Annotated in this window: 76 protein-coding genes, 6 tRNA genes and 2 pseudogenes (1 of these 84 cut by a window edge); 40 read left to right on the plus strand and 44 right to left on the minus strand. The window is 39.3% G+C overall.

Annotated features, from left to right (window positions below):
- Nucleotides 1-494: the 5' end (the start) of a bifunctional transcriptional activator/DNA repair enzyme AdaA gene (locus H3T84_RS01820; RefSeq protein ID WP_198217470.1), read on the minus strand. 565 nt of this gene lie to the left of the window's left edge; the window shows 494 of its 1,059 coding nt (coding positions 1-494); the start codon lies at nucleotides 492-494; the stop codon falls past the left edge of the window.
- Between the two features lie 350 nt (nucleotides 495-844).
- On the opposite strand from H3T84_RS01820, the gene H3T84_RS01825 reads away from it, so the two are divergent.
- Complete coding sequence (locus H3T84_RS01825) at nucleotides 845-1,963, plus strand: tetratricopeptide repeat protein (protein ID WP_198217471.1); 1,119 nt, start codon at nucleotides 845-847, stop codon at nucleotides 1,961-1,963.
- A gap of 83 nt (nucleotides 1,964-2,046) precedes the next feature.
- On the opposite strand, the gene H3T84_RS01830 is transcribed toward H3T84_RS01825, so the two are convergent.
- Nucleotides 2,047-2,889: a restriction endonuclease gene (locus H3T84_RS01830; RefSeq protein WP_198217473.1), complete on the minus strand. Its 843-nt coding sequence runs from the start codon at nucleotides 2,887-2,889 to the stop codon at nucleotides 2,047-2,049.
- Between the two features lie 386 nt (nucleotides 2,890-3,275).
- On the opposite strand from H3T84_RS01830, the pseudogene H3T84_RS12390 reads away from it, so the two are divergent.
- The 9 genes and pseudogenes from H3T84_RS12390 to H3T84_RS01880 all read left to right on the plus strand — a co-directional run.
- Nucleotides 3,276-5,372, plus strand: a pseudogene (locus tag H3T84_RS12390) (tetratricopeptide repeat protein); the annotation flags it as partial.
- Between the two features lie 39 nt (nucleotides 5,373-5,411).
- Complete coding sequence (locus H3T84_RS12395) at nucleotides 5,412-5,531, plus strand: SEL1-like repeat protein (RefSeq protein WP_370523984.1); 120 nt, start codon at nucleotides 5,412-5,414, stop codon at nucleotides 5,529-5,531.
- A 166-nt stretch (nucleotides 5,532-5,697) separates the two neighbouring features.
- Entirely contained in the window at nucleotides 5,698-6,459 is a 762-nt protein-coding gene (locus H3T84_RS01845; protein ID WP_174833750.1) for a tetratricopeptide repeat protein, read from the plus strand.
- 353 nt (nucleotides 6,460-6,812) lie between these two features.
- Nucleotides 6,813-7,046: pseudogene (locus H3T84_RS12400) on the plus strand (tetratricopeptide repeat protein); the annotation flags it as partial.
- 172 nt (nucleotides 7,047-7,218) lie between these two features.
- Nucleotides 7,219-8,409: an SEL1-like repeat protein gene (locus H3T84_RS01860; protein WP_198217480.1), complete on the plus strand. Its 1,191-nt coding sequence runs from the start codon at nucleotides 7,219-7,221 to the stop codon at nucleotides 8,407-8,409.
- A gap of 176 nt (nucleotides 8,410-8,585) precedes the next feature.
- On the plus strand, nucleotides 8,586-10,190 hold the full coding sequence (locus H3T84_RS01865; protein WP_198217482.1) for a tetratricopeptide repeat protein: 1,605 nt from the start codon (nucleotides 8,586-8,588) through the stop codon (nucleotides 10,188-10,190).
- Nucleotides 10,191-10,459: 269 nt separating this feature from the next.
- Nucleotides 10,460-11,533 (plus strand): A/G-specific adenine glycosylase, encoded by a 1,074-nt coding sequence (gene mutY / locus H3T84_RS01870; protein ID WP_198217484.1) that lies wholly within the window; start codon nucleotides 10,460-10,462, stop codon nucleotides 11,531-11,533.
- 441 nt (nucleotides 11,534-11,974) lie between these two features.
- Entirely contained in the window at nucleotides 11,975-14,665 is a 2,691-nt protein-coding gene (mgtA, locus tag H3T84_RS01875) for a magnesium-translocating P-type ATPase (protein ID WP_232346076.1), read from the plus strand.
- Nucleotides 14,666-14,886: 221 nt separating this feature from the next.
- The gene (locus H3T84_RS01880; protein ID WP_037475272.1) at nucleotides 14,887-15,138 is read left to right on the plus strand and encodes a helix-hairpin-helix domain-containing protein; all 252 of its coding nucleotides are present in this window, start codon (nucleotides 14,887-14,889) and stop codon (nucleotides 15,136-15,138) included.
- 92 nt (nucleotides 15,139-15,230) lie between these two features.
- On the opposite strand, the gene H3T84_RS01885 is transcribed toward H3T84_RS01880, so the two are convergent.
- The 5 genes from H3T84_RS01885 to H3T84_RS01905 form a co-directional block, all read right to left on the minus strand.
- Nucleotides 15,231-15,686, minus strand: coding sequence for a DUF3592 domain-containing protein (locus H3T84_RS01885; RefSeq protein ID WP_198217488.1), 456 nt, complete (start codon nucleotides 15,684-15,686; stop codon nucleotides 15,231-15,233).
- A gap of 175 nt (nucleotides 15,687-15,861) precedes the next feature.
- Nucleotides 15,862-16,071: a hypothetical protein gene (locus tag H3T84_RS01890; RefSeq protein ID WP_198217490.1), complete on the minus strand. Its 210-nt coding sequence runs from the start codon at nucleotides 16,069-16,071 to the stop codon at nucleotides 15,862-15,864.
- Between the two features lie 626 nt (nucleotides 16,072-16,697).
- Nucleotides 16,698-17,147, minus strand: a complete 450-nt coding sequence (locus H3T84_RS01895; RefSeq protein ID WP_037475275.1) for a DUF3592 domain-containing protein — start codon at nucleotides 17,145-17,147, stop codon at nucleotides 16,698-16,700.
- Between the two features lie 148 nt (nucleotides 17,148-17,295).
- Nucleotides 17,296-21,186, minus strand: coding sequence for a translocation/assembly module TamB domain-containing protein (locus H3T84_RS01900; RefSeq protein WP_198217498.1), 3,891 nt, complete (start codon nucleotides 21,184-21,186; stop codon nucleotides 17,296-17,298).
- On the minus strand, nucleotides 21,186-23,072 hold the full coding sequence (locus tag H3T84_RS01905; RefSeq protein ID WP_232346077.1) for an autotransporter assembly complex family protein: 1,887 nt from the start codon (nucleotides 23,070-23,072) through the stop codon (nucleotides 21,186-21,188). Before H3T84_RS01905 ends, H3T84_RS01900 begins: the two co-directional genes overlap by 1 nt.
- A gap of 293 nt (nucleotides 23,073-23,365) precedes the next feature.
- On the opposite strand from H3T84_RS01905, the gene kdsA reads away from it, so the two are divergent.
- A complete protein-coding gene (kdsA, locus tag H3T84_RS01910) occupies nucleotides 23,366-24,205 on the plus strand; it encodes a 3-deoxy-8-phosphooctulonate synthase (RefSeq protein ID WP_037475311.1) in 840 nt (279 codons plus the stop codon).
- A gap of 81 nt (nucleotides 24,206-24,286) precedes the next feature.
- On the opposite strand, the gene H3T84_RS01915 is transcribed toward kdsA, so the two are convergent.
- Nucleotides 24,287-24,853, minus strand: coding sequence for an adenine phosphoribosyltransferase (locus H3T84_RS01915; protein WP_025331077.1), 567 nt, complete (start codon nucleotides 24,851-24,853; stop codon nucleotides 24,287-24,289).
- 195 nt (nucleotides 24,854-25,048) lie between these two features.
- On the opposite strand from H3T84_RS01915, the gene H3T84_RS01920 reads away from it, so the two are divergent.
- Nucleotides 25,049-27,259: a bifunctional (p)ppGpp synthetase/guanosine-3',5'-bis(diphosphate) 3'-pyrophosphohydrolase gene (locus H3T84_RS01920; RefSeq protein WP_198217500.1), complete on the plus strand. Its 2,211-nt coding sequence runs from the start codon at nucleotides 25,049-25,051 to the stop codon at nucleotides 27,257-27,259.
- A 129-nt stretch (nucleotides 27,260-27,388) separates the two neighbouring features.
- Here the strand turns inward: H3T84_RS01920 and H3T84_RS01925 are convergent, their stop codons facing one another.
- The 3 genes from H3T84_RS01925 to H3T84_RS01935 form a co-directional block, all read right to left on the minus strand.
- Entirely contained in the window at nucleotides 27,389-28,165 is a 777-nt protein-coding gene (locus H3T84_RS01925) for an N-acetylmuramoyl-L-alanine amidase (RefSeq protein WP_037475280.1), read from the minus strand.
- A gap of 2,057 nt (nucleotides 28,166-30,222) precedes the next feature.
- Complete coding sequence (gene uvrC, locus H3T84_RS01930) at nucleotides 30,223-32,085, minus strand: excinuclease ABC subunit UvrC (protein WP_198217502.1); 1,863 nt, start codon at nucleotides 32,083-32,085, stop codon at nucleotides 30,223-30,225.
- A gap of 104 nt (nucleotides 32,086-32,189) precedes the next feature.
- A complete protein-coding gene (locus tag H3T84_RS01935; RefSeq protein WP_037475284.1) occupies nucleotides 32,190-32,636 on the minus strand; it encodes a DUF4124 domain-containing protein in 447 nt (148 codons plus the stop codon).
- Between the two features lie 182 nt (nucleotides 32,637-32,818).
- On the opposite strand from H3T84_RS01935, the gene guaB reads away from it, so the two are divergent.
- The 4 genes from guaB to carB all read left to right on the plus strand — a co-directional run bounded on the left by guaB (nucleotide 32,819) and on the right by carB (nucleotide 39,753).
- Nucleotides 32,819-34,279, plus strand: a complete 1,461-nt coding sequence (gene guaB, locus H3T84_RS01940; protein WP_174833739.1) for an IMP dehydrogenase — start codon at nucleotides 32,819-32,821, stop codon at nucleotides 34,277-34,279.
- Nucleotides 34,280-34,587: 308 nt separating this feature from the next.
- Nucleotides 34,588-35,721 carry a glutamine-hydrolyzing carbamoyl-phosphate synthase small subunit gene (carA, locus tag H3T84_RS01945; protein WP_198217510.1) on the plus strand — a complete coding sequence of 378 codons (1,134 nt, stop codon included), beginning with the start codon at nucleotides 34,588-34,590 and terminating at the stop codon, nucleotides 35,719-35,721.
- A 57-nt stretch (nucleotides 35,722-35,778) separates the two neighbouring features.
- Nucleotides 35,779-36,459: a leucine efflux protein LeuE gene (gene leuE / locus H3T84_RS01950; protein ID WP_198217512.1), complete on the plus strand. Its 681-nt coding sequence runs from the start codon at nucleotides 35,779-35,781 to the stop codon at nucleotides 36,457-36,459.
- Between the two features lie 72 nt (nucleotides 36,460-36,531).
- Nucleotides 36,532-39,753 carry a carbamoyl-phosphate synthase large subunit gene (gene carB, locus H3T84_RS01955; RefSeq protein WP_198217520.1) on the plus strand — a complete coding sequence of 1,074 codons (3,222 nt, stop codon included), beginning with the start codon at nucleotides 36,532-36,534 and terminating at the stop codon, nucleotides 39,751-39,753.
- Between the two features lie 153 nt (nucleotides 39,754-39,906).
- On the opposite strand, the gene H3T84_RS01960 is transcribed toward carB, so the two are convergent.
- Nucleotides 39,907-40,638 carry a hypothetical protein gene (locus tag H3T84_RS01960; RefSeq protein WP_198217521.1) on the minus strand — a complete coding sequence of 244 codons (732 nt, stop codon included), beginning with the start codon at nucleotides 40,636-40,638 and terminating at the stop codon, nucleotides 39,907-39,909.
- A 197-nt stretch (nucleotides 40,639-40,835) separates the two neighbouring features.
- Nucleotides 40,836-41,660 carry a hypothetical protein gene (locus H3T84_RS01965; protein WP_025331064.1) on the minus strand — a complete coding sequence of 275 codons (825 nt, stop codon included), beginning with the start codon at nucleotides 41,658-41,660 and terminating at the stop codon, nucleotides 40,836-40,838.
- A 274-nt stretch (nucleotides 41,661-41,934) separates the two neighbouring features.
- Between H3T84_RS01965 and H3T84_RS01970 the strand changes: the two genes are divergently transcribed.
- The 4 genes from H3T84_RS01970 (at nucleotide 41,935) to H3T84_RS01985 (ending at nucleotide 44,725) form a co-directional block, all read left to right on the plus strand.
- A complete protein-coding gene (locus H3T84_RS01970; RefSeq protein ID WP_025331063.1) occupies nucleotides 41,935-42,687 on the plus strand; it encodes a Nif3-like dinuclear metal center hexameric protein in 753 nt (250 codons plus the stop codon).
- A gap of 158 nt (nucleotides 42,688-42,845) precedes the next feature.
- Nucleotides 42,846-43,451: a glutathione S-transferase N-terminal domain-containing protein gene (locus tag H3T84_RS01975; protein ID WP_025331062.1), complete on the plus strand. Its 606-nt coding sequence runs from the start codon at nucleotides 42,846-42,848 to the stop codon at nucleotides 43,449-43,451.
- A gap of 24 nt (nucleotides 43,452-43,475) precedes the next feature.
- Nucleotides 43,476-43,925 carry a ClpXP protease specificity-enhancing factor gene (locus H3T84_RS01980; RefSeq protein WP_198217523.1) on the plus strand — a complete coding sequence of 150 codons (450 nt, stop codon included), beginning with the start codon at nucleotides 43,476-43,478 and terminating at the stop codon, nucleotides 43,923-43,925.
- Between the two features lie 512 nt (nucleotides 43,926-44,437).
- Nucleotides 44,438-44,725 carry a hypothetical protein gene (locus H3T84_RS01985; RefSeq protein ID WP_037475305.1) on the plus strand — a complete coding sequence of 96 codons (288 nt, stop codon included), beginning with the start codon at nucleotides 44,438-44,440 and terminating at the stop codon, nucleotides 44,723-44,725.
- 122 nt (nucleotides 44,726-44,847) lie between these two features.
- Here the strand turns inward: H3T84_RS01985 and H3T84_RS01990 are convergent, their stop codons facing one another.
- Complete coding sequence (locus H3T84_RS01990) at nucleotides 44,848-45,447, minus strand: DUF2238 domain-containing protein (RefSeq protein ID WP_174833734.1); 600 nt, start codon at nucleotides 45,445-45,447, stop codon at nucleotides 44,848-44,850.
- A 436-nt stretch (nucleotides 45,448-45,883) separates the two neighbouring features.
- On the opposite strand from H3T84_RS01990, the gene ahpC reads away from it, so the two are divergent.
- Nucleotides 45,884-46,450, plus strand: coding sequence for an alkyl hydroperoxide reductase subunit C (ahpC, locus tag H3T84_RS01995; RefSeq protein ID WP_084562448.1), 567 nt, complete (start codon nucleotides 45,884-45,886; stop codon nucleotides 46,448-46,450).
- A 158-nt stretch (nucleotides 46,451-46,608) separates the two neighbouring features.
- Nucleotides 46,609-48,177, plus strand: coding sequence for an alkyl hydroperoxide reductase subunit F (ahpF, locus tag H3T84_RS02000; RefSeq protein ID WP_198217525.1), 1,569 nt, complete (start codon nucleotides 46,609-46,611; stop codon nucleotides 48,175-48,177).
- A gap of 266 nt (nucleotides 48,178-48,443) precedes the next feature.
- Here ahpF and cueO read toward each other — a convergent pair whose 3' ends face one another.
- The 9 genes from cueO to gmk form a co-directional block, all read right to left on the minus strand.
- Nucleotides 48,444-49,994 carry a multicopper oxidase CueO gene (gene cueO / locus H3T84_RS02005; protein ID WP_198217527.1) on the minus strand — a complete coding sequence of 517 codons (1,551 nt, stop codon included), beginning with the start codon at nucleotides 49,992-49,994 and terminating at the stop codon, nucleotides 48,444-48,446.
- A 696-nt stretch (nucleotides 49,995-50,690) separates the two neighbouring features.
- Nucleotides 50,691-50,766: transfer RNA gene (locus H3T84_RS02010), tRNA-Ile, on the minus strand.
- Nucleotides 50,767-50,867: 101 nt separating this feature from the next.
- On the minus strand, nucleotides 50,868-52,823 hold the full coding sequence (rpoD, locus tag H3T84_RS02015; RefSeq protein WP_084547389.1) for an RNA polymerase sigma factor RpoD: 1,956 nt from the start codon (nucleotides 52,821-52,823) through the stop codon (nucleotides 50,868-50,870).
- Nucleotides 52,824-52,883: 60 nt separating this feature from the next.
- Nucleotides 52,884-54,668 carry a DNA primase gene (gene dnaG, locus H3T84_RS02020; RefSeq protein ID WP_198217529.1) on the minus strand — a complete coding sequence of 595 codons (1,785 nt, stop codon included), beginning with the start codon at nucleotides 54,666-54,668 and terminating at the stop codon, nucleotides 52,884-52,886.
- A gap of 82 nt (nucleotides 54,669-54,750) precedes the next feature.
- Nucleotides 54,751-55,194, minus strand: a complete 444-nt coding sequence (locus tag H3T84_RS02025) for a GatB/YqeY domain-containing protein (RefSeq protein WP_025331052.1) — start codon at nucleotides 55,192-55,194, stop codon at nucleotides 54,751-54,753.
- 173 nt (nucleotides 55,195-55,367) lie between these two features.
- Nucleotides 55,368-55,580 (minus strand): 30S ribosomal protein S21, encoded by a 213-nt coding sequence (gene rpsU, locus H3T84_RS02030; protein ID WP_025331051.1) that lies wholly within the window; start codon nucleotides 55,578-55,580, stop codon nucleotides 55,368-55,370.
- 274 nt (nucleotides 55,581-55,854) lie between these two features.
- Complete coding sequence (locus tag H3T84_RS02035) at nucleotides 55,855-58,383, minus strand: bifunctional (p)ppGpp synthetase/guanosine-3',5'-bis(diphosphate) 3'-pyrophosphohydrolase (RefSeq protein ID WP_198217531.1); 2,529 nt, start codon at nucleotides 58,381-58,383, stop codon at nucleotides 55,855-55,857.
- 15 nt (nucleotides 58,384-58,398) lie between these two features.
- Nucleotides 58,399-58,602: a DNA-directed RNA polymerase subunit omega gene (gene rpoZ / locus H3T84_RS02040; protein ID WP_025331049.1), complete on the minus strand. Its 204-nt coding sequence runs from the start codon at nucleotides 58,600-58,602 to the stop codon at nucleotides 58,399-58,401.
- Between the two features lie 50 nt (nucleotides 58,603-58,652).
- Nucleotides 58,653-59,264 carry a guanylate kinase gene (gene gmk, locus H3T84_RS02045; RefSeq protein WP_025331048.1) on the minus strand — a complete coding sequence of 204 codons (612 nt, stop codon included), beginning with the start codon at nucleotides 59,262-59,264 and terminating at the stop codon, nucleotides 58,653-58,655.
- A gap of 157 nt (nucleotides 59,265-59,421) precedes the next feature.
- On the opposite strand from gmk, the gene H3T84_RS02050 reads away from it, so the two are divergent.
- The 3 genes from H3T84_RS02050 (at nucleotide 59,422) to H3T84_RS02060 (ending at nucleotide 62,339) form a co-directional block, all read left to right on the plus strand.
- On the plus strand, nucleotides 59,422-61,047 hold the full coding sequence (locus H3T84_RS02050) for a CTP synthase (protein ID WP_198217533.1): 1,626 nt from the start codon (nucleotides 59,422-59,424) through the stop codon (nucleotides 61,045-61,047).
- Between the two features lie 146 nt (nucleotides 61,048-61,193).
- A complete protein-coding gene (locus tag H3T84_RS02055) occupies nucleotides 61,194-61,691 on the plus strand; it encodes a DUF3465 domain-containing protein (protein WP_232346078.1) in 498 nt (165 codons plus the stop codon).
- A gap of 72 nt (nucleotides 61,692-61,763) precedes the next feature.
- A complete protein-coding gene (locus H3T84_RS02060; RefSeq protein WP_174833728.1) occupies nucleotides 61,764-62,339 on the plus strand; it encodes an HdeD family acid-resistance protein in 576 nt (191 codons plus the stop codon).
- A gap of 98 nt (nucleotides 62,340-62,437) precedes the next feature.
- Here H3T84_RS02060 and H3T84_RS02065 read toward each other — a convergent pair whose 3' ends face one another.
- From H3T84_RS02065 to pilM, 9 genes are all read right to left on the minus strand, one after another.
- Nucleotides 62,438-63,631: an amino acid aminotransferase gene (locus H3T84_RS02065; protein ID WP_198217536.1), complete on the minus strand. Its 1,194-nt coding sequence runs from the start codon at nucleotides 63,629-63,631 to the stop codon at nucleotides 62,438-62,440.
- A 108-nt stretch (nucleotides 63,632-63,739) separates the two neighbouring features.
- Complete coding sequence (gene trmB / locus H3T84_RS02070; RefSeq protein ID WP_084550893.1) at nucleotides 63,740-64,447, minus strand: tRNA (guanosine(46)-N7)-methyltransferase TrmB; 708 nt, start codon at nucleotides 64,445-64,447, stop codon at nucleotides 63,740-63,742.
- Nucleotides 64,448-64,508: 61 nt separating this feature from the next.
- Nucleotides 64,509-65,591 carry a 3-dehydroquinate synthase gene (aroB, locus tag H3T84_RS02075; protein WP_084550895.1) on the minus strand — a complete coding sequence of 361 codons (1,083 nt, stop codon included), beginning with the start codon at nucleotides 65,589-65,591 and terminating at the stop codon, nucleotides 64,509-64,511.
- 6 nt (nucleotides 65,592-65,597) lie between these two features.
- Nucleotides 65,598-66,176, minus strand: coding sequence for a shikimate kinase (locus H3T84_RS02080; protein WP_232346079.1), 579 nt, complete (start codon nucleotides 66,174-66,176; stop codon nucleotides 65,598-65,600).
- A 251-nt stretch (nucleotides 66,177-66,427) separates the two neighbouring features.
- Nucleotides 66,428-68,620, minus strand: coding sequence for a type IV pilus secretin family protein (gene pilQ, locus H3T84_RS02085; RefSeq protein ID WP_198217538.1), 2,193 nt, complete (start codon nucleotides 68,618-68,620; stop codon nucleotides 66,428-66,430).
- A gap of 36 nt (nucleotides 68,621-68,656) precedes the next feature.
- Entirely contained in the window at nucleotides 68,657-69,196 is a 540-nt protein-coding gene (locus H3T84_RS02090; protein WP_198217539.1) for a pilus assembly protein PilP, read from the minus strand.
- 53 nt (nucleotides 69,197-69,249) lie between these two features.
- Entirely contained in the window at nucleotides 69,250-69,909 is a 660-nt protein-coding gene (locus H3T84_RS02095; protein WP_198217547.1) for a type 4a pilus biogenesis protein PilO, read from the minus strand.
- Nucleotides 69,910-69,923: 14 nt separating this feature from the next.
- Complete coding sequence (locus H3T84_RS02100) at nucleotides 69,924-70,589, minus strand: PilN domain-containing protein (protein ID WP_198217549.1); 666 nt, start codon at nucleotides 70,587-70,589, stop codon at nucleotides 69,924-69,926.
- A 1-nt stretch (nucleotide 70,590) separates the two neighbouring features.
- Nucleotides 70,591-71,637: a type IV pilus biogenesis protein PilM gene (pilM, locus tag H3T84_RS02105; RefSeq protein WP_198217551.1), complete on the minus strand. Its 1,047-nt coding sequence runs from the start codon at nucleotides 71,635-71,637 to the stop codon at nucleotides 70,591-70,593.
- 181 nt (nucleotides 71,638-71,818) lie between these two features.
- Here pilM and H3T84_RS02110 point away from each other — a divergent pair, with 181 nt between their 5' ends.
- From H3T84_RS02110 to cls, 12 genes are all read left to right on the plus strand, one after another.
- Entirely contained in the window at nucleotides 71,819-74,173 is a 2,355-nt protein-coding gene (locus H3T84_RS02110) for a penicillin-binding protein 1A (RefSeq protein ID WP_198217553.1), read from the plus strand.
- A gap of 335 nt (nucleotides 74,174-74,508) precedes the next feature.
- Nucleotides 74,509-75,444 carry a polyphosphate kinase 2 gene (gene ppk2, locus H3T84_RS02115; protein ID WP_174833718.1) on the plus strand — a complete coding sequence of 312 codons (936 nt, stop codon included), beginning with the start codon at nucleotides 74,509-74,511 and terminating at the stop codon, nucleotides 75,442-75,444.
- Between the two features lie 160 nt (nucleotides 75,445-75,604).
- Entirely contained in the window at nucleotides 75,605-76,864 is a 1,260-nt protein-coding gene (locus H3T84_RS02120; protein WP_303831601.1) for a glutamate-5-semialdehyde dehydrogenase, read from the plus strand.
- A gap of 222 nt (nucleotides 76,865-77,086) precedes the next feature.
- A complete protein-coding gene (gene htpX, locus H3T84_RS02125) occupies nucleotides 77,087-77,941 on the plus strand; it encodes a protease HtpX (protein WP_198217555.1) in 855 nt (284 codons plus the stop codon).
- 347 nt (nucleotides 77,942-78,288) lie between these two features.
- Nucleotides 78,289-79,476: an acetylornithine/succinyldiaminopimelate transaminase gene (locus H3T84_RS02130; protein ID WP_198217558.1), complete on the plus strand. Its 1,188-nt coding sequence runs from the start codon at nucleotides 78,289-78,291 to the stop codon at nucleotides 79,474-79,476.
- An 11-nt stretch (nucleotides 79,477-79,487) separates the two neighbouring features.
- Complete coding sequence (locus H3T84_RS02135; protein WP_198217560.1) at nucleotides 79,488-80,204, plus strand: NAD-dependent deacylase; 717 nt, start codon at nucleotides 79,488-79,490, stop codon at nucleotides 80,202-80,204.
- 78 nt (nucleotides 80,205-80,282) lie between these two features.
- On the plus strand, nucleotides 80,283-81,215 hold the full coding sequence (gene hemC / locus H3T84_RS02140) for a hydroxymethylbilane synthase (RefSeq protein ID WP_100126389.1): 933 nt from the start codon (nucleotides 80,283-80,285) through the stop codon (nucleotides 81,213-81,215).
- The gene (locus H3T84_RS02145) at nucleotides 81,212-81,946 is read left to right on the plus strand and encodes a uroporphyrinogen-III synthase (protein WP_198217562.1); all 735 of its coding nucleotides are present in this window, start codon (nucleotides 81,212-81,214) and stop codon (nucleotides 81,944-81,946) included. The genes hemC and H3T84_RS02145 overlap by 4 nt, the downstream gene beginning before the upstream one ends.
- Nucleotides 81,947-82,002: 56 nt before the next feature.
- Nucleotides 82,003-83,382 (plus strand): uroporphyrinogen-III C-methyltransferase, encoded by a 1,380-nt coding sequence (locus tag H3T84_RS02150; protein ID WP_232346080.1) that lies wholly within the window; start codon nucleotides 82,003-82,005, stop codon nucleotides 83,380-83,382.
- Nucleotides 83,379-84,581, plus strand: a complete 1,203-nt coding sequence (locus tag H3T84_RS02155) for a heme biosynthesis HemY N-terminal domain-containing protein (protein WP_198186214.1) — start codon at nucleotides 83,379-83,381, stop codon at nucleotides 84,579-84,581. The genes H3T84_RS02150 and H3T84_RS02155 overlap by 4 nt, the downstream gene beginning before the upstream one ends.
- 60 nt (nucleotides 84,582-84,641) lie before the next feature.
- Nucleotides 84,642-85,706 carry a uroporphyrinogen decarboxylase gene (gene hemE / locus H3T84_RS02160; RefSeq protein ID WP_198217564.1) on the plus strand — a complete coding sequence of 355 codons (1,065 nt, stop codon included), beginning with the start codon at nucleotides 84,642-84,644 and terminating at the stop codon, nucleotides 85,704-85,706.
- 202 nt (nucleotides 85,707-85,908) lie between these two features.
- Nucleotides 85,909-87,402: a cardiolipin synthase gene (cls, locus tag H3T84_RS02165; RefSeq protein WP_198217565.1), complete on the plus strand. Its 1,494-nt coding sequence runs from the start codon at nucleotides 85,909-85,911 to the stop codon at nucleotides 87,400-87,402.
- 457 nt (nucleotides 87,403-87,859) lie between these two features.
- On the opposite strand, the gene H3T84_RS02170 is transcribed toward cls, so the two are convergent.
- The 7 genes from H3T84_RS02170 to H3T84_RS02200 form a co-directional block, all read right to left on the minus strand.
- Entirely contained in the window at nucleotides 87,860-88,870 is a 1,011-nt protein-coding gene (locus tag H3T84_RS02170) for a Tim44 domain-containing protein (protein ID WP_198217567.1), read from the minus strand.
- 491 nt (nucleotides 88,871-89,361) lie between these two features.
- Complete coding sequence (locus H3T84_RS02175; RefSeq protein ID WP_100116654.1) at nucleotides 89,362-90,003, minus strand: trimeric intracellular cation channel family protein; 642 nt, start codon at nucleotides 90,001-90,003, stop codon at nucleotides 89,362-89,364.
- Between the two features lies 1 nt (nucleotide 90,004).
- Nucleotides 90,005-90,703 carry a pseudouridine synthase gene (locus H3T84_RS02180; protein WP_198217569.1) on the minus strand — a complete coding sequence of 233 codons (699 nt, stop codon included), beginning with the start codon at nucleotides 90,701-90,703 and terminating at the stop codon, nucleotides 90,005-90,007.
- Between the two features lie 36 nt (nucleotides 90,704-90,739).
- Nucleotides 90,740-92,203, minus strand: coding sequence for a sodium:proton antiporter (locus H3T84_RS02185; protein WP_198217571.1), 1,464 nt, complete (start codon nucleotides 92,201-92,203; stop codon nucleotides 90,740-90,742).
- A gap of 215 nt (nucleotides 92,204-92,418) precedes the next feature.
- Nucleotides 92,419-92,988: a DUF1415 domain-containing protein gene (locus H3T84_RS02190; RefSeq protein WP_198217573.1), complete on the minus strand. Its 570-nt coding sequence runs from the start codon at nucleotides 92,986-92,988 to the stop codon at nucleotides 92,419-92,421.
- A 109-nt stretch (nucleotides 92,989-93,097) separates the two neighbouring features.
- Entirely contained in the window at nucleotides 93,098-93,580 is a 483-nt protein-coding gene (locus tag H3T84_RS02195; RefSeq protein ID WP_174833706.1) for an Lrp/AsnC family transcriptional regulator, read from the minus strand.
- 783 nt (nucleotides 93,581-94,363) lie between these two features.
- Nucleotides 94,364-95,176, minus strand: a complete 813-nt coding sequence (locus H3T84_RS02200; RefSeq protein WP_198217574.1) for a hypothetical protein — start codon at nucleotides 95,174-95,176, stop codon at nucleotides 94,364-94,366.
- 580 nt (nucleotides 95,177-95,756) lie between these two features.
- Between H3T84_RS02200 and H3T84_RS02205 the strand changes: the two genes are divergently transcribed.
- From H3T84_RS02205 to H3T84_RS02215, 3 genes are all read left to right on the plus strand, one after another.
- Nucleotides 95,757-96,950, plus strand: a complete 1,194-nt coding sequence (locus H3T84_RS02205) for an MFS transporter (protein ID WP_198217576.1) — start codon at nucleotides 95,757-95,759, stop codon at nucleotides 96,948-96,950.
- Nucleotides 96,951-97,251: 301 nt separating this feature from the next.
- Nucleotides 97,252-98,433 carry an FAD-dependent monooxygenase gene (locus H3T84_RS02210; RefSeq protein WP_198217578.1) on the plus strand — a complete coding sequence of 394 codons (1,182 nt, stop codon included), beginning with the start codon at nucleotides 97,252-97,254 and terminating at the stop codon, nucleotides 98,431-98,433.
- Nucleotides 98,434-98,475: 42 nt separating this feature from the next.
- Nucleotides 98,476-99,633 (plus strand): FAD-dependent monooxygenase, encoded by a 1,158-nt coding sequence (locus tag H3T84_RS02215; RefSeq protein ID WP_198217580.1) that lies wholly within the window; start codon nucleotides 98,476-98,478, stop codon nucleotides 99,631-99,633.
- A 615-nt stretch (nucleotides 99,634-100,248) separates the two neighbouring features.
- Here the strand turns inward: H3T84_RS02215 and H3T84_RS02220 are convergent.
- The 5 genes from H3T84_RS02220 to H3T84_RS02240 all read right to left on the minus strand — a co-directional run bounded on the left by H3T84_RS02220 (nucleotide 100,249) and on the right by H3T84_RS02240 (nucleotide 100,771).
- Nucleotides 100,249-100,339 (minus strand) — tRNA-Leu (locus H3T84_RS02220).
- Between the two features lie 42 nt (nucleotides 100,340-100,381).
- A tRNA-Cys gene (locus H3T84_RS02225) sits at nucleotides 100,382-100,456 on the minus strand.
- Nucleotides 100,457-100,475: 19 nt separating this feature from the next.
- Nucleotides 100,476-100,549 (minus strand) — tRNA-Cys (locus H3T84_RS02230).
- Nucleotides 100,550-100,589: 40 nt separating this feature from the next.
- Nucleotides 100,590-100,665 (minus strand) — tRNA-Gly (locus tag H3T84_RS02235).
- A gap of 30 nt (nucleotides 100,666-100,695) precedes the next feature.
- A tRNA-Gly gene (locus tag H3T84_RS02240) sits at nucleotides 100,696-100,771 on the minus strand.
- Nucleotides 100,772-100,781: the final 10 nt, after the last annotated feature.

Here is a 100,781-nt window from a genome sequence, read left to right on the forward strand (position 1 = left end):
CCAAAGCCGCTTAATGATCCATAACCATTATCGAAAGCGACATCTATTATTTTTTTACCGGTTTTCAATTCCTGATATGCCTGATTAATCCGGTACATTCTCTGATATGCCTGAAAAGTAATTCCATAATTTTTTTTAAACCAGCGGCGAACAATTTCCGGACTGATTTCATGTGCTCTTAATACGGAATCAGAAATTTTTATCTTCGGATTCTGAGTAATCATTTTTATGGCATTAATAATCTGTTCGGGTGCCTCATTGGCATTTTCAGTCGGTCGGCAAATTTTACATGGGCGGTAACCTGCATTCAGAGCTTCTTTGACTGTATAAAAAAATTCTGTGTTTTCTAATTTAGGCTTTTTTGCTCTGCATGTTGCGATACAAAATATTGAGGTGGTTTTCACACCTGCATAAAAAATACCAACATAACTTTGATCTTTGGTAAGTAAGGCCTGATAGTATTTTTTGATTTCATTTGTTTCTGTAACTGGCATTTAAAATATACTTTCCTGTATTTTGTGAACACTGTAAACCAATTCATCTGCCTGCAATGGTGTAGTTAAATTACTTTTTATGCATAATTTCATTAGGCTTATTTAAAGTTAAAAGATTATGTAATTAGGTTCTGGAATGAGCATAGCTAAATTTGCTCCAATGTAGTTTCTGTTGATGTAGCAGTAAATAAAAAGATATTAAAAATTAATGCTGACAATAACAACCGAAAAATGGATAACTATTTTTATAATTTGAATTATTAGATTGTATGATTTAATCTCTTTGTAATTTAAAATAAAAATATTGTGAAAATAATATAAATCAGTTTTGCAAAATGAGTAATGAAAAGATGGAAACAAAAAAATCAGATAAGTTTTTAAGTACTCTGGAAGCGGCTCAAAAAGGAGATGCGGATGCACAATTTGCTCTGGGTGGTATGTATAAACATGGTATAGGAGTCGCACAAGATTATCCAGAAGCATTCAAATACTATAAGCAGGCTGCCGATCAGGGAAATATTGATGCGCAATTTGCTCTGGGTGATATGTATAAGCATAGTATAGGAATCGCACAAGATTATGAACAAGCATTCAAATATTATCAGCTGGCTGCTGAGCAGGGAAATATTGATGCACAAGTCGAATTAAGTGTTATGTATTATGATGGTCAGGGTGTAGAACCGGATCGTGAAAAATCATATGAACTTCATGCTGTCGCTTTAAAAAATCTTCAAGAGGGATATAAAGAATATCTGTTGGGTGCTGAACAGGGAGAGGCTAAAGCACAAGTCAGATTGGGTTATCTGTATAAATACGGCTTAGGTGTAGAACAGGATTATGAAAAGGCATTTGAATATTATTCAGCGGCAGCAGCTCAACGAGATGCTACCGCACAGTATTATTTAGGTTGTTTATATTATTGCGGTGAAGGTACAGAGCTGAATTACGCTAAAAGTTTTGAATATTTACAGTTAGCTGCGCAACAAGGCAATAGAGATGCCCAATATGATCTGGCTATTATGTATGAGAATGGTGAGGGAGTAGAGCAAAATTATTCTGAAAGCTGTAAATATTATCAGCTGGCTGCCGAGCAGGGGAATGAGTCAGCACAATTTAATTTAGGTAATTTTTATTACTACGGTGTGGGAGGAGAAAAAGATTACATTAAAGCAATTAAATATTATCAGTTAGCCGCTGATCAGGGTGATAGTTCTGCCTTATATATTTTAGGACGTATTTATAAAACAGGTGAGGGTGTTGCTCAGGATTTTGTTAAAGCGGCGAATTATTTCCAGCGGGCAGTAGAATCGGGCGATATTTCTGCACAAAACGAATTAGATTTTATGTATAAAAACGACAATAGCGTAAACCAAGATTACAAAAAAATCTTTGAATCTTATTCAGTCGGTGTTGAACAAAGAGATATTTTTTCCCTATCTAACAAGACAACAACTAGCTCAAAATTTTAATCCTGATAATCATACAGCTAAAATTAGCTAGCAAGTTTTACAAGCTGCTATTGAAAATTTGAGTGGTGAACGCTAACAAAAATTTATTTCTTTTTTATATGCGGCATTACCATGGGTTCTTTAGGTATGGATAAACCTTCACAAAAATTAGAAATTAGGCAATCCCTACTAATTTCATCAAAAATAAAATCTCCACTCATTATTTCATTTGCATAATTTGGTCTTGCAATCAAATATTTTCCTGCAAAGGAATCGATCATAAACATATAGCCTCTTAGTTGTTCTCTTCCTAATCCCCTTGTTTTCCATTTTGATTCTAGATTGTTATTCAACAAAAATTGCTCTGCATGAATCTTTGTATAAAATAAAAAAGCATAGGCTTGTTCATCGTGATACTGACCAAACGGAGCAGCTGTTTCAATATCATAAATAGTCCAAAATGGTTGTCCAATAGTATCTTTAGTAGGTATCACTATATTCTCAAGTCTTGAACCTAATAAAAAACCAATTGACGGTAGCTCTTCATAAGAAAGTGCCATAATATTATTATCATTTGCATACTTCATTGCTCCGCTTTGAAAACCATTCGATGCAACAATAACACCCGTAATACCGAAACAATCATCAAGTTTAGCTTTAAATGACATCACATCATTTCTTTCAAGGGGGCGACTAGAATTTTTACATTCAATTGCTACTCTGTGTTTAATATTTGCTACTTCAAATTCATAGTAAACATCAATTTGATAAGAACTACCATCCCTACCTCGAATTTGTACATCACGCGCAACGATGGTGTTATTATGTTCCCTCTTCAGTAGCTCTTGATATACATATTGAACGTGCTCTTCCAATCCTTTCCATTCTTTAGGTTTATCCGCTTTTGATTGTGAGTTTGACTTTAGTAATTCAACTAATGTTTTCATTGATCTATTCGTCATTACTAATCCTTGTATTTATTTATCAAATAATAAACCATTATAGGTAAAGTGTACTGTTATTGTAAGATTATAAAATAGGATTATTTTAAAGTATTAATAATTATTTTTAAAATCACAATTTGTTTTAGGTTGTGTTTAGTCGTGTATATTTTATTAGTAAAAGTGTCGTTCAGGATATGGTTAAAACTGAGAATTATTTTCAGCAGGCAGCCATGCAAGAACCTCCTGAAACTCAGCATTTTCTGGAGCTAATTCATAAAAATAATTCTGGAGTAAAAAATAGATGAATTTTTAAAGATTTTATAAAAACTTAGTATAGAAAATAAAATATTTATAGTTAAAAGCGATATTGCAAAATGAGTAATGAGAAGATGGACACAAAAAAATCAGATAAGTTTTTAAGTACTCTGGAAGCGGCTCAAAAAGGAGATGCGGATGCCCAATTTGCTCTGGGTCTTATGTATGAGGATGGAAAAGGAACAGAGCAAAATTATGTAGCTGCCTATAAATACTATAAACTCGCTGCAGACCAGGGAAATTTTAATGCACAGTATAAATTAGGCATTATGTATTACGACGGCAAGGGTATTGAACAGAATTACATTAAAAGTATCGAATATTTTCAATTAGCTGCAAATCAAAATGATAGTGATGCTCAATTTAATCTGGGTGTTATGTATGGGAATGGAAAAGGAACAGAGCAAAATTATGTAGCTGCCTATAAATACTATAAACTTGCTGCAGACCAGGGAAATATTGATGCACAAGTCAATTTAGGTCTTTTATATGCGTATGGTAATGGCGTAGAGCAGAATTATGAAAAGGCAGCTGAATATTATGCAGCTGCAGCTGCGAAGGGAGATGCTATTGCCCAGTATAATTTAGGTCTATTGTATGAAAATGGTGATGGTGTAGAAAAGAATTATGCAAAAGCATTTGAATGTTATGCAGCTGCGGCTAAGCAGGGAGATGCTATTGCTCAGTATAACTTAGGTGATTTATATTATTTCGGTTAAGGTACAGAACAGAATTACACTAAAAGCTTTGAATATTTTCAGTTAGCTGCGCAACAAGGTAATAGCGATGCACAATTTTCTCTTGGTCTTATGTATGAGGATGGAGAAGGAACGGAGCAAAATTATACAGAGGCATATAAATATTATAAGCTGGCTGCTGAACAGGGAAATATCTATGCACAAGTCAATTTAGGTAATTTGTATTGCTTTGGAAAAGGAGTAGAACAAAATTACACTAAAAGCATTGAATACTATCAGTTAGCCGCGCAACAGGAAGATGCTACTGCTCAGCGTTATTTAGGTAATTTATATTACTTTGGAAAAGGAGTAGAACAAAATTACACTAAAAGCTTTGAATATTATAAATTAGCCGCGCAACAAGGTATTAGTGAAGCACTATACACTTTAGGATATATTTATGATGTTGGAAAGGTGGTTGCTCAGGATTATGCAGAGGCATATAAATACTATAAATTGGCTGCTGAACAGGGAAATATCGATGCACAAGTCAATTTAGGCACTATGTATTATGAGGGTAAAGGTGTAGAACAGGATTATGAAAAAGCGGCTGAGTATTATTCAGTTGCAGCTGAGCAAGGAGATGCTACATCTCAGTATTATCTGGGTAATATGTATTGTTACGGAAAAGGTATAAAGCGGAATTATATTAAAAGTATTGAATATTATCGCTTAGCTGCACAACAGGGTAATAGTTATGCTCAATTTGCTCTGGGTGTTATGTATGCTGAAAGTTATGGTGTAGAGCAGGATTTTGAAAAAGCGGCTGAGTATTATTTAGCTGCGGCAGAACAGGGAAATGCAAATGCCCAGTGTAATTTAGGTAATTTATATTACTTTGGAAAAGGTGTAGAACAAAATTACACTAAAAGTTTTGAATACTATAAATTAGCTGCGCAACAGGGGGATAGTAGGGCCCAATTTAATTTGGGTTTATGCTATGAAACGGGCGATGGTGTAGAGCAGAATTATGAAAAGGCAGCTGAATATTATTTAGCAGCAGCTACACAGGGACATGCTGTTGCCCAGAGTAATTTAGGTAATTTATATTGCTATGGTAGAGGTGTAGAAAAAAATTACAACAAAAGTTTTAAATATCATCAGTTAGCTGCGCAACAAAACTATGGTGAATCACAATATCAACTAGGTTTGATGTATTGTAAAGGTCTTGGAGTAAAACTGAGTAAGATTAATACTTATAAATATTATTTACAAGCATCTACGCAAAAGCATGTTAATGCCGAGAATGAACTGGGATGCATGTATGCTGAAGGTAAGGGAATAAAACACAATTTTAAAATAGCAAGGGATTATTTTTATTCAGCTGCCAGAAAAGGACATAGTGGAGCACTAAATAAGTTAGGACTTATGTTTCTCTCAGGAAATGGTGTACGGCAGAATGATATGAAAGCAGTATATTACTTTTGTTTAGCAGCGAAACGAGGTGAAACAGAGGCATGGCACAATTTAGGAATAATGTATGCCGATGGTCAGGGTGTGAAAAAAAATAAACGCATTGCCCGGCAACTGATCAAAAGAAGCGCGGTATACAAAAAACCGGTGACACGTAGCGTAGATTTTATCAGCGATTAATCTAAAACTGATGGAAGAAATAAATGTAGTATTCAGACTGAATAAATATTACTGTATTAAAGTATGATTGAAAAATTAAATAGAATTAATTCGATGATTAATGATATTTAAAAAAGTCAGAAATCCGATATTTTAACAGCAACCCTGTAAAAGGAATAATGAGAATATGGAAACGAAAAAATCAGATAAATTTTTAAGTACTCTGAATGCGGCAAGAAAAGGAGATGCAGATGCCCAGTTTATATTGGGTGTCATGTATGAGAACGGAGAAGAAACAGAGCAAAATTATGCAGAGGCATATAAATACTATAAATTAGCTGCTGAACAGGGAAATACTCAAGCACAAGTCAATTTAGGTTGTATGTATTATGATGGTAAAGGTGTAGATCAGAACTATGTTAAAAGCCTTAAGTATTATCTGTTGGCTGTGCAACAAGGTGAAGATAATCATAATGTGCAATATCTTCTGGGTAATATGTATGAGCAGGGAATCGGAACAGAGCAAAATTATGCCGAAGCACGTAAGTACTATAAGCTGGCTGCTGAGCAAGGAAATATTAATGCTCAATTCATTTTAGGTAAATTTTATTACTACGGGGTGGACGGAAGAAAAGATTACATTAAAAGTATTGAATATTTTCAGTTAGCAGCTCTGCAGGGTGATAGTGAAGCGCAATATTTATTAGGATGTATTTATAATGCTGGTGAAGTTGTTGCTCAGGATTATGTTAAAGCCGCGAATTATTTTCAGCAGGCAGCAGAGCAGGGAAATACTGAAGCGCAAGTCCAGCTGGGCTTAATGTATTATTATGGTCGCGGTGTAGAACAGGATTGTGCTAAAGGTCTTGAGTATTGTCAGTTAGCTATACAACAGGGTAATGGTGATCTGCAATTTGATTTGAGTAATATGGATAAAAATGAAGAATGAACAGCATAAAATTATACTATTTGAGTATATTAATACTGTAGTTTGTAGCAGGTAGCGGGTCAATATGCACAATACAATTTTAGCTAATATATATTGAGCTATACCAGAATATATGTAAGCTTGGCAGGACATAGATATCATCCTTGCTTACATATTTATATTTGTGGATCTGATCATAACTACATAGTAAATATAAACGATTGAATATAAATTTTTATCAAATTATCTTGATGATATGGATATATACTGACTCTTCAATGAGTTGGAAATGTAAATAAAATTTAATCATTTGTAATAAAATGGGTTGTAGGAATTTATAGTGAAAATACCTTAAAAAATAATTATATTATTTCGGTAAAGGTACAGAACAGAATTACACTAAAAGCTTTGAATATTTTCAGTTAGCTACGCAACAAGGTAATAACGATGCACAATTTTCTCTTGGTTTTATGTATAAGAATGGAGAAGGAACAGAGCAAAATTATGCAGAGGCATATGAATACTTTATTCTGGCGGCAGAACAAGGACACTCTGGAGCTCAGCATAATCTGGAGCTTATGCAAGAAAATGGTTTTGGAATGAAGTAATAAGAAGTATTTTCAGAAAATTTATAAAAGAAGTAGTACAAAAATCTTTTATGATTTCTGAATGCTACATAACTTTTTTATTATTGATCCCTGTGATTGAGGTTATTTATATTTGCAGATAAAAATATTCTGAAAAAATTTAAAGGCTTACTGTAAAAGGAATAATAAGAAAATGGAAACTAAAAAATCAGATAAATTTTTAAGTACTCTGGAAGCGGCTCGAAAGGGGAATGCGGATGCACAATTTGCTTTGGGTGTTATGTATGAGGATGGAGAAGGAACAGAGCAAAATTATGCAGAGGCATATAAATATTATGAACTGGCCGCAAAACAAGGAAATATCGATGCACAATTCAATTTAGGTTTATTGTATAGCGAGGGCTATGGCGTAGAGCAGAATTATGAAAAGGCAGCTGAATATTATGCGGCTGCAGCTGCACAGGGAGATGCTTCGGCTCAATGTAATCTGGGTATATTGTATAGTGATGGTTATGGTGTAGAGCAGAATTATGAAAAGGCAGCTAAGTATTATTCAGCTGCAGCTGCACAGGGAAATGCAAATGCTCAGAGTAATTTAGGTATATTGTATGAAGATGGTTATGGTGTAGAGCAGAATTATGAAAAGGCAGCTGAGTATTATTTGGCTGCAGCTGCACAGGGAGTTGATATTGCCCAAAGTAAATTAGGATTTTTATATTACAACGGCTATGGTGTAGAGCAAAATTATGAAAAAGCGGTTGAGTATTATTCAGCTGCAGCTGCGCAAGGAGATGTTACTGCCCAGTATAACGTAGCTAATTTATATTACTATGGAAAAGGCGTAGAACAAAATTATACTAAAAGTATTGAATACTATCAGTTAGCAGCGCAACAGGGTAATAGTAAGGCACAATTTACTTTAGGATATATTTATAAAACTGGTGAAGGTGTTGCTCAGGATTATGCGGAGGCATATAAATATTATAAGCTGGCTGCAGAACAGGGAAATAGTGATGCACAAATTAATTTAGGTATTTTATATGAAAACGGTGATGGTGTAGAACAGAATTATGCAAAAGCATTTGAGTATTATCTGGCTGCTGCTGAGCAAGGAAATCCTATTGCTCAATATTATGCAGGTAGTATGTATTATTATGGTAAAGGTGTAGAACAAAGCTTCATTAAAAGCCTTGAATATTATAAGCCAGCTGCGGAACAGGGAAATAGTGATGCACAATTTGCTCTGGGTTTTATGTATATAAATGGTGAAGGAGCAGAGCAAAATTATGCAGAGGCATATGAGTACTTTAATCTGGCGGCAGAACAAGGACACTCTGGAGCTCAGCATAATCTGGAGCTTATGAAGAAAATGGTTTTGGAATAAAGAAATAAAAGTATTTTCAGAAAATTTATAAAAAAAGTAGTACAAAAATCTTTGATGATGTCTGAATGCTATATAACTTTTTTAATATTGATCTCTATGATTGAGGTTATTTATATTTGCAGATAAAAATATTCTGAAAAAGTTTAAAAGCTTACTGTAAAAGGAATAATAAGAAGATGGAAACTAAAAATTCAGATAAATTTATAAGTACTCTGGAAGCGGCAAAAAAAGGAGATGCAGATGCACAATTTTCTCTGGGTGTTATGTATGCGGATGGAGAAGAAACAGAGCAAAATTATGCAGAAGCATATAAATACTATAAGTTGGCCGCAAAACAGGGAAATGTTAATGCATTAATTAATTTAGGTAATATGTACTACTACGGGGCAGGTGTAGAACAGAATTATTTAAAAGCGATTAAGTGTTATACAGTTGCTGCTGCACAGGGAGATGCTGCTGCCCAATGGAGTTTAGGTAGTATGTATTATTATGGAACAGGCGTAGAACAGGATTTCAATAAGAGTCTTGAATATTATCAGTTAGCTGCGCAACAGGATAATAGTGATGCACAATTTAATATAGGGTGTATGTATCGCGATGGACATGGTGTGGCTCAGGATTATGCTAAAGCTGCTGAATATTTTCAGCAGGCGTCATTCAAAGGTCATTCTGATGCGCAATATAATCTGGGCGTGTTATATGAAAATGGATTAGGTGTAAAAAAAGATTATACACAAGCATATAAATACTATGATTTGGCTGCAAAGCAGGGAAATAGTGATGCGCAAATCAATTTAGGTCTTTTATATGAAGATGGTATTGGTGTGAAACAGAATTATAAGAAAGCGATTGAGTTTTATTCAGCTGCTGCAGAACAGGGAAATGCTATTGGGCAATATCATTTAGCCGGAATGTATTTCGCTGGTAAAGGTGTAGAACAGAATTACAATAAATGTATTGAATATTATCAGTTGGCAGCTGAACAAAATTTAGTTGATGCTCAATTTAATTTGGGTGCTATTTATGATAAAGGTAAAATTACTCATCCAAATTATACTGAAGCAATGAAATATTATCTGTTAGCAACTAAAGGAGGAAGCTATGAAGCTTCATATAACTTAGGGTTAATGCTTTATGAAGGTAAAGGAGTTGAACAGGACTATATAAATGCAGCTAAATACTTTCATTTTGCTGCTAAAGGAAGGCTGGCTCCGGCAGAATACATTCTCGGATTAATGTATTACCAAGGTATGGGAATAGGTAAAAATTATGAAAAGGCTGCCGAGTATTTTCAATTGGCTGCTGATCAGGGAGAGGCAGTTGCTCAAACACAATTAGGTGGTTTTTATGAGAATGGTATTTATTTTAAACAAGATGATATGAAAGCATTTGAATATTATCAGCTTGCTGCAGATCAAGGAGAAGTAATTGCTCAATATCAATTAGCTTATTTTTATCAGATTGGTAAAGGTGTAAAACAGAATGATGCAAAAGCATTAGAATACTATCAACTCGCAGCTGCTCAGGGTAATGTAGATGCACTACTTGATTTAGGCAAAAAATATTTTTCTGGTAACGGAGTAAAACAAAATTATTTAAAAGCAGTTGAGTATTTTCAGCAGGCTGCTAATCAAGATAATGCAGAAAGTCAGTATATTTTAGGACTTATGTACTTAAATGGTTACGGTGTTAAGGAAAATAACCGTATGGCTAAGGATTTTTTTGGTAAAAGCTGTAAAAATGGAAATCAGAAAGCATGCGAAATATATAATCAAATATAATAAAAATTATTTATCACGGATATTTTTTATTTCACCTTAAAACAGTTAATTCTGAAATTCTTCTGAAACAGAATTACATAAGTAATCACTGTTATATAAATTTTATATCATGAAATTTAACACTATTGATAATATTTCTCTGTTTATGATTATGAAATAATTTTGCTTTTCTAAAGCAGATTCTTGTTTTATGTTTATAATCACCTATATTAGTTTATTACCTGAATTATTCAGGCTGATCATGGTTTTTTATGTTAAATTAGGGTGTTATGAATAAACAAGCAGTGCAGGAAGCGGAGTTTGCTCCTCGTCTGGTAAGCTGGCAGCGTCAGCATGGCCGGCATGGTCTGCCATGGCAGTGTCGTGAACCATATAAGGTATGGTTTTCGGAAATTATGTTGCAGCAAACGCAGGTGTCCACGGTACTTGATTATTATCCGCGATTTCTGGCTGCATTTCCTGATGTCCAGGCACTGGCGGCGGCTGATGAAGATGAAGTGCTGGGTCTGTGGCAAGGGCTGGGCTACTACAGTCGTGCACGCAATTTACATAAGGCTGCCAGGCAAGTTATATCTGAATTTTCGGGAAATTTTCCACACAGTCGTGTGGAATTACAATCTTTATGTGGTGTAGGTCGTAGTACTGCAGCAGCGATTGCTGCATTTTGCTTTGATGCACGCGAAACCATTCTGGATGGTAATGTAAAGCGGGTATTGTGCCGGGTTTTTGCTCTGGACGGTGATATTGCGAATAAAACTTTTGAAGATCAGCTCTGGCGCAAAGCAGAAGCCTTGCTGCCACTTAATGCAGCAGATATGCCGGCTTATATTCAGGGGCTGATGGATTTGGGAGCAACGGTATGTAAGCGCAGTAAGCCAATATGCTGTTCATGTCCTATGAACGATCTGTGTCAGGCATATGCCCAGAACCGTATTGCTGAATTACCGCGTAAGAAAAAAGCTGTAAGTGTAAAAAATTTATCGCTATATTGGCTGGTTTTACGTAACTGTGATGGCGCGATATTTTTACATAAACGTCCTGCAAAAGGAATATGGGGTGGTTTATGGTGTGTACCATGTGCAGACAGTCTGGATGATTTGTATCAACTTGCTGCAAAGTTTGGTTGTACTGCTGAAGATTTAACTGAAGGTATTGAATTCAGTCATCGTTTAACTCATCGTCAATTGTATATTCTGCCTTTTGCTGCTCAGATAAATACCGGGCAGGATGCTGCATCTTGTGCAATAACTGGTGAATGGGTATCAGCCAATAATCTGAATGCATATGGTATCCCTAAACCGTTATATGATTATCTGAACGTAAAACAGAGCAGTCTTTTTTAATTTGATTATTATGTTAATAGCATAATTTTTAACCGCTATTTTGCTGCGTATATTTATTTTTAAATTTGTCTGTTTTATGTGCATATTATCGTTATTAATATTATATATTGTGAATAATATTGTTTTTTTAATTTGTATAGCGTAAATATAATTGACACTGACATCACAAATATGTATAAACGCTATCTTGCTGAAATATTGCTGTCTTTCAGATGTTTTAGTTATTCAGACAGAATAAAGAAGGGAAGGCTGTTATTTCAGTAAGGTGTGCTTAATTCTATGTATTAAGTATCTGATTATTTAACCGGGAATAAAACAATGGAAGAAGATTCGAGTCGACCGTTTATTTTATTAAAACAACAACTGCAACAAGGCCGTTGATGTTTCCGGGTTAACAGTATCTGCCGACTGGGAAACATCATGGTCGGTGAGGTACTGTTTATGAAAAAATTCAAAAAAATCATTTCCCAACCAGTGGTAATCAAGGCTGTGCTGGAGTCCCGCAATAGTCTTGACCATACGCTGTCTAATTTACAGACCAGTTTAAATGGTCTGACTGAGCAGGATGTTAAAGAAAGACTGATCAGTTTTGGCAATAATGATGTAGTGCACGATAAAGCACCATCAGTCTGGCTGCAATTATTACTAGCCTTTAAAAATCCGTTTATTTTTGTTTTACTGGCACTGGCTTTGGTAAGCTTTTTCACTGATTATCTGATTCCTTTGCATAATGGTGAAGAAACCAGTGTGAGCGGTATTACAATAATTCTGGTAATGGTTTTGCTCAGTGGTGTACTCAGTTTCTGGCAGGAATATCGTTCCAATAAGGCTGCACAGGCGCTGAAATCTATGATCAGCACCACTGCTACAGTAGTGCGCCGCAGCCATAGAGATATCAATGCAGAACAGCTTGAAGTACCGATTAAAGAAGTGGTACCGGGAGATATTATTTTGTTATCTGCCGGCGATATGGTACCGGCTGATGTGCGTCTGATTGAATCACGTGACTTGTTTATCAGTCAGGCCGTACTGACCGGTGAGTCTATTCCGGTAGAGAAATCTGATACTCTTGGTATGAATAGCACGCTTGCTATTGAAGAGCAGCCATTATCAGCTGATCCGCTGGATGCAGAAAATATCTGCTTCATGGGTACTAATATTGTCAGTGGTACGGCTAAAGCCGTGGTTGTGGCAACAGGAAATGATACCTATTTTGGCTCTCTGGCCAAATCAATTGTCGGTACACGCAGCCAGACAGCGTTTGATCGCGGTGTAAACAGTGTTAGTCATTTGCTGATTCGTTTTATGCTGGTTCTGGTGCCGGTGGTGTTGCTGATTAATGGCTTCACTAAGGGAGACTGGGGTGATGCTGCTCTGTTTGCACTTGCTGTTGCTGTCGGGCTGACTCCTGAGATGCTGCCAATGATTGTCAGTGCCAATCTGGCTAAAGGTGCTATGGCCATGGCACGGCGTAAGGTAGTGGTAAAACGCCTGAGTGCTATTCAGAATTTCGGTTCAATGGATATTTTATGTACAGACAAAACCGGTACATTAACTCAGGATAAAATTATTCTTGAGCATTACACGAATATTCATGGCAATAATGATAGTGAAGTTTTGCAACTGGCCTGGTTAAACAGTTCCTATCAGAGCGGTATGAAAAATCTGATGGATAAAGCCATTGTGCGTTTTGCGCAGGAACCTGAAAACAGGGCGGGTATCAGCGATGGCGGCTATCATAAAATTGATGAATTACCGTTTGATTTTATTCGCCGGCGCTTATCTGTGGTTTTACAGGATGAAGAACAGCGCCATGTGCTGATTTGTAAGGGCGCAGTGGAAGAAATGCTGTCTATTTCCAGCTGTGTTTATGAGCACGGAGAATATTTGCCATTAGATGCAGCGCGGCGGGAACAATTGCTGGCTTTAGCTGAAAGCTATAATAAGGAAGGCTTCCGGGTGCTGGCAATTGGTAAAAAATACATTACTGCTGAAGCCCAGAAAGCACAATATGCAGTTGCTGATGAAACTGAGCTTACTCTGTTCGGCTTTCTGACTTTTCTTGATCCGCCGAAAGACAGTGCTGCACAGGCTATTGCTGCTCTGAGTGAAAATGGTGTGGCTGTTAAGGTTTTAACTGGTGATAATGCGATTGTTACCCGTAAGATTTGTTATGAAGTAGGAATTGAAGCCGGACACCCTTTACTAGGTAGTGAAATTGAGGCACTAAGTGATGAGGTACTGAAACCTCTGCTGGAAAAACACACTGTATTTGCCAAACTTACACCATTACAGAAATCACGGATTATTCGTCTGCTTCAGGAAAACGGACATACAGTCGGTTTTCTTGGTGACGGTATCAATGATGCTCCGGCTCTGCGCGATGCCGATGTCGGTATTTCTGTGGATACGGCTACTGATATTGCCAAGGAATCGGCTGATATTATTCTGCTGGAAAAAAGTCTGATGGTATTGGAAGAGGGGGTAATCAAAGGACGTGAAACTTTTGGCAATATTATTAAATATCTGAATATGACTGCCAGCTCTAATTTTGGCAATGTGTTTTCAGTATTGTTTGCCAGTGCGTTCCTGCCATTTCTGCCTATGCTGGCTATTCAGTTACTGATTCAGAATCTTCTGTATGATTTTTCTCAGCTATCATTGCCATGGGATAAAATGGATGAGGAATTTTTGCGTAAACCGCGTAAATGGGATGTATCCAATATCAGCCGTTTTATGCTGTTTATCGGTCCTATTTCCTCTATATTTGATATCAGTACTTTTGCGCTGATGTGGTTTGTGTTCCATGCTAATGCGCCGGAAGTGCAGAATTTGTTTCATTCCGGCTGGTTTGTAGAAGGTTTATTGTCACAGACTCTGGTAGTACATATGCTGCGTACCCGCAGAATACCGTTTGTACAAAGTACCGCTGCTTTACCGGTATTGCTGATGACAGGGTTAATTATGGCTATTGGTATTTATATTCCGTTTTCGCCGATTAGCAGCTGGATCGGGTTGGTACCGCTGCCATGGCAATATTTCCCCTGGCTGGTACTGACACTGGGTTGTTACTGTGTTGTGACTCAGATAGTGAAACGCTGGTATATTCGCCGTTTCGGACAATGGTTCTGAATGTTATGTAAAAAAAGCGAGTTGAGTACTCGCTTTTTTCAGGTCTGAATCAGATAGGAATAAACTAAATACTGATTTTATTGCCTGAATACTTTTATCAGGATGAGTATAAGAACTGGCAATTTTAAGATTGAATCTGATTATTTTCAGTTTGCTGTATAACTGATATTTATAGTATTTTAAATCATATTGAAATTATTATATTCAGAAAAGGGAAATAAATGGCATTTACTGAAACTGAAAAAGCGGCTTTGCTTACTGTAAAAGGGGTAGGAGAAAAGGTAATTATGCGTCTGGAGCAGATGGGTATTGACTCATTGGATAAGCTTGCTCTTGCAAACCCACAGGATATCACTGAGCAGGCAGCCAGTCTGGTTGGCAGCAGCTGCTGGAAAAACAGTCCGCAAGCCAAAGCAGCTATCACTATGGCAGTAGATTTTGCGAGCGCGAAAACTCAGAAAAAAGCGATTTAAATATTTTAAATTAATATAATGAAAATATATAACAGAATAATCGTAAAAACAATTATTTATTTTTTACTGAATTTTTTTATTTAAAACTGATGCTAATATCTTTTTTTAGATTTCCAATAATCCGGAGTTGATTTAAATTCCTGATAATAATAAATTGCAACAATTATAATCATAAAGGAATAATATAATTCCAACCAAAAATTTTTTCTACGTATGTAGTTGCCTTTGATATCTGCTACTTTAGGAGAAAGTTTACTATAGATAATTGTAATTTTATCGCCAGAATTGAAGTAACGAACGGTTCTGATATTATTTATAATATAAGTTTTATTGTATCTGTCGGTATATTTAACTGTCAGTATATAGGCTGTCTTTCCTCTACGTTCAGAAAAGAAAGAGATTTCCGTATCTATTACTGTAGCCGATGTTTCTTCACCATATCTGGAGAGTAGGAAAATAAATTTCGCATTGGATAAAGTCAAACCTATAATCGTAACGCTAAAAACTATGACAGCCACTGACCAGAATATATTTAATATTTTTTTCATAATAAAATTATTATAACAAATATTTGCATAGAAAATTTATTTTACTAATATAATTTATTTTTACAATTCAAGCAGTATATAAAATGTTCAGAGTATTTCAAACCATGTACCGGTTGTGTACTCTGAACATCTTTATCAGTGATGATTTAATGAAAACGGGCGGGTATGGCGGATTTTACCACCGACTGAGCTGGTACCTACGCGCACAATGCTTGCAGTGCGCGGCTAATCGATAGGTAAGGCCGATGGTCTGGGTTGCACTTTGAATACCATACAGATAGCTGATATAAAGATTGTTAGACAAGTGTTTGCCGATTGTAATGGCCAGTTCTGCAGGATTCATTCGTAAAACTGCTCTGACTCTACTACGTAACGGAAAGTCCACATGCTTTGTAATGTGTCCATTCTGTTTCTTTAAAGGAAATAATTATTGAATAAAAATAATATTTTTTTAGTAAATTCAATATATTGTTTTTATGCTTTTTTTATGAGTAAATGGCAGAAATTATTCTACTAAAGATAGATAAGATTCATACTATGGATGCTGAGTTTGCTTTGGGATTACTGCGTATAGTCATAGCATTTTTATACATACAGTATGCCTCGACAAAAGTCTGATAGTGGCGATTTTCTATGACTGACGGGAATGGATCAATAAAGTTATTTTCGATAATAGGTGTTGCAGGTATGCTGGAATAATTAGGAAGTTTTCTTTGCTGACAGGGTCTGTTTGTGCAGGCTGTAAGGTTTACTGTTGCCGGTGGCGGTCGTTTTAAGACAGAAAATCGGTTTAAATAATTGCAGATTGTTACTTATTTGGTATTTTCAGTAGATACAGATATCAGCAATAGTTTTATGTATCTGCTGAAATAATTATTATAAATCTGGAATTATGTTTAATAAGAGTTATAAAGGTTTAATTGGAATAGATTGGAATTTTAGAAAAATACGCTAATAACATTAACTAAAAAAATTATTTATTTTGTACTAAATTTTTACTTAAAGCTTAAGCTAATATTTTCTTTTAAATTTCCAAAAATTCGGATTGGATTTGAACTCCTGATAACAATAAATTGCAGTAATGATAACCATAAAGGAGGCATATAGTTCTGTAGAAAAAATTTTTTTACGTTTATGGTTGCCTTTGATATCGGCTACCTGAGGAGAAAATTTATTATAGATAATTGTAATTTTATCGCCAGGATTTAAGTTTTTATAGGTTCTAATATCATTTTTGATATAGGTTTTATTATATTTATCGGTATATTCGACTTTCAGTATATAGGCGACTCGCCCACGTCCTTCGTCATGGGATTTGGTATCTATTACCGTAGCTGATGTTTCTTCCCCGTGTCTGGCAAGTCCGAAAATAAATTTCGCATTTGATAAAGTTAAACCTATAATCGTAACGCTAAGAACTATGGCAGCCACTGACCAGAATATATTTTCTATTTTTTCCATAATAAACTTATGATAATAAATATTTACATATAAAATTAATTAAATAATATAATTTATTTATTTTTACAATTCAAGCAATATATAAATGTTCAGAGTATTTTAAACCATGTGCCGGTTGTGTACTCTGAACATTTTTATCAGTGATGACTTAATCAAAACGGCGGGTATAACGGATTTCACCTCCAGCTGATCCGGTACCTACGCGCACAATGCTTTGCAGTGCACGGCTAATCTGATAGGTAATGCTGACGGTCTGGGTTGCACTTTGAATACCATACAGATAGCTGATATAAAGATTGTTAGACAAATGTTTGCCGATTGTGATGGCCTGTTCAGCCGGATTCATTTCGCCTGTCTGGCTATTTCGGGTTTGCTGGCTGGTAAGGCCGATTTCATCGAGAAGGCCAAGTTTGTCATTCAGACCCCCGGCAAGCCATGCACTGGCCGCAGCTGCAATGGCGGCTTCGTCACCGGCACTACCACTGCTGGGGCGATTGAGTATCAGCCAAGATAGTTTGTCTTTTTCACTCATGGCTTCATTGGCTATCAGGTTAATACGCGGGCTGTCCAGCCGTCCGAGGGCTTCAACACCTGCACCAACCTGTGAATAACGGCGCTTGGCACGTATTTTTAAATTGGGATTATTCATAGGGCCTACAAAAGAAATGGTACTGCCATGCTGAATTACCAGATCTTGTCCGTAAGCTTTGTACTGTCCGCGAACAACATTTACTGTGCCGATTATTTGAACAGTACTGCCCGGATTGGCAGTAGCAGTAAGCTGACCGCCAAGCAGAACGTCAATTCCTTCAGCACTGAAGCGAAAAGCATCATTCATGTCTAAATCAAGATTGAGCCGGATTGGTGTAGGGCGTTGCTGTTCTGCTGTCTTTTCTCGACCTAGTACGACAACATCGTCATCTAACTGTGGCATTCCTGATTTTTGCATACCAAAGAGACCCTTATCGACTTTTAGTTTACCGTTCAGAACAATTCCGTGTGCAATAGTATACAGTAGCTGAGTATTACCGCTTATGGTGAGACGACGGTTTATTTGATCAAAAATATTGTAATGTTCAAAGTGGGCAGTAACGTTAATTTCGGGAGTGAGTCTGGTCATATCTACTACGCCGCTGAGTTTAATAGTTCCGTCACGGCGCGCAAAACTAAGACTGTCAATTAACCAGCGACGCCCCTGAAAGTGGCTTTTGAGGTTGCCGTTTTCAAGAATAGTACCATTTGCCTGATCTCTGTAGTAAAGGTTATTACCGGTAAGTGTACCATTAAGCAGAGGTTCATTCAGATGTCCGCTTATGCCGGCTTCTGCATGCATATTACCCTTAAGCTGCATACCAATGGGCAGAAGATTGCGAATAGTGCTCAGATCAGGGCTATCAAGTTTTATACGCCCGCTGATAGGGGCTGTACGTACTTTGCCATTATTGTCAGGAGTGATTACCAGAGTAGCATCTGTGGTTCCATAACGGGTAATGCCACTCAGATGATTATTGATATGACCATTCTGAAATTGTGCATCCAAACGTACATTTTGTAATTCAAGTTTCTGCTGATGCTGTGGCAGAGTAATGTCACCTCCCTGCTGGTAGAGTTTCAGGTAGCCCTGCATGTTGCGACTGTAACTGAAATTCCAGTCACCACCTATAATCAGATTTTGTTCAAGGGGTAATTCAATGATGCTGTGTAATTCGTGCAAAGCTAGATTACTGGCTGAACCACGGGTAACCAGACCTTTATTTTTATCCCAGTTCAGATTATTCAGAGTTAAGTTACCGTTCAAAGCAGCCCAGCGTGCATTTTGCATGCTGACATGCTCGGTTCCGGCCTCAAGCTGAATGGGATTGAGCAGTTTCAGATTAAGTGCGCCGATTATATCCAGAGCATTAACTCGTCCGCGCCACTGATAATGCTGGTCCAGACCACCATGCGCATTGAGATTAAGATGGTAGGCTTTTCCGTCCAGAGTCAGATTACTGCTGCCCTGGAGCTGGTGCTGGCTGCCACGGCCATTGATTTTGATATCGGTGCTGTTAATTACCGTGGGTTTTCCGCCGTCGCTGCCGGCAATGCTGATATGGTCTGCATTCAGGTTAACCAGTAATGGCTGATTAATATCAGGCGATCCAAGAAGTTTAAAATCCAGTTGATTAATGTTAAGTAGTTCAGAAATTTGCAGATTGCGTGCGGCACCAGTAAGATTGGCTGTAATTTTTTTTGGTTCTCCGGCGATAAAGCCTTTGGTGCTGAGCAAACCTTTCATGCCTAATCCGAATAATCCCAGATTGGGTGCATTGATATCAAGATTAAGCTTATCACCTTTTTTACCAAAACTGCCATTGGTAGCTATCCGGTTCGGGCCGGCATTGAGGTTAATATTGGCCTGTTCCAGATGCTGATTGCGAAAGCAGATGACGGCTTTACCTGAAAGAGGTGCACCGGAAAGAATGCTGTTATGCCAGAGCATGTCTGCCTGAATGGCAGGTTGTTGTGCCAATTGTCCGTTAACGTTGATATGTCCGTTGATACTGCCTGCCGGAAAATCTGAATTAACTTTGGCGGGATTAAAATTGTTGCTGTTAATGGCCAGCCGGATTGCTTTATTCTGATACAGTGCCAGACTGCCTTTGGCATTAAAGCTGCCGCCGCCAGTGGGGGTGATGTTCAGTTTATCGAGTATCAGGGTTTGCTGATGTTTCTGTTCATCAGTAATAATCTGAATCGACCCGTCACTATTACCTTTCTCACTTGACAGGAGCCATTGTGTAGTCAGACCGTTGAAGCTGCCGGTTACATGAATATGGCCATTAAGTGAACCCGTTAGTGGTGTAGTCAGAGCGTCGCTGGCATAAATTCGTAATAATTGGCTGTTGATATCAAGTTGTCTGGATGCGCTATCGATATTCCCGCGGGTAATGATCTGCCCCTGCTGAAGCAGGCGTGTAGTTAATGCAGGTAAGATAAGTTTACCGCTATTATCGATGTTAATATCACCTTCAATACTGCGTACAGGTAAACCGGCATGTTTAGGGTCGTTGTAGGCCAGTGGCTGTTCATTTCCAAGTTTAATATGTCCGGCAAGCTGATTTTTGTTGTTGTTCACAGGTGCCAGATCTAAATTAAGATTGAGGTCGGCAAATGGCAGGCTTGTATTAAAAGCAGCCGGATTAATATGGCGGCTTTGGAGGTTCAGACTGACGATTTTATAATTGAGTTGCAATGCATAAGGTCTGATGACGGCATGGGTACGGAAATGAATATCTCCTCCGTCCAGACGGGCAAATATATCTGGTTGTTGCAGGCTGCCCTGGATAAGCGCAGCACTTTCAACTGCAGTTTTATCAAGGGTGCCAGTTCCGTTAAGTTGTCCGCTCAGGGCGAATGGTGTCTGTGTGGTAATGGCTATATTACCTTGAATATTTTGCCATGGCGTATTCAGTCCACTGAATACAAGCTGATGTTTGTGGTAGTCAAAAGTGTAGCAGGCCTGACTGGCAAGCAAAATAGGCGTTTCTTTTTTACCCAGGGTAAAACCACCGAGCTGAATGTTATCAATAATAATTTGTACTGGCAGGCTGATACTGTTGGGCAGAGTAGGAACAGGTTTAGGTTTAGGTACGCTGTGATTTATATAATTAATTTTACCTACATCTAACAGCCGTACATGAAATCGTCGTTGCCATAATTCGCGATTATTCCAGTCAAGTCTTACCTTATCTATGGATAGATCAAAATCACGATGACTGACGTGAATATCAGTACCAGAAAATCCGCGCCAGATAGTGCCGTTCAGGTTCTCTGTCTGGATATGCACACCAAACCATTTCGGGACCGTATGTACCCCAAAGCGCAAACCGGACTCAGTACCAATCAGCCAGCACAATATAACCACAATAATCATAAACAAAGCCAGCAGGGAATACAGTCCGGCTTTCAGCCATGTCTTCCAGTGTGGTTTTCGCGGCGGTACGGAAGGTGCTGCGGGAGCTGATATTTCGTCAGGGTTGATAGTGGTTTCAGTCATTAGAATTTAGTTCCCAAACTGATAGACCAGCGCCATTTTTTATCGTGATGACCATAGGCTAAATCAAAGGCAAACGGGGCGATGGGATTAAACCAGCGTACCCCGAAACCACTACCATGACGCCATTGCATATCGCTGAAATTTTTTGATACCGAACCGGCATCATGAAAAAGTGCCAGAGAAAAATCTTTATACACCGGAATCTGGTATTCAACACTGGCTACAGCCAGCGTACGGTTAGGTAACACTGAATTATGTGAGCTTTTAATACCGATACTGTCTATTTCATAACCACGTACGCTGTTGGCACCACCGGCACGAAACATCAGCACAGAAGGTACATTCACTGCATCGCCAGTATGTACATAGCCAATCTGGCTGCGTAAAAACCATGTTCCGTATTTTTTGTTTTCAGGAGTGAAATAGTAGCCGCCACTGGCTGTAACTCTTTGCATGGATGCTGATGATATCAGTTTGCCCAGAGTGGTGCCAACTTTGCCTTCCAGATAATAGCCATTGGCTGGCCGCAGCTGGGTTTCAATATTCTGACGTTTCCATGAAGCTGTCAGCATGGTGGCATAACTGTGTCCGAGATCAGGTCCATTTTCAATTTTGCTGCTTTCCGTAACATATTCAATCCCGATACGCGAATCAATGCCGTTACGGTCGCGCACTTTCCACATTCCGCTGGATAAAGCACGACTCTCCAGATGCTGGACAGTAGAGTAAGTATAGTTAAGATTGCTGGTCCAGTAATGACCATGATTATCACGCGGCTGGCTCAGACCTAAACCGAAAGTAGTTTCATAGCGGTCTGTATCCAGCAAGGTTGAACCAACAAAACCTTTATTAAAAACATTATAGTGGTCATATCCTCCGCGAAAGCCGGGCCCGTTTTTGGTATCATATCTCAAACCAAATGTCAGCTTCTGACGGCGCATTTCGCTGACTTTAACCAGAACCGGTACCTGGTTATTTTCCATATGGTCAAAGTCAGCACTGACTACGGCATTACCATAATGACTGTCTTGTTCCAGTGCCTGCTGATAGTCCAGAAGTTTGTCCAGATCATAAGGGGAACCGGAAGTAAAATCAGCCATGCCGGTAACGATTGAAACGGGATATCGTTCATTTCCGCTAACCTGTATATCACCAAAGTATATAGGTTGTTTACTGTCAATTGTAAGTGACAGGTCTGCCTGATTTTTTTGTGGATCAATAGTCGCACGGCTGGCGCTAATGGTTGCCAGGGGGTATTTTTTGCGCACAATAGCGCTGAGTACAGAAGATTTACTGGCTGACCAGTTACTTTGGGTAAAAGGGTCTCCAACAGGCAGTACCCAGTTATCAATGGCAGTTTTGTAATAATTGGTCAGATTATCATCACTGGTCACATCACCGGTCAGAGAAACATCAACATTTTCAATATGAGTCAGAGGACCGGGTTTAATATGGATAATGTAGCTATCAGATTTTTTTTCCAGATTAACTTCAGCATTGAAATAGCCTTGTGTTTCCAGCATGGTTTGCGTTTGTTGGGGCGCCTCTTCCGCCAAAAAACTAAGCTGTTCATCATCCAGATCTTCAATCAATTGCTGAGTGATCAGGGGTAAATAATTGTTAATTAATTTTTTCAGGGCAGAATTATTAATATCAATAATAACAGGAACACGCGGATTCTTGGGTGTCTGAGGCTGTTGTTGTGAATCGTTATGCTCGCGTCCGTGCAACAATCTGTGCAAGAAACCGGTTTTGGGAGGCGGAATATTGTCATCTGTGTCATCGCTGTCTGCTGGCAGGCCTACAGCCCACACCATGGAGGTAAGGGAAGACAGCAACATACTTAAAAGCAGCCATTGCAAGCGCTTCTGCGTGAAATATGCCAAGATCAGTCCTGTTTCAGAAAGTTAAAACGTGTATCATATTTTCCAGCCAGTTAATGACTGCTATTGTAGCGTGAAACTGGAATTTCAACCTATATCATAAATGACACAAGTATTCTATTTAATGTAAAAACAAATTTTAAGCCATGATAACAGGTTTAGTGAAATGATAAACTGTCAAAGCTGTTTAGTGGTTTGGACTGATTACTGCTATTTTTTGTAAAATAAATCATTTAGGTTAATATGAATGGTGTTATCCATTTATTAGAATTTACTGAGGATTGATTGTGGCCGGAATTATTCGTGTAGGCAATATTCAAGTAGCCAACCATTTACCGTTCGTACTGTTTGGTGGTCTGAATGTACTGGAAAATCTGGATTTAACAATGCGCACATGTGCACATTATGCAGAGGTTACCCGTAAATTGGGCATTCCGCTGGTTTTTAAGGCCTCATTCGATAAAGCCAACCGCTCTTCTATTCATTCCTATCGCGGAGTAGGGCTGGAAGAGGGAATGAAAATTTTTGCTGCAATTAAACAGGAATTCGGTGTGCCGGTAATTACCGATGTGCATGAACCGTATCAGGCTGTACCGGTAGCAGAGGTAGCCGATGTATTGCAGTTGCCGGCATTTTTAGCCCGTCAGACTGATTTAGTGGTGGCACTGGCACAAACCGGTAAAGTAATTAATATTAAAAAACCTCAGTTCCTAAGCCCGCACCAGATGAAGAATATTGTTGAAAAGTTTTATGAAGCTGGCAATCAGCAGCTTATTCTGTGTGAGCGTGGCAGCAGCTTTGGTTATGATAATCTGGTAGTTGATATGCTGGGTTTTGGTGTGATGAAAAAAGTTTGTGCTGATTTACCGGTTATTTTTGATGTAACCCATGCATTGCAGCAACGTCAGGCTGATGCTGCCGCTTCAGGCGGGCGTCGCAGTCAGGTACTGGATCTGGCATTAGCCGGTATGGCTACCCGGCTGGCCGGTTTATTTCTTGAATCACATCCTGATCCAGATAAGGCACGTTGCGATGGTCCTAGCGCTTTACCTTTGGATTTGCTCGAACCATTTCTTGCTCAGGTTAAAGCTGTGGATGAGCTGGTAAAAACCATGCCGGTACTGGATATTAACTAAATAAGTATATTTTTGTATAAAAAAGCAGAGCGTTTTGCTCTGCTTTTTTATTTATCAGGTAAAAGTTCAACCAGAAGGATTTTATTGCTCAACAGAACCGGAATTCTGGTATAGCGTAAACAATGGTACTCCTTCATCTCGAATTTTTTTGCCGCCGGGCAGGTCTGTAAATTCGATAATTGCAGCTGCCTCTACTACTTCAGCACCCAGTTTACGAATCAGTTTTACACCGGCATTCATCGTACCTCCGGTGGCAACCAGATCATCTACCAGCAGCACACGAGTACCCGGTTTTACTGCATCAGTATGCATTTCGATGGTTGCATGTCCGTATTCCAGTTCGTAACTTTCCGCAATAGTAGTAAAAGGAAGCTTGCCTTTTTTACGGATGGGAACAAAACCGACATTCAGCTGATAGGCAAGAGCAGCACCGATAATAAAACCGCGTGCATCCAGACCGGCCACAACATCAATTTTCTGATCCATATACCGGTAAACCATTAAATCTACCAGCAAACGGAAGTACTGCGGGCTTTGTAATACCGGCGTAATGTCGTGAAATAAAATTCCTTCCTGTGGCCAGTTCGGAATTTTGCGAATTTTTTCGGCCAGCGCGTCAACACCTATGACTTCGGGATGAGTCTGCATTATAAATCCTTTAAAAATAAAGACTATATGCGAAAGCTATAAACGCGGGACGAGCGAAGTTATTTGCATATAGTGTATGCGAAAGTTGCGCATAATAGCACTATTCCTGTTTTTCTACAGCCTAATATGAAGCATAAAATGGTCTGTTTTGGTAAAATGGTCGCCATAATTTACACAAATCAACAGGTTGATAACATGGTTAGCACGCCTGATCAAGCTCTTGTCACCAATCCATGCTTACCGTGTGTCTGGTTAGATGATTATATTGCCACCTTACCAGCGGCGATGGGAGTAATGCTCCGGCATGCCCAGACTTTGGTAAATAACAGCTATCCAAAAGACGCGGTAACCTTTGCCGGTGAAGATCTGTATATCAATTTAATGGCTGCTGCTAAATCGGTAGCAGATATGGATTTGATGGCCGATGCTGTTGCCGCCACAATGCTGAGCTGTCTGCCCAATTATGTCACTGACTGGAAAAATATTCTCAAAGAAGAATGTGGTGACAGTGTAATGCAGCTGGTTGCAGGTTTGTATCAGGTACAGAAGCTTACTTATTTTGTCAGCATCAGCCCTCTGGCTACACAGGAGGAACGGCAGCAGCAGGCTGAAGCAATGCGACAGATGTTACTGGCGATGGTATCGGATATCCGGGTCGTACTGATTAAACTTGCCATGCGCGCCCAGACCATGAGCTACCTGAGTAAAGTCACAGACGAAAAATTAAAAAAGGACGTAGCTAAAGAAACCATGACAGTTTTTGCCCCTCTGGCCAATCGTCTGGGTGTATGGCAGCTGAAATGGCAGCTTGAGGATTTAAGTTTTCGTTATCAGAATCCGGATGAATATAAGAAAATTGCCCGTCTGCTGGATGAAAAGCGTACTGAGCGTCTGGACTATATTGAACATTTTGTTGATACCCTCAGACAGCAACTGAGCCGCCTGAATATGCATTTTGAAGTGGCCGGACGACCAAAGCATATCTATTCTATTTACCGTAAAATGGTAAAAAAGAAACTGAGCTTTGATGGTTTGTATGATATACGGGCAGTACGCATTCTGGTGGATACAGTAGCAGACTGTTATGCTACTCTGGGGATCGTGCACAGCTTATGGCAGCCTATACCGGGTGAATTTGATGATTATATTGCTCATCCTAAACCCAATGATTATCAAAGTTTGCATACTGTTGTCGTCGGACCTGAAGACAAAGGCGTGGAAATCCAGATTCGAACTTTTGATATGCATCGTTATGCAGAGTTTGGGGTGGCCGCTCACTGGCGCTATAAAGAGGGTGGCAAGGGTAATGAAGCCTATGAACATAAAATAGCATGGTTACGTCAGTTGCTCGACTGGCGCGAAAATATCGCCGAAAACGATAGTAGCCGTGAAGATCTGTCACGTGCTTTTCAGACAGAACTTTTTAATGACACTATTTATGTTCTGTCTCCGCATGGCAAGGTATTCTCTTTACCGGCTGGTGCCACACCGATTGATTTTGCCTATGCATTACATACAGATATTGGCAACCGTTGTCGCGGTGCCAAAGTAGACGGACAGATTGTTCCGTTATCCACACCATTGGAGAATGGTCAGCGGGTTGAAATTATTACTGCACGCGAAGGTAAACCATCGGTTAACTGGCTGCATGATGGCTGGGTGAAAAGTAATAAAGCCATCAGTAAGATTCGTGCGTTTATCCGGCAGCAGAACGGTGAATCCATACGGGAATCAGGACGTGCTGCGCTGGAAAAACAATTAGTAAAAATGCAGGTGCAGCCAAATATTCATAAACTGGCTGAAGCTCTGGGATTTTCCAGTGCAGATGATTTTTATCTGTCTATGGGGCATGGTGAAATTTCCGGCCGCATGATTCAGAAAGCAGTCGATACTTTACTGGAAAAACCGGAAGCACCGGTAACAGAAAACCATTTAGTCAAACGCAGTAAAATTAAGAAAAATTTTGGTGGTGTTCTCGTTGATGGTGAGGCTGGTTTATTTACGACACTGGCTAAATGCTGCAAACCGGCATTCGGAGACAAAATTATTGGTTTTGTAACACGGGAACGTGGTATCTCAATCCATCGCAGCAATTGTCCTTCGTTTCAATATCTGGCTCAGATTTCTCCGGATAAAGTATTACCTGCATCCTGGGCAAGTGATTCAGCCGGGCAGGTTTTTGCTATTGATATCGAAATTCGTGCCAGAGACCGCAGTGGATTATTACGCGATATTTCTGAAACACTGGCACGCAACCGGCTTAATGTTACTGCGGTACAGACGTTATCACGTGATATGGAAGCTCAGTTGCGATTTACTGTTGAAGTACAACAGGTAAATGATTTACCCCGTGTACTTAGCCACCTGAGCGATGTTAAAGGTGTACTCTCAGTAACTCGGTTATAAGCAATTGCTATCCGCTGCGGATAAATTATCAGCTTATTTATCATTTATCTGAACAAGCCACGGACTTTGTACCTATGTTCGTGGCTTGTTCAAACTGCTTAATATCTATTTCTTTTAAGTAAGAGAGTTTTATGCCTCCGGAAAATATTTTTCAATTAAAGCGTATAAAATAGCAACCGTTTCGCAATCCACTCTTCCGCTATAGTCTGTCGGACGGAAATGCAGTTGAAAAGCACGTATCAGTTTGTTGAATTGTTCAGCATCAGCGTCAGCACCGATGATATCGTAACCATAACGATTTAATTGTTTTAAAATGGTTGCATTATCAGGTATCCCTTGTTTTGTGAACTGCTTTAAATAATTTAATTTGGTTTTTGTATCAAACCAGGCGCCAATTCCTGCTTTGTACAGTTCTTTCCATGGAAAGGCCGCACCCGGATCACTTTTGCGTTGTGGTGCGATATCTGAATGGCCGATAACATGAGTTGGCGTAATGTCCGGATAACGCTGGAGAATATTCAGAGCTAGTTGTTTGAGGGCTTTAATCTGATTTACTCCATATGATGGAAAAGTAAATATACCGTTATTATCGGTAGCCAGATTAACAACTTCTATACCTATGGAAGTATCATTCAGATTACTACGACCTTGCCAGCTACTGACACCTGCATGCCAAGCCCGGTCTGTTTCTGCCACCAGATTAAAAATACGCAGCTCTTTAAAGCCGGCTGCCTGATAGCTTGCTTCTGCTTCATCCGGAATCAGATAATGAATACTCGTATTTGGACCGGTGAGTGATTTGATCGAATCAGCAAAATTTTCAGCAGTATAATGCAATATTAAAAAACGTACGCGCTGATTAAAACTGTTTATAGAGCGATAGCTATTGTAGTCAATATTATACATATTATTTTCTCCTTTTATATGCTTTTAAGATTTTTTATAATTTAAATTAATGACCTAAGCTAAAGAAGTTAGGTAAATAAATTATATAGTTTATTTTTTATTAAGCAATATTTTATTTATGAAAATAATAGTTTAATTATAATATTTTAAATGAAAATTTTTAATTATTATAAAGATATAAATATTTTGTTATTTATTCTGTATTAATTTATTTAAAATCTCTTAACCCGGTTAAGAAAGAGAAAGATAATTGAATTATTTTAGCGAGAAGTAAAATAAAAAAACGAATAAAGATACACAAGCAGAAAATTTCACCTGAAATGAAAACAAGTTGTATAAATTGTGAAGATTCTATAAAAAATAATATACCGTTAATAAAAAACAAAAAGAGGCAGTTTATCAGAGATAATCCAGAGCTGCTAAGTAAAGAATTAAATGAAAAGGATTCACTATTTTCAATATTAAAAAAAATACATTTTACAGGTTTAATAGTAGAAACAGATATAATCAATATAAAAGTTAAAAAATTAATTCCGAGCAGAATTAAGTTTAATTTTCCGATTCCAAGCAAAAGCTTGAATTGGTAAGTATAATCACCAATAGAATAGTAAAATCCAATCATGCAGATTATAACTAATGAGTAACTAGTTAAAAACATAAATAAATCTTCGGATACAAGTCTATAAGAAGAAATCTGAACATTTTTTTCTGCCCGTAAAAAATATTTTATGATTTTTATATTTATTAGTATAAAAAAACTGACTGCCCAGCAATATAAAATGAAATATATCATTAAACCATAAATAGTGTACGCTAAATCTCTGTCGATACCTAATAAATAAACAACAAAGTGAAATAGCAAAATTAAACCAATGTTAAGTGCTAATTTAAAAAATAAAGATTTAAAAGAAGATGATTGATTTTTGCTGTTGCGAATGAAAATAGTTTTAGTCGTTTTGAACAAAAAAAAGAAGTATAAAAAGAGAATGAAAGTTATTTCCATCAAACCCAAAACTGACTCTCGTGTAAAAAATTCATTTATATCTCTAAAACCCTTAGGGAGTTCGAGTATAATGAAAAAAACTATTGTAAATATTAAATAGTTAATTAAAAATCTGATCAATTTTCTGCGATTTAAGTAATGCTGAATCATATTTAAATTTTATTGTCAATAAAAATTATTTTATTATATATAAATTTTTTAAATTAAATATATTTAAATGTTGTGGTTTGATTTAAATCATATATACAATTGATCATTATATTGATGAGTCAGTTATCATAATTGCCTTAAATTACAGCGACTGGAAAATAATATTATCTGCTGCTGAACTCATTAAAATATTCAGATTTATCACTAGCTGTTTGTATATTATGAATGACTGTTTAAAAATTAATTCTGGCTCGGGCTATTACATTTCTGATTAAAATGCTGCATTTGGTACTGATGTTATAAATAATTGAGTACGGAATAAATATATTGATTCATAATTAAATATAAAATGATATGAGTCATTATGTTTATTTTACAGTAAGTATTGAGTAAGGTTTATATACTTTTTTACCAAATTAATTAGTTAATATTTTTATCATTAAGCTGAACGTAAGAAAAGCCATTTGATTATTTTGGCGAAAAATAAAATTAAAAAACAGATACAAGTATAAAAAAGAACAAAAGAAAATAAAGAATTCACTAGTCAGTATATCCTCAAACTTCGATATATATTCAAAACCGGTATGTTTTTATGTAAAGAACAATAAATATTTTAGCCAAATCTTGCTTTAATCTTTTGCTATTTACTGGTTATAAGCAAATTTGGTAATGTTCTGGTAATAATTAATAATATCCGGTATCTCTGGTTTCCAGTCATGAGTATATAGTCTAATGAAGTAATAAATATTGTTTTGACATATTTATAATAATGCTCTGTATTATCTCAAAATGATATTTGCCATAAGTAGCACTGTTTTGTCATTCAATAATTGTATATTTAATATTGTAAACAAAATTTCTGGATATTCCGGTATTGTTTATTTGCAATATTAATTTATTTGTACTAATGTAAAGCATCATATATCTTTTCGGCCAGAGCAAGGCTAATACCTTCCGTCTGACTCAGATCATGCACACTGGCAGCAACCACGCCGCGTAAACCCCCAAAACGGGTTAATAGTGCCTGACGCCTCTTGCTGCCGATACCCGGTATGTCGTTGAGCGAAGAAGTGACTCTTGCTTTGGCACGTTTCTGCCGATGACCGGTAATAGCAAAACGGTGAGATTCATCCCGGACAGTTTGTAACAAATGCAGGGCAGGATTGTGCGGTTCTATCCGGATATTGCGCTGCTGATGCGGAATAATCAGTTCTTCCAGACCGGCTTTACGTTCCGGACCTTTGGCAATACCGACTATCGGAATATGAATACCCAGCTCCTGCCATACATCCAGAGCCATATGTACCTGACCTTTGCCTCCGTCTATGAGCACCAGATCCGGCCATGCACCGATACTGTCATCATTATCTGCCAGTCGTCCGTAGCGACGGGTTAATACTTCGCGCATGGCGGCATAATCATCACCGGCCTTTGCGGTTGTAATGTTGTAGCGGCGATATTTGGCAGGCTGCATGGCTTCATCTTCATATACCACACATGAGGCAATTGTGGCTTCGCCCTGAGTATGGCTGATATCAAAACATTCAATCCGGTTCAGATTTTCCGCATCCATATCCAGCAATTGAGCCAGCGCTTCAATCCGGTGTTGCTGGCTATGCTGCTGTAAACGATGCTGTTCAATCGCCATATGCGCATTGCGTTCCGCCATATTCAGCCACACGCGCCGTTCACCTACAGTTTTATGAATAAATTGAATCTGTTTACCGTTTTCGTTATTCAGTGCTTCACACAGGCTTTTGGGAAACTGAAAATTACTGATGATTATATCCGGCTTATTTTTACCCAGATAATGTTGTGCAGCAAATGCTTCTCCATAGTGATTGAGTTTTTCGGCAACACGGTAGCGGGTATCCGGAAAAAAATTTTTATCCCCTACATGTCGACCGCCGCGAATACTAACCCAGTGAATACATACAATATCATTTTCTTCAGCCAGCGCAAGGATATCAATGTCATTGTGACGAGCCTGTTTGCTGTCTATAAATTGCTGAGACTGCATCAGCCCCAGTGCCTGAATCTGATCTCGTACCTGTGCTGCCGTTTCAAAATCCAGCTGTTCAGCGGCATGTTGCATTTTGGTATGCAAAGAAGCAGTCAGCTCACTGGTTTTTCCCTGCAGAAAGCTGACCGCAGCTTTAACACTGCTCTGATAATCTTCAGCATTGATATGTCCTGTACATGGACCAGAACAACGCTTAATCTGGTAAAGCAGGCAGGCACGGTCGCGATGTTCAAATACACTATCTTCACAAGTACGCAGTCTGAATACTTTCTGTAATGTCTGGATGCTGTTGCGGACCGCATAGCCATTAGGATAAGGACCGAAATACTGGTTATTTTTTTTCAGACTGCCGCGGTAATAAGCCATTTGCGGGAACTCATGTCCGCTCAGCATCAGATAAGGATAGCTTTTATCATCCCGGAACAGAATATTGTATTTCGGCGATAATGCCTTGATAAAGTTATTTTCTAGAATCAATGCTTCTGTTTCTGAATGAGTGGCTGTAACTTCAATTCGCGCCACTTGTTTCACCATAAGCTGAATCCGGGGCGATAAATCGGTTTTCTGAAAGTAGCTGCTGACGCGGCGTTTCAGATTCACCGCTTTGCCTACATATAATACTTTATCACTTGCATCAAGCATACGGTATACACCCGGCACTAAAGGCAGGTTTTTAAGAAACAGGGCTATATCAAATTTATGATTGTCTGCAAAGCTGGATGATGCGGCTGTGGTATCGGTCATAGTAATGGTATATCTGGTTAATAACTATGTATGCAGCCATAAAAAAGTCCATAAGCTGCATAAACAACTTATGGATGAGGAGTAAAATAGTCAAGAGTAAAAATTTAATTACAATTCAGCCGTACGTCTTCATCATAACGTTTAATCAGTGCATCGCGATTATTGGTGCGCAGGCTATCTGCCATTTTGCGGTTCATCTGCGAAGTTTTGCAGGCGGCATCACGGTTTTTCTTATTTTCAGCCGCAATTTTTTTGTTTTGCTCAGCTGTCTGTTTATTCTGTTCTTCAATTTTGCGGTTAAGCTCTGCCTGTTGATCAGTCAGAGACTCAGAGCTGGCCTCAGCATTAATTTTAGGCTGAGCCAGTGAGGTAGTGGTCTGTGTTCGTACATTGAATCGCTGAGTTTTGCCCGGGGTGAGGTTAACGGGAGAGTCTGAGTATTCACTTACGCCTTTGTTATCACGCCATGTATATACCTCCACAGCACCTGCTATTAATGTGCTGCCCATCAGTACCATTGCCAGTGACATTTTCAGTATTTTGTGACGCATGTTTACTTTTCCTTGGGTTTGAAAATATATGTTTTGACCATTATACGATAAAAAAAAACAATGTTTGTCAATTGACAGATTTATGTAAAAGTATATTTTGCCAGTGTGTCGTATATTTGTTAAAATTGCCCGCCAATTCCCTTATCTGAATTTCTTCTCATCCTCTAAAAAGAAGCCCTAAAATGCGTATAGTCGAAAAAGCTTACACTTTTGACGACGTGCTACTCGTACCTGCTCATTCTGAAGTACTGCCGCGCGACGTTATTCTGAAAACCCCGCTTACCCGCCGGATTAATCTAAATTTACCACTGGTATCAGCGGCGATGGACACGGTTACTGAGGCTAGGCTGGCTATTTCCATGGCTCAGGAAGGCGGTATTGGCATTATTCACAAAAACATGAGTGTTGAACGGCAGGCACGTGCCGTAGCCAATGTTAAACGATATGAAAGTGGTGTGGTCAAGGATCCAGTAACTATTACACCTGATACGCTGATTAGCGATTTAATTGGTCCCGGGCGTAAATACAAAGTTTCCAGCTTACCGGTACTGGAAAATGGCAAAGTTGTTGGTTTGGTTACTAACCGGGATTTACGTTTTGAACGTAATCTGCAGCAAAAAGTATCCAGTATTATGACCCCGCGTGAGCGTTTGGTTACTGTAAGTGAAACTACCAGTATCGATGATGCCCGTGAATTAATGCATACACATAAAATTGAGCGTGTGCTGGTAGTGAATGAAGACTGGGTGCTGAAAGGTCTGATTACAGTAAAAGACATATTAAAAAACACGGCTTTTCCTAATGCCAATAAAGACAGTGAAGGGCGGCTGAGAGTAGGCGCAGCAGTCGGAGTCGGAAAAGACACAGACGAGCGGGTAGCTGCTCTGGTACAGGCCGGAGTAGATGTACTGGTGGTGGATACAGCACATGGACACAGTCAGGGTGTAATAGAACGTGTACGCTGGGTAAAACAGCATTATCCGGATGTAGATGTCATTGGCGGTAATATAGCAACAGCCGCTGCTGCGCGTGATCTGGTTGCAGCCGGAGTGGATGCAGTTAAAGTTGGCATCGGGCCGGGCTCAATCTGTACAACCCGTATAGTAGCCGGTGTAGGTGTGCCGCAGTTAACCGCTATTCATAATGTGGCTGCAGAACTTGCCGGTACTGGTGTGCCGCTGATTGCTGACGGTGGTATACGCTTTTCAGGTGATCTGGCTAAAGCACTGGCAGCTGGCGCCTCTGCGGTAATGCTGGGCGGCATGTTTGCCGGTACTGAAGAAGCACCGGGTGAAATTGAGCTTTATCAGGGACGCTCTTATAAATCCTATCGCGGTATGGGTTCAATGGGAGCCATGAGCCAGGGCTCATCTGACCGTTATTTTCAGGATAATGTCTCCAGCGCTGATAAATATGTGCCGGAGGGCATTGAGGGACGGGTACCTTATAAAGGACCAATCAGCCAGATTATCCATCAGCTTGTAGGCGGATTACGATCCAGTATGGGATATCTGGGCTGTAAAACCATCCATGATATGCATGATAAGGCAGAATTTGTTGAAATTACCGCAGCGGGTATGAGTGAGTCGCATGTGCACGATGTGCAAATTACCAAAGAAGCACCGAATTATCATGTACGCTAAAATTTTGTTGTAAAATTTGCAGTCAGTCTAATGGGCAGCCTGCGGACTGCTCAGCAAATTAATAAAAATTTTCTTTTTTATTTAGTAATATCTGCATTGCCAAAGCAGAGAAGATTAGCTAAAATGCATTGCTTTCATGGCAGTGTTAGATATTATGTCTATGCCATAATCAAGCACGTAGCTCACGCTTTTTGCGTGAAGTGGCGTGTTTTTTTTTGCCTGCAACTGGTAACTGGAAGCACGATTATTAATCCATAAAAAAACAGATTGTCGTTATAGACGGTCTATTAAATACACAGGACTCACCCATGACTACAAGTGCAATTCTGGTGTTGGCTGACGGTTCCGTATTTCATGGTGTCAGCATTGGCGCAGCCGGGCAGGCAGTTGGTGAAGTAGTCTTCAATACCAGCATGACTGGCTATCAGGAAATCCTCACTGATCCATCTTATACCCAGCAGATGGTAACTCTTACTTATCCGCATATCGGCAATACCGGCATCAATAGTGAAGACATTGAGAGTAAACAAATTTATGCTTCCGGGTTAATTATTCGCGACTTACCTTTATTGCACAGTAATTTTCGTGCGCAAGAAAGCCTGTCCGATTATCTGAAACGTCAGCATACTGTGGCAATCGCAGATATTGATACCCGACGCCTTACCCGTTTGCTGCGGGATAAAGGTTCACAGGCCGGCTGTATTTTGACTGGTGCCGATGCAAATAAAGAACAGGCTCTGGAAATGGCACGTGCTTTTGGCAGCATGGCCGGAAAAGATTTGGCACGGGAAGTAAGCTGTTCTGCAAAATATGAATTTACTCAGGGTGAATGGCAGCTGGGATATGGTTATGTTCAGCCGCAGGAAGCCGGATATCATGTGGTTGCCTATGATTTCGGGGTGAAAACCAATATCTTGCGTATGCTGAGTGAACGCGGCTGCCGTCTGACTGTGGTTCCTGCTACTACACCGGCAGCTGAAGTACTGGCATTGAATCCTGACGGCGTATTTCTGTCTAACGGGCCGGGTGATCCGGAACCCTGTGATTATGCCATTAAAGCTGTACAGGAAATTCTGGCACATAAACTTCCGCTATTCGGTATTTGTCTGGGACATCAGCTGCTTGGTCTGGCTTTAGGGGCGAAAACCCGCAAAATGCCTTTTGGTCATCACGGAGCCAATCATCCGGTACAGGATATGGATACCGGCCGGGTTGTGATTACCAGTCAGAATCATGGTTTTGAAGTAGACGCAGATACTTTACCGGAAAATGTTCGTATTACTCATAAATCGCTGTTTGACGGTTCACTTCAAGGTATTTGCATGACCAGTCAGCCGGCTTTTTCATTTCAGGGACATCCGGAAGCCAGTCCGGGCCCGCATGACGTTGCCTACCTTTTTGACCGCTTTATCGAACATATGCAGGCGGCAAATAAAAATTAATTGCGTGATATTACGAACTAAATTTATTGAGAATAGTAAAAAAGTACAGGAATCCCCATGTTTGGTATTACTGATCTGGGAACGTATATTGTCGGTGCCATAGCAATTGTTCTGCTGCCGGGACCAAATTCAATGTATTGTCTGGCCATGGCCGGAAAATATGGAGCACGGGCTGCTTATTGTGCGGTTGCCGGAATATTTCTGGGTGACAGTATTTTGATGTTGCTTTCAGCCTCAGGTGCAACATCAATTATCAAAACCATACCTGCATTGTTTTTAATACTGAAACTGGTCGGTGGCTTGTATTTGTTTTATCTGGGCTGGCAGTTGCTGCGCTCAGCTCTTAAGCAATGGAACAGACGTCAGCAGGCTGCTGCAGATGTTTTCAGACAATCATTGTGTGAGCCGGCACAAGCCAGTAAACCGCTTCCGGCACGTCATTACTTTCAGCATGCTTTGCTGCTCAGTTTGTTAAACCCGAAAGCCATTTTGTTTTTTCTGGCTTTTTTTGTTCAGTTTGTTGATCCGCATTACTCACATCCGGCATATAGTTTTTTACTGCTGGCTATTATTTTGCAAATTTTCAGCCTGACTTATCTAAGCGTACTGATATTCAGTGGCTTATCGCTGGTCAAGTGGTTTCGTCACTATCAGCGTCTGGCTGCCGGGGCAGTAGCCACAATCGGGCTGATGTTTATTGCGTTTGCACTGAAATTATGGACGGCAAGTATCGACTGACCGATAGACTGTCAGAAAATCAATCCTGCCGTACCGCTAAATTAACAGATAATTTTTGATAAAGGTATCAGTATGCCTAAGCGCACAGACTTAAAATCTATCCTAATTATTGGTGCCGGTCCTATTGTAATTGGTCAGGCATGCGAGTTTGACTACTCCGGAGCTCAGGCATGCAAGGCGTTGCGTGAAGAGGGCTATAAAGTCATTCTGGTTAATTCCAATCCGGCTACGATTATGACAGATCCGGATATGGCTGATGTTACTTACATTGAGCCGATTATGTGGCAGACAGTGGCAAAAATTATTGAAAAAGAACGTCCCGATGCCATTTTGCCAACGATGGGCGGACAAACGGCACTCAACTGTGCTCTTGATCTGGCGCATAACGGTATTCTGAAAAAATATCAGGTAGAGCTGATTGGTGCATCCGAAGATGCAATTGATAAAGCAGAAGACCGCGGCCGTTTTAAAGAAGCAATGAATAAAATCGGTCTGCATACCCCGAAATCCTTTATTTGCCATAGCATGGAGCAGGCTCTGGATGCACAGGCACAGGTTGGATTTCCTGCATTAATTCGCCCGTCTTTCACCATGGGCGGCAGTGGCGGCGGTATTGCCTACAATAAAGATGAATTTATTACTATTTGTGAACGTGGTTTCGATGCTTCACCTACTCATGAATTACTGGTCGAACAGTCTGTACTGGGTTGGAAAGAATATGAAATGGAAGTGGTGCGTGACCGTGCCGACAATTGCATTATTATCTGTTCAATAGAAAATTTTGATCCGTGCGGCGTACATACCGGTGATTCGATTACAGTAGCTCCGGCACAAACACTGACGGATAAAGAATATCAGCTGATGCGTGATGCCTCTCTGGCAGTGTTGCGTGAAATCGGTGTGGATACCGGTGGCTCTAATGTACAGTTTGCCGTTAATCCGCAAAACGGCGAAATGATTGTGATTGAAATGAATCCGCGTGTCAGCCGTTCTTCTGCTCTGGCTTCTAAAGCTACCGGTTTTCCGATTGCTAAAATCGCAGCTAAACTGGCAATAGGTTATACACTGAATGAATTGCAAAATGATATAACCGGCGGACGCACACCAGCTTCCTTTGAGCCTTCCATTGATTATGTGGTAACCAAAGTTCCCCGTTTTGCCTTTGAAAAATTTCCGTCCGCAGATGATCGCCTGACGACACAGATGAAATCAGTTGGGGAAGTAATGGCTATCGGCCGTACATTTCAAGAGTCTGTCCATAAAGCTCTGCGCGGTCTGGAGGTTGGTCTGAGCGGCTTTGATTGCCGCAGCTGTGACCGTGCAGCCATTCAGCGTGAACTGGCTAATCCCGGTCCGGAACGGATACTGTATGTCGCTGATGCATTTCGTGCCGGCTTTTCATTAGAGGAAATCCATACAATTTGTGCTATTGATCCGTGGTTCCTGGCACAAATTGCTGATCTGGTTGGCGAAGAACAGAAACTAACAGCGATCAGACTGGAAGATATCGATTACAGTTATCTGCGTAAACTCAAACGCAAAGGTTTTGCTGATAAACGGCTGGCGCAATTGCTTAATCAGGATGAAGCCAGTGTAAGGCAGCATCGTTATGCCATGAATCTACATCCGGTTTTTAAACGCGTAGATACCTGTGCAGCCGAATTTGCTACCGATACTGCCTATCTGTACTCAACTTATGAAGAAGAATGCGAAGCGGAACCGACACAGCGTAAAAAAATTATGATTCTTGGTGGCGGACCAAATCGTATCGGTCAGGGTATTGAGTTTGATTATTGCTGTGTACATGCTGCATTAGCATTGCGCGAATCCGGTTTTGAAACCATTATGGTGAACTGTAATCCTGAAACCGTTTCGACAGATTATGATACTTCTGACAGATTGTATTTCGAGCCGCTAACCCTTGAAGACGTACTGGAAATCTGTCATACCGAACAGCCAGACGGTCTCATTGTGCATTATGGCGGTCAGACGCCTTTAAAACTGGCTAATGAACTGGTAGCTAATGGTGTTAATATTATCGGCACCTCTGCCGATGCCATTGATGCAGCAGAAGACCGTGAGCGTTTTCAGCAGATTCTACATAAACTGGGATTGCGTCAACCGGAAAACCGTACAGCACGTACCGAGGCAGAGGCACTGCAACTGGCTGAAGAAGTTGGCTATCCGCTAGTAGTACGTCCATCTTATGTACTTGGCGGACGAGCTATGCAGGTAGTGCATTCAGCCAATGAATTACAAACCTATATGCGCGAAGCTGTACAAGTATCCAATGATAGCCCGGTATTGCTTGATTACTTTCTCAGCCACGCTATTGAAGTAGATGTAGATTGTATATGTGATGGTAAACAGGTGGTTATCGGCGGCATCATGCAGCATGTGGAACAGGCAGGTGTCCATAGTGGCGATTCAGCATGTTCCATTCCGCCTTATTCGCTAAGTGAAGCTATTCAGAATGAAATTCGTCGTCAGACAGCAGCCATGGCAATGGCTTTAGATGTAGTTGGTCTGATGAATGTGCAGTTTGCGGTACAGGATGATATCGTTTACGTACTTGAAGTTAATCCGCGTGCTTCACGTACTGTTCCATTTGTATCTAAAGCCACAAGTGTGTCTCTTGCTAAAATTGGAGCAAGGGTTATGGCTGGTATCTCATTGGCCGAACAGGGCTACACACAAGAAGTTATTCCTGAATTTTTTGCAGTTAAGGAAGCCGTATTTCCTTTTATTAAATTTCCCGGCGTAGATACCATTCTCGGGCCGGAAATGCGTTCTACCGGTGAAGTAATGGGTGTTGGTGAAACATTTGCCGAAGCATATTTAAAAGCCCAGCTCGGAGCGGGTGAACGTATGCCGACTATTGGTAAAGTGTTTCTGGCTGTACGTAATGAAGACAAACCTGCTGTTGTTCAGGTGGCAACCAATTTTCAGTCGCTCGGTTACGGACTATGTGCCACTCGCGGGACAGCAGCTTTTCTGGCTGAGCACGGAATCAATGTGCAAGTGGTGAATAAGGTAACTGAAGGGCGTCCGCATATTGTTGATGCCATTAAAAACGGTGAGATTGCTCTGGTTGTTAATACTGTCAGCAGTGATGTACAGTCTATTAAAGACAGCCATTCAATCCGCCGTAGTGCACTGAATATGCGTATTCCACTATATACCACCATCGCAGGTGCTTTAGCGATGAGCGAGGGTGTAAGCCGTTTATCCCATACTGATGTTTACAGTATTCAGAATTTACATCAGCGCATAAAGACAGCTCTGCAAAACTAATTATTTCAAGGTAAAAAGCTGCCGGTTGCATAATTAGCAACCGGCAGCTTTTTATCTTAATAATATATTGAAAATTTAATTTTAAATGATGAGAAATTAATAGTTTTAGTTTTTTCTGTAATCAAATATCAGCAAGATTAAATATGGCTATTCTTAATGATTTTGGTCTGTAACTACCTTACTGTGCTGATGGATATAATCCAGAATACGGTTATTATTTTGAATGAAACCCAGTTGAATTTCCGGATGATCAAGTAAGCTTTCATTGTGCTTATATATTTGAATTAATCCATCAACAAAATAGTTCTGGCTTACTGGTGGTTTATATTTCCCATGTAGAAATCTCGAGGAATATACAGTGTAAGCAACACTAAACTCTTTATCTAAAACAGAATAAATATCAATTTGATGCGGAAAAGCATCGTATTCATCCTTAACATCAAATGGCCAGAAATCAATTCTTAAATCTTGTTGATTGGTTTCGGATTTATTAATAAACATAGTTTGTTTTCCTGAAATACCAATATAATACAATTCCTGATTATTTTTCTTTTCTTTTAATCGGAATCGGTAATTTTCCCGTTTGAACCAATGATTTCCATATTCCAGTTTTTCTGCTTTTATGTGGCGAGATAACGGCGCAAAACTAAGACCTACAACAGGCTTAGAAAAATCAGGACATCGATGAATTGCTTCTTCATCATTGGGAAAACCTGATAAAGTAGGTAAGGCAAATATAATTGCTGCTCCAATTTGTTCGACTGTACCATCAATAATTTTATTTTTTATACTAAAGCCAAACATGCAGCGCGGCAGGGTAATTTCCAGTTTTTTACCCGATACTTTTGACGGAATGCGCACAGTAATCTCTGTGGTGTCTGTCATTATCCGTTGTTCCTCCATTTTTTTAATTTTGTCCTGTTCACTGCTGCCATTAAAGCAGCCGGTTAAGCATAAAAGCAGTATACAAAGCCAATATTTCATATTTTTATCCGTAATAATATAATTTTATTAATTTATTTTGCTTTAAGACGTTTGAAATAAAATCTGAAAATTTTAAAAATTTTTAGCTAATGCACTAGCTAATCAACGACTTTACTGTGCTGATGGATATAATCCAGAATACGGTTATTATTCTGAATGAAACCAAGTTGAATTTCCGGGTGATCAAGTAAGCTTTCATTGTGCATATATATTTGAATTAATCCATCAGCAAAATAGTTCTGGCTTACTAGTGGTTTATTCTTCCCATGTAAATATCTTGAAGAATATATCGTATAACTTAAACCAAACTCTTCGTATAATACAGAATGTATATCAGTCTGATGTGGATAGGAATCATCTTTATTATTCGAGTCAAAAGGCCAAAATTCAATGCTAATATCTTGTTGACTACGATCAGATTGATTAGCAAATATGGCTAATTTCCTATCAATGCCAGCACGATATAGTGCCAAATTATTTTTTTGTTCTTTAATAGAAAATCTAAAGTATTGCTGTTTTAACCAGTAATTTCCATATTCCAATTCAGTTTTGCCTACTATGGGAAACAATGGGAAAATACCTAATGTTGTAATTGGTTTAGAAAAATCAGGACATTGATAAATTGCTTCTTCATTATTAGGGAAATCGGAAAATGTAGGTAACTGGTACATAATGCTAACAGCAATTTCTTCAACCTTTCCATCAATAATTTGATGTTTCAGATTTGTACCAAAGAAACAGCGAGGAAGTGTAATTTCTAACTTTTTATCCGATACTTTTGACGGAATACGGACAGTAATCTCTGTGGTGTCTGTCATTATCCGTTGTTCCTCCAATTTTTTAATTTTGTCCTGTGCACGATCATTGTTGCTGTTAAGATATCCGCATAAACTTAAAATTAATAACAAAAACAATGTTTTCATTTTGATATTCCAAAAAATCTGCGAGCTTTTAAATTTAGTACTACATTATTTTAATAAATATTAACATAAAATAACATTTATTTGGTTAATCACAAAGCATATAAATATTTTATTTAAAGATAATGATTTTTTATAATTTCATATTCAGTCAGCTGTATTCAGACATTTTCAGCTTTCTCCCTGTGCTTGTTAGTATAATGACTTTATTGAAATAAGAATAAAGCTATGTATTAACAAAGCAGACTGCAATGTTTTGCACGATTAAAGGAAATTTATGGCTTTCAGAAAAGAAATTTTAGGCTGGTGCGCTCAGGAGCTGGCGGTTGCTCAGTTTCGAGATTACAGCCCGAATGGGTTACAGATAGAGGGCAGGGATGAAGTTAGCACTATTGTTTGTGCTGTCACTGCTAGCCAGGCTGCTATTGATTTTGCCGTAAAACAGCAGGCAGATATGCTGCTGGTTCATCATGGTATGTTCTGGAAAAATGAAGCGGCTGTAATTACAGGCTGGAAAAAACGCCGTATTCAGACATTATTAGCCAATAATATTAATCTGGTTGGCTATCATTTACCGCTGGATGCGCATCCGCGCTTAGGGAATAATGTGCAGCTGGCTCAGCGTTTAGGCTGGCAGATTACCGGCTGTGGCGGTGAACAGAATTTAATTCAGTACGGTGCTTTAACCTATGAGCAAACTGCAGAACAGCTGGCTCAGGGGATTGAGCTAGGCCTGAATCACAAACCCATATTGTTATGTGCTGACAAACAACAACCAGTACGCAGGCTGGCCTGGTGTACCGGCGGCGGCCAGAGTTTTTTTCAGCAGGCTATTGATGCCGGGGTTGATGCATTTATTACAGGTGAAATATCCGAACCGCAATACCATCTGGCTCAGGAATGCGGAGTGGTATTCATCGCGGCAGGACATCATGCTACCGAAAGATATGGTATTCAGGCACTTGCCTGTGCATTAGCCAGTGAATTCGGGATTACTCAGCAGTTTTTTGACGAGCCTAATCCGGCTTAAATGAATTTTGTGTGATTAGCGGTAATTTATATAATAAAAATTTTAATAAACATAAACTTAAGCTATTTTTCTGGTAAAAATAGAGTCATTTGTCTATAATTGGATAATTCTTAAACACCACACTGTATTGATTATACAGTAATTCTGGGAAACTAATTATGATGACATTATATGCGGGTATTACTTGCCCGTTTAGTCAGCGTTGCAGCTTTGTGCTTTATGAAAAAGGCATGGATTTTGAAATTAAAGATGTAGACGTTTTCAATAAGCCGGAAGATCTGGCCGTGATGAATCCGTATAATCAGGTTCCTGTTCTGGTTGAACGTGACCTGATTTTGTATGAATCCAATATTATTAATGAATATATTGATGAGCGGTTTCCGCATCCGCAGCTAATGCCGGCAGACCCGATTATGCGTGGTCGCGGCCGTCTTGTTTTATATCGTCTGGAAAAAGAACTGTTCAGTCATGTACTGGTGCTGGAAAATCCTGAATCAAGTAATAAGGAAATGAACAAAGCCCGCGAAGCCATTACTCAGGGCTTAACGATGCTGGCTCCTGCATTCACTAAAAACAAATATATTATCGGTGATGATTTCTCCATGATTGATGTGGCGCTGGCTCCGCTTTTGTGGCGTCTGGATCACTATGATATTAAGCTGCCAAAATCAGCTGCGCCATTGCTTAAATATGCGGAACGTATTTTTCAGCGTGAAGCGTTTATTGATGCCTTAACACCTGCCGAGAAAGCGATGCGTCGTTAAATTATCCTGACAAAGGGGAGGACAATGAGCAAGCTGAACACCAAACCGTATATTCTGCGAGCATTATATGAATGGGCGTTGGATAGCGGGTATACACCGCATATTGCTGTATGGGTAAATGATAAAACTCAGGTACCGCTTCAGTATGTAAAAAACAATGAAATTGTGCTTAATATCGGGCCTGTAGCCGCACATAATCTGAATATAGATAATGAATGGGTTAGTTTTTCTGCCCGTTTTGGCGGCGTTTCTCATGATATATGGATTCCGGTTGGTCATGTAATCAGTCTTTTTGCCAGAGAAACTGGTGACGGCATGGGGTTTGATGTAGAACCTCTTACTGAAAACAGTGAACACCCAACAGCAGGCGAGGATAACATCATATCTGAAAACGAGCCTTCTGTGCCAGAGAGTTTACCTGCAGATGACAGTAATAAATCTGGTGCGAAAAAAGGTTTGAAGATAGTTAAATAACGATTGTTATTAATAGAATATCTTCTTAGCAGATAAGAAGTAATTTGTTTATTGATAAACAGGGCTGAAACTGACTGATGGTTTCAGCCCTTTTGATTTTTTAAGATTCAGACTGATAACATTTTATTCTATTTGTACTAAATAAAGTGTGACAAATTAATCAGTTCTTATAGCTAATAAATATATATAAAATTGATGAAAAGTTAGCCGTAATTTGAACAGACAGAAAATAAAATTTTTGAAGCTATGCAGCTTTAAAACTATATATATATATTTGAATATTAGTTATAAATTAAAAATATTTACAATATGTCACATAAATAAAATTGATAATTTTGCGGATGTGTATTTGATAAAACAGGCGTTAACAGAATATTTCTGAGTTATTCTCTTATATCAAATTGTTAAAATAGTTCTTCATTACGAGTGTAATACCGGTTAAAATAGCCTTGTCTTGTAATTTGACATTACAATAATATTCATTAGCTTTACATTTACTGGAGTTTGAATACATGAACCAAACTGCTGAATTTTCAACAAACAGTAATGATTTAAGTGTACAGCTTGCACACAAAGAGCAAAAATTTAAAAGAGTAAAGTTCTATTTTAATGTCATATTTGCTTTGTGTTTTCTGGTATTTGCTTTAGGGTTGGTATGGATGAATACCATGGCAATTGCTAGCTCATTCATTACGGCTATGATGTTTGGTATGGCCTATCTGGGCGTAATTATGATATTTGAAGAAGATATCAAAGAATTAAAAATCAAATTGGAAAAAACACAATCTGTTTCAGCCTGATTTTCTGAGCGTTAAGAGATGGCAGCTTTAGTCAAAGCTGCCATGGAAAACTAGTCAGATATTTCACTGTTTTCAGTTGGATCCGATCTGATTTTTACTTGTAATGGTAACTGCCTGCGTTTTTAACGTGATGGTCTCCGTAAGTGCTGTTTACTAAAATAAAGATAGATAAGCATGGTACTGCAACCTATCAGACACCAAAGCAGGTCTTTCTGTGTATCCCATACATCGCCCTGTGTACCAAGAAAAGTAACTGCTTCCTGATTACTCAGTGTTGCTACCAGCCACTCGAACAATTCGTATATAGCACTAATTGTCATACATACACACCCACTCAAAAATACCACCCAGCCGCGGTAGCGTACAATTTGTAATCTCCATAGTAATTCACTGGCTATAATAGCTGGTGAAAAGCCCTGAAAAAAATGTCCAAGCTTATCGTAATTATTACGTGACCAGCCAAATACACCGCGCAGATAATTAAATACCGGCTCTTCGGCATAAGTATAATGTCCGCCAATCAGTAATATAATTGCATGAACTAAAACTACCCAGTACATAAGTTGACTGAAACGAAAACGGGAATAGGTGAATACAAGAAGTATCAATCCCAGCAATGCCGGAAAAACTTCAAGCCACCAGGTAGGGTAGTCATGCGGCTGATAAGCAGACCATATGAATACCAGTATAAATATTATCAATTGCAGAATATGCGTTTTCATACCATACATCACCTGCAAATATTCAGTAGCAGAATTAAACTGAAACTAAAAAGTGAAAAAATTTTTTGCCGATATCAATTTTAATTTGACTTCTTTTTTTATAATAATCTGTATATTAATCTTGATAAATGCACAGGGCAAATATCAGTAATGTGCAGCATACAAGCTGTGATCGGTTTAGTTACAGCTATTTTAGATTTATTTGCAGAGCAACTCCCATACAGCTAATGGCTATTTATAATAGTTTTTATATATGAATTTAGTGTATTTATCTGGTCTGTAAGTTGTTTTTATAAATTTGAAAATATAATTATTTGTTTTTTATTAATAATAAAAACTATCGATTACATAAAATCATTTGATTATATTTATTGAGTAAATTTGTGTACTATACATCCATCGATTAATTCAACCTGTACATTCAAGGAGATATTTCATGGTTGCTAATGTTAACACTGAAATCAAACCGTTCAATACCACTGCCTTTCATAATGGTAAATTTGTAGACATCAGTGATGCTGACGTAAAAGGTAAATGGTCTATATTCTTTTTCTATCCGGCAGATTTTACTTTTGTTTGTCCTACTGAATTAGGTGATCTGGCTGACCACTATGAAGAATTACAGAAACTAGGCGTAGAAGTTTACTCTGTTTCTACTGATACTCATTTTACTCATAAAGCATGGCACGATGCTTCTGATACAATTGCCAAAATTAAATACTTTATGTTGGGTGACCGCAATGCTACTCTGGCAACCAATTTTGGTGTATTGCGTGAAGGTCAGGGTTCTGCCGACCGTGCTACATTCCTGGTTGACCCGCAGGGTATTATCCAGTGTGTGGAAGTAACTGCAGAAGGTATCGGTCGTGAAGCTTCAGATCTGGTACGTAAAGTTAAAGCTGCACAATATGTTGCCTCTCATCCGGGTGAAGTTTGTCCTGCTAAATGGAAAGAAGGCGAAAAAACGCTGGCTCCTTCTCTGGAACTGGTTGGTAAAATCTAACACACTTAAATACACACATCAGAAATTTACTGTTAAATAAACAGTCATTCAGCCCGAATACCGGCTGCGGTATCCGGGCTTTTTACTAAAACAAAAATACAGGCTATCAAAAACAGAATATCTATAGTTTATTTTTATTAATGTAATGGAGCAGTAAAATGTTAGACGACACTTTGAAAAACCAACTAAAAGCTTATCTTGAATATGTAACCAGACCGGTTGAAATTATTGCTACGCTGGACGAAAGTAAAGGTGCTCGCGACATGCTGGCACTATTACAGGAAGTAGAGGCGTTAAGCGATAAAGTCAGTCTGCGTACCGATGGTCAGTCTGAACGTAAACCATCTTTTGAAATCACTAATCCTGGTGTGCATACAGGACTGGTTTTTGCCGGTAATCCGATGGGTCATGAATTCAGTTCACTGGTACTGGCTTTATTGCAGGTAGGCGGTCATCCATCTAAAGAAGCAGAATCATTACAGCAACAAATTAAAAATTTGCAGGGCAGTTATCACTTCGAAACTTATTATTCTATTACCTGTCACAATTGTCCGGATGTTATACAGGCATTGAATCTGATGTCTATTCTCAATCCGAATATCAGCCATACAGCTATTGACGGAGCATTGTTTCAGGAAGAAATTGAAGCAAAACAGATTATGGGTGTGCCGGCAGTTTTTCTGAATGGTGAACCATTTGGTCAGGGCAGAATGGAACTGGCAGAAATTGTTGCTAAACTTGACAGCAATGCTGCCAGTGCGGCAGTTGATGAACTGAATGCAAAAGCACCGTTTGACGTGCTGATTGTGGGCGGGGGACCTGCCGGTGCTGCTGCCGCTGTATATGCAGCACGTAAAGGTATTCGTACCGGTATTGTGGCCGAACGTTTTGGTGGTCAGGTTCTCGACACGCTGGATATTGAAAATTATATATCAGTTTTACGTACCGACGGTCCGCGTTTTGCCAATGATTTGGAAAGCCACGTTCGCAGTTATGATGTCGATATTATGAATTTGCAAAGAGTCAGTGCGCTGGTACCGACTAAAACTACAGGTGGACTGATTGAGGTACATACAGAAAGTGGTGCTGTTTTAAAATCGCGTACCGTTATCCTGTCTACAGGTGCACACTGGCGCTCAATGAATGTGCCCGGTGAACAGGAATACCGTACGAAAGGTGTGACTTATTGTCCGCATTGTGACGGTCCGTTATTTAAAGGCAAAAATGTAGCCGTAATTGGTGGTGGTAATTCCGGTGCAGAAGCTGCCATTGATCTGGCTGGCGTTGTTAAGCATGTTACTCTGCTGGAATTTTCCGACAAAATGCGTGCTGATGAAGTATTACAGCAAAAATTGCATAGTCTGCCTAATGTGCAGATTATTATGAATGCTCAAACTACCGAGGTAACCGGCGAAAACGGCAAAGTTAATGGTCTGAATTATCTGGATCGGGTAAGCAATACAGAGCATCATCTGGCATTGGAAGGTATTTTTGTTCAGATTGGTTTATTACCAAATACCGGATTTTTGCAAGGTACAGTAGACTTAACTGAACCAATGCACGAGATTGCAATTGATGCTTTTGGTAAAACCAGTGTGCCGGGTGTTTTTGCCGCCGGTGACTGTACAAACGTACCTTATAAGCAGATTATTATTGCTGCCGGTGAAGGTGCTAAAGCAGCATTAAGTGCTTTTGATTATCTGATTCGTACCAGTGCAGCTAATTAATAACTGACATAAGAAACCACTCAAAACCAATCGTTTTGAGTGGTTTATATTTTTATCGGGATATTTACAGACCTGATACGATGACACTTATGGAATATTTTTGAAAAAATTATATATTTTCATGCCAGAATTTCATTGTTTATGATAATTCGGCTTATGGAAAAATATTTATTGGCGCAGCTAATTTAACGTTTTATTAATCCATAAGTATTATTAGCTTCAGTTTTTAAATATCTGAAAAAATTCAACTTATAACGAGCGTATATTCAGACAGTAAACCCCAGCATCATCCCCGTATCTTCATGTTCCAGTATGTGGCAATGAGCCATGTAAGGAAAACTGGCTGGCGCACTGTGGTTGAATTTAACTAATACTTTACTTACACCACCTTCTACCCGTACCGTATCTTTCCAGCCTGAGCGATGAGCAGCAGGCGGTTGTCCGTTTTCATTAAGAATGCGAAACTGAGTACCATGAATATGAAACGGATGCAGCATCATATCGCCTAAACCGGATATTTCCCAGCACTCATATTTCCCTTTACTGGCGGCAAATGCCGGCTTATTCATATCAAAAGTCTGTCCGTTAATCATGTTGGCATGCATTAAATCTAATGCGTTTTTATCCGTGTGCATATTATGCATCATTTCCATATGAGACTGATGCATAGACATATGCTCCATTGGCATAGCTGATTTTCCCGACAGTTGCTGTAAAGCCTGCATACCCATACTGTCCAGCTCAGGATCCATAGACAGCTGAAAATGGCGGTGTACAAGCTGAGACAGAGCCGGTAATACAGGCAGAGAGCTGGTAAGCTGATCGGGTAAAGATGCATCATTACGCGAAGAAAGTACAGATACACGAACTATCGGGCAGGGCTGATCAAAAGGCGGCAGATTCATACCCATCTGTTTTACCGGTAAAGTAAGCAAATCAAATATTTTACCGTTACTGGTGTCAACCATTACTTCAAAACGTTCACCGGGCAATACCGACAGGCTGGACACCGTTACCGGCTGAGGCAGAAAGCCACCGTCACTGGTAATAACATATAAAGGGCGGCCATCACTACAGGCAAAATTCAGTGTTCTGGCATTACAGCCATTAAGCAGACGTAATCGCAACCAGCCACGCGGCGCGTTATGCTGCGAATATATCTGACCATTACACAGCAGAGTATCTCCAAACCAGCCTATGGCAGCACTCATAACATCAAGCTGATAATCAATTTGTCCGGCTGTATTAAATTTTTTATCCTGTACGATCAGAGGAATATCATCTAATCCCCAGTTTTTGGGGATAGGCAGACCAGTACTGACAGTATCTTCCAGCAACAGCAAACCTGCCAGCCCCATTGCCACCTGACGGCCGGTCTGCCCATGCTGGTGCGGATGAAACCAACATGTTGCAGCAGGCTGGCTTGAGGTAAATTCAATTACTCGTGCTTGTCCGGCTGGTATACAGGCCTGAGGTCCGCCATCTGCTTCACCCGGTACTTCCAGACCATGCCAGTGTACTGTTGTGGCTTCAGTTAATTGGTTTTGCAGTTTTATCTGTACCGGTTTGCCCCGGAAAATACGTATAGCAGGACCAAGCAAAGCACCATTATAGCCCCATGTCTGCGTCTGATATTTGCCAAAACGGCTGGTGCCCTGCTGAATAGTGAGCTGAATCCTGTTATCTTTACCGGTATCTAATAATGGCGGAATAGCCAGTACCGGTAAATCCAAAGTATTCAGAGCATAAGCAGAAAGCGGTAGCGTAGCTGCGGCACTTACCATGGCCGAATATCTGAGAAAGTCTCTTCTGTGCATAATGATTCTTATTAAGAAAAAGAACAACTTAAACCTTCACCTAAGTTGAATGTCAAGCCGGTTTTGCTGAAAAGAAATCTAAAGAATATTTGAACAGAAACAGCAGTAACCCTAGTACTGACGTGAGATTTACGGTTAATTAAAAAATATAAAAATCAGAAATAAGTGTATTAATTGTGCAACTATATGCATGTAAAAAGGATTTTATTCTAATATTTATTATTTTTATGCATATTTTTATGCATATTTTTATGCATATTTTTATGCATATTTTTAAAATATGATTAGTTGATTTGCTAAAGCTAAATACTGAGTCATGAGTCTGTTATACAGTATAATTAACCAATGGCTTTTTTATGATGAACAAATATTAAATGAAAGTTACTGTTTTAATGTAAATATATCATTTGGCCTGAAATACATTCAGCTATACAGATGATAAAAAACATAATTAAACAATTATTTAGTAGCTATAGTTTAAGATATTGTTTGCAGAATATCATAAATATAATTTTTAGCTCAGGATTTTTACAGGATGTATTTACAGTGATTATTGAGTGAAAATGCGTGCCTGTATAATAAAAATTATAGTATTTATTATTTGTGCAGATTATTTTAATAAGCTATAAAAAAGCCGCTTTCAGCGGCTTTTTTGATAAAAACTCTGTTTTCTGATACAGAATTTTATGGGTTATTTGGTGGGTCCAGTGGGGTTCGAACCCACGACCAAGGGATTATGAGTCCCCTGCTCTAACCCCTGAGCTACAGACCCGTAAGCCGCGTATTGTAACCAATACGGATGGGTATTGCAAGGTTTTACATAAAAAATCATCCGCTCTTGGCGGATGATTCTGGTTTTAAACTAAAAAATGTTTATTGTTTGTTTTCGTCACTATCAAGAAAGCTTTTCAGCCGGTCAGAGCGGGTAGGGTGGCGCAGTTTGCGCAGGGCTTTTGCTTCAATCTGACGAATGCGCTCACGGGTAACATCAAACTGTTTACCCACTTCCTCAAGAGTATGATCGGTATTCATGTCGATACCGAAACGCATGCGCAGTACTTTGGCTTCGCGCGGAGTCAGGCTTTCAAGTACATCTTTGGTTACTTCGCGCAGACTGGAGTACATGGCTGCATCAGCCGGTGCGACGTTATTGGCGTCTTCGATAAAGTCGCCCAGATGAGAATCATCATCATCACCAATCGGAGTTTCCATTGAAATAGGTTCTTTGGCAATTTTCATGATTTTGCGGATTTTGTCTTCCGGCATTTCCATCAGCTCAGCCAGTTTGGCAGAATCAGCTTCTTCGCCGTTTTCCTGCAGATACTGGCGGGAGATACGGTTCATTTTGTTGATGGTTTCAATCATGTGTACCGGAATACGGATGGTACGCGCCTGATCGGCGATAGAGCGGGTAATTGCCTGACGAATCCACCATGTGGCATAGGTGGAGAATTTATAGCCGCGGCGATATTCAAATTTATCTACGGCTTTCATCAGACCGATGTTACCTTCCTGAATCAGGTCGAGAAATTGCAGACCGCGGTTGGTGTATTTTTTGGCAATGGAAATCACCAGACGCAGGTTGGCCTGAATCATTTCCTGTTTGGCTGCGGCAGTTTCCTGCTCGCTTTTCACCATATTTTTGTTAATCTGTTTAAGCTCATCCAGTGAGATCTGGGCAGACTGCTCCAGATTGGCCAGTTCAGTCTGTTTTTCGATGATGGCATACTGAAAACGGCGCAATGCTTCATTCCATACGCGGTTCAGGGAGAGTTCTTCATCTACCCAGCCCAGGTCGGTAGTACGATTGGTAAAGCTTTTAATAAAATAGTCGCGTTCCATGTGGACGCGGTTCAGGGCAATATCGCGAATCTCGCGTTCAAGCTGTCTTACCTGATTAACGCGCATACGCAGATTGTCGCACAGGCTTTCAATCTGACGGGTAGCGAAACGCACCTGTAGCAGTTGTTCGGCAATTTCCTGCTGTAATTTCAGGTAATCGGCATGGTGACTGCCTTTTTCCTGTAAGGTGGCAACCATAGTATCGTACAGGCTTTGAATACCATCGAAATGTTCGAGTGTTTTCTGGCGCAGTTCTTCAAGGTTGGCTGAAGCGGCCAGTGCTGCACTCTCTTCATCATTTTCTTCATCATCAACGTCTACACTGTCATCACTGTCATCAGTAATTTCGGTGTCTTCGTTTTTGGTATCCAGACCAATGCCCAGTTCATCCAGCAGCTCTTCATGCGGGTCGACAATGGCTTCGACTATTTCGTCTACTTTGATTTCATCTTTGCGCACGGCATCAATCAGAGCAAGTATTTCTGCTACTGATCCCGGACATGCGGAAATGGCCTGAATCATGTTACGCAGGGCATTTTCGATTTTTTTGGCGATGATGATTTCATCTTCACGGGTCAGCAGGTCTACCTGTCCCATTTCACGCATATACATGCGTACCGGATCGGTGGTTCGTCCGAATTCGTTGTCGGCATTAGATAGTGCTGCTTCTGCTTCTGCTACTGCATCGTCGTCGGTCATGTTGGCGGTGTTGTCGCCCATGAGCAGACTTTCAGCATCAGGAGCTTCTTCTGTAACCTGAATACCCAGACCGGAGATCATCGATACAATGTTGTCAATCTGATCGGCGTCAGACATTTCGTCGGGCAGGGCATCATTGATTTCGGCGTAGGTAATATAACCACGCTCTTTACCCTGAATAATCAGCTGGCGCAGGCGGGCACGCTGTTCTTCTGCGGTTAACGGGCGAGTATCATCCTGTTCCTGACTGGTATCAATAGTGGATTTCTTAGGTGTGGAGTTTGCCATATTTTACTCGATGTATTCACAACGACTTTGTCGCTGCAAGCGTTTACAATAACCGCCGGTTTATACTGACGGCATTTTGGACGGACTTAAAAGTAGCAGTAGTAACTGTTTTTCGTCGGCACTTAGTCGCTCATGCTGGAGTTTGCGCTTCAACGCATCAATCTGCTGTGTTTTAAGGTTGTCCAGTAATTTTTGCATGCCCTGTCTGAATGTGGTGCAGTCATCTTCATTGCCTGGCTGCATGACATCCGGTGAGTCCATATAATCATGAATAATCTGCCGGATAACGGGTTCAAATTCAGTATTACGCATCAGTTCCAGCACGGCACCACTGTTTAACGGGGTAACGGAGGCTTGAATACGTTCAGCCAGCGCGGCGAGGCATGCATAATCGCCGTGCAGGTCCAGATATTCTGGTAGTTCTATATATACGGCCCATTGCGGATTTATCAATAGCGCGCGTATCTGCTTTTGCACTAATGACATGACTGGCGGCTGCCGGAAAGTATTGCGGGGTAATTGATAACTTTTCTGTCTGATAGTCTGAGGTCTGGGCAGTTCCTGCCCGAGTAGTTGTGCCAGATTGTGTTCATCAATACCTACTTTCCGGCTAAGTTCCTGACGCAGCAGAAAAGAAAGTGCCGGTGCTTTGATTTGCGCCAGTAAAGGACTGGCGGTTTTAATCAGCTCCGCTTTGCCTTCCTGTGTTTCCATATCAATATTTTCTGTTAGTACCTGCCAGAAATAGGCTGATAGCGGCAGACTCTGATTGAGTAATGCATCTTCAAATGGTTTTAATCCATAGCTGCGTACGTAACTGTCAGGATCGTGTTCGGCTGGTAAGAACAGAAAGTGTAAAATTTTGTCGTCTTTTAACTGCGGTAAGGCATTTTCTAAAGCCCGCCAGGCTGCTTTTTTACCTGCGCTGTCGCCGTCAAAGCAAAAATAGATATGATCGCTTTGCCGCATCAGTAAGCGCACATGTTCGGCGGTGGTGGCTGTACCGAGTGCGGCTACTGCATAGCCCAGACCAAACTGTGCCAGGGCAACTACGTCCATATAACCTTCTACTACCAGTACACGCTGTGCTTCTTTAATGGCGGCACGTGCTTCATACAAGCCATACAGATTACGACCTTTATCAAACAAGGGAGTTTCAGGTGAATTAAGATATTTAGGTTCACCTGAATCCAGAATGCGCGCACCAAACCCGATAATCTGACCGCGGGTACTGCGGATTGGAAACATAATACGGTTACGGAACCGGTCGTAATGGCGGTCGTCTTTGGTAATGACCATACCGCTGTTTACTAGTGCATTGCTTGGATAGGGCTGGAATATTTTTGCCAGTGCCTGCCAGTCATCAGGTGCATAGCCCAAACCATAATGAAGAATGATTTCATCGCTCAGGCCGCGCTGCTGTAAGTAATTCTGAGCACTTGGCGAGGTTTTAAGTTGTTGCTGGTAAAAGGTGGCGGCATCAGCTGTGGTTTGTTCCAGTGTCTGCTGTTGCTGTTTAATGGCTTTATGTGCCTGTGAGTTGTTGTTGCCAATCTGTCTGGGTACGATCATTCCGATCCGGTCGGCCAGAAATTGCACAGCTTCCTGAAAGTTTAATCCTTGATATTCCATGATAAAGCCAATGGCTGAACCATGTACGCCGCAGCCAAAGCAATGATAAAACTGTTTGCTGGGGCTGACAGAAAAGGAAGGAGATTTTTCTTTGTGAAAAGGGCAGCAGGCCATGTAGTTGGCACCGCTTTTTTTTAACGGTACAAACTCTTCGATTACATCGACGACATCAATTTTATTTAATAATTCGTCAATAAATTCACTGGGAATCATGCCAACTATGCCTGCTATCTTCAATACGAAAGATTGGAAAACGGTCTTTCTGATCTGCTGTTATGGTTAATGCAGATAACTTTTAGTTTAAAAGCTGTTTGATTTTTTTGCTGACTTCACTCATGTCAGCTTTACCGGCCAGTGTTTTTTTCAGTACACCCATAACTTTACCCATATCACTTGGCTGCGCAGCGCCTGTGCTGGTTATGGCTTCTTTAATTGCTGCGTCAATTTCAGCTTCGTCGAGCATTTTGGGTAGATAATTCTGCAGCAGATCGATTTCTGACTGTTCTTTTTCTGCCAGATCAGTTCTGCCAGCCTCGGTATACATGCGTACAGACTCTTTGCGCTGTTTAACCATTTTGCTGATAATAGCTGTGAAGCGTGTATCGTCTACTTCGATTCGTTCATCTACTTCGATCTGTTTTATTGCAGCCAGTGCCATTCGAATGGTGGACAGGGTAGCTGAATCATGATTGCGCAAGGCAGTTTTCATATCTTCTTGCAGTTGTTGTTTCAGGCTCATAATATTGCTCGCAATAAATAAAAATTAAATTAGTTTAGTATGATACTGCTAAAATTGCGGTGCTTCAGATAGTTATTTCTGTAAAATGCAAATACCGCAAGCAATAGCCTGCGGTATTGTTTTCAATTGTATTTATTTCCAGTTACCAGAAAATGATAAACCGGAGCTACCAATTAATAGAATTTTGGTGGCAATTGCTGGCTGCGCAAGCGTTTCTGTAAACGTTTTACGGCTGCTGCTTTTTTACGCTTACGTTCAGTAGTTGGTTTTTCGTAAGCTTCACGAGCACGCAGTTCGGTCATCAGACCGGTTTTTTCAACAGAGCGTTTAAAGCGACGCATCGCAACTTCAAAGGGTTCATTTTCTTTTACACGTACAGAAGGCATGTTTTTTCCTGAATAAATGAGTTCTGATGCTGATTACTATTAATCAGCTAAATATTTAAATATTGCCACTTAGGGCTAGGGCGGTGTTTACGGTACCGCATAACCGTTTACAACATCACCTCCTAAGGTGTAAATAATGGCTATATCTGTAATAAACAAAGTAATAACAGACATAGGTTTATTTTAAAAATAAGGCAGAATTATGTCTGATTAAATATCGTTCGTCAAGATGATATTTAACGGATATATATGAATATTTATCAGGAAAGATTGTTCAGACGCGGTTTACGCGGCGAATCTGAGGTACAGAGTGCAAATCCCGGGTAATCTGGTTCAGCTGGTCTAGATCTTTTACCTGTAAAACAAAGCGAAATTCGATAAATCCCTCAATGCCTTCAAGTTTTTTCGATGTTGTTTCAACCGACTTGATATCTCCGCCATTGGAGGAAATAGCCTGAGCAATAGTGGCGAGTAAGCCATGACTGTCGATTGCATTCAGACACAGTGTTGTTTGATAGTTGCTTGCCTGCATAATATCCCAGTTAGCATCAAGCTGAAGCTCAGGATCTGTTTTCAGAATGGTATTGCAAGTGTCACGATGAATAATGATTCCCTGATCTTTGATTAATAAGGCTTTAATAGTATCGCCGGGAATAGGGTGGCAGCATTTGGCCAGATGAATATGGGTAGATTCATTGCCGGTAAGATTAATGGGTGCCAGTTTAATGGTATTGTTAAAGTGTTCTCCGGCCAGCTCTGCGATGTGCATGGCTATGGAAACCGGTTGCAACAATCCCATACCAACTTCGCACAGGATATTTTCAAAGGAAGTATTTTTCTGTTGTAAATCGGCCAGATATTTATCTTTCAGACTGTCTGAAAGTAAAACATTTTCCGGTAACAGGCTGGAGAGTGCTTTTTGTAATAATTTCTCACCCAGACGGATGGCATCTGAACGATTCATTTTTTTAATCTGGCTGCGAATGGCGCTGCGTGCATGGCTGGAAACGGCAAAATCAAGCCATGCCGGGGTAGGATGACCATTGCTGGAGGTAATGATTTCTACTGTATCACCAGTGTGCAGCCGGGTGCGTAATGGCATAAGATTGTGATTAATACGTGCTGAAACAGTGCGATTACCAATACCAGTGTGGACTGCATAAGCAAAATCCACCGGTGTGGCACCTTCCGGTAAGGTAATGATTTTGCCTTTAGGGGTGAAAACGTATACCTCGTTTGGAAACAGATCAGTTTTTACATGTTCAAAGAATTCAATGGCATTGGCACTATGCGCCTGAATATCAAGTATGCTTTGCAGCCATTGATTTGTACGCATCTGAGCCTGATCAAAGCTATTCTGCTCACCATCTTTGTGCATCCAGTAACTGGCTATACCGCGTTCGGCAATGGTATCCATTTCATGTGTACGAATCTGTACTTCAATTGGTAGACCATACGGGCCTACCAGTATGGTATGCAGACTCTGGTAACCATTATTTTTAGGGATGGCGATATAGTCTTTGATTCTTCCCGGCTTAGGCTTGTAAAGATTATGCAGTACGCCTAAAGCGGTATAGCAGGCCGGTATATTATTAACGATAACTCTGAATGCATATATATCCATTACGTCGGCAAAATGGAGATTTTTCCGGCGCATTTTTTCATATATGCTATAAAGATTTTTTTCTCGGCCTCTTACCTGTGCCTCGATATTGGCACTAACCAGACGCTGACTGAATGCGCGCAGTACTTTTCCTACCACGTCACGCCGGTTACGCCGGGATGACTGAATAGCTTTGGCAAGAACTTCATAGCGATGCGGATACAAATGCTTGAATGCCAGGTCCTGTAATTCGCGGTAAACATGGTTTAATCCGATGCGATTGGCCAGCTGTGCATAGATTTCCATGGTTTCCTGAGCAATACGTCTTTGGCTGGCCGGTTTTTTTGCTGACAGTGTGCGCATATTGTGCAGCCGGTCTGATAGCTTGACAATGATCACCCGTACGTCCTGTGTCATTGCCATAATAAGCTTGCGGAAACTTTCAGCCTGTGCTTCCTGCTGGCTGTTATATTCCAGTTTTTCCAGTTTCGATAGACCGTCAACCATATTGGCTATGGTTTCTCCGAATACGGCAATAATTTCTTCTTTGGTGGTACCGGTATCTTCCAGTACGTCGTGTAATACACCAGCGCATAAAGCCTGAATGTCTACATGCCATTCAGCCAGTTGTGTCGCCACCGCTATGGGGTGGGTAATATAGGGCAGACCACTATTGCGAAACTGTCCCTGATGTGCAGTTGCACCGAATTCACAGGCTTTGCCAAGTAATTGTAGATCATCTTTTCCGAGGTAAGAAGCGGTGTGCAATAATTTATTCTGTGCCTCGTTAATAATGGCATGATAGCTGTTCTCTATTTGCTGCTCGCAGCATTTGAGTTGTGAAGCAATATCGGTATATGCTGAGGTATTAATTTCGTTTAAAATTTTCATCCCCACCTGTCCTAATGCATGACTTGGAAGATGAGAATCTGAAGTACCTAAATCTTCAAAAGCAATTTTGATTAAAACGGCAGCAAGAGCTTGTACTCTGTGCAGATTTTGGGCAAGAGATGTAGTAATGGCAAAACTGCGTTCCAGTAAAGCAGTTTTGCCAGTTTTGTCTGCAAGAGAATATATATAGGCGCATGCCTGTTCCAGCAATTCCCAGCGTTCCTGTTTATTCAGATATTCCGTATGTGCGAAAAGATTATCCCGCCATTGATTTACTGGTGGTTTATAAGGCACGCTGGGGGGGTACATGGCTGTTTGCCTGTATTATTTTTGCTGGTTAAGTAATTCTGTTCCGATTTGTCCGCCGGCAATTTCGCGCAAAGCAATGACAGTCGGTTTATCATGATCTTCTTCGACCAGTGCAGTAGCGCCGTTGGCAAGCTGACGAGCGCGTAAAGCAGCTATCATGGTCAGGTCAAAATGATTCGGAATACGTCCGATACAATCTTCTACAGTGATACGAGCCATAATCTGAGTTCCATTCCTGATGTCAGGATAAGTAATAAAAGGTAAATAAATTATTTTTCGGATAAAATTTGTATAATCGTCTGGCTTTGTGCCTTGGCACGCAAGCCAACTGAGCGAATAATCGCCAGCAGGTCATTTTCTGCTTGTGTAATCTCTTCATTAACAATCACATAATCGAATAACAGGCTTTGCTCTATTTCTTCACGTGATTTTTCCAGCCGGTAGGCTATTACATCTTCACTATCTGTGCCTCTGTTTCGCAGACGTTCGTTCAGTTCAGCCATTGACGGAGGCAGAATAAAAATGCTGGTGGCTTCCGGTAATAAACGGCGGATCTGTTCAGCACCCTGCACATCTATTTCCAGAATAACGTTATAGCCCTGTTTTGATAATGACTCAACAGCTTTTAAACTGGTGCCGTAATAATTACCATAGACATTTGCATGTTCTATGAAGGCATTGGCAGCAATCATTTGCTCAAATTCATCACGGCTGACAAAATGGTAATGAATGCCATTTTGTTCTCCATCTCGCGGCATTCTGGTGGTGTGGGAGATAGAAATACGGATATCAGGCTGACAGGCACTCAGACGTGAAACCAGAGTGGTTTTGCCTGTTCCGGAAGCGGCGGAAACAATGAAAATATGTCCAGATTGCAACATAATAAAAATTTAGCGGTTACGGTGATTAATTATGCCACAACCGTGATTATTGCGCCAATCTAGAGATAATATTCTTACTCTTTATGTGACCGGGCAGTATCTTTCATTTCATGCTGTTTTCGGCTAAAATGCTCAATTCAATTTCCTGCTGATTGTCATGACCAAGTTTATTTTTGTAACTGGCGGTGTGGTCTCTTCACTGGGTAAAGGCATTGCCGCTGCGTCTACTGCTGCTATTTTAGAATCCCGTGGTTTAAAAGTAACCATGCTTAAACTGGATCCGTATATTAATGTTGATCCGGGTACAATGAGTCCTTTTCAGCATGGGGAAGTATTTGTTACTGATGATGGTGCTGAAACAGATCTGGATCTCGGGCATTACGAGCGCTTTATTGATGCTACGATGCAAAAGCGCAATAATTTTACATCCGGCCAGGTGTATGAAAGTGTAATTCATAAAGAACGCCGTGGTGATTATCTGGGGGGTACGGTTCAGGTTATTCCCCACATTACTGATGAAATCAAACGCAAAATTCATGAAGGTGCTGCCGGTTTCGATGTGGCGATTGTCGAAATCGGAGGTACGGTAGGTGATATCGAGTCTTTGCCTTTTCTGGAAGCCATCAGACAAATGCGCAGCCAGCAGGGACGAACTAATACTCTTTTTGTTCATCTTTCCTATGTACCGTATATTGCGGCTGCAGGTGAGATAAAAACCAAACCGACCCAGCATTCCGTTAAAGAATTACGTGAAATCGGCATTCAGCCGGATGTACTTATCTGCCGTATGGACCGGCCGATGCCGGAAGAAGAAAAACGTAAGATCGCTTTATTCTGTAATGTTGAAGAGCGTGCGGTTATAAGCTGTTATGATGTTAATAGCATTTATGAAGTACCGGCAATGCTTCATGATCAGGGTATTGACAATATTATCTGTGAGCAGCTGCAACTTAATGTTCAGCAGGCCGATCTGACTGCATGGAATAAGATTGTTTATTTAGTACAACATCCGAAACACAAAGTAAAAATTGCCATGGTCGGCAAATATGTCGATTTAACTGAGTCATATAAATCTTTGTCGGAAGCTTTAAAGCATGCCGGTATTCAGACCGAAACTGAAGTGGATATTCATTATATAGATAGTGAAGCTCTGGAAACAGAAGGAACGGCCTGCTTAGAAGATATGGATGCCATACTGGTTCCCGGTGGTTTCGGTACGCGTGGTGTTGAAGGAAAAATCGCTGCTGTTCGTTATGCGCGTGAAAAGCAAATTCCTTATTTGGGTATCTGTCTGGGCATGCAAATCGCGCTGATTGAATATGCACGTGATGTGGCTAATCTGGATGGAGCCAATTCAACTGAATTTGATCTGAAAACCCAGCATCCTGTTGTTGCTTTGATTAGTGAGTGGCAGGATAGAGACGGACAGATTGAAAAACGCGATGTTAATACTAATCTTGGCGGTACGATGCGTTTAGGCGCACAAGAAGTTAAACTGGCTAACGGCTCATTGGCGAGAAACATTTATGGTAATGAGTTGATTCGCGAGCGTCATCGTCATCGTTATGAAGTTAATAATTATTATGTGCCACAGTTAGAACAGGCTGGTTTGGTTATTGGTGGTGTATCTACCGGGCATGAGCATTTGGTTGAAACAATTGAATTACCGAATCACCCTTGGTTTTTCGCTTGTCAGTTTCATCCTGAGTTTACTTCAACACCAAAAAATGGCCATCCTTTGTTTACAGCCTTTATTAAAGCAGCATTAGCTTATAAAAAATAAATTATTATAGTTTTTACTAGAATCAGGCTATCCGGATTTCCAGATAGCCTGATTTTTTATTTATATCAACATTAATTTTGCTATCACTGATTACATTTTGTATGATGAATTAAATTGTTACTAACTGCACATCAAAATTTTTACTTATGAAGAAAGTTATTTTGCTGGTTATTGTGGCACTGGGATTATGGTTGTGGTTGCAAAGCACAACAGACGAGCAGCCAAAAAGTCAGGCACAGGAACAGGTAATTAATTCTTTTAAATCTATGCGACATAGTTTTACTGCTGCACCTGTTGCAAGTAATCCAAAGGAAAGTGTGTCGATTGAGCAAGCTCAAAAAGAAAATCTTGATAAAGTACAGGTATATGGAGAAGGTAAAGTTATTAAAACATTACCTGATGATAATAAAGGCAGTCGTCATCAGCGTTTTATACTGCGTACAGGCACAGATAGTACGGTTTTAATAGTGCATAATATTGATATAGCGCCGAGGCTGAATGATTTGCAGCGTGAAGACACAGTTGGCTTTTCAGGTGAGTATATCAGTAACAACCGTGGCGGATTAGTCCATTGGACACACCATGATCCAAAGCATCGTCATCATGATGGCTGGCTGTTATATAAAAATAAGCGTTATCAATAGCAATCGTTTATTGATATCTTGTCCATTAATATTTTATCATTTAGAAATGGACATTTAATTAAAGGAAATATTGTGAATAATTTTACATTTCGCAGTCCGTTAGCTAATTTACTTTCAAAAAATTGGTGGATAGTACTTTTACGTGGGATTGCTGCATTGATTTTTGGATTGCTAACGTGGTTCTATCCATTCATCACTATAATGGTCATGGTTATATTCTTCGGTGTTTATGCTTTAATAGATGGTGTAATGGGCGTAATCATTTCTATTAATGGTCGAAAAAGTCATCAGGATTGGTGGTTAATGCTGATTTGGGGTATTGTAAGTATTCTGGCCGGTATCCTGACATTTTTTGTTCCGGGAATTACCTGGCTGGTTTTAATTACATTTATTGCTGCTTGGGCTTTGATATCCGGTATATTCCAGGTTATAACTGCAATACGTTTACGCAAGACTATTCAGGGTGAATGGTGGATGATTATTGCCGGTATTTTATCGGTTTTGGTAGGTATTATTCTGTTAATTGATCCAGTGCAGGGCGGTATAGCATTAACTTGGGTAATTGGTGTTTATGCAGCATTATTCGGTGTCATGAATATTGCATTGGCTTTCCGGTTGCGCCGGTTTTCTATCCATTCAACCAATTAAGAAATTTACTTTGTAATTGAATTTATTGTGTTGGTAATACAAATAATGAAACTGGCTGATTAGTTAATAATCAGCCAGTTTCATTGTTCAGATACTAATTACTTTAATACAGCAACCATTGCATTGGCTACGTATTCTATATTACTGCTATTTAATCCAGCCATACACATACGACCATTTTCAACCATATACACACCAAATTCGCTTTTCAGACGTTCAACCTGCTGCGGATTCAGACCAGTGAAGCTGAACATACCACGTTGTTTTACAAAATAGCTGAAATCGCGCTCTGGGAATTTTGCCTGTAAGACTTCATGCAAACGGCTGCGCATAGCGCGAATACGATCGCGCATCATATAGACTTCTTGTTTCCATTGCTTGAATAACTGATTATTGTTCATTACACGGTCAACGACATGACCGCCGTGAGCAGGAGGGCTTGAATATAAACGGCGTACAGTAAATTTAAGCTGACTTTGTACAAGACGGGCTTCTTCAGCTGTCGGGCAGACAATACTCAGACCACCCACTCGCTCGCCGTACATTGAAAGATTTTTAGAGAAAGAGTTGCTGATATAAACACATAAACCTAAATCAACAGCTTTACGAATAGCATAGGTATCGGTTTTTATATCGTCACCAAAGCCTTGATATGCTATATCCATAAAAGGAATAAGTTGTTTTTGTTTGATAATCTCAAGTAGCTCATCCCATTGCTGTTGGCTTGGGTCTACACCGGTAGGATTATGGCAGCACGGATGTAACAAAATAATATTGCCTGCATCCAGTTGCTGAAGGAATTGGTTTAATTCTGTAAATTTAATGCCAATTGTTTCAGGATCATAGTAGGGGTATTTTAGTACCTCTATACCTGCACCCTCAAAAATACTGATGTGGTTACCCCAGGTAGGATTGCTGACATAAACTTTTGCCTGAGGAAACCAACGGTGAATAAATTCAGCACCGACGCGCAGGGCACCAGAACCACCAAGGCTGGCAATGGTAGCAACTCGTGCACTTTTAATAGCTTCATGTTCACTGCCAAGTAATAATTTCTGACAGGCCTGGCGATAACCGGGCAGTCCGTCCATAGGCAGGTAATCATGTGGTAAATTTTCTTTAACCAGTTGCGATTCTACGGTGCTAACGCATTCCAGCACTGGGACATGGCCGGTATCATCACAATAAACGCCAACACCCAAATTTACTTTCTGATTACGTGAATCTTGTTTGTATTGATCCATCAGACCCAGAATGGGATCGCCCGGATAGTATTCGACATTCTGAAACATCTCAGTTCCTTAGAAGACAGCAATATTATTTAACAGAAAAAAGAATTGCCGCAATGCAATCAGGTTGATTGTACCTTAAATGTCTTTACTTTTTATTAATTCTTGATGTTATTTTTTTACAAAAATCAAATCCCACACACCGTGTCCCAGACGTTTTCCGCGTGCTTCAAATTTAGTTTCCGGCCGGTAGGCCGGAGTAGCAGCAAAATCTTCAGCAGTATTTTGTAATTCAGGGAAGCCGGATAGCACTTCAAGCATCTGATCGGCATATTCCTGCCAGTCGGTAGCCAAATGGATATAGCCGTTTGGTTTCAGTTTGGGAAGTAATTGGGCAATAAAAGGTATCTGAATCAGACGTCGTTTATTATGGCGTTTTTTATGCCATGGATCAGGAAAGAAAATATGAATCCCATGCAAACTATTATCATGGAGCATGTAATTGACGACTTCCACCGCATCGTGGCGCATCACCCGTATATTCTGAATATTTTGTTCCTGAATCAGTTTTAGCAGATTACCTACGCCCGGACCGTGTACATCAATAGCCAGAAAATCACACTCAGGCAGGTTTTGGGCAATTGCAGCTGTTGCTACTCCCATCCCAAAGCCAATTTCCAGAATTTTTGGTGAAGGACGATTGAAGATGATATCTAAATCAATTTGATTTTGGTTAAAATCAATACCAAACAGTGGCCATTGAGTATCAATGGCACGCTGCTGGGCAGCTGTCATATGGCCTTGACGAAGAACAAAACTGCGGATGCTGCGCTTATGATCGTGATTATTTTCCGCCTGGAGATCGGATTGATTAGTCATACTTTATCTTGTGTTTAATGTAAAAGTCGATGATAGAGTTAGGCGCAGATTCTAACATGCTTCACAAGATATAGGGTTTCAGAGTTGTGGCTAGTGTTTCGGTTACAATATCATCAGCTATCATTGCCTGCCCAAGTTGTTTGAGTGCAACAAAACGTAATTTTCCATCAATTACTTTTTTATCATGGCTCATATGTCCAAGCCATGCCTTAAGTGACATCGCCGGAGGGAGAACGGGTAGCTTGGCCTGATTTAATAATGCAATAACACGCTCCGTATCTTTTTTGTTCAAATAACCCAGTTGCTCAGATAAACGGCAGGCAAGTACTGTACCGGCAGCCACAGCTTCTCCATGCAGCCAATTACCATAACCCATTTCTGCTTCGATGGCATGGCCGAATGTATGTCCCAGATTTAAATAAGCACGGATACCGGCTTCTTTTTCATCGGCACCCACAATTTCAGCTTTCATCTGACAGCAACGATAAACGGCTTCAGCTAGTATTGATGGATTCTGTGCCATTAATGCGGTGATGTTATTTTCCAGCCATTGAAGAAATTCGATATCACCTAATACGGCATACTTGATTACTTCTGCTAAACCGGCAGAAAACTCACGTGCTGGTAATGTTTGCAAACTGTTTAAGTCAATAAATACGGCTTGGGGCTGATAAAACGCTCCAATCATATTTTTTCCTAAAGGATGATTGATTGCTGTTTTACCGCCAACAGATGAATCTACCTGACTGAGCAGTGTTGTAGGAATCTGGATAAAAGGTGCGCCGCGCTGATAGGTCGCAGCGGCAAAACCAACCATATCCCCAATTACACCTCCTCCTAAAGCCAATAAAGTGGTTTGGCGTTCTGCACGGTTTTGCATCAAACCATCATAAATTAAATTGAGAGTTTCCCAATTTTTATACCGTTCTCCGTCTGGCAGAATAATACTGAAATAATCATAACCTGCCTGATTCATGATTTGCTGCCACTGAGGTAGATACAATTCAGCAACGGTTACATTGGTAACAATGGCAATCTTATGATTTAAATAAGGAGCAAGAATATTTTGTGCGGATTTCAGCAGATCACTGCCAATAAATATCGGGTACTGGTGTGAAGCAGTTGCAACAGAAAGGGTATACATGATGGGTTATAAAAGAGAGAGTTGTTGAGAGGGGTATCGTAATAATCGAATTAATCGATTAATCGTCTTGGAGCTATAAGGACTGTCTACATCTATTATGGTATGGGCTGTTGCACGATAGATAGGATCACGTACGGTATATAGTTCTTGCAATTTTGCCAGAGGATCAGAAACTTGAAGTAGTGGTCGGTTTTTGTCGTGCTGAATTCTACTTAACAGTATTTCTGGTTGTGCATGTAGATAAACAACGTGGCCATTTTGTTGCAGTTTAAGTCGGTTTTCGATTTGTAAAATAGTACCGCCACCAGTGGCAATAACAATATTTTTTTGCTGCACTAGCTCGCTGATAATGGCCGCTTCCCGAAACCGAAAACCGGCTTCTCCTTCAACTTCAAAAATAGTGGGAATAGATACGCCAGTACGTTCACATATTACTTGATCGCTATCATAAAAATCGCGATGTAATTTTGTTGCCAGTTGTTTACCAAGAGTAGTTTTACCTGCTCCCATCAAACCGATCAGAATCAGATTGCCAGCTATATTATCCATGTCTGTTATTGTAACTGAGAGCTTCAGATTATGCATTATTAACCTGCCAATAGATAGTTGACGAAGTTTATTTAATTATATGTCTCAATGATTTTTATTGTTGAAAAATTAAAGGAGAATAATCTAAACTATGAAATAAATTAAAGATAAAAATTAATTTCGATATTTTTCTTGAATACACTAATTTAAAAAATTAATATTTATGAAAATTATATAGATTTTCTTCTAGTAAAAAAGCCAGTCTGGTTTACAGACTGGCTAATTATTTTCAAATTAATGCTCTTACATTAATACTGTAAAGGGGTACTGCTGGACTCAACAATTCGTGGCGTTATGAAAACCAGTAATTCATTACGTTGCTGAGTATTCTTTCTCTTTTTAAACAGATTACCAATGCCCGGAATGTCACCTAATAAAGGTACTTTATCAGTAGTGTTTTCAATATTCTCATTATAAATACCACCAATAATTAATGTACCGCCATTTTCAATCATGGTCTGGGTATCAACATTTCTTTTTTGCATACAAATATCACCGGTATTAAGTATTCCAGGAGCTACGCTTGTACACGCAATTGGTCGATCATTTTGTACGTTTAATGTCATAATGATATTACCATCAGGTGTAATTTGTGGTGTAACTTTTAAGCCTAGCACTGCATCTTTAAAGCTGGTTGATGTTGCTCCGCTTGAACTGGCTTCCTGATAGGGAACTTCATATCCGGATTCAATTTTGGCTTCCCGACGATCCTGAGTTAACACTCGTGGTGAGGAAATAATTTTAGTTTTACCTTGTGTTTGTGATGCTGAAAGCTCAAGCATTAATGCTCCGGAAGCAAAATTATGTACCCATGAAACTATTGATGTAGCATTTGCTACTCCAAGATTTACATTAGGTGAGTCAAACTTTGCTGAATTTTCGATTACACCTGTTTGTTTGTCATTCTTCCATTGTGAATCAGTAAGATGACCACCAATTGTATTATGACCTGTAATTCTATTATATCCGAATCTTGTTCCTAACTCACGGGCAAAGCTATCTGTAGTTTCGACTATTCGCGCTTCAATTAATACTTGTTGAGAAGGAACATCAACTTGTGCTACCAATTTTTCAAATTTTTTAATTACACTGGCAATATCAGTAATAATTAAAGTATTAGTAACCGGATCGAATAATGCGCTGCCGCGAGAGCTTAAAATGCTATTCTCTGGATTAGTACTTTTTCCGCTCTCATCAATATTTAGAATTTTACTGAAATCTTTTACAGCACGATATTTCAGTTGAAAGGTTTGAGATAGTAACGGACCTAAATCATCTATTTTTTTCTGCTGCTCAAGAGTTGAGGCATCTCGTGCCATTAATTCTTCACGAGGAGCAACATTAATCACATTACCACTACGACGTATATCCAGATTACGGGCTACTAAAACTAGGTCTAAAGCCTGATCCCAGGGAACATCTTTTACTGACAGGGTCATTTTACCTTGGACAGAATCGCTGGCAACAATATTCATGCCGGATTCTTTTGCCAGAATTTGCAAAATTGTACGGACCTCAATATCTTGAAAATCCAGAGAAACACGTTTGCCTTTAAATGCTTTATTAGTATTTTTCAATCCTTCAGTATCTATCTCAGTTTTACGTATTACTTTTAAAATCAGATTACCGCCGCTTTTTGACTGATTAAGATCCCACTGTCCCTGCATCTGGATATTAATTTCAGTATCATTACCAACCCTGCGTAACCGAATTATACGTACAGGCGTATTGAAATCTGTTACATCAAGATTACGCTGCTGTTCAGCTAATAATGGTACATTTTTATAAGTTAAGGTTAGATTGGCTAGGTTACGTTTAATTTCAGGCTGACCTTTATTAGCAAGCCCTTTAATTACTACGATACCATCGCCATTTTTACCCTTTTGAAAATCAACATTCACTGTAGCAGCAGTATTGTATGTTTTGTCATTTGAGTTGGCTACTGACTGACTATCAATAACTTCTTCAGTAATATTATTAGTAACAGGATAGGGCGGATTGTATACAGGAGTAGAATCAACAGATGGTGTCTGTTTAGTTTTTACTTTACTTCTTGGGGAAGCGGGTTCTTGTACATATATCCATACTTCATTGCCTTTAATGGTGGCATTATACTGACCTGCTTTTGCCAGCGATAACATCACACGAGTACGATCGGCTGTCTGACCTGCTTCAATCTGCTGAAGGACAGAATCATCAAATTTTAATAAATTCTGAGGCAGGGCTAATCCTGTATTTGCAAAATCCAGAGCAATCCGTGCCGGATTTTCTGTAGTAAATCCTCGTGGTAGTGCAGGATCCTGATCAAACTGGATTTTGATCAGACGTTGTTGATTCTGCAGTGTACCGACATTAATGGCTGTAATATTGCCCGCCAGTATGCTCTGACTCAGTAAACCCAGACCCAGAGTGGATAAAATAGATATGGTTTTAATTTTCATATTGGTACCTTCTTAATTTTAAAATGGGTTACTTTTTCAGTTCTGGCTAGATGTATTTGTAGAAGCGTTATCTGCTGCCTGTAAAGGTAAGCTGGCACGTCTGTTAATCCATTTACCGGATGAAGAATCTTCGACTTGCTCCGCAATAACAATTTCATCAGGGGTGATAGATGTAATGCGTCCATAATTTTCACCCAGATAATTTCCAAGATTAACAGTGTATACATGATCATTGACAGATATAAACGCAGAAGGAGCTTTACCTGCTGCCTGTATCAAACCAACATAATGTAATTCATTCAATGGAAAATTTTCCAGAATTTGTTTAGGACGATTCAAATCCGGAGCGTTATCGCCTTGTAGTCCGGCTCTTAAACGTGCTGGTTCAAAAATATTCATTTGTGGCGGCGCAGGTGGTGTATAAGTCGGCTGAATATTAACCTGAGCTTCTTGAGTCTGTATAGGAGTTGATTTGGCCTGCTGTCTGGTATTGCGCATCCATTCCTGTAAATCTTCATTTTCTGCCGAACATGCAGCTAGTGTAAGCATACAAAGGCAAAGTAGATATTTATTCATAATTAATCCGTTGCTTATTTATCTTAAAGTATCGCGATTACAGAGATGTTAAGCTATTTTTTATCCTTGCTATTATCGTTCTGTGCTTTGATTTCTGCATTGCTTAAAGCTTTATATGTATTGGCAACTGCATTTAAAGTAAGTGTGTTATCTTTTTCATTACGTTTTAATACAATTGAATTTAAGGTCACAATTCGTGATAATTTTCCTACATCCCTTACAAAATGGCTAATTTGGTTGTAATTGCCTGACAGTGTAATCTGATAAGGTAAAGTTTGGATAACTTGCTGTGCCTCTTTAGAATCACCGGTTTTATCGGAGCTTGTATTTGTAGCCGCGGCAGGTGAAACGCTATCCATGTTTAATCCGTTTCTGGTTGCACATTCATGCAATTCCTGAATCAGATTAGGGATTTCAGCTTGTGTAGGCAACTGTTTTAATAGTAAATTAAATGAACCATTTATTTTATTGAGCTCAGCTTGCAGCTGATCTAAATGGGCTGCCTTTTTACTTTTATCAGCATAAGTCTGTTTTAGCTCTTCTTCTTGCTGTTGCAACTCAGTAACTCGCTGATTTACACCACTGTATACCAAGAAATAAGCCAATACCAGTATAACAACAACAATCCCGCCTGCAATACCTAATTGTACAGGTTTGCTCTGTTGTGGTAAGGAGTTTAAATCTATTGTTTTTAAATCAATATTTTTTGCCATATTCAGTTTCTCCTTCAATTTGATGCCGCTGATGCTTCAGAGTCGCTCTGACTATTTTGTGCTTCTGTTGCTTGATTTTGCTCAGCATTTATTGAGTTTGCACTATTGTGCTGATCAAACTCACTCTTGTCACCTTGATCGGAGAGACTATTCAAGCTTATACGGATGCTAAACTCTTGTGCATTATTAACACGTTTAATATTCATTAATTCTGGAGTACTGAATAACTTACCCGGAAGCGCACTCATAAATGCTGCTGTTTTAGCATCACTGAATGCTCTGCCATTAATTATATAGGTATTGGCGTTTTGGGCCTCAATACTGGTGATATACAAACCCATAGGAGCAACAGTGTTTAATGTGTCCAGTATTCTTGCCGCTTCAAAACGCTTATTGGACAGTTCTTCAACTTTTTCCTGCCGGGCCAGAAAGTTTTTGCGCTCGGCTTCAAGCTGACCAATTTTCTTAATGTCTTTGTCCAGTAAACTGATACCGTCTGTTAATACTTGATTACGTCTTTCCTGACTGCTTAACCGGCCTTCAAATGTCAGATAGCCAAGAGTGGCCAGACCTAAACCAATTATTACTGCACCGATAAGTAAAGTTTGAAACTCTTTCTTTTGTTTGGCCTGCAATTCTTCACGATAAGGCAACAGGTTAATTTTTAGTAATGGTAACATCTTATAATCCTCTTACGGCCAGACCAAAGGCAACAGTTAATAAGCTACTATCCTGCAGTAATTTTGCTTTTTCAATACGATCACCAGGCTGAGCTAACAGGATAGGATTAATTTGTTGTGCCGGTATACGGGTTTGCTGGTTAATACTGTCAGTAAAGCCATTGGCATTATTATTGCTATAGCCAAAAATCAGGATTTCCTCAATTTCATTTTCCTGGCTGGCTGATGTAAAGTAAAACTGTAAAACTCTTTGAATTTCCTGAATAAATTGTTGCTGGAAAGGATGGGCTACTAATTCAAGGTAATTTTCAGGTTTGGACGGATTATAAAGCATGTCCCATGCTTCTTCTTCAGTTAACTGATAGTTGCGTCTTAAAGACTGCATTAAATGATCATAACCAAGGTTAATTTCTTGTTTATAAAGTAATTTACCGTGGCGCATGATAATTGCTTGTGTTTCGCTGTAATCAATATTGAAGACAGCAACACATTTATTAGCCAGTTCCGGTTGTCTGATATTGATCCAGGTGATGGCACTATTCATTATTGCCAGTAAATCTACATCCATCTGTGTAGGTACAATTCCAGCTTCAGTATAAACATCCATCAAAGTATTGACATCGTCCCGTTTGCTATTGACTAACAACAGATTTTCATCACCGAGATCATCTGTATCAACACTCTGATAGTCATAACTCACATCATCAAGTGAGTCATATTGACCTAATTCAGCCATTATCTGTTCTTCTTCGGTATACTCTGTATCCGGACTTCTGTCGAGAAATTGAACTGAGGCCTGTTTTTGCGAAATAGCTACCGTAATGTTACGACAATTGCTTTGCAATTTTTGTTTTGCTTGTTGCAAATAAGCTACAAGTTCTTCATGGTCTTCGATGTTGCCATTACCAATAATATTTTTTGGCAGAGGGACAACAACGTATTTTTCGAGACGAAATTGATTTAAACTGCGTGCATTTAATAGCACCATGTTAATGCTTTTATCAGTAATACTGATACCAAGACACTGTCTCGAGGATGTTGTGGCCACCTTCTTATTCTTTGAATTTATATTAAAATTACTCAGTTTCATGAAAGGGCTTTCTGTCTGTTTATCAAACGGGTCATGTCGGATGTTAAAAGTAGTTGTTATGTATTGCTAACAAAATTTAGAACAAAGTTTACTTTATTTTGGATATATTTCGCAGCCTTTAAATGAAAATTAGTTGATTATGATTAGAAAATTCTTACTTTCTGCTGTAGGTTTGTTTGCCGGACTGGCACTATTTGCTGTCGGTTTGCTGGCAGTGGCGATTATGGTTACCTATCCGAAACTGCCTTCGTTGGAGGCGGTAACACATTATCAACCCAAATTGCCGCTGACAATTTATTCGGCAGATAATAAGCTGCTGGGGCAGTTTGGAGAGGAAAAGCGTGCTTTTACACGAATCAATGACTTTCCTCAGGTGTTGAAAGATGCGGTGGTCGCTGCTGAAGACAAACGTTTTTATGACCATGGCGGAGTCGATTTTATTGGTGTTGCCCGAGCTCTGATTACAAATCTGACCGGTGGTGTGCAATCCGGAGCCAGTACGATTACTCAGCAGGTAGCACGTAATTTTTATCTGACTAATGAGCGTACCTATACGCGTAAATTCAATGAAGCGCTTCTTGCATATAAAATCGAACAGAAATTGAGTAAAGATCAGATTCTTGAGCTTTATTTTAATCAGATTTACCTGGGACAGCGGGCTTACGGGTTTGCAGCTGCTTCTCTTGTTTATTTTAATAAGCCGGTACAAAAACTAGACTTGGCTGAAGTAACGATTTTGGCAGGTTTACCTAAGGCTCCTTCAACCTTTAATCCTGTTGTAAATCCGCAACGGGCTAAAATGCGTCAGCGTTATATTCTCAATAATATGGTGGAAATGGGCAAAATAACGCCTGCTCAGGCTGATGCCGCTTTTGCAGAACCATTAAATTATGTTCATTATCAGCAGCCTATCGATCAGAATGCACTCTATGTTGCAGAAATGGTTCGTCAGCAAATGTATGAAAAATATGGTGATGCAGCCTATACTCAGGGATTTCGCGTTTATACAACAGTTAATTCGCAAGATCAGGCTGTAGCAACAGAAGCTTTGCGTAAAACGCTGAATAATTTTGATAGAGGCGCAGCTTACCGGGGGGCAGAAGGTTTTTTTGACCTGAGTAAAATCCCGGAAGATATGCGTGATGAGCAAATAGAACAGTACTTGGCAAATCGTTCTGCTGTAGACGGTATGTTACCGGCTGTGGTGACTGAACTTAGTACAAATTCAATTGTGGTGTACATTGGCGGTGTAGGAGAGAGCAGGATCGGTGGTAGTAGTTACAACTGGATTAAACGAACCATTAATAATCCAAAATTAGAAGATGCTGCTATCCGAGTAGGTTCTGTTGTGCATGTACGGGGTGATGGTAAAGAGTATCGTGTTGTACAGCAGCCTGAGCTACAAGGAGCGATTGTTGCTCTGGATGCACAAACAGGAGCAGTAAAAGCTTTGGTTGGTGGTTATGATTTTTATCGCCGCAGTTTTAATCGTGCTACTCAGGCCAAGCGTCAGCCCGGTTCATCTTTTAAACCTTTTATTTATTCAGCAGCTATTGCTAAAGGCTTTACGCCGGCATCATTGGTAAATGATGCTCCGATTGTTTTACCAGGAATGGGTTCTGGTGGTCGCGCCTGGACACCTAAGAATTCAGACGGACGTTATGCCGGGTTTATTACATTGCGTCAGGCTTTAACTGCGTCCAAAAATATGGTTTCAATTCGCATACTGATGGCAATGGGCGTTGACTATGCCAGACAGTATGTTCAGCATTTTGGTTTTCGTCTGGAGCAGATTCCGAACAGTTTATCCATGGCTCTTGGCAGTGGTGAGGTAACGCCAATGCAGATGGCTGAAGGATATGCTATTTTTGCTAATGGCGGTTTTAAAGTTTCCAATTATGTCATTGACCGGATTTATGATAGTCGCGGTAATCTGCGTGCGCGGATGCAGCCGTTAGTCGCTAAGGTCAATGCACCACAGGCTATTGATCCACGAAACGCATTTATTCTGTATCATATGATGATGGATGTGGTGAACCATGGTACAGCTTACAGTGCACATGCATTGGGACGCAGTGATATTGCAGGCAAAACAGGTACAACAAATGATAATAAAGATGCATGGTTCGTAGGTTTTAATCCGAACATCGTCAGTGCAGTTTATATCGGTTATGACCGGCCTCGAAGTATGGGGCGTTCTGCTTTCGGTGGTACTATTGCTGTACCGGTATGGCTGGAATACATGCGACATGCATTAAAAGGAAAAACTGTCGTTAATACACCTGTTCCCGCAGGTATTATTCAGAAATCCGGTGAATACTTTCTGAAAGAACATCAGACAACTAATCCTGATTTGCCATTAGACAATCGTGCAGATGGTCCGGTAACAGCTAAAACAAGCAGTAATAATAATGGCGGAGGTGCAGATGATGGAGGTGAAATACCAGTTGTACCTCAATCTGGCGATAATGGTCAGCTAGATTCATTATTTTAAATTTCAATATTAATACAATTATATTCCCCACTAAAATGGACAATCTGGATGATTGTCCATTTTTATTGGGTTTTAAAATATAGATGTATTAAATCATTAATATTTAATTAATTAATAATGCCGGAAAATTTTAAGGTTTAAAATCAGAATACTGAAAAAGTAATCAAGTAAAAAAACAAAATGATTAAAATATCAATAAAATCAATAGTCTATTTTAGTAATTCATATTATTTAGTATATCAATATAACATTGAGTTACAATGATTATACAAATTATCACAATTTTATAAGTAATTTTAAAATAGCTTCTGAGGTTGAAAAGAAAGGAATTATATATGAGCGAGCAACAATTACAGAAAGAGCAGTCAAGTGAAATTGATACAAAGGATAAAGAAGCCACGCTGACAGTTTTTGAGAAAAGTGTATTGGACTCCCAGGGAAAAAGGCATACAGATGAAGATTCATCTACAGCTCCTTTGCCATCAAACTATCCTTATCGCACCCGGATGCGGCGTGCAGCTTATGAACGTGAAAAAGCAAAATTGCAAATAGAATTACTGAAAGTGCAAAACTGGGTTAAGGAATCAGGCCAGAAAATTGTATCTTTATTTGAAGGAAGAGATGCTGCAGGTAAAGGGGGAACGATTAAACGTTTTATGGAGCATCTTAATCCTCGTGGTGCACGAGTTGTAGCACTTGAAAAACCTACAGAAACTGAAAAAGGGCAATGGTATTTTCAGCGTTATATTGAGCGTTTGCCTACTAGTGGTGAAATGGTTTTTTTTGATCGTTCCTGGTATAACCGTGCCGGAGTGGAGCGTGTAATGGGATTTTGTCAGCCTCATGAGTATTTGCAGTTTATGCGCCAGACACCGGAATTGGAGCGTATGCTGGTAAATAGTGGCATATATTTGTTTAAATTCTGGTTTTCTGTATCCAGAGAAGAGCAGCTCCGTCGTTTTATTTCACGGCGCGATGACCCGTTAAAGCATTGGAAGCTTTCTCCGGTTGATATTCAGTCCTTGGATCGCTGGGATGATTATACTGAAGCTAAAAATGATATGTTTTTCCATACTCATACCGGCGATGCTCCATGGACAGTGATTAAGTCTGACGATAAAAAACGTGCGCGCTTGAATTGTATTCGTCATTTTCTTACTGAGCTGGATTATCCCGGTAAGGATATCAATGCAATAGGTGCTGTAGATGATTTAATTGTCCTAAAGCCACAAACTCAGTTTAAAGATTCAACCGATACGCATATTGATTAAATCTATAGCTGGATAACTATTTTAGATGTGATGAAATTAACATATCATATGGATTTTAATGGGTATGCAAGGGTTGTTTTACTTGGGTAAATGTGTCTTATGTGATTTTATATAAGAATACGAATGATTTTTTGTATTATTTTTAGGAAAGTAAACTCACGTGGAATTAACCAAGTATATTACTGATATCGCTAAAGCAGCCAAGGATGCATGCTTTTCTCTTAATACAGCATCTACTGTACAGAAAAATCAGGTATTGTCCTTTATTGCAAAGGGCTTGTCTGTTGAGCGAGATGCAATTCTTGCTGCCAATGAAATGGATATGAGTTTGGCACGGCAGCAGGGAGTGGATTCTGCTTTACTGGATCGGCTGCAACTTACACAAAGCAGAATTGCAGCAATGATTGATGGTGTACATCAGGTTGCCGCATTAGCGGATCCTGTGGGTGAAATGGATGAGTTTCGTGTACTGCCTAATGGCATTACGCTCGGTAAAATGCGTGTGCCATTAGGCGTAATAGGTATGATTTATGAATCCCGTCCGAATGTGACCCTGGACGCAGCCATATTATGCCTGAAAGCAGGTAACAGTTGTGTGTTACGAGGTGGTAGTGAAGCAATCAATACCAATAAAGCAATTGCTTCGGTTATTTCGTCATCATTAAAACAGGCTAGTTTACCGGAAACGGCCGTTAATCTGCTGACTAATACTGATCGTGCCGGTGTAGATATACTGGTGAGTTTATCTGAATATATTGATGTAATTATTCCGCGGGGCGGTAAAGGTCTGGTGCGGCGGGTAAATGAAAAAACGCGGATACCGGTTATCAAGCATCTGGATGGTATATGTCATGTATATATTGATGCATCAGCTGAGGCAGAAATGGCGATTAATATCGCTATCAATGCTAAAACTTCACGTTACGGAACGTGCAATACTATGGAAACTTTGCTGATTCATGCTAGTCGTGCAACAGAATTATTACCTTTACTTCAAGAAAAATATGCAGAAAAAGGTGTTGAATTACGTGGATGTGAACGTACTCAGAAAATTTTGAATGATAATATTATTCCAGCCTCAGAAGTCGATTGGTCAACAGAGTATCTGGCTCCTATTCTTTCAATTAAAGTGGTGAATGATATCAACGAAGCTATCAGTCATATTAATTACTACGGTAGCCATCATACTGATAGTATTGTCACAAATGACTTATCTAATGCACAATTATTCTTACGTACGGTAGACTCATCTAGTGTAATGGTTAATGCATCAACTCGTTTTGCAGATGGATATGAATATGGTTTGGGGGCTGAAATTGGAATATCGACTGATAAAATGCATGTTCGAGGCCCGGTTGGTTTATATGGATTAACCAGCCAGAAATGGATTGCTTTGGGACAAGGACAAGTACGTCTTTAAATTTTAGGTCATAATATTATTTAAGCATATATTGGTTAATTGTCATATGATTATTTGTTATGCTTTTAATGCTAGATTTCAATAAATTTTTTAAATAATTGATTTACGAAATTTATGAATAAAATATCAGTTTTTTATTAGATAAAAATTAAATATAACTATTATATATGTCACTGATATTATTGTACTAATGAAATTTTACAGAAATTAAAAGGGTATAATGTGAAACGCATTGTATTGTTTATTGCTACTAATCTGGCAGTCATTATTGTTATCAATATTGTTCTGAATATTTTCTGTACACTCTTGGGTATTAATATTCATAGTGATAGCTATGGTATTCTGTTGTTACTCGCTGCTGTTGTTGGTTTTACCGGTTCTTTTGTTTCTTTGCTAATGTCTAAAACACTGGCACTCAATTCTGTTAATGGTCAAGTCATTGGTCAGCCTCAAACAGCAGAAGAAGCCTGGCTGTTAAATACTGTTGCCAGTCTGGCCAGTCAGTGGAATATTGCCATGCCGGAAGTGGCTATTTATATTTCACCCGAGCCTAATGCTTTTGCTACCGGAGCTACACGCAATAGTTCGCTGGTAGCAGTAAGTACTGGTTTGCTGCATGGTATGACACAGGATGAAGTAGAAGCGGTACTGGCTCATGAAATAGCTCATATTGGCAATGGTGATATGGTAACGATGACCTTGTTACAAGGAGTGGTTAATACTTTTGTTTTTTTCTGGGCTCATCGAATTGCTGAGATTGTAGCCAGAAAAGATAATGGTGAGGTATCTCATGGTACTTATTATCTGGTAAGCATGATTTTACAGACAGTATTCGGTTCTCTGGCAAGTTTGATAGTTATGTGGTTTAGCCGTCAGCGTGAATACCGTGCAGATGAAGGAGCGGCTCGTCTGGTAGGTGCGCCTAAAATGATAGCGGCCCTGCAAAGATTAAAATATGAAACTAGCCATTTACCTGCAGGTATGCTGGCTTTCGGAATTGCCAGTGAAACTGCTGATGCGATTTTCAGTACTCATCCAACACTGGATAACAGGATTAATCGCTTACGTCAGATGTGATATTAATATGATAGAAGTAAATTCTATCTATTTAAATCTGGCAAATCTGAATTTTAATCAAAACTGTTTTTTTTAAACTCCAGATTTATTCAAGGATTGTGCTCGTATCTATTTTATTGAAAAGAATTTCAAATTTGATTATTTAGCGGCAAAACATACTGGTATATTTTGATTAAATATCATACATATTTGAATTTATTATTATCTAAGTGGTAATCTTGTATTGTTTATAAAAATTTAGTTGTTTTGTGGCTATATTTTAATTCATCAGACTTTAATTCATGATTGCTGTAACAATATACAATTTTACAAACTAAATTATGTTTTTATAATAAATAGAGAGAAAAATGCACAACTACTTAACCCCGAATTTTACTTTTGCACCTATCTTGCCGGATCATGCACAGGGCAGCCGGGTGTGGGATGATAATGGTCAGGAATATATAGATTTAGCCGGCGGTATTGCTGTTAATGCACTGGGGCATTGCCATCCTGCCTTAATTCAGGCACTGACTGCCCAGGCACACAAGCTTTGGCATATTTCTAATATTTATACAACACAGCCGGCACAGGATTTGGCAAAAAGACTCGTTGAAAATACCTTTGCTGAGCAAGTATTTTTTTGTAATTCCGGAGCAGAAGCCAATGAGGCTGCATTCAAGCTGGCTCGCAAGTATGCACGAGATCATTTTGCCGGAGCTCAAAAACATGAAATTATAGCTTGTGTAAACGGATTTCATGGACGTACTTTGTTTACGGTATCAGTAGGCGGGCAACCTAAATATAGCAATGATTTTGCACCTTTACCTACCGGAATTAAACATATTCCGTTTAATGATTCCTCAGCCATTGTGGCAGCTGTTAACGATAAAACCTGTGCAGTTGTCATTGAACCTATTCAGGGGGAAAGCGGAGTATTACCGGCAACTGAAGAATTTTTGCAGGCAGCCAGAGAGGCTTGTGACCGGCATCAGGCTTTACTGATTTTTGATGAAGTACAAACAGGTATGGGGCGAACAGGAAAACTGTTTGCCCATCAATATTATGATGTTCAGCCAGATATAGTTTCTAGCGCCAAAGCTTTGGGTTGTGGTATTCCTATTGGTGCAATGCTGACCACAGCTCAGATAGGAAACAGCTTTACACCGGGCAGCCATGGCAGTACTTTTGGTGGTAATCCGTTGGCCTGTGCCGTCGGCTGTGCTGCATTTGATATTATTAATACACCGGAAACAATGCAGAATGTGCTTCAGCAAGGGAAAAAATTACAGGCAGGTTTGCAGGAACTTGCTGAATCAACTGGCGTATTTTCTCAGGTAAGGGGTCAGGGATTACTACTTGGCTGTGTTATGTCTGAGGCATATTCCGGAAAGGCTGCTCAGTTAATGCAATTGGCTTTACAACATGGTTTGCTGGTTTTGGTTGCCGGTAATAATGTCTTGCGTCTGGCTCCGAGTTTGTTATTGAGTGATACTGATTTACAGGCAGGATTACAACGACTGAAAGCAGCGATTACGGCTTTTATACATATCTGATGATGGAATTTATGCCCAACTCAAACAGACAGCATATTGTTGTATTAACCGGATCCGGTATTAGTGCTGAAAGCGGTTTACAGACTTTTCGTAATCAGGGAGGTTTGTGGGAGGGTGAACGTGTAGAGGATGTGGCAACACCGGAGGCATTTAAGCGTCAGCCATTATATGTGCTTAATTTTTATAATCACCTAAGACGTCAACTGCTAAAAACCGAACCCAATTCTGCTCATGTTGCTCTGAAACGTCTGGAAGATGGTTATGATGTAGATATAATTACTCAAAATGTAGATGATTTGCATGAGCGAGCAGGAAGTACTCATGTTTTACATTTACATGGTGAGTTATTAAAAGCCAGAAGCTGTGTTGATGAAAATTATATTGTGGATTGCCTGGGGGATCAGAACGTAACAGATGTTGATGTTAATGGTTTTCCGATGAGGCCGCATATTGTCTGGTTTGGTGAGGCGGTGCCTATGATTGAACAGGCTATACAAGTAATGCGTTCAGCTGATATTGCAATTATCATTGGCACTTCATTGCAGGTTTATCCGGCCGCTGGTCTAATCCAGTATATACCACCGAACGCTGAAATTTACCTTGTTGATCCCCAGCCGATTGATGGCTTGCAAAATGTACAGATTATTCGCGCCCCGGCTCAGGCTGGTGTATCTAGTCTTGTTAATGAATTACTGCAACGTCCTGAAGCACATTCTTTATCCTGCTGATACGGGTGGTATATCAAAATCAAATTTTAGTTAGTGCTAAAATTTCTGTTCTGATTTTTTTGATTCTTGTAAATTAATATGACAAAAAATGATTTAGTCATTGCCAGCCGCGAAAGCACTTTGGCTATGTGGCAGGCTCATTATGTACAGCAATGTCTTCAGACTGCATATCCGGGGTTATCTGTTGAAATTCAGGGTATGACAACCCGAGGTGATCAGATATTGCATCAGTCTTTATCCAAAATAGGTGGTAAGGGATTATTTATAAAAGAGCTTGAGTTAGCCTTGCAAAAGGGAACAGCAGATATTGCTGTGCACTCTCTTAAAGATGTTCCTATGCAACTTCCGGATGGCTTTATCTTGGCAGCAATAACTGAGCGGGCTAATCCGTTTGATGCATTTGTTTCTCATCAGTTTAGCTGTTTGGCTGATTTACCAGCTAATGCCATAGTCGGAACTTCAAGTCTGCGTCGGGAAGCTCAGATTAGGTTGCTGTATCCTGATTTGCAGGTAAAGCCTCTGCGGGGTAATGTGCAAACACGTCTGGATAAACTTGACAGACAGGAATATGCTGCAATTATTCTTGCTGCAGCCGGTCTTGAGCGACTGGGTTTAGAGCAGCGAATTCAGTGTATATTATCTCCAGAAATATTGCTGCCAGCTGCCGGTCAGGGGGCGCTGGCTATAGAGGTTGCCGCTCATCGTGAGGACTTACTGACTTTATTACAACCATTACACCATCCTGTTACAGCAGCCTGTGTTACTGCAGAACGTACTCTGGCACGTGTACTTGGTGGTAGCTGTCAGGTACCGCTGGCAGCGTATTGTACTGAGAAATCCGGCATGCTTGAGTTACGTGGTTTAGTGGCATCTGTAGATGGTGTAACAGTGTTGCGAGCCAGTGAAAAGGCAAATATTAGTGAAGCAGAGCAGCTGGGTTTGATGGTTGCACATCAGCTAGCCGATCAAGGTGCGCAGCAGTTAATTGATGATGTTTTATCTACCCGATGAATACTTTACCATGTCTGGTGCTAATGCGTCCGCAGCTGGCAGCTACTGCCGATATAGACTGTTGCATTCGTTATGGCTGGCAACCTATTTTACTTGAATATCTGCAATTACAGACACAATCAGCGGCTTTAAACCGGCTATCTGGTCAAAGCCAGAGTCAGAATCAGAATATTATTTTCTGGGTTAGCCCGAGTGCCGTACATATTGCTGCAAATTATGTTTCACGTTCTGATAAATTAATACATGTAGCAGTGGGTGCTGCTACGGCATCAGCATTATCCGGTTATGGATTTAAACAGATTGTTTATCCGGAAAACGGACATGATAGTGAAGCAGTTTTACATTTGCCTTTATGGCAGCAGCGTAAAGGTAAATTGCTATTGATTAGAGGTATAGGTGGCCGCGACTGGCTGATTAAGCAACTGCATCAACTAGGATGGCAAATTGAGGTAGCAGAAGTATATCAGCGAAATCCGGTACCTATAAACTGGTCAGTTATTTCAACACAGGCTGAACAGGGAAATTTGAAGGCAGTGTATATGACGACAACTGCCGCAGTCCAAGCGTGGTTTACTCAATTACCTCCGGATTTGTACGCAGTTAGCAAAAGCTTGTTATACTTAGTTCACCATCCGCGCATAGATGCTGCGTTAACCGGATATGGTGTCCAGACACTTCATGTTCCGGACTTATGTCGCGGACTGGCACTTTTGCATTCACGCAGCACCTGATGATATTTTCTTCAGTAGTGCTGTTAACCTATTATATAAAGTAGGGAGTATACCGAATGAGTGAACAACAGAATGCACAGGCTGGCCAACCTCCTGAACAGGAAAAGCAGCCATTGCTGGTGAATAAACAAGGCGAAGTTAGTGCTCCGCACGAATCGGCTACTTCTGCGATTACTGAAGCTACCAATAAAGATCAAAACACGACACATCAAACTATGAATTCCCAAAAAAACAACACAGTATCAGATGCTTCTGCATCTAGTATTCCTGTTCAGCCATCTCCGGCAAAACAGTCGCAATCCGGCTCAGGTAAGGGAATTGCTCTGGGCGCGCTGGTATTATCATTACTGGCTCTGGGAGCCAGTGGGTTTTTATTTGTTGAAGGGCAGAATCAGCTTAAAAACCAGCAGATACAATTTGATCAGAAAATCGACAATGCTGGAATTAGTGCCAGCAAAACAGCTGTTTCGATAGAAACCAGCCTGACACGCATTGATGAGTTAAGTCGTCAGTTGCAGGAAATTCAAACCCAACAGAAAACTCAGGGTGATAATGTAGACCGGCTTATCCGTGCCTATCAGGAGCTGGTAAAAAATCGCACTGACTGGCTGGTTGATGAAATAGAAGCTACATTGAATCTTGCCTCTCAGCAGTTGCTGATTTCCGGTAATGTTCCTGTTGCAGTTAATGTACTTGAAAGTCTGGATGGCCGGCTATCTCGCTTTGACCAGCCGCAATTGTTGCCTATCAAAAAGGCTATAAGCAGTGATTTGGAAAATCTGAAAAACCGGCCTTATCTGGATGTTGCCAGTGTTTCATTGCGTCTAAATCGTCTTGAGTCTGCTATAGCAGGTCTGCCGTTAGTAATTGAAAATCAGTTACAGCCCGGAGTGACAAGTAATACACCGGTGAATCCAAATGCTTCATGGTGGCAGCGTACATGGCAAAATACTTTGCACTCTTTACGCAGTATGGTAGAAGTGCGTCACATTAATCACAATGATTCAATGCTAATGTCGCCTGAACAAATATATTTTGTACGTGAAAATCTGCGGCTGCGATTGCTGGATGCACGTATTGCTCTGATTCAGCGCCGCGGAGAAGTCTATGTTGCTGATTTAAATGGTGCAGAAGCTGCTGTCAAGCAATATTTTGACGGTGGTTCAGCAGCAACACAGTCGTGGCTGAAAGAATTAACTCAGTTAAAGACACTTAACGTGCAAACTAGTCAGGACAATAGTCTGTCAGCCAGCCTGGCTGCTGTACGTGAATACCAGAATCAGTCTGGAATGGATATGTCAACGGCGTTGCCGGATTTAAGTGCATCATCTGCCAGCAATGTACCGGTACATACCGAACAACAACAGACTAGCCCTATAAACAGTAATAATGCTTCTGCAGCGTCATCTTCCAGACAAGGAGACCATTCATTATGAGATCTCTATTATGGTTGATTGTTCTATTTATTGTTGCAGTGGGTGTCGTACTGGGTGCGAAATATTACAGTGGTGATGTGTATATTGTAGTTGAGCAAACTCTGATACGTATCAATCTACAGCTGTTTATTGGTCTTGTGTTGCTAACGGTAGTGCTGTTGTATATATTTTTACGCATTGTTATGGGTTTTGTGCATTTACCCGGTCACTGGCATCACTGGCGTATCAATCATCAGCGTCATCAGGTTGAAACAGCATTAAATCATGCTGGTTTAGCCTACTTTGAAGGTCGCTATCAGTTTGCTGAGCGTGAGGCTGAGCGGGTCTTACGTAATAAACAGGGGCAGCACAGTCGTGCTCTGGCCTTATTACTGGCTGCCCATAGTGCTGATCAGATGGATGACAGTACAACACGAGACCGTTATTTAGATGAAATTGCAAAGTTACCGGAAAAGCAGCAGCTTTCCCGCTATTTGCTTCTGGCTCAATCAGCTTTATCACAGCACAATAATCAGCAAGCCAGAAGTGCACTGGAAGCAGCAGCCAAAATCAATCCGAATTTAACCCAGCTTGTTAAGCTGCAGTTACGATATGACTGGGAAAAGCATGATGCTCAGGGTGTTTTGGAAGCAGTTGATAAATTAAGCCACGCAGGAGCGTTAAGCAAAAGCGAACAGCATAATTACCAATATTGGGCTTATCGACAGTTACTGGCAAATGTTAAAGAGCCGAGTGAGCTGAAAAGTAGTCTTAATTTGATTCCGGTAGATGAACGTGAAAGTACACTTAGTGCAAACATTGCAGAAAAATATCTTCAGCTAGGTATGTATACTCAGGCATTGAAATGGGTAAAAAAATATTATCCGCGCACTCATGATGCTTCACTATTACCTGCATTTAATCAGGCCAATCAATATCTAAGCAGTAAAGAACAGCAAAAAAATATGGTAACCGTCGATAAGTGGTTACAACAAAATCCGCAAGACCCGGACTTACTATTGTTGATGGGTGAGTTAAGTTATCAGCAACAACTTTGGGGAAAGGCAAAAACTTATCTCGAAGCCAGTTTGCAGGCCAGTAATAATAATGTAACCAGATTGTTATTAGCTAAAGTACTGGAGCAATCCGGTCAGAGCGAGGCTGCCGAGCAGCAGCGTAATGAAATTCTGGCCACAATTGGTAATAATGATGAGTTGTAATTTTTAGTTTTTATTTAACAGGCAGTTGGTACTGTATGTACTAACTGCCTGAGGTTAATTATGGCAGTTTTACATAACGATACTTTTTTACGTGCTTTACTAAAGCAGCCGGTTGAATATACGCCGGTATGGTTAATGAGACAGGCTGGACGCTATTTACCGGAATACAGAGAAACACGGGCGAAAGCCGGCAGTTTTCTCGCACTTTGTCATAATCCAGAGCTGGCTACAGAGGTGACTCTTCAGCCATTGGAGCGTTTTGCACTGGATGCTGCTATCTTGTTTTCCGATATTCTCACTATACCGGATGCAATGGGGCTGGGTTTGCATTTTGTCGAAGGTGAAGGACCTAAATTTACTCATCCGTTGCAGTATGAAAAGGATGTGACACGTTTACAGGTTCCTGATATGAACCGTTTGCGCTATGTGTTCGATGCTGTTCATAGTATACGTAATGCTTTGAACGGTCGTGTACCGTTAATTGGTTTTTCTGGCAGTCCGTTTACACTAGCCTGTTATATGGTTGAAGGAGAAAGCAGTCGGGATTTTCGTTTATTGAAAACCATGCTTTATCAGCGACCGCAATTGTTACACCGGATACTGGATATTAATGCGCAGACAGTAACAGCTTATTTAAATGAACAGATAGCTGCAGGTGCACAGGCCGTACAGATTTTTGATACATGGGGCGGAATTCTCAGCGATAAAGCTTTTCAGGAGTTTGATTTACGCTATTTGCAACAGGTCGTTTCAGGCTTACAGCGTGAAGCAGATGGTCGTAGGGTACCAGTCATTATATTTACTAAGGGCGGTGGCCAGTGGCTGGAACAGTTAGCTGCACTGGGTGCTGATGCGTTAGGCGTGGACTGGACTGTCAATTTACAGCAGGCACGTCAGTTGGTCGGACAGCAGGTGGCATTACAGGGAAATCTTGACCCGCTGGCTCTATTTGGTGATTCAGAAAGTATTACAGACGAAGTTAAGCGTTTACTTGCTGCTTACGGAGCTGGCAGCGGACATGTATTTAATCTGGGTCATGGTATCAATCAATATACTAATCCGGAAATGGTGAAATGTGCAGTAGATGCGGTACATCGCATTTCTACAGAATATCATCAGAATTAATTATTTTTATTTCAGAGAATATTAATTAATTCTGAAACAAATAAATGATGTGAATAATTACTTGCTATTTCTGACAGTCACAGACTTAGTTTTCTGTACCTGCCAGAATTTTTTATCTGATATTTATCTCAATTCATTATATAGATTATTTATCCATTTATAATCTACTATATTCTAGACATTAAATAATTGGTTTACTTATATGTTACATGATATACCCTGGGCTGAAATTCTTGTTGTATTACATGTGATTGTGGTTACTGTTCTGGTAGTGAGAGTGTTATACCATCAGCGTAATACAGGAGTTTCCGTTGCTTGGATTCTGATGTTAATGGCTTTTCCTTTAGTCGGGGCTGTAGGCTACTTGTTAATTGGTGAACCCAGGCTGGGTTCACGCCGGCTACGTCGTCAGAATGAACTGGTGAAATTTTATCAGGGATTCAGTAATAAATATCTGCATAATTTCAATCAGCATGCTTGTAGTGGTCTGAATGAACGTTATCATGGTATCAGTTTGATTGCAGCCGATAAAACTGGATTTGAGGCTACCGAATACAATCACTTAAAGCTTCTTACCAATGATGAAGAAATCATTGCCGCCATTCGTTATGATATTCAGCATGCGAAAACAAGCTGTTTACTGGCTTTTTATATTGTTGATCCGCAGGGAGAAATTATTGAATTGCTGAATGATGCCATTGCAGCAGCACAACGAGGTGTGGTTACCAGTATGCTGGTTGACAGTATTGGTAGTGTAAAATTCTGGCGTAGTGACTGGCCTCAGCGTTTACGCAATGCGGGTATTACATTGACTGAAGCTTTACCCGTTCAATTATGGCGCACTTTTCTTGTACGTGCAGATTTGCGTAATCATCGTAAAATTGCGGTTATAGATCAGAAAATTGGCTATACCGGCAGTTTTAATCTGGTCGACCCGCGTTTTTTCAAAAAAAATGCCGGTGTCGGACAATGGGTTGATGTGATGATGCGTTGTGAAGGAAGTCTGGTACAACCTCTGGCAGCAGTATTTGCCGGTGATATGGCAGTAGAAACTGAATCTAATTTAATGCAGGTACAGCAATGGGTAGACAGTTACGGTAAACAGGCGCTCATGCATAATCTGCAAGTTGCACAACAGGAACAAAGTGGTGTAGTAGTTCAGGTGATTCCTTCAGCACCTGAGCAAGGCAGTCCGGTTATTTACGACACTATTGTTAATGCAATTCATGCCGCTACACGACGTATTATTATTACGACGCCTTATTTTGTTCCGGATGATGCTTTGCTGCTGGCTTTAACTACGGCTGCTACCAGGGGAGTGGATGTTACTCTGATTGTACCGGAAGCAGTGGATTCAATGCTGGTGAAATATGCTTCACGTGCATATTATCCAAGACTATTACAGGCTGGGGTGAAAATTGCTTTGTTTAAGGGTGGGCTGTTACATGCTAAAACTTTAACTGTAGATAGTGATTACACTTTGTTTGGCACTGTAAATATGGATATGCGCAGTTTTTATCTCAATATGGAAATTAGTCTGGCTATTTATGATGAAAGTATGACTGAAAAAGTAGTGGCATTACAGAGTACTTATTTGAAAGCTTGTGAATTTATCGAACTGAAAACATGGCAGGCTCGTTCAAAGTGGTGGGGGCTGGTGGAGAATACAGTGCGTCTGGTTGGTCCGTTGTTATAAATTATTCATACCAATAACAGTGCTGCCGGCAGTTTTTATTTCATTATTCTTTAATATGGTGTGAAGAAAAATGTTTTAAGTATGTAATATTTTTAAAAATCAACTTTAGTTTGAATGTGCTTATATTATTTGTATTCAATAATTATTAATACAACACTAATTCGGTAATAGAGTAATTAATAAAAATATAAATCAATATCATAAACAGCGGTTTTGTAAATAATGTTAACTCAATGATATTCAAAGAATATTATGGTAATGTATATTTTGAAACGCATGATTGATGTCCGGATAATGAAAATATAGACGGCATTACTTTTTTATCAATACGTTATAAACGGGATTATCGTGTTTGAATAATGATATTTGTCCCATATTTTAAGTAAAAAAGCACTGATATTATCAGTGCTTTTAAACATATTAAGTGAAATATTGGTTATTTCTTTGCAGTTACTGATTAATTCTGTTGTATGCCGGCAATCAGCCAGTCTTGCTGACTACCAATCGGTTTAACAAAATGCCAGATTTCACTGAATGGCTGTTGTGGACTGCCCAACTCTTCACTTACCAAACCGCTAAATCGTACACTGGCAACATACTGACCATTTTCCTGAGTATTGTCTACTAGATCGGTATTAAGATTACTAAATTCAGCTGTATCCTGATTATTCATAATATCATTACGAATATCTGCAAACATATCTGAAGTAAAGTAGCGACGTATTTCTTCCAGATTAGAAGCGTTGTTCATTGACTGGACATGATTAAAACGCTGGCGGGCAAAGCGCAGAAATGCATCTGGATTGCTTCCGTCTACCATAGTAGATGAATTATGTGGTATGGAATTATTATTGCTTACAATTTTTTGTCCAAATATATTGGTACTGTTACTATTGCCATTAATATTTGATGAGTTAAAATTTCCATACTTTCCAGTACCCGCGTAAGGTATATTGGACTGATGATTTTTTTTGCCGGTAAAACGACGGTAAAGATAAAAGCCGCCTAATGCAATAATAAGTAGCCAAAGCCAGCTAAAACCATTTTTTTGCTCTGGTTGTGACTGTACTTGTAGCTGATCATTATTGGTCGATTGAGTAGCTGCTACGCTATTATCATTGGTGTTTTCACTGTAATTACCATCAGCATTCGGAGCTGGTGCATTAGATTGCTGCTGATTATGATTAGCCATTGCATGACCGGCAAGGGCTCCAATCGTCGCACCAGCTACACCTGCACCAATTATCCGACCGGTATTGCTTGAGCGAGGCTGTGTCTGACCAGAGTAATTATTCTGGTTGTTAGCACGATAATCATTGCGTCCGGAGTTGGAATAAGAGTTGGAGTAATTGGAGCGTGACATTCCACGATTACTGCCGCCGCCAATTCGTTTGGCTTCAGCCAGTGGACTTAGTGTCAGACAAAGGATTAATGCTGAAGCTATATAGCGTAATTTTCTATTTTCCATCACTTGGATACTTTCACATCAGAAATATTAAAACTAACTCTACCGTACATAGCGCTGAAAAATAAGATTTCAAGCAAAAATGTAGTAATTATTTAATCTCTTTTACGGTTTTATGGTGGCTTTTGCGAAAAAGACAGTATTGTATCGTATGAAATTAGTATAAACATAATTGATTATAAAAATATTTATCATTAATTCATACTATAAATCTGAATAAATTAAGACAATAGTAACTAAATATCAGAACTAAAAATTATATGTGTTTATGGTATATCCATTAGTTTTATTGTATGGGTTAAATGGCAATCAAAGATTGAGAATAAAAAGAACCCTCTGTGCCAAGGGGAGAAGCAGCAGAGGGCTAAAATAATGTTTCGACAAGAGAATACTAAAAACCATTTTAAATCTTTAAGTTATACGCTTGTTGCTGCGTATAGATATCATCTTAATGACTTAGACTGTTTTTTGCTGAGAAAGTTCTTATAGTTTTGTTATATTTTGTAATTTTTTTTCTTTTGAAATCCCGGCAGGGTAATATTGTAATGATAAGCGAATAAACGGCTTATTACTCCGCCAATAAATAAAATATTGATACTCACTGGTGTAACCATTTTCCAGTGATCCAGCAAACACAATAGCAGACCAAGTAAAATAGCAATAGTGCCATAAATATCGCTGCGCAAAATAATGGGTACTTCATTTACCAGTATATCGCGTAATATGCCGCCACCTACTGCTGTTACAAATGCCAGTGTAATTACCCCAAACCAGTTTAACTCAAGATCAAGGCCGACTTGCGCGCCTGTCAAACTAAAAGCGGCTAGTCCCAGTGCATCGGCAACGACAAACCATACAGTCAATACACGATGACGGTAATACTGCAAATGACATACCCAAGAAATTACTAGTGTAATGAAAATAGTCCATAATGCAGTATTATTTTTAAAAATCATAGGAATGTGGCCAACCAGAGCATCACGCATCATGCCTCCGCCTACTGCAGTTAGCAAAGCTACAATCACTACGCCCAGAATATCCAGCCTTTTGCGGAAACCAACCAGATAGCCGGATACAGCAAAAGCGGCAGTTCCGATTATACTTATCAATTGAAAAATAAAATCTGTATTAGGCATGTTACTTCAAGTCAGATTCTGGTTGAAAAAAACGCCATTCTCCAGTGGGTAAATGATCAGTTTCCCATTGTCCGAAAGCACAGCGATGCAAAGCGGAAACACGATTGCCTGCGGCCGCAACCATACGCTTAACCTGATGATATTTACCTGAAGTAATCGTAAGCAGCAAGGTATACGGGTCAGTTAACTCAGCGGCCTGTGCTGTTACTATTTCATTGTCATCATGCAACAAGACCCCGTTTTTTAAAATAGTACACAGTTTTTTGTCTGCAGCATGCTTCAAACTGACACGATAAATTTTTGGAAGTTTATGTTTTGGTGACGTGCAACGGTGATTAAACTGACCATCATTAGTCAGAATCAGTACACCGGTTGTATCTGCATCCAGTCTACCTACAGCCTGCATGTCAAGATGTCGCAATGGTTCTGGTAATAAACTGAAAACACTTGGATAAAATTGTGGTTTATGCGAGGTTTCATAATCTGCTGGTTTATTGAGCAGAATATAGAAGTAAGGAAGAGGGACTGGTATCAGGCTTACATCATCAATGTGTAAACTGCTTACCATTTGTGGATTGATCTCCATATGAGGATCATTGCAGAGTTTATTATTAATTTGTACGGCACTATCGGCAACTAATGCCTGACATTGCTTGCGACTACCCAAACCTTGTGCTTGCAGGTATTTTATTAATTGCATGACTAATAAACCTTAATAACCGGTTATCCTGATAAGTTAAAAAAACAGCAAAGTATCCAGCAAAAAAACCGGAATAAGTAAAGCAACAGACCAACCCATGTAGCCAAAAAAGCCTGGCATAGTAATTTGATGTTGTTCGGCAATGGATTTAACCATGAGATTAGGAGCATTACCAATATAACTTAATGCCCCCATGAATACTGAACCCATAGAAATAGCTGTTAATGTGGCCGGTAAATGTTGCATTAGTGTGACTGCATCACCACCTGCAAGGTTGAAAAACACCAGATAGGTAGGTGCATTATCCAGAAAGCCGGATAATAAACCGCTCAGCCAGAAATAGAGAGTATTGACAGGTTCACCATTATGCTCAATGATATTTATCAATATTTTGAAATTCCCCGTGCCTCCGAGTTGTAACATAGCCATAACGGGTGCAATAGTAATAAAAATACCGATAAATAATTTGCCTACTTCCGCCATTGGAGTCCAGTTAAAGTCATTTTGCCGGCGTATTTTTGCCGGTGTTAATTTAAGCGAACATAAGGTAATGATTGATAGTAAGCCATCACGTATCCATGCAACTGAACTGATTTCAACTCCGTAAACATACCATGTCGGTGCATTTTTATATAAACCGGAAATTAATATTACTCCGGTAACAGCAAATAATAACAACAGATTGGCTTTACCCTGAACAGACCATGAAAAAATAGTTTTCTGTACTTTAACTTTATTATCAGTACTCGTCTCTTGTTGTAATAAATAGTGATCAATACAAAGAAATATCAAAAGTAAAATCAGAGTATTTATGAGTACTGGTAACAGCATATGACTGAAAGTCCATTGGAAACCAACACCTTTAAGAAAGCCCAGAAATAAAGGAGGATCACCTAGTGGTGTTAATCCGCCGCCAATATTAGCAACGAGGAAAATAAAAAATATCACAAGATGAGTTCGATGGCGTCGATGGGCATTGGCTCGTAATAAGGGGCGGATAAATAGCATGGCAGCACCAGTTGTGCCCATAACACCCGCAAGTACTGTACCTGCAGCCAGTATCAGCACATTCAGTTTTACATTACCCGTACCATTAATATTGATAAAGATACCACCAGACAAGGTATATAAAACCAGTAGCAACAGCATAAAGGGTATATATTCCTGAAATAATGCATGCAGAGTAATAGATATACCTTCAGACGTACCATAAAACCAGCTCAATGGTAACAAAAATAATGCACACCAAATACTAATGATTTTTCCGTTATGATTATGCCATAATTTGGGGAGCAGCATCGGACATAATGCTATAGATAAAAGTGTACCAATAAAGGGGATGCACCACCATAAACTCAACTCATTGGCAGGTAATCCGGCAGCCAGTACAGGAAAAGGAACTAAACTGAGTATAATTAAAATGATTAATTGCAGTATTCGATTACCTTGCCGTGACAAAGAAAAGGTAAACCGCTCATCAGAAGATTTAATCGGCGACATTGTATATTGTTTACTATTTAAGCATACAGAGATTTTAACAATAATTCCTTATGATGTTGAAGAATTAATATGATAAAAGGTGAGTTATTAACTAAAAGTATCAGACCAGAAAAATAATAGTTAGCTGTTGATAGGTTTATATGGTATTGGTGAAAGACTCGGATTGTATGGGTATAACTGTATGGGTATATTTGTCATTTTAGGTTAAGTTATTTTTATTTGTGTGTCGGATATTCTATAGCCAGCTTTGTCCAGCCATCTATTCCCATTTTCCTTAATAACGCTTTATTACGTTCATAAATAGTTGCAGCATCTGGAAATGCTGCAACAGCCTGATCAATACTACTTTCCCGGATTAAATGCAAAATAGGATATGGGCTACGGTTAGTATAATTACTGATATCATCTTTAGGTTCATCCGCAAACTGAAAATCCGGATGAAAAGGAGCTATTTGTATAATGCCATTTGCTTGTATTTCATAAAGTAGATTTTCTGCTAATGTTACGGCATCCAGAAAAACTTCAAAATCTGTAAATAATAAGGGTTCGATTAATAATGTGGTTTCTATTTCGTGTGCCGGTGTCTGTAATAAAAGCTGTATTTCCTGTTCCACAAATTCCAGAAATGCATCAATATGTCTGGCGTGGCTCACGCCAAACCGCAATCTTTGCAAATTGTAAGGTTTTTTGGCAAAAGGGCAAAGATTGAGACCTATTACGGCCTGTTCCAGCCAGTGGCGACAAATGGTAATGATTTCTTTATCTTGAGTAGAAATTACAGACATAAGTATTTATCTATACATATAGCAGATAACTTGGTGTAACGTAGCTGCACCAGAGAATAACACATTCTTTACCAACAAGTTATTAATTTTTTGTTATTAATAAGTTTGCTTAACCGACATTCAAATGTTCTAAAGGTAATGATGTCGTTGTCTTAATTTCTTTCAATACAAAACTGGATTTAGCATCTTCAACACCGGGTGTAGCCAATAATGTTTCCAGTACAAAATGCGAGAAGGCATTCATATCGGAAAAAAAAGCCTGAAGAATATAATCAGATTCACCGGTGAGAGCAAAACAATTAAGTACCTGAGGCCATCGCTGAACCGCCAGTGTAAATTCATCCCGGGACTGTTTGCTTTTATTCACGCTCACCCTAATAAAAGCCTGTAAACCCAGTTCCACATGAAAAGGATCAAGCAGAGCTGCATACCGGCGAATTATCCCCGATTCTTCCAGCTGTTTTAATCTGCGCAGACATGGCGATGGTGATAAAGCTACACGTTCAGATAGCTCAACATTAGTAAGACGACCGTTGTCTTGTAAAACTTGCAAAATTTTCAGGTCGGTTTTATCTAAAAAACTTATTGCCATGATATACAAGGATCCTGGAGAGTTATTGCTGCTGCAATGAAACAGGCAGCGACGTTGTATTAAGGTTAAGATTGATACAATATACAAAACTGGACTAAATTACACAAATATATTCTATTTTGACATTAATTTAAACTTTATACTAGTTATTTAAAATGCTTTTTAAATATCTATCCCATTTAATAATATAAAAAATTTTTTAATATCATTAGTTTCCTCAAAAATGGGTTTTTCAGTTTAAAGTAGTAATGACAGCAAATAATAGCTGGATACGATTTATACAAGAGATAAAATATTGGCTTATTTCAACGGAAAAGGGTTGGAATTTTTACGTAAGATGAAAAATTTATACCCTAATGCTGTTCAGATTGTTCGATTGACTAAAATCAATTCCGAAATACTTAAAGCATTTATTGTAATGTATTTCCTTTTTTTATTTAAATCACATTAGTCTTATTAAGCAAACCAACCCAATGCAGCCAGTAATAAATCCATAAAATCAGTTTATAGACCTCACATTACTGGTTGTGTTTCTGCTTTACTAAAACGACTGTTAAATTCACTGGTATATGGCGCACAGATTTATTAGTCATTACTTCCTGAATAAAATGTCCCTACATAAATGACTTAATAGATTTTGCTCTGGCTTACTAATAATCTTCGCGAAACAATCCAGCAGTTAAATTTTAAATAGTAGTTATGATTAATAAAAAAGGGCGTAATTTACGCCCTTTTTTACCCAAAATAAAATTGATAACAAGTTCATATTACCTGTCGCAATATTTATCCTTCTTGCAAAATTTTACTTATTCTGCGAATCTCTTCATCCGTAAAATCGCAACGGGAAAAATTTTCATCAAGAATAATAGGTGTAGGATTATTATCACTGATTACACCTAAAACATCGTATTTCTTTTTTGAATGCTGCTTGAGTACAATAGGACCACCATCTGTTTTAGAATTAAAAGTAGCTGAATATTTATTATTCTTACCCTGTGTATCTTTTCCCTTGTATATTGCTATTGTTATTGTCTGAAGAAATTTAAGCTTAACTGGAACACTAACTGGTTTCAGTTTATGTCCATTTATTTCATCAATAATTTTTGTTGAATTACGTGCCCTGCATAATAAATCGATTATTAACCAAATCGCCCATAATATTGCTAGTATAAGAGCCGTAATAATCAAAAATCGACTAAACATAGTTTTAATCGCTAAATCCAATGTCATTAATGAAGGATTATCAGCGAAAGCTATGACTTGTACCTGATACCTTTTGCTATTTCCAAAAAAAGAAAAATTTTTCTCAATAAAACCACTATCATCATTATAAATTTTTACGGAACAACTAGTAATCAAACGTCGAACCTTGCATTCGCCACTAATATTATGATCCACAACAATTGGATTGCGAGATATTTTATAATCATCAATCAAATCTGGATAATTATCCACCGCTAAATATATCCCTAATAATAAGCATAAAAATATACAAAATACTCTTCCTATTTGTCGTGAAGAAGCTTCATTTTTCAGCTTATTTACTTTTAAAGAGCGATCAGGAAAAACACCTGTTATTTTATTTATCAATTCCATTTTACAAACAACATCCTTGGTTAATTATTAATACTTCCAATATCATTTTCGTTTACATGCTAATTTTATTTAACATAAAATAAATCAGTAAAATCATATATTTCAAATCAATTTAGCCATTTTATTGACAAAATATAAAAAAAAACTACAATTTTGCTATATTGTAATAAAATTAATTAATATTTTTCAATTATTATTTACTAAAAGAATATTATTTCATAATTTTTATTACAAATGTTTAGCGATAATATTCATTAAAAACCATAATGAACATTAATATTATTGATTAAATCTAACTGTTTTGGTTATAGGTAATATTTATTTATAATTTTGTAATACTATAATTTCAATTCATTAATGGTCTGTTTTTAATAAATAATTAACGATAACCATATGAATACTAAAATTTTATTGTTAATTAGTTTAAGTTATTACAAAATTAAAAAAACTATTGTCCAAATAAGAGATATAATTGATTCTATAAAAAATTTAACTAAAATTTAAATATAAGTTAAATATTTATTTAAAAAATACTGGCATATATATTAATTAGGTAATGAAAATAGAATGAGTAATGTTCATGATTAAACGTAATTCACCTGTGACTTCATCCGGTTCAAAATTAAATATGACTTTAATTATTACGGTACTGATAACCGGGGCACTAGCTTTTGTTCATGTTTATGCTATTCAATCAATTTTACCGGTATTGATGCAGGAATTTCATGCCAGTGCGGCGGCAATGGGTTTAACTGTAGGAGCAACGATTCTGGCTATTGCATTAATGTCGCCGTTTTTAGGAATGATTTCAGATGCTTTCGGGCGTAAATTTTTTATAGTCGGTTCGATAGTTTTTATGTCTATACCGACTTTTTTCTTAGCTTTTATTTATAGTATCAATTGGTTATGGTGGTTACGCTTTACTCAGGGAATAGCAGTTCCCGGAATAACTGTAGTTTTACTGGCTTATTTAGGCGAGGAATTTTCCGTTAATACCCGTATTAAATTAATGAGTTTTTATGTTTCTGGTACAGTATTAGGTGGGTTTCTTGGTCGGTTTCTCATGGGGTACCTGACAGAATTTATTGGCTGGCGGCATGCTTTTATGGTAATGGGCATTATCAGTATATTAGGTGCAGTTTGGGTATGGAAAAATCTTCCGGCATCCCAAAAATTTGAGGCCAGGCCTCAGGTTTCAACAGCATTAATAACTTTATGGCATCATTTACATAACTATTATGTCCTTGCAGCCTGTGCATTAGGGTTTTGTGTACTGTTTTCTCTGGTTGGTTGTTTTACCTATATCAATTTGTATCTTGATCAGCCACCATATAATCTAAGCAGTTCACAATTAGCTAATATTTTTGCCGTATATCTGATTGGTATGATTATTACACCATTATCAGCACGTTTAATTGTTAAATTTGGTACCAATCTTACTGTACTGATTGCAATGAGTTTATCAATTTTTGGTGTGTTAATCACTTTATTGCATCCATTATGGCTAATTGTTCTGGCTCTGGCTATTATGAGTAGTGGCATATTTATTACCCAATCTTCTACCATCACTTATATAGCTGCCAATGTAACCGAAGGCCGTTCATTGGCTTCCGGTCTGTATTATATGTGCTATTATGCAGGCGGTTTTGCCGGCTCATTATTATGTGGTCATGCCTTTGAGAGTGGAGGGTGGTTTATGACTGCTGTTGTATTAATTAGTGTGCAGTTGCTGGCAATGCTGATTGGTGGTGTGTTGATGCGAAAAAAAGCATAAACAGAAACATTGAAATCATATAAAACACCATTTTTATAATGGTGTTTTATATTGCATATTTTTTGATTTAGTAATTGTATCTGTCGAAATAAATTTTATCAATTTATAAACTATTAAGTAAAAGAGTAATATTTATTTCATTATCAGGCTAAAGAAGTTTGTATAGAATTTTAGTGCTTGAAAAAAGAATTACATATTAATTTAGCCAGAATTTTATTTAATCTGACAGGTAAATAAGATTTATATTTCTATATGGATAAATTACGTTAGAATTTGACTGTCTTGATTAAGAGTACTGCTTATGCAGCCATTATCACATTATCCGTTTATTATTATCGGTGCAGGCCCTGTTGGCATGCTTACTGCTTTGTTGTTAAAACAGCAGAATCAATCGGTTTTATTACTGGAGGCCAGAGCTGCTGACAGTAATCTGAATGATCAGCGTACTCTTGCTTTGTCATATCATAGTATCCAGACTTTCCGGCAGGCCGGAATATATCTGCCTGATGAAATTTTGACTTTTATCCGGCAGGTACATGTTTCACGGCAGCATCATTTTGGTCGTGTACTGATGTCAGCACAGGATATAGGATTACCTTATCTTGGAGCGACGATTGATTACGTCAGATTATTACAGGCTTGTGAAACAGCATTACAAAAAAATAATGTACCTGTGCAATGGCAAACAACTGTTGAACAGGTACAAAGTACAACTCATTGGGCTTCAGCACAGTGTTTTTATCAGCAACGAAGGCTTAACTTAACTGCACAATGGCTGATTCTGGCAGAAGGAGGTGAACTGGCTGCCGGCTTGCCGAATATAAAAGTACACACTCATGATTACCGGCAGCTGGCTTTAGTTAATACTCTAAAGTTTGAGGTAGGCAATCATGCTATAGCCTATGAACGTTTTACTGAAAATGGACCACTTGCTTTATTACCTTATAGAAATGATTTTCGACTGGTCTGGACATGTACTCATGAAGAAGCATTGCAACGAGAGCTGTGGAATGTGGCAGAATTTAATCAGCAGTTACAGTCTGTAATGGGAGATCGCTTAGGTCATTTAGAGCAAATGGGAACGCCGGCAACTTTTCCATTGAAATTACGTCAGCTTAACCAGGTATATAGCCAGAGAGTAATTTGCATTGGAAATGCTGCCCAAACCATGCATCCAGTTGCTGCACAAGGATTGAATCTCGGTGTTCGTGATGCCGAAATGTTAAGTGCAACATTTGGTAAGACAGATAAGATTTCTCTTAATGATAGTTCTTTAGCCGGAAAATATGCACGAATACGTGCTTATGATGCTCGTGCAGTTGTAGGCTTTACGCATATTCTGGTACAACTGTTTGATCATGCTCACAGCGGGCTGGCATATGGACAAGGTATGGGTATGAGTATTTTGGGATCAGTGCCTGCTTTGAAGCATAAGTTTATCAGACAACTGGTTTTTGGAGTAACTCCGCATCCCGATATCTAGAATAAATACTATTGTTTAAACAATATGGAAAGCAAAATGAGCATGAACACACAATATGATTTTGATGTCATTATTCTAGGGGGAGGGTTGATTGGTGCAACTTTAGCTTTAGCTTTACAACAGCAAGGTAAAAAGATTCTTATCATTGAAAAAAAGCCACCTCAAACAGATTTGCTCAGTCTCTCTCAGTCTTGGGATGCCCGTATTTATGCCATTAGTCCGATTAATCAGCAATTTTTAAATAGTTTAGGCGTTTGGCCGGAAGAAAGAGTACAAAAAGTAAACCATATGGAAGTTTATGGTGATGGTAATGGATGCATTAGTTTTGACGCCTCCAGTGTAAATGTACCTTGCTTAAATTCTATGGTTGAAAACCGCTATTTACTGGCAAAATTGTGGCTAGCATTGGAGGAAGAGGGGGTAGCAATAGTCAGTAGTTGTCCTCAATCGGTGATTACCGATGTATGGTCGGCAAAAATAACACTGGAAAATGGTCAAACTTATTGCAGTCAGCTAGTGGTTGGTGCAGATGGAGCTAATTCTTGGTTGCGTGAGCAGGTTGGTATTGAAGTAACCGCTTCTCCATATCAGCAACAAGGTATTGTTGCTAATTTCAAAACGGAAAAACCACATAATGGATGTGCTTATCAGTGGTTTCGTGGTAGTGATATTCTTGCTTATTTACCTTTACCACAGCAGCAGATTTCTATCGTATGGTCGACATCTGACCTAGAAAGTCTGACGAAGCTGGATAAAGAAAGTTTTGCACGGGAAGTTGCTTTGGCAGGTAATCAAAAGTTAGGTGAACTAACACTAACCACTCCTGTGTTCAACTTTGACCTGATAATGCGACAGCCTAAAAAAATTGTCAGCCAAAGAATTGCTCTGATTGGGGATGCAGCTCATACTATTCATCCATTGGCCGGACAAGGCGTAAATCTGGGTTTTGCAGATGTGCAATGTCTCAGTAACTTACTGACAAATGCCAGTGATTCGGGTATATGGTCTATTCTCAGGCAGTATCAGCGATCAAGATTATTAGCAGTAAGGCTGATGCAATATAGTTGTGATGGTTTATTCAAATTATTTGCCAATGACTATTTTCCTGCCATTGGCTGGGTTCGTAATCAAGGATTGAATCTGGTGAATTATTCAGGCTTAATTAAAAAAAGAATGATTCGGGAAGCAATGGGTTTATGATTTAATAATAAAGATTTGTTGCTAAAGATAGAGTAATAATGATTGGATTAAGCAATAATGAAATTATTTTTATATTCTCAATTTATATTTCAATTATAGCTAATCATAATTGAGAATATAGATTTGTATAAAAAATTTTGCTTTATACGATAGTAGTATTGAATAAAACATTTATCTAACATTGGAATTTCGCTAATTTCATTGTTACCAATATAAATTAGATAAATTTGCTGGCTTTTTATCTCTGTAGTTCTTTATCAGTTTTGCTATTGGCTGCATATGCCTAAGGTATTAGCTACTTCGAATTCAGTGCCTGTTTTAGAGTTCTATACGCTTCACCCAGCTTTAAATTCATGTTTTTAAAATGCATGGTTATTAAAAATACTAAGTATAGTTTGATTACTGCTTTTCTAAATTTTATAAAATATGTTAGAGCATGTTCTTTATGTATAGGAATATATGTAAGAGGTAGAAAATCATCAATAGAATTTCAGGTATCAATTTAATGTTTGTATGTCACAGAGCAGTTGAAGAAGCAAAATATACAAGTGTGTATTTCTTAAAATATAAATGTAATGAATCCAGATACATTTAAGTGTATCTGGATTCATTAAATGGTGCCCGGAGCCGGAATCGAACCGGCACGGCCGTTTTAAGAGCCGACGGATTTTAAGTCCGTTGTGTCTACCAATTTCACCACCCGGGCGGGTAGTTTTTAATGCACTTTTGTGCATATCTGTGTGCTGTATGGAGGCGGGGGCACGGATTTAAACCGGCCTGCACAGCTTTGCACACTGTGGCATAGTCACTCTGCCACCCCGCCATAAAACTTTAATATAATCTGGAGGCGGGAGTCGGAATCGAACCGGCGTACACGGATTTGCAGTCCGCTGCATGACCACTCTGCCATCCCGCCTTATATATTACTCAATCGGGTAGAGCAACTATTATAAAACTGGAGCGGGAAACGAGTCTCGAACTCGCGACCTCAACCTTGGCAAGGTTGCGCTCTACCAACTGAGCTATTCCCGCAAATTCACTTTATACATGTGAACATGTTTTTGGAGCGGGAAACGAGTCTCGAACTCGCGACCTCAACCTTGGCAAGGTTGCGCTCTACCAACTGAGCTATTCCCGCAAATTCACTT

Source organism: Snodgrassella sp. M0110 (genome assembly GCF_016101465.1).
GTDB classification, from domain to species: Bacteria; Pseudomonadota; Gammaproteobacteria; order Burkholderiales; family Neisseriaceae; genus Snodgrassella; species Snodgrassella alvi.

What these genes read in the sequence shown, in the direction of transcription:
- H3T84_RS01990 (WP_174833734.1), bottom strand. Translation starts at nt 45,447, where the DNA reads ATGAAAACGCATATTCTGCAATTGATAATATTTATACTGGTATTCATA.
- H3T84_RS01965 (WP_025331064.1), bottom strand. Translation starts at nt 41,660, where the DNA reads ATGAAAACATTGTTTTTGTTATTAATTTTAAGTTTATGCGGATATCTT.
- H3T84_RS01975 (WP_025331062.1), top strand. Translation starts at nt 42,846, where the DNA reads ATGATGACATTATATGCGGGTATTACTTGCCCGTTTAGTCAGCGTTGC.
- aroB (WP_084550895.1), bottom strand. Translation starts at nt 65,591, where the DNA reads ATGTATACCCTTTCTGTTGCAACTGCTTCACACCAGTACCCGATATTT.
- H3T84_RS01920 (WP_198217500.1), top strand. Translation starts at nt 25,049, where the DNA reads ATGGTTAGCACGCCTGATCAAGCTCTTGTCACCAATCCATGCTTACCG.
- rpoD (WP_084547389.1), bottom strand. Translation starts at nt 52,823, where the DNA reads ATGGCAAACTCCACACCTAAGAAATCCACTATTGATACCAGTCAGGAA.
- ahpC (WP_084562448.1), top strand. Translation starts at nt 45,884, where the DNA reads ATGGTTGCTAATGTTAACACTGAAATCAAACCGTTCAATACCACTGCC.
- H3T84_RS01935 (WP_037475284.1), bottom strand. Translation starts at nt 32,636, where the DNA reads ATGCGTCACAAAATACTGAAAATGTCACTGGCAATGGTACTGATGGGC.
- H3T84_RS02190 (WP_198217573.1), bottom strand. Translation starts at nt 92,988, where the DNA reads ATGTCTGTAATTTCTACTCAAGATAAAGAAATCATTACCATTTGTCGC.
- hemC (WP_100126389.1), top strand. Translation starts at nt 80,283, where the DNA reads ATGACAAAAAATGATTTAGTCATTGCCAGCCGCGAAAGCACTTTGGCT.
- rpoZ (WP_025331049.1), bottom strand. Translation starts at nt 58,602, where the DNA reads ATGGCTCGTATCACTGTAGAAGATTGTATCGGACGTATTCCGAATCAT.
- H3T84_RS02090 (WP_198217539.1), bottom strand. Translation starts at nt 69,196, where the DNA reads ATGAATAAATATCTACTTTGCCTTTGTATGCTTACACTAGCTGCATGT.
- H3T84_RS02170 (WP_198217567.1), bottom strand. Translation starts at nt 88,870, where the DNA reads ATGGAAAATAGAAAATTACGCTATATAGCTTCAGCATTAATCCTTTGT.
- carA (WP_198217510.1), top strand. Translation starts at nt 34,588, where the DNA reads ATGACTACAAGTGCAATTCTGGTGTTGGCTGACGGTTCCGTATTTCAT.
- mgtA (WP_232346076.1), top strand. Translation starts at nt 11,975, where the DNA reads ATGAAAAAATTCAAAAAAATCATTTCCCAACCAGTGGTAATCAAGGCT.
- H3T84_RS02135 (WP_198217560.1), top strand. Translation starts at nt 79,488, where the DNA reads ATGCCCAACTCAAACAGACAGCATATTGTTGTATTAACCGGATCCGGT.
- H3T84_RS01825 (WP_198217471.1), top strand. Translation starts at nt 845, where the DNA reads ATGGAAACAAAAAAATCAGATAAGTTTTTAAGTACTCTGGAAGCGGCT.
- ppk2 (WP_174833718.1), top strand. Translation starts at nt 74,509, where the DNA reads ATGAGCGAGCAACAATTACAGAAAGAGCAGTCAAGTGAAATTGATACA.
- H3T84_RS02150 (WP_232346080.1), top strand. Translation starts at nt 82,003, where the DNA reads ATGAGTGAACAACAGAATGCACAGGCTGGCCAACCTCCTGAACAGGAA.
- H3T84_RS01985 (WP_037475305.1), top strand. Translation starts at nt 44,438, where the DNA reads ATGAACCAAACTGCTGAATTTTCAACAAACAGTAATGATTTAAGTGTA.
- H3T84_RS02210 (WP_198217578.1), top strand. Translation starts at nt 97,252, where the DNA reads ATGCAGCCATTATCACATTATCCGTTTATTATTATCGGTGCAGGCCCT.
- carB (WP_198217520.1), top strand. Translation starts at nt 36,532, where the DNA reads ATGCCTAAGCGCACAGACTTAAAATCTATCCTAATTATTGGTGCCGGT.
- H3T84_RS01885 (WP_198217488.1), bottom strand. Translation starts at nt 15,686, where the DNA reads ATGAAAAAAATATTAAATATATTCTGGTCAGTGGCTGTCATAGTTTTT.
- dnaG (WP_198217529.1), bottom strand. Translation starts at nt 54,668, where the DNA reads ATGATTCCCAGTGAATTTATTGACGAATTATTAAATAAAATTGATGTC.
- H3T84_RS01865 (WP_198217482.1), top strand. Translation starts at nt 8,586, where the DNA reads ATGGAAACTAAAAATTCAGATAAATTTATAAGTACTCTGGAAGCGGCA.
- H3T84_RS01880 (WP_037475272.1), top strand. Translation starts at nt 14,887, where the DNA reads ATGGCATTTACTGAAACTGAAAAAGCGGCTTTGCTTACTGTAAAAGGG.
- H3T84_RS01980 (WP_198217523.1), top strand. Translation starts at nt 43,476, where the DNA reads ATGAGCAAGCTGAACACCAAACCGTATATTCTGCGAGCATTATATGAA.
- H3T84_RS02055 (WP_232346078.1), top strand. Translation starts at nt 61,194, where the DNA reads ATGAAGAAAGTTATTTTGCTGGTTATTGTGGCACTGGGATTATGGTTG.
- H3T84_RS01900 (WP_198217498.1), bottom strand. Translation starts at nt 21,186, where the DNA reads ATGACTGAAACCACTATCAACCCTGACGAAATATCAGCTCCCGCAGCA.
- H3T84_RS02195 (WP_174833706.1), bottom strand. Translation starts at nt 93,580, where the DNA reads ATGGCAATAAGTTTTTTAGATAAAACCGACCTGAAAATTTTGCAAGTT.
- guaB (WP_174833739.1), top strand. Translation starts at nt 32,819, where the DNA reads ATGCGTATAGTCGAAAAAGCTTACACTTTTGACGACGTGCTACTCGTA.
- H3T84_RS02080 (WP_232346079.1), bottom strand. Translation starts at nt 66,176, where the DNA reads ATGCATAATCTGAAGCTCTCAGTTACAATAACAGACATGGATAATATA.
- H3T84_RS01860 (WP_198217480.1), top strand. Translation starts at nt 7,219, where the DNA reads ATGGAAACTAAAAAATCAGATAAATTTTTAAGTACTCTGGAAGCGGCT.
- H3T84_RS02145 (WP_198217562.1), top strand. Translation starts at nt 81,212, where the DNA reads ATGAATACTTTACCATGTCTGGTGCTAATGCGTCCGCAGCTGGCAGCT.
- mutY (WP_198217484.1), top strand. Translation starts at nt 10,460, where the DNA reads ATGAATAAACAAGCAGTGCAGGAAGCGGAGTTTGCTCCTCGTCTGGTA.
- H3T84_RS02180 (WP_198217569.1), bottom strand. Translation starts at nt 90,703, where the DNA reads ATGCAATTAATAAAATACCTGCAAGCACAAGGTTTGGGTAGTCGCAAG.
- H3T84_RS02110 (WP_198217553.1), top strand. Translation starts at nt 71,819, where the DNA reads ATGATTAGAAAATTCTTACTTTCTGCTGTAGGTTTGTTTGCCGGACTG.
- hemE (WP_198217564.1), top strand. Translation starts at nt 84,642, where the DNA reads ATGGCAGTTTTACATAACGATACTTTTTTACGTGCTTTACTAAAGCAG.
- H3T84_RS01915 (WP_025331077.1), bottom strand. Translation starts at nt 24,853, where the DNA reads ATGCAGACTCATCCCGAAGTCATAGGTGTTGACGCGCTGGCCGAAAAA.
- H3T84_RS02095 (WP_198217547.1), bottom strand. Translation starts at nt 69,909, where the DNA reads ATGGCAAAAAATATTGATTTAAAAACAATAGATTTAAACTCCTTACCA.
- H3T84_RS02200 (WP_198217574.1), bottom strand. Translation starts at nt 95,176, where the DNA reads ATGGAATTGATAAATAAAATAACAGGTGTTTTTCCTGATCGCTCTTTA.
- H3T84_RS02130 (WP_198217558.1), top strand. Translation starts at nt 78,289, where the DNA reads ATGCACAACTACTTAACCCCGAATTTTACTTTTGCACCTATCTTGCCG.
- pilQ (WP_198217538.1), bottom strand. Translation starts at nt 68,620, where the DNA reads ATGAAAATTAAAACCATATCTATTTTATCCACTCTGGGTCTGGGTTTA.
- H3T84_RS01830 (WP_198217473.1), bottom strand. Translation starts at nt 2,889, where the DNA reads ATGAAAACATTAGTTGAATTACTAAAGTCAAACTCACAATCAAAAGCG.
- H3T84_RS02035 (WP_198217531.1), bottom strand. Translation starts at nt 58,383, where the DNA reads ATGTACCCCCCCAGCGTGCCTTATAAACCACCAGTAAATCAATGGCGG.
- rpsU (WP_025331051.1), bottom strand. Translation starts at nt 55,580, where the DNA reads ATGCCTTCTGTACGTGTAAAAGAAAATGAACCCTTTGAAGTTGCGATG.
- H3T84_RS01895 (WP_037475275.1), bottom strand. Translation starts at nt 17,147, where the DNA reads ATGGAAAAAATAGAAAATATATTCTGGTCAGTGGCTGCCATAGTTCTT.
- H3T84_RS02205 (WP_198217576.1), top strand. Translation starts at nt 95,757, where the DNA reads ATGATTAAACGTAATTCACCTGTGACTTCATCCGGTTCAAAATTAAAT.
- H3T84_RS02100 (WP_198217549.1), bottom strand. Translation starts at nt 70,589, where the DNA reads ATGTTACCATTACTAAAAATTAACCTGTTGCCTTATCGTGAAGAATTG.
- H3T84_RS02065 (WP_198217536.1), bottom strand. Translation starts at nt 63,631, where the DNA reads ATGTTTCAGAATGTCGAATACTATCCGGGCGATCCCATTCTGGGTCTG.
- H3T84_RS02050 (WP_198217533.1), top strand. Translation starts at nt 59,422, where the DNA reads ATGACCAAGTTTATTTTTGTAACTGGCGGTGTGGTCTCTTCACTGGGT.
- uvrC (WP_198217502.1), bottom strand. Translation starts at nt 32,085, where the DNA reads ATGACCGATACCACAGCCGCATCATCCAGCTTTGCAGACAATCATAAA.
- cueO (WP_198217527.1), bottom strand. Translation starts at nt 49,994, where the DNA reads ATGCACAGAAGAGACTTTCTCAGATATTCGGCCATGGTAAGTGCCGCA.
- H3T84_RS02175 (WP_100116654.1), bottom strand. Translation starts at nt 90,003, where the DNA reads ATGCCTAATACAGATTTTATTTTTCAATTGATAAGTATAATCGGAACT.
- H3T84_RS02185 (WP_198217571.1), bottom strand. Translation starts at nt 92,203, where the DNA reads ATGTCGCCGATTAAATCTTCTGATGAGCGGTTTACCTTTTCTTTGTCA.
- leuE (WP_198217512.1), top strand. Translation starts at nt 35,779, where the DNA reads ATGTTTGGTATTACTGATCTGGGAACGTATATTGTCGGTGCCATAGCA.
- H3T84_RS01845 (WP_174833750.1), top strand. Translation starts at nt 5,698, where the DNA reads ATGGAAACGAAAAAATCAGATAAATTTTTAAGTACTCTGAATGCGGCA.
- H3T84_RS02155 (WP_198186214.1), top strand. Translation starts at nt 83,379, where the DNA reads ATGAGATCTCTATTATGGTTGATTGTTCTATTTATTGTTGCAGTGGGT.
- H3T84_RS02025 (WP_025331052.1), bottom strand. Translation starts at nt 55,194, where the DNA reads ATGAGCCTGAAACAACAACTGCAAGAAGATATGAAAACTGCCTTGCGC.
- H3T84_RS01960 (WP_198217521.1), bottom strand. Translation starts at nt 40,638, where the DNA reads ATGACAGACACCACAGAGATTACTGTGCGCATTCCGTCAAAAGTATCG.
- H3T84_RS01970 (WP_025331063.1), top strand. Translation starts at nt 41,935, where the DNA reads ATGGCTTTCAGAAAAGAAATTTTAGGCTGGTGCGCTCAGGAGCTGGCG.
- H3T84_RS01925 (WP_037475280.1), bottom strand. Translation starts at nt 28,165, where the DNA reads ATGTATAATATTGACTACAATAGCTATCGCTCTATAAACAGTTTTAAT.
- H3T84_RS02215 (WP_198217580.1), top strand. Translation starts at nt 98,476, where the DNA reads ATGAACACACAATATGATTTTGATGTCATTATTCTAGGGGGAGGGTTG.
- cls (WP_198217565.1), top strand. Translation starts at nt 85,909, where the DNA reads ATGTTACATGATATACCCTGGGCTGAAATTCTTGTTGTATTACATGTG.
- gmk (WP_025331048.1), bottom strand. Translation starts at nt 59,264, where the DNA reads ATGTTGCAATCTGGACATATTTTCATTGTTTCCGCCGCTTCCGGAACA.
- trmB (WP_084550893.1), bottom strand. Translation starts at nt 64,447, where the DNA reads ATGACTAATCAATCCGATCTCCAGGCGGAAAATAATCACGATCATAAG.
- ahpF (WP_198217525.1), top strand. Translation starts at nt 46,609, where the DNA reads ATGTTAGACGACACTTTGAAAAACCAACTAAAAGCTTATCTTGAATAT.